The sequence below is a fragment of the Fodinibius roseus genome, assembly GCF_900129315.1.
GTDB classification, from domain to species: domain Bacteria; phylum Bacteroidota; class Rhodothermia; order Balneolales; family Balneolaceae; genus Fodinibius; species Fodinibius roseus.
On sequence record NZ_FQUS01000011.1, the window covers coordinates 1 to 115,343 of the forward strand.

At 50.0% G+C, this 115,343-nt stretch carries 96 protein-coding genes and 2 pseudogenes (1 of these 98 running past the window's edge); 41 read left to right on the forward strand and 57 right to left on the reverse strand.

The window, feature by feature from the left end; genetic code table 11:
• The first annotated feature begins 328 nt into the window (after positions 1 to 328).
• Positions 329 to 1,783 (forward strand): sulfatase family protein, encoded by a 1,455-nt coding sequence (locus BUB16_RS11120; protein ID WP_073063890.1) that lies wholly within the window; start codon positions 329 to 331, stop codon positions 1,781 to 1,783.
• Positions 1,784 to 2,143: 360 nt separating this feature from the next.
• Here the strand turns inward: BUB16_RS11120 and BUB16_RS11125 are convergent, their stop codons facing one another.
• A complete protein-coding gene (locus tag BUB16_RS11125) occupies positions 2,144 to 3,430 on the reverse strand; it encodes an ABC transporter permease (protein WP_073063894.1) in 1,287 nt (428 codons plus the stop codon).
• A 335-nt stretch (positions 3,431 to 3,765) separates the two neighbouring features.
• The gene (locus BUB16_RS11130) at positions 3,766 to 4,686 is read right to left on the reverse strand and encodes an ABC transporter ATP-binding protein (protein WP_073063898.1); all 921 of its coding nucleotides are present in this window, start codon (positions 4,684 to 4,686) and stop codon (positions 3,766 to 3,768) included.
• Positions 4,687 to 5,177: 491 nt separating this feature from the next.
• Between BUB16_RS11130 and BUB16_RS11135 the strand changes: the two genes are divergently transcribed.
• The gene (locus BUB16_RS11135; RefSeq protein ID WP_073064265.1) at positions 5,178 to 6,614 is read left to right on the forward strand and encodes a glycogen synthase; all 1,437 of its coding nucleotides are present in this window, start codon (positions 5,178 to 5,180) and stop codon (positions 6,612 to 6,614) included.
• Positions 6,615 to 6,633: 19 nt separating this feature from the next.
• Positions 6,634 to 7,905 (forward strand): glucose-1-phosphate adenylyltransferase, encoded by a 1,272-nt coding sequence (locus BUB16_RS11140; protein ID WP_073063900.1) that lies wholly within the window; start codon positions 6,634 to 6,636, stop codon positions 7,903 to 7,905.
• A gap of 326 nt (positions 7,906 to 8,231) precedes the next feature.
• Here the strand turns inward: BUB16_RS11140 and BUB16_RS11145 are convergent, their stop codons facing one another.
• On the reverse strand, positions 8,232 to 8,600 hold the full coding sequence (locus tag BUB16_RS11145; protein WP_073064267.1) for a PaaI family thioesterase: 369 nt from the start codon (positions 8,598 to 8,600) through the stop codon (positions 8,232 to 8,234).
• A gap of 440 nt (positions 8,601 to 9,040) precedes the next feature.
• On the opposite strand from BUB16_RS11145, the gene BUB16_RS11150 reads away from it, so the two are divergent.
• The 4 genes from BUB16_RS11150 to BUB16_RS11165 all read left to right on the forward strand — a co-directional run bounded on the left by BUB16_RS11150 (position 9,041) and on the right by BUB16_RS11165 (position 15,653).
• A complete protein-coding gene (locus BUB16_RS11150) occupies positions 9,041 to 10,846 on the forward strand; it encodes an AMP-dependent synthetase/ligase (protein WP_073064271.1) in 1,806 nt (601 codons plus the stop codon).
• Positions 10,847 to 10,899: 53 nt separating this feature from the next.
• Positions 10,900 to 13,272 (forward strand): 3-hydroxyacyl-CoA dehydrogenase/enoyl-CoA hydratase family protein, encoded by a 2,373-nt coding sequence (locus BUB16_RS11155; protein WP_073063903.1) that lies wholly within the window; start codon positions 10,900 to 10,902, stop codon positions 13,270 to 13,272.
• 88 nt (positions 13,273 to 13,360) lie between these two features.
• Entirely contained in the window at positions 13,361 to 14,542 is a 1,182-nt protein-coding gene (locus BUB16_RS11160; protein ID WP_073063905.1) for an acetyl-CoA C-acyltransferase, read from the forward strand.
• Between the two features lie 247 nt (positions 14,543 to 14,789).
• On the forward strand, positions 14,790 to 15,653 hold the full coding sequence (locus BUB16_RS11165; RefSeq protein WP_073063908.1) for an SDR family oxidoreductase: 864 nt from the start codon (positions 14,790 to 14,792) through the stop codon (positions 15,651 to 15,653).
• Positions 15,654 to 15,843: 190 nt separating this feature from the next.
• On the opposite strand, the gene BUB16_RS11170 is transcribed toward BUB16_RS11165, so the two are convergent.
• From BUB16_RS11170 to BUB16_RS11205, 8 genes are all read right to left on the reverse strand, one after another.
• Complete coding sequence (locus BUB16_RS11170; RefSeq protein WP_073063911.1) at positions 15,844 to 16,692, reverse strand: hypothetical protein; 849 nt, start codon at positions 16,690 to 16,692, stop codon at positions 15,844 to 15,846.
• A gap of 91 nt (positions 16,693 to 16,783) precedes the next feature.
• The gene (locus BUB16_RS11175) at positions 16,784 to 16,966 is read right to left on the reverse strand and encodes a PspC domain-containing protein (protein WP_073063914.1); all 183 of its coding nucleotides are present in this window, start codon (positions 16,964 to 16,966) and stop codon (positions 16,784 to 16,786) included.
• Between the two features lie 54 nt (positions 16,967 to 17,020).
• On the reverse strand, positions 17,021 to 17,704 hold the full coding sequence (locus BUB16_RS11180; protein WP_084088211.1) for a CDP-alcohol phosphatidyltransferase family protein: 684 nt from the start codon (positions 17,702 to 17,704) through the stop codon (positions 17,021 to 17,023).
• Positions 17,705 to 17,909: 205 nt separating this feature from the next.
• The gene (locus tag BUB16_RS11185; protein WP_073063920.1) at positions 17,910 to 19,853 is read right to left on the reverse strand and encodes a TonB family protein; all 1,944 of its coding nucleotides are present in this window, start codon (positions 19,851 to 19,853) and stop codon (positions 17,910 to 17,912) included.
• A 2-nt stretch (positions 19,854 to 19,855) separates the two neighbouring features.
• Complete coding sequence (locus BUB16_RS11190; RefSeq protein ID WP_073063923.1) at positions 19,856 to 20,233, reverse strand: BlaI/MecI/CopY family transcriptional regulator; 378 nt, start codon at positions 20,231 to 20,233, stop codon at positions 19,856 to 19,858.
• 357 nt (positions 20,234 to 20,590) lie between these two features.
• Positions 20,591 to 21,715, reverse strand: coding sequence for a Gfo/Idh/MocA family protein (locus BUB16_RS11195; protein ID WP_073063926.1), 1,125 nt, complete (start codon positions 21,713 to 21,715; stop codon positions 20,591 to 20,593).
• A gap of 471 nt (positions 21,716 to 22,186) precedes the next feature.
• Positions 22,187 to 25,195 carry a PVC-type heme-binding CxxCH protein gene (locus tag BUB16_RS11200; protein ID WP_073063929.1) on the reverse strand — a complete coding sequence of 1,003 codons (3,009 nt, stop codon included), beginning with the start codon at positions 25,193 to 25,195 and terminating at the stop codon, positions 22,187 to 22,189.
• Positions 25,196 to 25,402: 207 nt separating this feature from the next.
• Positions 25,403 to 25,630 (reverse strand): hypothetical protein, encoded by a 228-nt coding sequence (locus tag BUB16_RS11205; protein WP_073063933.1) that lies wholly within the window; start codon positions 25,628 to 25,630, stop codon positions 25,403 to 25,405.
• A 380-nt stretch (positions 25,631 to 26,010) separates the two neighbouring features.
• On the opposite strand from BUB16_RS11205, the gene BUB16_RS11210 reads away from it, so the two are divergent.
• The 10 genes from BUB16_RS11210 to BUB16_RS11255 all read left to right on the forward strand — a co-directional run bounded on the left by BUB16_RS11210 (position 26,011) and on the right by BUB16_RS11255 (position 41,458).
• Positions 26,011 to 29,136 carry a SusC/RagA family TonB-linked outer membrane protein gene (locus BUB16_RS11210; RefSeq protein ID WP_073063936.1) on the forward strand — a complete coding sequence of 1,042 codons (3,126 nt, stop codon included), beginning with the start codon at positions 26,011 to 26,013 and terminating at the stop codon, positions 29,134 to 29,136.
• A gap of 37 nt (positions 29,137 to 29,173) precedes the next feature.
• On the forward strand, positions 29,174 to 30,931 hold the full coding sequence (locus BUB16_RS11215) for a RagB/SusD family nutrient uptake outer membrane protein (protein ID WP_170864370.1): 1,758 nt from the start codon (positions 29,174 to 29,176) through the stop codon (positions 30,929 to 30,931).
• Between the two features lie 198 nt (positions 30,932 to 31,129).
• Positions 31,130 to 31,423: a lipocalin-like domain-containing protein gene (locus BUB16_RS11220; RefSeq protein WP_139240284.1), complete on the forward strand. Its 294-nt coding sequence runs from the start codon at positions 31,130 to 31,132 to the stop codon at positions 31,421 to 31,423.
• Between the two features lie 166 nt (positions 31,424 to 31,589).
• Positions 31,590 to 32,771, forward strand: coding sequence for an aldose epimerase family protein (locus tag BUB16_RS11225; protein WP_073063945.1), 1,182 nt, complete (start codon positions 31,590 to 31,592; stop codon positions 32,769 to 32,771).
• A gap of 97 nt (positions 32,772 to 32,868) precedes the next feature.
• Entirely contained in the window at positions 32,869 to 34,368 is a 1,500-nt protein-coding gene (locus BUB16_RS11230) for an alpha-N-arabinofuranosidase (protein WP_073064274.1), read from the forward strand.
• Between the two features lie 142 nt (positions 34,369 to 34,510).
• Positions 34,511 to 35,215, forward strand: coding sequence for an NUDIX hydrolase (locus tag BUB16_RS11235; protein ID WP_073064277.1), 705 nt, complete (start codon positions 34,511 to 34,513; stop codon positions 35,213 to 35,215).
• 119 nt (positions 35,216 to 35,334) lie between these two features.
• Positions 35,335 to 37,044 (forward strand): ribulokinase, encoded by a 1,710-nt coding sequence (locus BUB16_RS11240; protein ID WP_073064279.1) that lies wholly within the window; start codon positions 35,335 to 35,337, stop codon positions 37,042 to 37,044.
• Positions 37,037 to 37,741: an L-ribulose-5-phosphate 4-epimerase gene (locus tag BUB16_RS11245; protein ID WP_073063948.1), complete on the forward strand. Its 705-nt coding sequence runs from the start codon at positions 37,037 to 37,039 to the stop codon at positions 37,739 to 37,741. The genes BUB16_RS11240 and BUB16_RS11245 overlap by 8 nt, the downstream gene beginning before the upstream one ends.
• 207 nt (positions 37,742 to 37,948) lie before the next feature.
• Positions 37,949 to 39,352 carry an L-fucose/L-arabinose isomerase family protein gene (locus tag BUB16_RS11250; protein WP_073063951.1) on the forward strand — a complete coding sequence of 468 codons (1,404 nt, stop codon included), beginning with the start codon at positions 37,949 to 37,951 and terminating at the stop codon, positions 39,350 to 39,352.
• Positions 39,353 to 39,703: 351 nt separating this feature from the next.
• Positions 39,704 to 41,458 (forward strand): sodium:solute symporter, encoded by a 1,755-nt coding sequence (locus BUB16_RS11255; protein ID WP_073063953.1) that lies wholly within the window; start codon positions 39,704 to 39,706, stop codon positions 41,456 to 41,458.
• Positions 41,459 to 41,658: 200 nt separating this feature from the next.
• Here the strand turns inward: BUB16_RS11255 and eboC are convergent, their stop codons facing one another.
• The 3 genes from eboC to BUB16_RS11270 form a co-directional block, all read right to left on the reverse strand.
• A complete protein-coding gene (gene eboC, locus BUB16_RS11260; protein WP_211483149.1) occupies positions 41,659 to 42,591 on the reverse strand; it encodes a UbiA-like protein EboC in 933 nt (310 codons plus the stop codon).
• A gap of 196 nt (positions 42,592 to 42,787) precedes the next feature.
• On the reverse strand, positions 42,788 to 43,723 hold the full coding sequence (locus BUB16_RS11265; RefSeq protein WP_073063956.1) for a TatD family hydrolase: 936 nt from the start codon (positions 43,721 to 43,723) through the stop codon (positions 42,788 to 42,790).
• Between the two features lie 64 nt (positions 43,724 to 43,787).
• Positions 43,788 to 44,690 carry an EboA domain-containing protein gene (locus BUB16_RS11270; protein ID WP_073063958.1) on the reverse strand — a complete coding sequence of 301 codons (903 nt, stop codon included), beginning with the start codon at positions 44,688 to 44,690 and terminating at the stop codon, positions 43,788 to 43,790.
• Positions 44,691 to 45,117: 427 nt separating this feature from the next.
• Between BUB16_RS11270 and BUB16_RS11275 the strand changes: the two genes are divergently transcribed.
• The 4 genes from BUB16_RS11275 to BUB16_RS11290 all read left to right on the forward strand — a co-directional run bounded on the left by BUB16_RS11275 (position 45,118) and on the right by BUB16_RS11290 (position 50,650).
• On the forward strand, positions 45,118 to 46,299 hold the full coding sequence (locus BUB16_RS11275) for a 3-dehydroquinate synthase (RefSeq protein WP_073063962.1): 1,182 nt from the start codon (positions 45,118 to 45,120) through the stop codon (positions 46,297 to 46,299).
• 12 nt (positions 46,300 to 46,311) lie between these two features.
• Entirely contained in the window at positions 46,312 to 47,538 is a 1,227-nt protein-coding gene (eboE, locus tag BUB16_RS11280; protein WP_073063965.1) for a metabolite traffic protein EboE, read from the forward strand.
• A gap of 239 nt (positions 47,539 to 47,777) precedes the next feature.
• Complete coding sequence (locus BUB16_RS11285) at positions 47,778 to 49,163, forward strand: alkaline phosphatase family protein (protein WP_073063968.1); 1,386 nt, start codon at positions 47,778 to 47,780, stop codon at positions 49,161 to 49,163.
• A 17-nt stretch (positions 49,164 to 49,180) separates the two neighbouring features.
• A complete protein-coding gene (locus BUB16_RS11290) occupies positions 49,181 to 50,650 on the forward strand; it encodes a cryptochrome/DNA photolyase family protein (RefSeq protein WP_073064285.1) in 1,470 nt (489 codons plus the stop codon).
• Between the two features lie 176 nt (positions 50,651 to 50,826).
• On the opposite strand, the gene BUB16_RS11295 is transcribed toward BUB16_RS11290, so the two are convergent.
• The 10 genes from BUB16_RS11295 to BUB16_RS11340 all read right to left on the reverse strand — a co-directional run bounded on the left by BUB16_RS11295 (position 50,827) and on the right by BUB16_RS11340 (position 61,976).
• Complete coding sequence (locus tag BUB16_RS11295) at positions 50,827 to 51,618, reverse strand: purine-nucleoside phosphorylase (protein ID WP_073063971.1); 792 nt, start codon at positions 51,616 to 51,618, stop codon at positions 50,827 to 50,829.
• Between the two features lie 90 nt (positions 51,619 to 51,708).
• Complete coding sequence (locus BUB16_RS11300; protein ID WP_073063974.1) at positions 51,709 to 52,506, reverse strand: MBL fold metallo-hydrolase; 798 nt, start codon at positions 52,504 to 52,506, stop codon at positions 51,709 to 51,711.
• An 80-nt stretch (positions 52,507 to 52,586) separates the two neighbouring features.
• Positions 52,587 to 53,513, reverse strand: a complete 927-nt coding sequence (locus tag BUB16_RS11305) for a PhoH family protein (RefSeq protein ID WP_244545688.1) — start codon at positions 53,511 to 53,513, stop codon at positions 52,587 to 52,589.
• Between the two features lie 156 nt (positions 53,514 to 53,669).
• Positions 53,670 to 54,356 carry a ribulose-phosphate 3-epimerase gene (gene rpe / locus BUB16_RS11310; protein WP_073063982.1) on the reverse strand — a complete coding sequence of 229 codons (687 nt, stop codon included), beginning with the start codon at positions 54,354 to 54,356 and terminating at the stop codon, positions 53,670 to 53,672.
• 11 nt (positions 54,357 to 54,367) lie between these two features.
• Complete coding sequence (locus BUB16_RS11315; RefSeq protein WP_073063984.1) at positions 54,368 to 55,171, reverse strand: PASTA domain-containing protein; 804 nt, start codon at positions 55,169 to 55,171, stop codon at positions 54,368 to 54,370.
• A gap of 201 nt (positions 55,172 to 55,372) precedes the next feature.
• The gene (gene porV / locus BUB16_RS11320) at positions 55,373 to 56,479 is read right to left on the reverse strand and encodes a type IX secretion system outer membrane channel protein PorV (RefSeq protein WP_073064289.1); all 1,107 of its coding nucleotides are present in this window, start codon (positions 56,477 to 56,479) and stop codon (positions 55,373 to 55,375) included.
• Positions 56,480 to 56,763: 284 nt separating this feature from the next.
• On the reverse strand, positions 56,764 to 57,945 hold the full coding sequence (locus BUB16_RS11325; RefSeq protein ID WP_073063987.1) for an acetyl-CoA C-acyltransferase: 1,182 nt from the start codon (positions 57,943 to 57,945) through the stop codon (positions 56,764 to 56,766).
• Positions 57,946 to 58,250: 305 nt separating this feature from the next.
• Positions 58,251 to 59,390, reverse strand: coding sequence for a cystathionine gamma-synthase (locus tag BUB16_RS11330; RefSeq protein WP_073063990.1), 1,140 nt, complete (start codon positions 59,388 to 59,390; stop codon positions 58,251 to 58,253).
• A gap of 10 nt (positions 59,391 to 59,400) precedes the next feature.
• Positions 59,401 to 60,597, reverse strand: a complete 1,197-nt coding sequence (locus tag BUB16_RS11335; protein ID WP_211483150.1) for a tetratricopeptide repeat protein — start codon at positions 60,595 to 60,597, stop codon at positions 59,401 to 59,403.
• Positions 60,598 to 60,650: 53 nt separating this feature from the next.
• Complete coding sequence (locus BUB16_RS11340) at positions 60,651 to 61,976, reverse strand: tetratricopeptide repeat protein (RefSeq protein WP_073063996.1); 1,326 nt, start codon at positions 61,974 to 61,976, stop codon at positions 60,651 to 60,653.
• A 150-nt stretch (positions 61,977 to 62,126) separates the two neighbouring features.
• On the opposite strand from BUB16_RS11340, the gene BUB16_RS11345 reads away from it, so the two are divergent.
• Positions 62,127 to 62,954: an alpha/beta fold hydrolase gene (locus BUB16_RS11345; RefSeq protein ID WP_073063999.1), complete on the forward strand. Its 828-nt coding sequence runs from the start codon at positions 62,127 to 62,129 to the stop codon at positions 62,952 to 62,954.
• The gene (locus tag BUB16_RS11350; RefSeq protein WP_073064002.1) at positions 62,929 to 63,306 is read left to right on the forward strand and encodes a RidA family protein; all 378 of its coding nucleotides are present in this window, start codon (positions 62,929 to 62,931) and stop codon (positions 63,304 to 63,306) included. The genes BUB16_RS11345 and BUB16_RS11350 overlap by 26 nt, the downstream gene beginning before the upstream one ends.
• A 10-nt stretch (positions 63,307 to 63,316) precedes the next feature.
• On the opposite strand, the gene BUB16_RS11355 is transcribed toward BUB16_RS11350, so the two are convergent.
• The 4 genes from BUB16_RS11355 to rplU all read right to left on the reverse strand — a co-directional run bounded on the left by BUB16_RS11355 (position 63,317) and on the right by rplU (position 66,755).
• Positions 63,317 to 65,242 carry a M23 family metallopeptidase gene (locus BUB16_RS11355; protein ID WP_073064006.1) on the reverse strand — a complete coding sequence of 642 codons (1,926 nt, stop codon included), beginning with the start codon at positions 65,240 to 65,242 and terminating at the stop codon, positions 63,317 to 63,319.
• A gap of 6 nt (positions 65,243 to 65,248) precedes the next feature.
• Entirely contained in the window at positions 65,249 to 65,905 is a 657-nt protein-coding gene (locus tag BUB16_RS11360) for a fumarylacetoacetate hydrolase family protein (protein WP_073064007.1), read from the reverse strand.
• Between the two features lie 226 nt (positions 65,906 to 66,131).
• The gene (gene rpmA / locus BUB16_RS11365) at positions 66,132 to 66,389 is read right to left on the reverse strand and encodes a 50S ribosomal protein L27 (RefSeq protein ID WP_073064009.1); all 258 of its coding nucleotides are present in this window, start codon (positions 66,387 to 66,389) and stop codon (positions 66,132 to 66,134) included.
• A gap of 15 nt (positions 66,390 to 66,404) precedes the next feature.
• Positions 66,405 to 66,755: a 50S ribosomal protein L21 gene (gene rplU, locus BUB16_RS11370; RefSeq protein ID WP_073064012.1), complete on the reverse strand. Its 351-nt coding sequence runs from the start codon at positions 66,753 to 66,755 to the stop codon at positions 66,405 to 66,407.
• A 153-nt stretch (positions 66,756 to 66,908) separates the two neighbouring features.
• Here rplU and BUB16_RS11375 point away from each other — a divergent pair, with 153 nt between their 5' ends.
• Positions 66,909 to 67,118, forward strand: coding sequence for a hypothetical protein (locus BUB16_RS11375; protein WP_139240285.1), 210 nt, complete (start codon positions 66,909 to 66,911; stop codon positions 67,116 to 67,118).
• 136 nt (positions 67,119 to 67,254) lie between these two features.
• The gene (locus BUB16_RS21790; protein ID WP_211483151.1) at positions 67,255 to 69,327 is read left to right on the forward strand and encodes a peptidylprolyl isomerase; all 2,073 of its coding nucleotides are present in this window, start codon (positions 67,255 to 67,257) and stop codon (positions 69,325 to 69,327) included.
• A 93-nt stretch (positions 69,328 to 69,420) separates the two neighbouring features.
• On the opposite strand, the gene BUB16_RS11385 is transcribed toward BUB16_RS21790, so the two are convergent.
• Entirely contained in the window at positions 69,421 to 70,020 is a 600-nt protein-coding gene (locus BUB16_RS11385; RefSeq protein ID WP_073064016.1) for a Dph6-related ATP pyrophosphatase, read from the reverse strand.
• Between the two features lie 268 nt (positions 70,021 to 70,288).
• Here BUB16_RS11385 and BUB16_RS11390 point away from each other — a divergent pair, with 268 nt between their 5' ends.
• Positions 70,289 to 71,497, forward strand: a complete 1,209-nt coding sequence (locus BUB16_RS11390; protein WP_073064018.1) for a 2'-deoxycytidine 5'-triphosphate deaminase — start codon at positions 70,289 to 70,291, stop codon at positions 71,495 to 71,497.
• A 278-nt stretch (positions 71,498 to 71,775) separates the two neighbouring features.
• Positions 71,776 to 72,480, forward strand: a complete 705-nt coding sequence (locus BUB16_RS11400; protein WP_073064024.1) for an RsmE family RNA methyltransferase — start codon at positions 71,776 to 71,778, stop codon at positions 72,478 to 72,480.
• A gap of 141 nt (positions 72,481 to 72,621) precedes the next feature.
• Here BUB16_RS11400 and BUB16_RS11405 read toward each other — a convergent pair whose 3' ends face one another.
• The 9 genes from BUB16_RS11405 to BUB16_RS11440 form a co-directional block, all read right to left on the reverse strand.
• Positions 72,622 to 74,520 (reverse strand): S41 family peptidase, encoded by a 1,899-nt coding sequence (locus BUB16_RS11405; protein WP_073064027.1) that lies wholly within the window; start codon positions 74,518 to 74,520, stop codon positions 72,622 to 72,624.
• Between the two features lie 142 nt (positions 74,521 to 74,662).
• On the reverse strand, positions 74,663 to 76,087 hold the full coding sequence (gene hslU / locus BUB16_RS11410; RefSeq protein WP_073064030.1) for an ATP-dependent protease ATPase subunit HslU: 1,425 nt from the start codon (positions 76,085 to 76,087) through the stop codon (positions 74,663 to 74,665).
• Positions 76,088 to 76,098: 11 nt separating this feature from the next.
• On the reverse strand, positions 76,099 to 76,647 hold the full coding sequence (gene hslV, locus BUB16_RS11415) for an ATP-dependent protease subunit HslV (protein WP_073064034.1): 549 nt from the start codon (positions 76,645 to 76,647) through the stop codon (positions 76,099 to 76,101).
• A gap of 51 nt (positions 76,648 to 76,698) precedes the next feature.
• The gene (locus BUB16_RS11420) at positions 76,699 to 78,450 is read right to left on the reverse strand and encodes an Rne/Rng family ribonuclease (protein WP_084088215.1); all 1,752 of its coding nucleotides are present in this window, start codon (positions 78,448 to 78,450) and stop codon (positions 76,699 to 76,701) included.
• Entirely contained in the window at positions 78,356 to 78,781 is a 426-nt protein-coding gene (locus BUB16_RS21505) for a hypothetical protein (RefSeq protein ID WP_170864371.1), read from the reverse strand. Before BUB16_RS21505 ends, BUB16_RS11420 begins: the two co-directional genes overlap by 95 nt.
• A gap of 246 nt (positions 78,782 to 79,027) precedes the next feature.
• Entirely contained in the window at positions 79,028 to 80,299 is a 1,272-nt protein-coding gene (gene murA / locus BUB16_RS11425) for a UDP-N-acetylglucosamine 1-carboxyvinyltransferase (RefSeq protein WP_073064037.1), read from the reverse strand.
• Positions 80,292 to 80,807: an acyl-CoA carboxylase biotin carboxyl carrier protein subunit gene (locus tag BUB16_RS11430; RefSeq protein WP_073064040.1), complete on the reverse strand. Its 516-nt coding sequence runs from the start codon at positions 80,805 to 80,807 to the stop codon at positions 80,292 to 80,294. Before BUB16_RS11430 ends, murA begins: the two co-directional genes overlap by 8 nt.
• Positions 80,808 to 80,820: 13 nt before the next feature.
• Positions 80,821 to 81,090: a hypothetical protein gene (locus BUB16_RS11435; RefSeq protein ID WP_073064043.1), complete on the reverse strand. Its 270-nt coding sequence runs from the start codon at positions 81,088 to 81,090 to the stop codon at positions 80,821 to 80,823.
• A 60-nt stretch (positions 81,091 to 81,150) separates the two neighbouring features.
• A complete protein-coding gene (locus BUB16_RS11440; RefSeq protein ID WP_073064045.1) occupies positions 81,151 to 81,726 on the reverse strand; it encodes a hypothetical protein in 576 nt (191 codons plus the stop codon).
• Between the two features lie 90 nt (positions 81,727 to 81,816).
• Here BUB16_RS11440 and BUB16_RS11445 point away from each other — a divergent pair, with 90 nt between their 5' ends.
• The 4 genes from BUB16_RS11445 (at position 81,817) to BUB16_RS11465 (ending at position 88,085) form a co-directional block, all read left to right on the forward strand.
• A complete protein-coding gene (locus tag BUB16_RS11445) occupies positions 81,817 to 82,638 on the forward strand; it encodes a DUF3108 domain-containing protein (RefSeq protein WP_073064048.1) in 822 nt (273 codons plus the stop codon).
• Positions 82,635 to 83,078 (forward strand): dUTP diphosphatase, encoded by a 444-nt coding sequence (gene dut / locus BUB16_RS11450; RefSeq protein ID WP_073064052.1) that lies wholly within the window; start codon positions 82,635 to 82,637, stop codon positions 83,076 to 83,078. The genes BUB16_RS11445 and dut overlap by 4 nt, the downstream gene beginning before the upstream one ends.
• Positions 83,079 to 83,343: 265 nt before the next feature.
• A complete protein-coding gene (locus BUB16_RS11460) occupies positions 83,344 to 84,639 on the forward strand; it encodes an MFS transporter (protein ID WP_073064058.1) in 1,296 nt (431 codons plus the stop codon).
• Positions 84,640 to 85,055: 416 nt separating this feature from the next.
• Positions 85,056 to 88,085 (forward strand): hypothetical protein, encoded by a 3,030-nt coding sequence (locus tag BUB16_RS11465; RefSeq protein WP_073064061.1) that lies wholly within the window; start codon positions 85,056 to 85,058, stop codon positions 88,083 to 88,085.
• A gap of 652 nt (positions 88,086 to 88,737) precedes the next feature.
• Here BUB16_RS11465 and BUB16_RS11475 read toward each other — a convergent pair.
• The 15 genes and pseudogenes from BUB16_RS11475 to BUB16_RS11540 all read right to left on the reverse strand — a co-directional run bounded on the left by BUB16_RS11475 (position 88,738) and on the right by BUB16_RS11540 (position 102,606).
• On the reverse strand, positions 88,738 to 89,487 hold the full coding sequence (locus BUB16_RS11475; protein WP_073064064.1) for an SDR family oxidoreductase: 750 nt from the start codon (positions 89,485 to 89,487) through the stop codon (positions 88,738 to 88,740).
• Positions 89,488 to 89,516: 29 nt separating this feature from the next.
• Positions 89,517 to 90,071, reverse strand: coding sequence for a cupin domain-containing protein (locus BUB16_RS11480; RefSeq protein WP_211483152.1), 555 nt, complete (start codon positions 90,069 to 90,071; stop codon positions 89,517 to 89,519).
• Positions 90,061 to 90,789, reverse strand: coding sequence for a carboxymuconolactone decarboxylase family protein (locus BUB16_RS11485; protein WP_073064068.1), 729 nt, complete (start codon positions 90,787 to 90,789; stop codon positions 90,061 to 90,063). Before BUB16_RS11485 ends, BUB16_RS11480 begins: the two co-directional genes overlap by 11 nt.
• A gap of 37 nt (positions 90,790 to 90,826) precedes the next feature.
• Positions 90,827 to 92,416, reverse strand: coding sequence for a carboxylesterase/lipase family protein (locus BUB16_RS11490; RefSeq protein ID WP_211483153.1), 1,590 nt, complete (start codon positions 92,414 to 92,416; stop codon positions 90,827 to 90,829).
• 124 nt (positions 92,417 to 92,540) lie between these two features.
• The gene (locus tag BUB16_RS22200) at positions 92,541 to 92,945 is read right to left on the reverse strand and encodes a nuclear transport factor 2 family protein (RefSeq protein ID WP_350354138.1); all 405 of its coding nucleotides are present in this window, start codon (positions 92,943 to 92,945) and stop codon (positions 92,541 to 92,543) included.
• Between the two features lie 111 nt (positions 92,946 to 93,056).
• Positions 93,057 to 93,383, reverse strand: a pseudogene (locus BUB16_RS22205) (cupin domain-containing protein); the annotation flags it as partial.
• A gap of 33 nt (positions 93,384 to 93,416) precedes the next feature.
• Positions 93,417 to 94,265 carry an aldo/keto reductase gene (locus BUB16_RS11500; protein ID WP_073064097.1) on the reverse strand — a complete coding sequence of 283 codons (849 nt, stop codon included), beginning with the start codon at positions 94,263 to 94,265 and terminating at the stop codon, positions 93,417 to 93,419.
• An 85-nt stretch (positions 94,266 to 94,350) separates the two neighbouring features.
• Positions 94,351 to 95,508 (reverse strand): aldo/keto reductase, encoded by a 1,158-nt coding sequence (locus BUB16_RS11505; RefSeq protein ID WP_073064100.1) that lies wholly within the window; start codon positions 95,506 to 95,508, stop codon positions 94,351 to 94,353.
• A 60-nt stretch (positions 95,509 to 95,568) separates the two neighbouring features.
• On the reverse strand, positions 95,569 to 96,552 hold the full coding sequence (locus tag BUB16_RS11510) for an aldo/keto reductase (protein ID WP_073064103.1): 984 nt from the start codon (positions 96,550 to 96,552) through the stop codon (positions 95,569 to 95,571).
• A gap of 44 nt (positions 96,553 to 96,596) precedes the next feature.
• Positions 96,597 to 97,043: a nuclear transport factor 2 family protein gene (locus BUB16_RS11515; RefSeq protein ID WP_073064301.1), complete on the reverse strand. Its 447-nt coding sequence runs from the start codon at positions 97,041 to 97,043 to the stop codon at positions 96,597 to 96,599.
• A gap of 78 nt (positions 97,044 to 97,121) precedes the next feature.
• Complete coding sequence (locus BUB16_RS11520) at positions 97,122 to 97,745, reverse strand: flavodoxin (RefSeq protein WP_139240286.1); 624 nt, start codon at positions 97,743 to 97,745, stop codon at positions 97,122 to 97,124.
• A gap of 59 nt (positions 97,746 to 97,804) precedes the next feature.
• Complete coding sequence (locus BUB16_RS11525; protein WP_084088217.1) at positions 97,805 to 99,208, reverse strand: PQQ-dependent sugar dehydrogenase; 1,404 nt, start codon at positions 99,206 to 99,208, stop codon at positions 97,805 to 97,807.
• 51 nt (positions 99,209 to 99,259) lie between these two features.
• The gene (locus tag BUB16_RS11530; RefSeq protein ID WP_073064109.1) at positions 99,260 to 100,303 is read right to left on the reverse strand and encodes an SMP-30/gluconolactonase/LRE family protein; all 1,044 of its coding nucleotides are present in this window, start codon (positions 100,301 to 100,303) and stop codon (positions 99,260 to 99,262) included.
• A gap of 83 nt (positions 100,304 to 100,386) precedes the next feature.
• A complete protein-coding gene (locus BUB16_RS11535; protein WP_073064112.1) occupies positions 100,387 to 101,523 on the reverse strand; it encodes an alpha/beta hydrolase in 1,137 nt (378 codons plus the stop codon).
• Between the two features lie 63 nt (positions 101,524 to 101,586).
• Positions 101,587 to 102,606, reverse strand: a complete 1,020-nt coding sequence (locus BUB16_RS11540) for an alpha/beta hydrolase (protein WP_434083890.1) — start codon at positions 102,604 to 102,606, stop codon at positions 101,587 to 101,589.
• Between the two features lie 359 nt (positions 102,607 to 102,965).
• Between BUB16_RS11540 and BUB16_RS11545 the strand changes: the two genes are divergently transcribed.
• Positions 102,966 to 103,856 (forward strand): helix-turn-helix domain-containing protein, encoded by an 891-nt coding sequence (locus tag BUB16_RS11545; protein WP_073064120.1) that lies wholly within the window; start codon positions 102,966 to 102,968, stop codon positions 103,854 to 103,856.
• Positions 103,857 to 104,034: 178 nt separating this feature from the next.
• Here BUB16_RS11545 and BUB16_RS11550 read toward each other — a convergent pair whose 3' ends face one another.
• Complete coding sequence (locus tag BUB16_RS11550) at positions 104,035 to 104,493, reverse strand: RES family NAD+ phosphorylase (protein WP_073064123.1); 459 nt, start codon at positions 104,491 to 104,493, stop codon at positions 104,035 to 104,037.
• The gene (locus BUB16_RS11555; protein WP_073064126.1) at positions 104,493 to 104,915 is read right to left on the reverse strand and encodes an Xre family toxin-antitoxin system antitoxin; all 423 of its coding nucleotides are present in this window, start codon (positions 104,913 to 104,915) and stop codon (positions 104,493 to 104,495) included. Before BUB16_RS11555 ends, BUB16_RS11550 begins: the two co-directional genes overlap by 1 nt.
• Before the next feature lie 359 nt (positions 104,916 to 105,274).
• Between BUB16_RS11555 and BUB16_RS21795 the strand changes: the two are divergent.
• Positions 105,275 to 105,475: pseudogene (locus tag BUB16_RS21795) on the forward strand (SAM-dependent DNA methyltransferase); the annotation flags it as partial.
• A gap of 25 nt (positions 105,476 to 105,500) precedes the next feature.
• Here the strand turns inward: BUB16_RS21795 and BUB16_RS11560 are convergent.
• Positions 105,501 to 105,761 (reverse strand): hypothetical protein, encoded by a 261-nt coding sequence (locus BUB16_RS11560; protein ID WP_073064129.1) that lies wholly within the window; start codon positions 105,759 to 105,761, stop codon positions 105,501 to 105,503.
• An 18-nt stretch (positions 105,762 to 105,779) separates the two neighbouring features.
• Complete coding sequence (locus BUB16_RS11565; protein ID WP_073064132.1) at positions 105,780 to 106,307, reverse strand: PH domain-containing protein; 528 nt, start codon at positions 106,305 to 106,307, stop codon at positions 105,780 to 105,782.
• Between the two features lie 206 nt (positions 106,308 to 106,513).
• Here BUB16_RS11565 and ccsA point away from each other — a divergent pair, with 206 nt between their 5' ends.
• The 8 genes from ccsA to BUB16_RS11605 form a co-directional block, all read left to right on the forward strand.
• Positions 106,514 to 107,182, forward strand: a complete 669-nt coding sequence (ccsA, locus tag BUB16_RS11570) for a cytochrome c biogenesis protein CcsA (RefSeq protein WP_073064135.1) — start codon at positions 106,514 to 106,516, stop codon at positions 107,180 to 107,182.
• Positions 107,179 to 107,457, forward strand: a complete 279-nt coding sequence (locus BUB16_RS11575; RefSeq protein ID WP_073064138.1) for a CcmD family protein — start codon at positions 107,179 to 107,181, stop codon at positions 107,455 to 107,457. Before ccsA ends, BUB16_RS11575 begins: the two co-directional genes overlap by 4 nt.
• Complete coding sequence (locus BUB16_RS11580; protein WP_073064140.1) at positions 107,447 to 107,848, forward strand: cytochrome c maturation protein CcmE domain-containing protein; 402 nt, start codon at positions 107,447 to 107,449, stop codon at positions 107,846 to 107,848. Before BUB16_RS11575 ends, BUB16_RS11580 begins: the two co-directional genes overlap by 11 nt.
• Positions 107,849 to 107,860: 12 nt before the next feature.
• Positions 107,861 to 110,356, forward strand: coding sequence for a heme lyase CcmF/NrfE family subunit (locus tag BUB16_RS11585; protein WP_073064143.1), 2,496 nt, complete (start codon positions 107,861 to 107,863; stop codon positions 110,354 to 110,356).
• Positions 110,357 to 110,519: 163 nt separating this feature from the next.
• Positions 110,520 to 111,251, forward strand: a complete 732-nt coding sequence (truA, locus tag BUB16_RS11590; RefSeq protein WP_073064145.1) for a tRNA pseudouridine(38-40) synthase TruA — start codon at positions 110,520 to 110,522, stop codon at positions 111,249 to 111,251.
• A gap of 239 nt (positions 111,252 to 111,490) precedes the next feature.
• The gene (locus BUB16_RS11595; protein WP_084088218.1) at positions 111,491 to 113,296 is read left to right on the forward strand and encodes a DUF5060 domain-containing protein; all 1,806 of its coding nucleotides are present in this window, start codon (positions 111,491 to 111,493) and stop codon (positions 113,294 to 113,296) included.
• Positions 113,297 to 113,439: 143 nt separating this feature from the next.
• A complete protein-coding gene (locus BUB16_RS11600; RefSeq protein ID WP_073064147.1) occupies positions 113,440 to 113,880 on the forward strand; it encodes a single-stranded DNA-binding protein in 441 nt (146 codons plus the stop codon).
• 118 nt (positions 113,881 to 113,998) lie between these two features.
• A protein-coding gene (locus tag BUB16_RS11605) for a hemolysin family protein (RefSeq protein WP_084088219.1) crosses the window boundary here: on the forward strand, positions 113,999 to 115,343 show its 5' portion. It continues 56 nt past the right edge of the window; the window shows 1,345 of its 1,401 coding nt (coding positions 1–1,345); the start codon lies at positions 113,999 to 114,001; its stop codon lies off the right edge, out of view.

The following is a 115,343-nucleotide window of genomic DNA, read 5'->3' on the forward strand; positions in this document are numbered from 1 at the left end:
TGCATTATGCGTTTCCGAGCAATTACAGTGCACAGTGGGTCCGCCTGCGTTCGGACAAGGGAGGCAGGGTCACAGCGTATTTCATTTATGAGTAAAATAACTATTTATAGGATGAAAATGGATATGAGAAGCCTTTGCAAAACCGTTCTTTGGCCAATGTCGCCGTTATCGGTCGATTGAAATCCTCATATATAGGCAATATGATGCGAGGGCAACCTCCCTGGGGCCTTGACCTTGACCGAAATTCCTGGTTTTTCAACGGCTTCTGTGAAGCTCTTGTTATTTAATCTCTTGTTATTTAATAATGAACCTAAGGCTAAGATTAGGAATGAATAGATTTTTTTTAATTCTGCTGCTGGTTTTCAGCATTACAGCCTGTAGCAAATATTCACAAAACGAAAAGCCAAATATTGTTTGGATTATTGCTGAAGATTTATCTCAGGATTTAGGCGTCTATGAAAATGAGTTGGTAAATACTCCAAATATTGACCAATTAGCGCAAAAGGGAGTTACATTTACCAATGTTTTTACGACTGCTGCTGTATGTACTCCAAGTCGCACAGCATTAGCAACAGGCATGTATCAAACCTCTATAGGCGCTCATCATATGGGGTATCCTGATGAGCTGAAACCAAATCTGCCTGACAGTATCCAAACAGTTCATCAAGTTTTTAAAGAAAATGGATATATAACAGCTAATATTGAGGATGAACCTGCTAATGGGAAAACTCATTGGGCTTTTAAAGCAGATTTGAAGGCAAACTTTGACTACAATCATTGGAATAGTATCCTCTCACAAAGTAAACCCTTTTTTGCGCAGATTAGTATTTCCAATACTCACCGACCTTTTCCGGAAGTGAAATCAAATGGGAATATCCTGGACAAGGTTAAAATACCTCCGTACTATCCCGATCACGAAATTGTGAGAAAAGAGTTCATAAGATATTATGAGAGCATAAATATTTTAGATGACAAGGTTGGCCAAATTTTAAGTTTCCTTAAGAGGAGTAATTTAGCAAAGGATACTATCGTTATTTTATTTTCTGATCATGGGCGCCCGATGACTCGCGGAAAATATTGGAATTATGACAGTGGTATCCGAGTCCCCATGATTATACATATGCCAAGGGGTCTAACAGCTCCGGTGGAATACATTCCTGGAAGCACTGAAAATCAATTGATTAGCCATATAGATATTACAGCTACAACATTATCCTTTGCCGGCATTCAAAAGCCGAATTATATGCAGGGAAGAATTTTTTGGGGTAAGGGTAAAGAAAAAGAACGGCAATATGTATTTAGTACTTCCGATCGTATTTCGGAATTACATTTCCAAAGCAGAGCGGTTAGGAGCCAAAAGTATAAATACATCCGGAATTATCGTCATAATTTTTCAATAAACGGTGCATCAACTGCTTACAGAAAGGCTAATCATCCCGTTTATCATGTGCTGAATATTTTACATAAAGAAGATAAATTAACTTCCGAACAATTAAGATTGTTAGAGACACTACCTAAAGAAGAGTTGTATTACTTAGATAATGATCCTCATGAGTTATATAATCTTGCTGCTGATTCAAGCTATTTAGAGCAATTACAAATCCATCGTAAAGCGTTAGATAACTGGATTGCAACAACACAGGATAAAGGCATGGAAGCTGATGATGAAGAAGTCATTTCTGCATTTAATGAAATTGGAAAACAATCGTATGAGCGATTTCAGGATCAAATTCAACAACTACATGAGCAGATAGGAAAAGAATTAAATAGAAGCATGAGATAAAAGGCAATACCAAGTATTTTATATTGAGATACTGGTTGGTTTGGATAAGGTAGTTGGTTTGAAATTGATCAGAGTGTAGACCGGACTTAATACAGTGTCTGTCTTTATGTAGCATTTCCAATTCAATATTAATGTATATGCACAATGTATGAAGGGGAGGCAGCCGTTATCACCGACTACCTGTCGCAGACCGGCGCCCGCTTTCCCAGGACAGACCTGCAGTATGACCCCGCCGAGGAGGCGGCCTATCTGGAAAAGATCGAGCAGGACTGCTGCCGAAGCTGGAAAAGCAGTGGCTGGAGTTTTTGTCCCCGGATTATAATCCCGGCAACAACTGGTGTGGCAGCGGGGTGGATTAACCTACTCCCTCACCCACTTCCACAGCTCTTTAAAGCCGGCGCTTTGCCCGTAACTGAGGATGCCCACGCTGTAAATCTTGGCGCTCAGCCACATGGTGAGGGCGAAAGTTGCGATCATCAGCAGGATGGACAGCCAGATCTGCCAGAAGGGCACATCCGTGATGGCAATGCGCGTGATCATCACGATGGGTGTGCAGAAGGGGACCAGCGAGCCTGCGACCGCCAGCGTGCTGTCCGGGTTTTCCATGGCCCGGAACATAATGAAGTAGCCGATCATAACGGGAATCATAACGGGAAACATAAACTGCTGAGTGTCGGTTTCTGAATCGACGGCCGACCCGATAGCGGCAAACAGGGAGCTGTAGAGCAGGTATCCGAGGATGAAAAAGAGAAGGAAGTAGAGAATCAGCGAGGGCGCGATATCGGGCATGGCAAAGCTGTCGGGATTGAAATTCCCCGCAGCCGCCTCGCCGCCGGGCACCATTTCAGGTCCCAGCATCATCCCGGCCAGGGGTCCCGCTGCCGCTGCCAGCGCAAAGAAAGAGGCCAGCCAGAAGACCAGCTGGGAGAGGGCAAGAGCCCCGACGCCCCCCATTTTACCCAGCAGCAGCTCGATCGGCCTGACGGAAGAGGTGATGACTTCAATGATACGGTTCGTCTTTTCCTCGATGACGCTGCGCGTGAGCATGCCGCCGTATCCCAATACGGAACCGAAAATGATGATTCCCATGACCAGGCCTACAATAGTCAGAAACCCGGTATCATCCTCGGTGGCCTCACCCTGTTCGGTAAGCTTGGTGGTCGACAGGCTGATATCCGCCTCAAAAATCTGCTGTACTTCCTCGGATACGCTGGCACGGCTGATGCGTTCATCCCGGATCACCTGCCGGAGGTCCGACCGGATGCGTGACTGCAGACTGATTCCCCCGGCTCCGCTGGAGACATATTCCGGGTCCTCCTGCAGGGTGACATGGGCTTCTGTCAGCAGGATATAGCCGTCAAGCTGCTCGCTCGCGACCATGTGCCGCAGGGAATCTTCCGTAGTGGCTGAAAAATCTTTATATCGCTCACCTGCCAGCTCTTCCAGGCGGGGATAGAGGCTGTTGGTTTGGTCCACAATGCCAATCGTATGTTCCGAACCGGTATCCCAGACGGCAATGCCGATACCGGCGCCTACAAAAGCGATCATCCCCAGCGGGATAAGAATGGTAGCAATAATAAAACCCCTGGAGCGCAGACGAGTCACGTACTCGCGCTTAAGGACCAATAAAATTTGTTGAAAATTCATGGTTTAGCGTCGTTATTCATAAAGAAATTTCACTGTTATAGTTTTTAGCCTAAAAAACGATATAAAATTTATCATGTATCATGAGATTACAACAATACATTGTAAATCCTGGTGACATATTCGGGCTCATTATATTCTAAGGCTTTATTGAATAGTTAATAATTCCATATGATATCATGAGAAACCTTTTCAAAATCGCTCTTTTGCCCAATGTCGGCGTTATCGCTCGGTTGAAATCCTTGCATATGAGCTATATGCTGCGAGGGCAACCTTCCTCTGGTCTTGAACCTTGGCCAAAATTCCTGGGTTTCAAAGGCTACCATGAATATTTGTGGTTATGTCAGTTCATTGGGATTAATATTGTCCTCGCCGACGGTGGAGATAAAAATTTCAGTCAGGGAGGGCTCAACGCGCTCGTACCGGTAGATTTCGGTATGATCCATAGCCGTTTTGAGAATTTGCTGCATATCCTGTCCGTCGAGCACCCGAATTTCCGCAAAATTGGTGGACCGGTTGTTAATGCGCACATTTTCGATGCGGTCCAGGAAGCTGGAGTCGCCCTGAAATTCTATGACGATCGTATTTTTGCCGAATGACTTCCTGATCCGCCGCAGGTCGCCCTTAAGTACCACTCTTCCGTTGTTAAACAGGCAGATATCATCACACATCTGTTCCACCTGCTCCATCCGGTGTGTCGAGAAGAGGACTGTCTTACCGCGATCGCGCAGTTCGATCACAATCTCCCTGAGCATCTTGCTGTTGATGGGATCGAGTCCGCTAAACGGCTCGTCAAATATATAGATATCCGGCTCATGTGCAATTGTCGCAATAAACTGGATTTTTTGGGACATCCCTTTTGAAAGTTCACCGACCTTTTTATGGTACCAGTCGGATGCCTCAAAGCGGTCGAGCCAGTATCTCGTTTTCTCCTTCGCCTCCCCGTGTGTCAGTCCCTTGAGGCGGGCAAGGTAGATGAGCTGTTCGCCGACCTTCATCTTTTTATAAAGCCCACGTTCTTCGGGCAGATAGCCGATCATCCTTTGGGTACGGGGACTCGCTTTCAGGCCGTTGATGGTGATGGTGCCGGCATCGGGGATAAGAATATGGTTGATCATCCGGATAGCGGTGGTCTTGCCGGCGCCGTTGGGACCCAGGAGCCCGAAAATACGTCCCTTCTCCACGTTAAAACTTGCATCTCTGACGGCCTGGGTTTTGCCGAATGATTTGGCGATATCCTTAACTTCTATAACCGCCATAGGCACGTAACTTTATGTTGGAAACAGAGGCTTTTGTCATTTTTGGTCATAATTATCGTTCTTTTTCAAGTAGTACTTTTCCAGGCTGAAATACAGAGTTTCGCAAAGGATATGCACCGGTGTGCCGAAGCAGCCCACTTCGCCGAAATAGCCCAACCATGCATAAGGGCCCACTACGCCGGGGTTGCATTGGCTACACAGACTTAAACTTCGGTGCGAAAGCACAGCGTTATTGGAGGAAAAGTTGCATCCCTTTGTACCAGGTTTTAACTCGGTGGTTCTGTGGGAAATAACCTTCTGTGGCTAAGTATAAATGATTAACATAATCTTAGTTAAAACTTTATAGTTGATTAATGCAAACCTCAAAAAAAATAAAGATTTTGAATGCAGCGCAAACTTTAATTAATTAGTCAATGAGATAAGGACGGTTAATGTCGTATGAGTATGCCGTCGTGGTAACATACGAACAACGTGAAAAGGTGTTTCAATATATGAAAATAATTCATCTCAGTGCAGAGTGCTATCCGGTCGCCAAAGCGGGGGGACTCGCGGATGTGGTGGGGGCATTGCCGAAGTATCTGATTCAGGAAGAAGCGGAGGCTTCGGTCGTCATGCCCAAATACGCCAATGACTGGATGGCCGGCCAGCAGTTTGAGACGGTGTTTGAGGGACAGGCGCCGCTGGGGGACTGGCAGTTTGATTTTCGTATCCAGCGCGAGTCGGATGATACGCTGGGCTTCCCGCTGTATGTGGTTGATATTCCCGGCCGTTTTGACCGTCCGGGTATCTACGTAGAACAGCAGAGCGGGATACCTTACGAAGATGATTTTGAGCGGTTCATAGGTTTCCAGGTCGCGATACTGGACTGGTTTAACCAGATGCGGGTGTCACCCGATGTGATCCATTGCCACGACCATCATACGGCCCTGGTTCCTTTTATGCTTACCCAGTGTTACCGGTACCGTGACCTGGAACAGATCCCCACAGTACTTACGGTCCACAATGGAGAATACCAGGGCATTTACGACCACGGCATGCAAAACCTGTTGCCTTATTTCGATTATCAGAATGCGGGACTGCTGGACTGGGACGGCCGGTTGAATTGCCTGGCTGCGGGACTTAAAACCTGCTGGGAGATTACGACCGTTTCGCCTACGTATATGAAGGAACTCAGCTATAGCAGCCACGGCCTGGAAGGACTGTTCCGCAGCGAGCAGCAGAAATCGCGCGGCATCATCAACGGTATCGATACGGAGGTATGGGATCCTGAAACGGACCCGATGATAGCACACCATTACAACAGCCGGAAAATGGCCGGGGGCAAACGCAAAAACAAGCAGTTGTTGTGTGAAAAGTTCGGACTGGATCCGCAGTACCCGACGATCTCTTATATCGGCCGCCTGGCGTATGAAAAAGGGGCCGACCTGCTCCCCGATCTTTTCCGCAGTTTTCTGGAGTCGCCCCAGACCGTAAATTTTATCGTGCTGGGAACCGGGGACCGCAGCCTGCACTACCAGTTTGAGGCGATGTCCGACCGGTTCGTCGGGTATTTCGATGCCGCCCTGGACTATAACGAGCCGCTCGCCCATCAGATTTACGCGGGCAGTGATTTTATGATTATGCCCTCCCGTGTTGAACCCTGCGGACTGAATCAAATGTATTCCATGCGCTACGGGACGGTTCCCATCGTCCGCAGTATAGGCGGGTTGAAAGATACGGTGGTGGATCTGGGCGAGCCCGACGGATATGGTATCACTTTTTACGACTTTTCCCTCGAAGCGGCAAGGCATGCCGTTCAAAGAGCAGTCGACCTGTTTGGACAGGGGCGTACCATGGCCGGCCTGCGAAAAAGAATTATGAATCTCGATTTTTCTTGGAATGCTTCGGCTAAAAAGTATATTGCATTATATGAGGAACTGTCAACTTAACCGTTAAAATCAATCATTTATGCGTAGATCAACTATCGCTCTTATTCTTGGCGGGGGACAGGGAACTCGTCTTTATCCACTGACAAAAATGCGTTCGAAGCCGGCTGTTCCCATTGCAGGTAAATATCGACTCGTGGATATCCCCATTTCAAACTGCCTGAATTCCGGGATACGCCGTATTTATGTGCTCACGCAGTTCAACTCGGCCTCTCTGAATCGCCATATCAAGAATACCTATAATTTTGACGTATTCAGCAGTGGTTTTGTCGATATCCTGGCTGCTGAACAGACGCCTCACAGTAAGAACTGGTACCAGGGGACGGCGGATGCGGTACGCCAGTCTATGTACCATATGGAAAATAAGGATCACAAGCATGTAGCTATCCTGTCGGGCGATCAGCTCTACCAGATGGACTACCAGAAAATGATCGACAAGCATGAAGAAAATGATGCGGACCTCACCGTCGCTACGATTCCGGTTGTGGCGGAGGATGCCACGGCATTCGGCATTATGAAAACGAATGAAGAGGGTATAATCGAGCGTTTTGTGGAGAAGCCGGATAAGGAGGAACTGGATCAGTGGAAATCGGAGACCCCTGAAAAATTCAGCAGCGAAGGCCGTCACTACCTGGCTTCCATGGGTATATACATTTTCAAGAAGGAAATTCTCACCGAGCTGTTGGACAAGCACGAGGATTCCACCGATTTTGGGAAGGGGATTATTCCCAGGGCCATTGAAGGAGATTACCGGGTGCAGAGTTATGAATTTGACGGCTATTGGACCGATATCGGGACGGTGAAGTCCTTTTTCAAGGCCAACCTGGAATTGACCGACGACCTGCCCAGGTTTAATCTCTACGATAATGAGGATTTTATCTATACGCGGGCGCGGCTGCTGCCGGCTTCCAAACTTTCGGGAACCACCTTCGATCACTCGGTCCTGGCCGAGGCGTGTTTGATCGAGGCCAGCCGTATCGAGCGATCTGTTATCGGTATTCGCTCGCGTATCGGAAAAGGGACGACGATAGAGCGTTCTATCATCATGGGAAATGACTACTTCCAGTCGCGTGAAGAGCTGGAAAACAGGGAAGATGACCAGCCGCCCATGGCTATCGGCCAGCGCTGCTTTATCAGTAATGCGATTATCGACAAGAATTGCCGGATCGGAGATGACGTGCGCATTGCCGGGGGCGACCATCTGGAAGATGGCGACTACGGCGAGTACCATGTGGTGGATGGCATTGTGGTGGTCCCAAAACGGTCGGTGATACCGGACGGTACCAAGATTTAGTTCCCGTTTCTAAGTTATGGTTGCAAATAAACCGGGTATTGAGGGCTATCCCGTATTTCTCGCAAAGATGTATGGTACATTGCTGTAACCTTATGATACAGATAAATTCATATTGATTTTTTAGGCTAAAAAATAATAACAGCGCGTAACATACTTCAAATATTGCCGGTCAGCGGCGTTAAAGATAAAATAGCGTGCCGGGCACAGCAGGTCAGGTCTCCGCTGTTTTTTTCCTTCGCCTTGCTGAAGTACAAATTTCCTGGTGAGAAATCCGGGCTATACAAGGAAGTAAGTGGGAGCGGTGTTTTATTTAATGTTAAACTGATTTATGACTTCCCGACAATGGCCAGCGTACATCTTGACACGCACACCAGCTTGTCGCTGGGAGTCCATATGTTAGTCTCCCACACGTGGATGTTCCGTCCCCGCTGAATGGCCGTGGCAGTGGCATGGACATGCGTCCCCTTTTTTACGGGGCGAATGTGGTTGGCATTGATCTCGATACCCACCGCGGTTCTGTCATCCCGGTCGAGATTCAGCCAGGCGCCAATCGAAGCGAGGGTCTCTGCCAGGGCGACGGATGCCCCGCCGTGTAACACACCGAACGGCTGGACGGTACGTTCGTCGACGGGCATAGTCGCCTTTACCTCCTTCTTCTTAAAAGAGGTATAGGCGATACCGAGAGTATCACCCATATTTTTTTGGGCGGAATCAAATAACAGCTGCACACGTTCTTGGATATCAGGATGGATATACATAATATTATTTATCATTCAGTGGGAAGTGTAGATAATAGCATGGATTTTTCACAAAGAAGACTCTGCTATATGCTAAGCATTTAATAAATGACAGGATAACGAATGATTCCTTATTATTCATGAATAATCCATGATAGTAACAGCAACAGGGAAATAAAATTCCACTTTGAAGCCGGTGATAAAGATTTATATTGAGTTATAATAACGGAGAGCTTTTGAAAAACCAGGCGTTTTGATCAATATCAAAACCTGAGCAAATTCAAATCCGCAGATATAAAGAATACCTGAGAATGTTGAATGCGCGAAGATGAAGCAATTGGCCAAAAGAACGGTTTTTAAAGGCTTTATAACATTTATTGACTGAATAAGAGATGATTATGGAATATCAGCCTACGACCATTCTGAATGAAGTTGATAAAGGGTTACGACTTCACAATAAAAAGGTGCTTTTCGCGACCAAAAGGGGCGGGAAATGGATAGAGACCGGGAAAGAAGAATTTCAGACGAAGGTTCGTAATCTTACGCTGGGATTGTATGAGCTGGGCATAAGGCGCGGCGACCGGGTAAGCCTGCACTCCGAAAACAGTGCTGAATGGCTGATCTGCGATCAGGCTATTTTATCGCTCGGGGCCATTGACGTTCCGATTTATGAAACGCAGCCCGCCGAACAGATTAAATATATTCTGGAAAACGCCGATGTAAAAGTGCATATCGTATCCAATGAAGAACTTTACGGAGAGAGCAGGCCGCTGGTCAGGGATATTGAGAACGTCGAACAGGTAATCAGGATTTTTGAGGCGGAAAACCAGGATGTGCTCTCCTTCGGGGATGTTTTGGAAAGAGGAGCAACCAAACACAAGGAAGATCCGGAGCTTTTCGAGCGGTTGCGGTCGGAGGTGGATCCCGATGATCTGGCTACGCTTATTTATACCTCGGGCACCACCGGCGACCCGAAGGGAGTCATGCTTACCCAGTGGAATATCGCCTCCAATCTGCTGGCTTCGCTGGAACGGGTGCCTTTTGATGAAAATGTCGGGGAGGACCAGCGGATGCTCTCTTATTTGCCGCTGTCGCATGTATTCGAACGGCTCATCACCTACCTGTATATCCGGCTGGGATACCCGATCTACTATATTGAAGATATAAACGAGATCCGGGAAGATTTTGAACACATCCAGCCGTACTACCTGGCTACCGTTCCCCGTCTCCTGGAAAAAATACACACGGGAGTCAAGGTGAAGGGCCAGGAGATGAGCGGGATCAAAAAGCAGCTCTACTACTGGGCGCTTAACCTGGCCGAAGAATATGATCCCGAACACCCGCCCTCTGGTCTGGGGGCCCTAAAACATGCCATTGCCGATAAGCTGGTATATTCCAAAATTCGCGCTCTTTTCGGCGGCAAGCTTTTGGGGGTAGTCAGCGGCGGAGCGGCCCTTTCTTCGAATTTGTTTCGTTTTATGAATGCGCTCGGCATTATCTGCCTGCAGGGGTACGGGCTTACGGAAACCTCTCCGGTGCTGTCGGTCCACGACAGGGATCATATGCGGGTGGGAAGCTCGGGTCCCCCCCTGTCGAACGTGGAGATCAAGATCGCCGAAGACGGTGAAATCCTGGCAAAAGGGCCTAATATTATGAAAGGATACTACCGCAACAAAGATAAAACGGATGAAGTATTTACCGAAGATGGCTGGTTGATGACCGGCGATGTGGGCAAGCTGGAAGATAACTATCTCTATATCACAGATCGCAAAAAATCGGTATTTAAGCTTTCGACCGGCAAGTATGTGGCCCCGCAAACCATCGAGAACCTGCTCATCGAAAGCGGCTTTATCGAACAGGCGATGGTGGTAGGATATAAACGAAAATTTTGCTCCGCACTGATCGTCCCCAACTATGAGAATGTAAAAAAGCGACTGAAGGGAAGGGGACAGTCGGTATCAGAGGAGCCGGCCAAAGACCCGCAGGTGCGGGAACTGCTCCAGGAGGAAGTGGACAAGGTCAACAGGAATCTTTCTCCCTGGGAGACCGTCAAGAAATTTGTTGTGCTTGCGGAGCCGTTTAGCATGGAGTCGGGCGAACTTACCCCGACGATGAAGGTTAAACGATCGAAGGTAAAGGAACATTATGAAGAGGAAATTGATTCAATGTATGAAGAAGAGGCGGAGCAGGCGGATAAGGCCTGACGGACTTAGCCCTGTATTCTGTATGCTGGAATGTTAAAATCACAACTGTTTTTATGGCTCAATCAACATATGCTATTCAAAAAGTCGCAGTTTTGGGATCCGGTACCATGGGCAGCCAGATTGCGGCCCATTGCGTTAACGCCGGACTCCAGGTATGGCTGCTTGACCTGAAGGATGAGGAGGAGGATGATCCGAACAGCCGGGTGAAAGAGAGCATCAAAAAACTGGGGGAAATGAAACCCTCGCCGCTGGGGGACCCGGGGGACGCCAGGCATATTCGTCCCGGTAACTTCAGCGACGACCTGGATGTTATCGGGGAAGTCGACTGGGTTTGCGAGGCCATTATTGAAAAAATGGATATCAAGAAACAGATGATGAGCGATATCCAGGAGGTCCGCGGGGAAAAGACGATCGTAACCTCCAATACATCGGGACTGCCGATCAGTGATATCAGTGCGGACTGCTCGGATGAGTTTCGAAGCCATTTTCTGGGTACGCACTTTTTTAACCCGCCGCGCTATATGAAGCTGCTGGAGGTAATTCCCACGGAGGCTACCGCCGAAGAGGTGACGGATTACATGGCCGCCTTTTGCGAGAAAACCCTGGGCAAGGGAGTGGTGCGCTGCAAGGATACGCCCAACTTTATTGCCAACCGCATCGGTATTTTCTCCATGGCCAGTATGATGCCCTACTTTTTTGACGGCGATTTCCGGGCGGAGGAGATCGATTTCCTTACGGGAACGCTAACCGGTTATTCCAAAGCCGCTACCTTTCGCACCGCCGATATGGCGGGCCTGGATATCATCCATCACGTGTCTAATAATTTGTACCCCTCCATTCCCGATGATGAGCGGCGCGAGGTCTTTCAGCTGCCGGAAGGGTTCAACAGGATGATTGAACAGGAAAAGTTCGGCAACAAGGCGGGAGAGGGCTTCTATAAAAAAGTGCGGACCGACTCCGGCAGGGAATACAAGGTCATTGATCCCGATACGCAGGATTATGAATCGCAAATTGACCCGGAATTTGAAAGTGCCACGCAGGCGAAGAAAAAATTTGAAACCCCGGGAGAGCGACTGAAGTTTTTGGTGGAGCAGGATGATGAAGCGGGACGTTTTTTGTGGGATATCCACTGCGACCTGCTGCTGTATGCGGCTCACCGGGTGCCCGGGATTACGGATTCGGTGGAATCGATCGACCGCGCGATGAAGTGGGGCTTTAACTGGGAACTGGGTCCCTTCGAACGCTGGGATGCCATTGGCGTACGCGAATCGGTGGAACGCATGCGGGAAGAGGGAAGAGAGGTGCCGGAACCGGTGCTGGAGATGCTGGAATCGGGACGTGAGCAGTTTTATGATCCCGACCAGCGCACGGTGTACAACCTCGCTACCGGGAAGGTCGAAGCATGGACGCCGCCTGCCGCCGGGGCGATCCGGGTGGCTGAGCTTCAGTCCGAAGGTAAAGAAGTATTCGGCAACGACAGCGCGGGCTTGTATGACCTGGGAGACGGGGTGGCCCTTTTTGAATTCCGAACCAAAAAGCAGACGCTCGGTTTTGAACTGGTCCGCTCGCTGGATGAATCCTGTAAGATCGTCAACGAGCAGTTCGACGCCCTGGTTATAAGTCACGATAACGACAACTTCACCTACGGGGCAAACCTGATGGAGGCGATACAAACGTGGCAGCAGGGCGACAAGGACCGTGTCGCGGAGGCCGCTGAAAATTTTCAGCGTGTAGCGGTCGGACTTCGCTACCAGCCGTTTCCGGTGGTTGTGGCTCCTTTCGGACGATCGCTGGGCGGCGGGGTGGAGTTCATCCTCCACGCGGATAAGGTCGTGGCCCACTATGAGCTGTATGCGGGACTCGTTGAGGTGGGCGTCGGGCTTATTCCGGCGGGCGGGGGGACCAAGGAGATGCTCCGCCGCGTGATGCAGCAGGTGATGGATGACGAGCAGGTCGATCCGCTGCCGAATATCAAAGAAGTATTTAAAACGATCGGCATGGCCGAGGTTTCCGACGGCGCGCCCAAAGCCCGGAAGTACCGGTACCTGCGGGACTCCGATTCCGTGATTATGAATCGCGATCTGCTGATCGCCAATGCCAGGGCGGAAGCGCTGCGCATGGTCAAAGCGGGTTACCATCCCCCGCAGAAGCCGGAGATCAGGGTGCTGGGCAAAAAGGCATTAAGTGCTCTTCGCCTGATGCTCTATATCATGCACGAGGCGAACTATATTACGGATTACGACAAGGTGGTGGCCGATAAGGTGGCCTGGGTTATGAGCGGGGGCGACCTGAGCGAGCCGCAAAAGGTGCCTGAAGAGTACCTGCTCCGGCTCGAACGCGAGGCCTTCCTGGAACTCCTTGAAGATGAGCGAACACAGGCCCGCATCGAACACATGCTGAAGAAAGGAAAACCATTAAGGAATTAGAACACTGATTAAACAGATTGTCACGGATTAAATCTGTGGCTATCAGTCCAGTCTGTTTTATCCGAGTTTAAAAGTAAAAACCAATATTATGAAGGAAGCTGTCATTGTAGCTGCTGCGCGAACACCAACCGGAAAAGCCAACAAAGGATCCCTGCGGTTTACTCCGCCCGATCGTCTGGGGGGAGAGGTAATCAAAGCGCTCCTGGAGCGTGCCCCGAATCTCCAGCCCGAAATGGTGGATGATGTCATCCTGGGATGTGCGTTCCCGGAGGCTGCGCAGGGATTGAATGTCGCCCGCCAGTGTGCCGCACTGGGAGGACTGCCGCCATCGGTTCCGGCCGCCACCATGAACCGGTTTTGTTCGTCAGGCCTGCAGACCATTGCACAGGCCGCCGAACGCATTATGGTCGGTGGGGCCGAGGTAATGATCGCCGGCGGAGTGGAATCGATGTCCCTGGTACCTATGGGTGGGTATGTGGTGCATCCGAATCCCGACCTGGTGGATAATTACCCGGAAATTTATATCAATATGGGACTGACGGCTGAAAATGTGGCGGACCAGTTTGAGATAAGCCGCAAGGACCAGGATGCGTTTGCCTACCGCAGTCACCGGCGCGCCATCAAGGCGTGGGAAGAGGGCTATTTTGAGGATCAGATCGTGCCGGTCGAAGTTCATGAAAAGAAAGTAACCGCAGGCGGTGAGGTTGAGGAAACGGAGTTTTTGTTTAAAACCGACGAGGGGCCCCGCCGCGATACCTCCGAGGAAATTCTGGCGAAACTGAGTCCCGCCTTTAAACAGGGAGGATCGGTCACGGCCGGAAACTCCTCCCAGATGAACGACGCCGCTGCAGCCGTTATCGTGATGAGCCGGGAAAAAGCGGATGAGCTCGGGCTTGATCCCATCGCCCGGTATGTCGGCTTTTCCGTTGCCGGCGTCCCCCCGGAGATTATGGGCATCGGCCCCGTCGAGGCCGTCCCCAAGGTGCTGGGCAAAGCGGGGATGGATTTGAGCGAAATCGACCTGATTGAGCTGAATGAAGCGTTTGCGGCGCAGTCCGTTGCCGTGATTCGCGAGCTCGGTATGGATGAGGATTTGGTCAATATTAACGGCGGTGCCATCGCCATGGGACACCCGCTCGGCTGTACCGGCGCGAAGCTCACGACCCAGATCCTGTACGACCTCATGCGCCTCGACAAGCGCTACGGCCTGGTCACCATGTGCGTGGGCGGCGGTATGGGCGCGGCGGGCATTTTTGAAAATTTACGGTAAAGCGACTACAGATGGTCCGGATGGCACGAACGGTACGGGTACACGTCAAACTGAATCATTAATACGGATGAACTTTACAGCATCAGTTCCGAGTATTCGGGAAGTGGTCAGGGTAACAGATAGCGAAAAACCGCGGGAGGGCAGGACCAGTCGTTTGACGGAATTTTCAAAGTTCTCTGGGTAATAATAAACACCAAACCGCGACAATTCGCTTTATCTGAGTTTAATCAATGAGTACGAGCAGAACATGTTTACAGCTGATACTTTAGAAGGGCAGACGATCCTTATCACGGGCGGCGGTAGCGGACTGGGGCTCGCCATGGCAAAAAAATTCGCTGCGCTTGGCAGTAATGTTGCAATCTGCGGGCGGACCGAGGACAAGCTTCGGCGGGCGGTCAGGGAGATCGAGGGAGAGCGCAAAGGGGGACAGGTGGAGTATTATGTAGCCGATGTTCGCAGCTACGAACGTATGGAGGAAGTCCTAAATGAAATCATTTCAGATTTCGGAACGATGACCGGACTCGTCAATAACGCCGCCGGTAACTTCTTGTCGGCTTCCGAAGACCTGAGTCCGGGTGGCTTTAAGGCGGTGGTGGATATCGTGCTGTACGGCTCCTTTAACTGCACGCATCTGTTCGGGAACTACCTGATTGACCAGGGACAGGAGGGCAGTATCCTGAATATGGTGACTACCTATTCGGAATCCACCGGGTCTGCTTTTGTGCTGCCTTCCGCCTGCGGGAAGGCGGGGGTGCTGGCGATGACCCGGTCACTGGCCTATGAGTGGGCCACATACGGCATCCGGCTGAACGCCATCGCACCGGGACCCTTTCCCACAAAGGGAGCCTGGAAGCGGCTGATACCGGATGAGAGGGCTGAAGAACAATTTTTGTCCAACATTCCGGCCGGCCGGTATGGGGATAAAGAGGAGTTGGCCAACCTGGCAACTTTTTTAATGTCCGATATGGCGCCCTATATCACCGGGGAATGCGTGGTCATCGACGGCGGGGAGCGTCTGTCGGCGGGACAGTTTAATTTTATCGACCGGCTGGGATCGCGGGAAGAGCTGAAAAACTTCTTCAGGGGGATGCGGGAAAAGGGCAGTGAATAGTTATCAGAGATTTTGTACAATCGGCTATTTGGCCTATGTTGGGTTCGAGAGAATCTTTCCCTTAACACTCCTAACTTTTACTTTTCTCTTTTCGTAACTACTCTCATGACCGTTGAAAATAAATAACTAAAGTTAATCCTTGGTACGTAGTTAGAAATCGTCAATCTCCGATAATCGATAACTACCCCACCTATCCCAGCCGCCTGTCTATTTTATCCAGGGTCTTGTTAAGCTCCATCAGGTGATAACCGTTGTAGATAGTCGGACGTTTTAGCTGTATGGACTTGATGAATTCCATCGCGGCCAGCTCGGCGGATTTGGAGGCATCAAACGACTGGCGGTTAAAAAAAAGATGTCCGCTTTCGTTTTCCTCCCCGAGACGTACGCTTTGCTCCGTTACGTCACAGTCAGCCAGGTAGTGTTGATCAGCGGCCAGGCGATGATGGTTGGTCGCCAGGGAGGCGGTATTGACATAGATGTTGGCCGTAGCGCCGCTGTCAAATCGTACAAACAGGTGCAGTACATGAGGTTTTCGGCTGTTTAGTTCCACGGATTTCAATTCGATATGATGAACGGCCCCATTGATCCAGCGCAGGCTGAAGGCCAGCTCATTAATCCAAAAATAATCGAAACTGAAGTCGGACTCCATGCTTTGAGCATGAGTAATTTCCCGGACAACCTGTACGAAAGAAGGTTTGATGATCTTTTTGGCCATCCACTTGGAAGCGGGGGCCAACGTGGGCCAGTGCGAAAACTGGAGCTGAATATTGGCTTCCTCAGCAGCGTGATACACCTTTTCAACAAGCTGCGTGTTACGCGTAGGCAGGGGACCGATAAGAAAGGCATGGATTCCCTTTTTGACGATTTCCAACAGGCGCCGGAGCCGGTTTTTTGTGTCATCGAGCAAGAAACAGGCATCCACCGAGCCGATGGCGTTCAGTTTGGCTGCGATGGTTACTTCAGAAACGGACTGGTGGGTCCGCAAGTGTTTTTCCCAGGCTATAGCCCGTTCGGCAGAACCAATGATTCCGATTTTCATAAAGAGGGACTCCTGTGTGTATTTAACAATCCATAATTATGAAATAGGAACCTATTTTCAAAACGTTTTATTTGGTTGATGATTGGATCACTCAGTCCGGCATGACCAGTGCAAGGATAAAATAGAGAAGTACGGGACTTCCCCACCCCAGGAATGTTAATATGACAAAAATAATACGGACGATGGTTGGGTCCCAACCGAGATACTCTGCGATACCCCCGCATACCCCTGAAATCATCCGGTCGCTGTGTGATTTACTTAAACGAGCTGCCATAAAAGTACGGTTAATTAACTTGGTTATATTGTTTGATTATATGATACGCACGAGCTATGCCGATGTTTCAATTGTTTTAACATTCAAGTAAAACGAAAGCCCAAAATAATAGAAAGGAAACAAAAATGAACCATAGATTAACAGCGGGGGAGATCTGTCAAACAGATAGACTAATGCCAGTATTTGTATGACAAAGATTGAACCCAACAGCAGGGTCAGCCTGCGAAGGAACGAGGTGCGTGTGGGATATACAAACTTGACGGGGAGGAAGGTTGTCAGGGCGAACGCCAGCAGTATTATCGAAGCTGTGGTAGTCGAAAGCCCGAGCAGAAAAATATAGAATACCACGATGTTCCAGTAGGAGGGAAAACCCAGGAAAAAGTGGTCGTCGGTCTTGGCCCGGGTATTTGAAAAGCCGAACACACTGGCGGTGGCACAAATCAGGAGTACCCAAAAGGGGAGGCCCATCACGGCATAAATCCAGAAGAGCGGGGCTACGGTCCAGGTTAGAAAATCTACGATATTGTCCATTAGTCCCCCGTCAAACCTGGCGGCATATTCTTTGGTTCGGACCAGCCGTGCGAGCGCGCCATCGATGGAATCGATAAGCGCCGCTCCCGCAAGCGCCCACAATGCTGTTTGATAAGCCCCTTCAAATGTGAGAATCAGTGCCCACAACCCCAGGGCTGCGCCCGTTGCGGTCAGCAGGTGAACGCCATATGCTGCTATTTTCTTCACGAACGGTCTATGTCTAATGGGTTCTTGCTCCTGTTACATCCACCTTATGATAACATAATAAAATAAAAAAAGCGGAACCTATGAAAGTTCCGCTTTGGAAAAAGGGTAACAGTTGAAAAATCTATTCAACCGTTAGTTCAGTCAAAGCGCTCTGGTAGCCGATCCGTGAGATAACCAGCTATATTTCCTCTCAGGGAGATTAAATTTATTCTATGTTGACCTCTGTCATGGCTGGCTCATATCCGACGTAACTGATTACCAGGTTATGAGTGCCCTTTTCCAAATTCCGGAGCAAGAATTCTCCATTCCGGTTCGTGGATGATCCTTTGCTGGTGCCTTCAATAACAACATTTGCTCCCGCAAGCGGGGCGTCCCCCCGAGTGGCAATTACGGTACCCGAGAGCGTCCCGTTATCCGTAATGCGCAATTTTTTAATGTTCATGTCAGCCTCTTCCATGGTCGGAGACTCCACGTTCACTGCTGATTCCTCCCCGGGAGCTGCTGATGGTAATTTAAATATAATTGGCAAAGAATACTGTACGGGCACTGGCTGCCCGCGCTGCTTGCCGGGCTTGAACCGGGCTTGCCTAACCACGCGCAGGGCTTCCTTATCGGCACCGCCTCCGATTCCTCGTATTATTTGTGGTTTCTCAACTTCACCTTGCTTGTTTACGATGAATTGCACAATTACTCGTCCTTCGATGCCAGCTCTTTTTGCTCTTTCTGGATAATTAATGTTGCGCTGTACTGATTCAAGACCACCGATCAGCTCCGGCATTTGTTCCACGGCCACGAAAAATTCTTTGTTGGACTCATCCTGCTGATTGCCGGATGTGGCTCCCGGCGCTTCCTTCAGGTCAGAAAATACGGTTTCTTTACTAATATCATCCAGTAATTGGATCTCTATAACACCGTTTTGCCCAGCTTCCCCGTATTCGTTTGTGGCTTTTTCTCCTTTGAGTACGTCGATAGATTTGATGTATTCTCCCTTAATCCGGGAAAGTGCGTCCGGGGGATCAGTTTCGGTGATTCGCTCTCCATTGATGATATATAAGGGCTGCTGATCACTTTTGGCCTGGGCTTCCATTTGTTCCTGCGCCTGTTGGAATTCGGTATTGGTAATTCCATCAGCATCGTTGAGGTCGCTGCAGGAGATCGTTACTACCAGCAGTCCCGCGGTTACAAGCGTCAGCAGAAAGCTCGATCGAAAGGTGGATGGGGAGATATTTTGCGTAGTCATAATCCGGATGCGTTTTTTGAGTGAGGAAGGGTTAACCGCCATGCTCTTGGCAAGTGTACTGTTCTGGTACTCCCGCTTGGCCAGTTCGTGAAGGAGGGCGGCATAGCGTTTTTTGGAAATTCGTTCATCTGACAATACTTCGCCGTCACAGGTTATTTCACGGAACTCCTGGCTGCTGTTGTACAAGTGATGAACCAGCGGGTGAAACCAGAAAAAGGCTTTGAGCACCAGCAGGATGCCGTTCAGCAGGAAATCCTTGTGCCTGATATGCATCAGCTCATGCCGGATAGCCATGGCCATCTTGTCCGGACTCTCTTTCAGTTCGGCCGGAATGACAATCTTTGTGTTCTTCCACCCGTATGTAAAGGGAATATTTGCCTGCTGAGAAAAAGCGACCAGGGGATTCAGGTTGGGAAATTCATTTTTTCCGATGTCAACTGCCTCAACCTGATGCAAGGTCTCGAATGCCAGCTCGCTGCCCAGCTTCTTTAGTTGTATGCTGTTGAACAGGATCCTTCCAAGATAATAAACAGCCCCGGCAGCCAGGACGACCGTGGTCAGGCCGATCCAGAGCAGGGGATCGGACAGGCTGTTCCAAAAGGTGTTCTCTGAAGTTGCCGCTGTGACGGTGATGGGATTTTGTACGACAATAAATTTCGCAGCAGCTGTCTGGCTGGAGCTCAAGGCTTCCCCAGCCACTTCCACCAGGTACGATCCCGCCATACCCAACGGTAACGCTGCCAACAACGCCATCCGGCTGTGGTATTGATAGACGGGCGGGATCCGTTCGGTTCGCAGCAGGAACAGCGTGACGGGCAGGGCAATGAGGGTCCATACGATGATCGGGAACCACAAGTATGCCAGGGTTGCATCTCCGGTTGCTTGCAAGAGATCGATGAGTTCTATCATAATCAGTCCTCCATTTTATCAATCATCTGTTTGATTTCATTGAGATCTTTCTGAGTTAAATCTTTGCTCTTAACCAGCGTCTGCACCAGCTCTTTGGGGGATCCCTTGAATACTTTTTTCATCAGGTCGCCGATGAGGCTTGAGCGGACGGATTCGGGCTTGCGGGCGGGACTGTAAACGTAGGTTACGCCCTCTTTGCGATATTTCAGGTAGCCTTTTTCAGCCAGGTTTTTCATGACGGTCATGATGGTGGTATAGGCCACCTCCCGGTTCTCTAAAATCCGTTCCCTTACCTCCCTGACCGTTGCTTCCTCGAGGTCCCACACATGATGCAATACTTCCATTTCGGTTTCTCCCAGGGGAGTCAGTGATTTTTTCATTATGACAAGGTGATTAATTCAAGGTTCATTCTATTTGTATATCTTAGTACTAAGATAATAGTATTAAGATAAAAGTCAAATAACTTCTTCTGTTTACCCGATGATATTTAAGGTATACCGCAACGTTTGGGAGAGATAGAGCGGCTCAAAGGGGAGAATAAGTACTGGGTTTACTTGCTTCACGGGCCATTTGGAGACAGGGGAGGGTTGTCGTGAGGGAACAGGCAGGGTGAAATCCTTCGCCTTGTAGATGGAAATGGCAAGTCCCCGTTTAACGGGCAATTACTTTTAAAATATCCAGATCCGCAAAGTTTCTGAATCTCTGCGGACCTGAAGCATATGTTTACCAGGCCAAATTCAGTCCAGCGTAAAGTCCGGCAGGTGCTTTATGTCCCCGCCCGCCATGGCCGACTCGTGGGCCAGCAGTCCCACGCAGGTCCAGTTGGCCGCCTCCACGGCATTCGGGTAGGGATCCCGGCCTTCCCGGATCGCTGCCACAAACTCATGGGCCAGGTGCGGGTGCGAGCCCCCGTGTCCCCCGCCCTGGATAAAGGAGAGGTGGGCGTGTTCCTCGGCATCGTAGACCCCTTCCCGGGTGAACTCCTGGATCTCCTCCGGCAGCCGGTGGCCGTAATCCGGCACTTCCACCCGCTCGGGGATCTCCGGCTCCGGCTTTTTGGCGGTGTGGATTACGGGCCGTTCTCCTTCAATGAGCGGCCATTCAAAGGATTTTTTGGACCCGTAGGCGTCAAAGCTTTCCCGGTACTGCCGGGCCGTGTCAAACAGCGAGCGGTAGATGTGGGCGGACAGGTCCGAATCCTTTAATTTAATATGACAGGTTTCCACGGCAAAAGGGGAGCTCGACTTTTCGACCAGGTCCTCGCTGATCCGGCCCGAGCCGAAGCACGATACGTATTCGGCCCGCGCATCTGTTAGCCCGAGCACCGGACTGACCACGTGGGTGGCATAGTGCATCGGTTTCATCCGCTCCCAGTAGGCCGGCCAGCCTTCCATATCCTGCGGGTGGGAGGCCTGCAGGTACTGGATTTTGCCCAGCTCGCCCTTGTCATACAACTCCTTGACAAACAGGTACTCCCGGCTGTAGACGACCGTCTCGGCCATCATATATTTTAACCCCGTTTCGCGGGCCGTATCAATGATTTCCCGGCAGTCTTCGATGCTGGTGGCCATGGGGACCGTGCAGGAAACGTGCTTGCCGGCCCGCAGGGCCATTAGCGAGTGCTCGGCGTGCAGCTGGATGGGCGTATTGATATGGACAGCGTCAATGGCCGGGTCCTCCAGCAGCTCCTCGTAGGAGCTGTACCGGGTTTCGATGCCAAACGCATCGCCCACCTCATTCAGCTCCGACTGGGTACGCTGACAGATCGCTTGCACCCTCGCAGCCGGATGCTTCTGAAAAATAGGGATGAATTCCGCTCCGAATCCCAGTCCTATAATCGCAATATTTACTTTGTCTGCCATGATTCTGTGTTTAATGGTTTAAGTGGTTACGATTAATGTACAATAATCTTCGCGGGTATGTATAATCTGTAAGTGCCCGGGGGGAGGTCCAAACCCATGTACTTGTGCCAAATTGTATATCCACTGTATATTATATTTTTTTGAGATGTTACGTCATTATCAGGCTATTATTAGAACCCTTTACAAAACCGTTTTTTTTGCCAGTCTCTGCATTTTCGCGCTTCCCACGTCCTCACGTATGTCTTAAATGCTGTGGTTTTGACTGCGCTCAGGCTTTGACGATGACTGAAAATCCTTTCTTTCAAAGATTCCAATATATGTTTTTGAAAACTTTTGCTGAAAATACGCTTTTACAGGCCCTGGTTATTCCTGATGGGTTATCATCTATTCTGTATTGGTCCTGCTGCTCTTAGATTTTCAGGAACCGCAATGCTGTACCAATAAATTGTAAACAATGATATCATATGATTGCTACTCTTTCACAATCATCGTGCCCTGCATGGTGCGCCAGTGGCCCGGGAACGTACAGACATACGGGTATTCTCCCGGCTGGTCAGGAGCGGTAAAGGTCAATGTAACGGTATTATTGGGATTGACCAGCGAGGTTGCAAAAAGAACTTCGGATATATCAGGCACATAATCCTTTTCTGCGGCATCCGTTTCTCCGGCCATATCATCGGCCGCCTCTCCTACTTTCTCCAGTGCGCCCGGCTCGGTTATGAGCAGGTTGTGCTGCATGAAATCCGGATTTTCAAAAACAATTTCCACCTTTTCGCCGGCCTGCACCGAAAATTCCGATACGTCAAATTGAAGTTTATTCACCACGGCCTTGATGCGGATCGTCTTTGCATTCGATTCGGAACTCTGATCTGAAGCTGTTTGTCCCCCGGCAGACGATGTGCTGGCGGCCGTTCTATAGCCTGCCGCGTGTTTATTTCCCGCCAGCTTCAGCGCTTCCGCCAGCCACTCGTCCTGCACAACATTGCTGTCCCTGCTTAGTGCAAAGAGCGCCTGTCCTACCTGCTCAGAAGGATCCATTTCGACCGTGGCTAAAATAGCCGCCAGTTGCGTTCTACCGTTTGGATCCTCAAGAACCCCTGATTCCATAATGGCCTGCCGGGCCTCCCCGGTTTGCGGCAGAACCTGAATGGCAGCTTTCCGCACGCCGGCCGCAGGATGCTCGAGCGCCCCGAGGGCGGTTTCCAGTGCTTCCTCATTGGAACCGTCGAGCGCGTCCAGCCCGTGAATCGTCCACAGGGCGTGCAGGGCTGCGCTGTTCAGGCCGAGTTCGTCTGTTTCTGTATTCTCGACAAGCCCGTACAGCTCGGGAAGCACATCGGTTTCTCCCCGCTCAACCAGCAGCCGCTGGGCCGTCAATCGCCAGAACATGTTGTCATGATTCAACGCGTCTACCAGCGCATCCGGGTCATCTTTACTGAGGCTCATCGATTCACCGGATTCCGCCCCCTTATAAGTGAGCCGGTAAATACGTCCGTGCTTCCGGTCCCTGTTCGGGTTTACATGGGCATTGCCTTCGCCGGTTTCGGCATCGTATCCGCCTCGCTCTTCCGTGGGCGTCGGGTTGTGCTGTACAATAAAGTTATACCAGTCGGCGATCCAGAGCGAGCCGTCGGGACCTACTTTGGCCTGAACAGGGGATACCCACTCGTCGTGGGCGGCAAAGATGTTCCACCCGTCTTTTTCAGTGAAACCGGCACCATTTTCTTCAATGATCGCCCGGTGCGTCAGTCCCCCGGTCGGCTCACTCACAAAAGCAATGCGATTCCAGTACTCCTCAGGAAACTGCCGGGCCGTGTAAAACCGGAAGCCGGAGGCCGCGGTAAATCCACCGAATACATCCACCTGCCGGTAGTTGCGGGTGATGGGATGCATCCCGTAGTGCCCGTCTATTTTCTTTTGGCCCGCGCCCCATTGCTGCCGCCCGGTGCCCACAGGCCCGTCATAGTCCTCGTAATAGCGCTTCGGGATGCCCATATATACAACGTGCGTGTTGTTGGCCGTGGATCCGAATACGTCGAAGGTTTCGTTGAAGCCCAGTCCCCAGGTATTATTGCTCGTGGTCGTCAGGTATTCGAAATCGATATCATCAAAATCGGTGGTGAACTTGTAAAATCCCTGGGGAAATTTGACCGAATCGCCGCCCATAACTCCTTCATAGCCGGAATAACCGACGGAGCCCCATATCTGATTGTCGAAGCCATACTGGAGGTTGGAGGGACCCGCATGGGTGTCGTAGGTTCCCCAGCCGGAGAGGATCTCTTTCCGGCTGTCCGCTTGATCATCGCCGTCCGTATCTTTGAGGAACAGGAAATGCGGGGCCTGCGCGACCAGTACGCCGTCATTCACAAAGGTCAGGCCGGTCGGGATGTTCAGGCTATCGGCAAAGACCGTCACTTTATCGGCCCTGCCATCCTTATCGGTGTCCTCCAGAATTTTTATTTTGTCATCGCCCACGCCCGTTTCGTTTCGGACGGTATTGGGATAGTCGACCGTTTCTATAACCCAAAGCCGTCCCTTTTCATCCCAGGCCATGTCCACCGGATTAACAATGTCTGGCTCGGCGGCAAAAAGTTCGAGCTTAAATCCCACCGGCACCTGGATATGTTTTTGCGATTCTTCCGGGGAGAGCGGAAGCTGAAAGCGGGGCGGGGGATCCCGCTCCTCATAATTGGGAATGTTGTCCCGCTCCTCATATTGCAGTTTGGGAATGGTTGACGCAAAGGACTTCCAGTTTTCCCGGACCCGATCACTGACCGACCACACAATCCCGTTTTTGATCAGCTCCTGGAATCCCGGTTTCGTCCACGTCCGTTCATCGTGTCCGTAGGCCGTATAAAAAACCCTGCCCTCTCCGTGCGTACGCACCCAGGTCCATGGTTCCGTATGATCTTCACCTTCCCGTTCCATCAACACCGTGCGGTTTTCGTCGTTATGCCTGGTATGAACGTAGGTTTCATCCCAGGTTTTAAACTCCTCGAGATCTTCGGTAACGGGATGGTCTCTGTTCACGATCTCCGCTGTAAATGTACCGGTGCCGTGGTCTTCGAATTGAGCGCCGACCAGATCCACAAAGTCCCCGGAGTTTCTAAAACAATAACTGGCCGAGTGAACAGGTAAAAAGCCCTTGCCGTTCGCCACAAATTCCAGCAGGGCTTGTTCCTGGGAGGCGGAAATGCTGTCGTGATTTGCATAAAGGAGGAGCGCATCATACCTCTCTAAATTTTCCTGATTTAAATCCTCCGGGTTTTCGCTGTATGTAAAATTAATGCCGTTGCCGGCCAGGGCAGAGGCAAGGATGGGAGCATAGGCGGCGCTGTTGTGATGGTCACTGTCGTGCCCGAGAAACAGGACTTCAATTTTGCGGGGATGATTATCGGGCTTTTGCTTTTCGGTTGTATCGCATCCAACCGCTGACAAGGCTAAGTAAACAAGTGCAACCCATCCCGTTATTATTTTCATAATCTCATTTTTGATTGTGCCAGTTCCTGAAAATTGAAAAGTGTAATAAATACACTCAAAAAAGATGGAATATTTTTGAAAATTGCAAAATATTTTTTAATCCTGCGAAAAAGGGAGAGGAAATGCTATCCGGAGAAGGCGGTTAATACCGGCACGTATGTTGCCGATCATCCCGAATAATATTCTATTCCACAGCACTGACAGTTATTATTTTTTCTCGTTTTTTGCTGATTTTATCGGATTTCGCAAAGGCCTGCCAAAACCTTCAAAGAATACATTCATCTGATCTCTGCCCCGCAGCCGGATATCCGCGCCAAAGGGAAAGGCATCGGCTCCGAGAAAATGAATATGAATCATGCCCGGAATCCGATGTTGCTCATACTTAAAATGATGGTATTCCGGATTTTCCAGGAAATGGGCACGCCTTTTCGACACTGCTTATAAGTGTTTTATGCACAATTAACGGGAGATAATTTGCCTGTTTTTCCAAAATAAAGGCTTTGTCATGAAATAAATGACTAATGATTTTATTTATTCATCATTAAACTTTTAAATATTTCATAAAAAATAATATTCTATAAATGCTTGGTTAGCAATAGGATATAGTGATATAAAATTTTTAATTTCCCACTTCATTTCTCCTTCGGAATAATATTTCTGCCCATATTCATCTGTTGTTTAAAATTTCTTGCATAATATTTCTATAATTCTTAAAAATAATAAGTGTGTAAAAAACACTTAGAAAGTTGATCGTTTTTCACAGCTGACAAGGGTGGGATACACTTCACTATCACGTCAATCAAAATTGGGGATTTATGAAATTACTACGACACAGTAAATACCTGTTGTTGATAGCATTTCTTTTTTGCTTTTCGGCAGCGGGAGTATTTGCACAGCACACGGTGAGGGGTACGGTTACGGATGCAAGTTCATCTGAATCATTGCCCGGAGTGAATATTCTTGTAAAGGGTACTTCGCAAGGAACGTCGACCAACGCGGATGGGCATTATGAATTGCAGGTGTCCTCTTCCTCGGATACGTTGGTTTTTTCTTTTGTGGGATACGAATCGCAGGAAATACCGATTAATGGCAGAGAGGAAATCGATGTTAATCTGCAACCTCAGGCTTTTATGGGGGAAGATGTCGTGGTTGTCGGTTACGGCACGCAACAGAAAGTGAATCTCACCGGTTCGGTAGCCTCGGTCTCGACTGACGAAATGGCGGAAATCCCGGTACCGACGGTGACGCACGCACTGCAGGGAATGGCGCCGGGAATGCAGATTCTGGATGGCGGAGATATGCCGGGCCATAACCAGCTGGACGTCTTGGTTCGCGGCCAGGGATCCCTGGGACGCGATGCCGATGGAAGTGGTGACGTAGGCAGTGCCGATGCCTCCCGACCGCTGGTACTGATTGACGGGATCGAAGGGAGTCTCAGTGATGTCGACATAGGGGACGTCGACAACATTTCGGTGCTGAAAGACGCGGCATCGGCGGCGATCTACGGTTCACGTGCTGCGAATGGCGTGATTCTGGTCACCACGAAGCGCGGGTCAGCCGGCGATCTGCAGGTCACGTACAACGGGTATATGGGAACCCAGGACATTACGGCATGGCCGGAGCGGGTCGACACCGAGACCCATATGCGGCTCGCAAACCTGGCCCGGGAGAATCTCCTGAATTCATGCCTTGACGGTCGCGAGGGACAGACGGAAGCGGAGTGCCACGCAAACACGAACTACGCCCCGCGTTACACGGAGGAATATATCCAAAACACACTCGCCGGAGATCAGCCGGACCAGTACCCGGATAACGAATTGGTAGATGAAATCTTTAACCGGGCACCGATCCAGGATCATTCGCTTAGAGTGTCCGGCGGGAATACGGCGGCACGTTACTCGCTCTCCCTCAACTATATGGAAGAGGGGGGATTAATGGCGAATACGGGCACTGACCGGTATGGCATACGCCTCAATACCGATTTCCAGCTGAACGAAGAAATCTCGGGTGGCCTGGATTTGTCGGCTAATCGCAGTTGGGATACCCGACCGGCGGAGGAATGGGCGTCGAACTTCTACATCGTCCACGACACCCCGCCGACGGTTAGGACCCGTTTTTCCGACGGAACCTACGGCACAAATTTGTTCGGACGCAGTGCCCTTGCCTCCGCCGAGGTCAGCGGTAACGAACAGCGGGTATTCTGGGATGGCACCGTCACCGGTCGCCTTAACTACCGAATAGCGCCATGGGCGGAGATACAGACGCAGGCCTCCTTCGACTACGGCAGTATGGACTGGGAGCTTTTCCGGACCGATCCTGACCTCATTGAAGAGTATCCCGACGATGGATACTACTGGGGTCCCAGTTACGGTGAGAATCGTACCTACACGGATAAACAAACGACGCTCCGGGCGCTGATTGACTATGACCACACCTTTATGGAGTATCATAATATTTCTGGTGTAGTCGGATACGAGCAGACCGAGTCCAACTTTGAGGAATTTCGGGCTTCGCGAGACCAGTTTTATAACAACGATCTACGCCAGCTCGACCTGGGTAACGAAACGAACGACTCGAACGAGGGTTTCGGTAACAGTTGGGCGCTGCGCTCGATATTCGGGAGGCTCAACTATGAGCTGATGGATCGTTACCTGTTCGAATTCAACGCCCGTTACGACGGATCAAGCCGGTTCGCTGAGGGACACAGATACGGTTTCTTTCCATCATTCTCACTCGGCTGGCGGATTACTGAGGAGTCGTTCTTCAACGTCGACTGGGTGGACGAGCTGAAAATTCGCGGATCCTGGGGGCAGTTGGGTAACCAGGACGTGCCGCTGTACTCGTATTACTCTTCCATCGATCTGAGTATTCCGTATCATATGGGCAATGCCAGTAGTGCACAGTCCACGGGCGGCGCTGCCACAGCACTCGTCAATGAAGAACTTTCGTGGGAAACGACTACGGTCACCAATATCGGAATCGATGCGGCATTCCTGAACAATCGTCTGAGCGTGACGGGTGAGTTGTACGAGCGGCGAACCGAGGACATTCTCCTGGCACTTTCGGTTCCCGATATGGTCGGTCTCAACGCACCCTTTCAGAACGCGGGTATCGTCGAAAACAAGGGCTGGGAGGTACAGGTCGGCTGGCAGGATAATATCGGAGAGGTCAGCTATGGTATCGACTTCAACCTTTCCGACAACCGGAACGAGGTCATTGATTTGGTCGACACCGGCCCGTATATCGAGGGTGATCTTAACCTTAGTCAAAACGTGATCCAGGAGGGGTCGCCTATCGGCGCGTGGTACGGCTATGAGACCGAGGGTCTATACAGCTCGTATCAACAAATCGATAGCCACGCGGACGTTCCGGGCGAAGGGGCACGTCTGGGGGATATCATTTTCAAGGATCAAAACGATGATGGGATTATCAATGATGAGGACCGTGTGGTAATAGGCGATCCCAATCCCCACTATATTTTCGGTGTGAACATCAACGCTGGCTGGAGAAACTTCGATTTTACGGCGCTCTTGCAAGGTGTGGGTGACAGGGAGCAGTACATAGGTCTTGGATTCGCCCAGGGCCCGGTGTGGGAGAACTACACCTCTGAGTGGCATAAGGACTACTGGACGCCGGACAACCAGGACGCCCGGCACCCGGCCTACTACTCCAACGCCAACCGGAACTACTACAATATGAATGATTGGTGGATCCTGGACGGAAGTTTTGTGAAGCTGCGTAATGTACAGCTCGGCTATACGCTGCCTCAGGAGTTGGTCAGCCGCTTAGGTATTCAGCGCCTGCGGCTGTATGCAACCGGTAAAAACCTTTGGATGAAAAATAATCTGGGTATCGGCCTGGATCCGGAGTATCCATGGACAACCGGCGACTACTATCCACAGACGAAGGTGATCAGCTTAGGCGCCAATATCAGCTTCTAAAATGACCAAGACAATGATTTATAAAAAAAACAAGATTATGATTTATAAGATAACCAAGACAACGAATGTAGTGCTTTCAAGCATGCTGCTTCTGTGTATCGCTCTTGGAATCACAGGATGTGATGATAATTTTCTGACGACCGTACCGTCGGACAGGGTCTCTTCAGCGACCTTCTGGTCTAACGAGCGTGACTTCAATACTGCTCTTAACGGCACCTATAACGAGATGACAGGGCGGGACCTTGATCCCCTTTATTTTGACGGCGCCACCGATATCGGTTATTCACACGCCGACTGGAGGCGCCAGCACGAGTACGTGATGGGGCGTGCCAACGCTCAGTCCGGCTGGTCGGGCGGGTTGTGGTCCCAGTTGTACACCGGCATCAGCCGCGCCAACGAGATTCTTTTTCAGCTCAATGAGGTAGGCGGTGATGTACTTTCGCAGGAAGCCGCCGACCGGATTCGCGGGGAAGCCTTGTTTTTACGCGGCTACTTTTACCACGAGTTGCTGTGGATGTTTGGTGAGGTGCCCGTATTTACGAGTGTTCCAACCGTGGAAGAAGCGCGCAGCGTGAGTCGGTCTTCGCGGGAAGATGTATATACACGGATTACAACAGACCTGTCGGAAGCAGCAGGCCTGCTGCCTACTCGCGCCGAGCTGCCGTCTTCCGATTACGGTCGCGCCACCAGCGAGGCTGCCGTGGCTTATCATGCACGGACCGCCCTCTACGAAGCAAGCTGGCAGGAGAACCACGAGGACAACACATCCCGTGCCAACACCCTATACGGTACTGCAAGAGACATGGCTGCGACTGTTATGAACGACGCCGCATACTCTCACATTACGTTGCATCCCAATTTCCGGGATCTCTTCACCTATTCAGGTGAGACGAGCAACGAGATCATTTTGGACTACCAGAAGGTATCGGGACAGAATGGATGGCCGGCCTGGTCGGATTTCGCCCCCAAATCCATGGGTAGTGAGGTCAACATCGCACCGACGCGAGAGCTGGTGGATCGATTTCCGATGGAAGATGGCTTGTCTATCGATGATTCGCCTATGTACGATGATTCTCCCCCGGAGATTACCTACAACAACGGCAACCCGGCTGTACAGACGATCGGCATGTATGCTAATCGTGATCCGAGATTCTATGGAACGGTCTTGTTTCCAGGTGCTCAGTTCAATGGAATCGTCTATAACTCATATCCGTCTTGCAGTGAAACGAATGCACCAGATGGTTATTGCAGTCCAACCGGCGATCCGATAGACCAATCGGATTATAACAATACGTACACTGGCTACATCGCCATGAAATATGTGGATCCGCAGGACGAGTCGTCTCCACAAAACAGCGGTCTCAATTTCATAAAGATGCGGTACGCCGACGTCCTGCTGATGTACGCAGAGGCAAAGGTCGAACTCGGTGAGCTGGACCAGTCTGTAAACGATGCGGTCCAAGAGATTCGCGACCGGGTAGATCTGCCCATGCCCCAGGATATTACCACGATGACACAGGAGGAGGCTATAGAATTTGTCCGAAACGAGCGGATCATTGAGCTGGCCTGGGAGGGTCTCCACCTGGCAGATATCCGCCGATGGAATACCGCTGAAAATGTGCTCAACGGTAATATACACGGGATTGAGATTGCCAATGATCAAACTGGTAATAGTTTCAGTAGGTTACAAGGACAGCATACCCGGTCGTTCGATGCACCGCGGGATTACTTGTGGCCCATACCATCAAATGAGCGGGACCTGAACGACAACTTGTCACAGAACACGGGATATTAAAAGCATTGGTAATGCTTGCTTTATAAAGTGACTTATTAAACAAGGATAAGCTGCCTGCGGGTTATAAGTGTCTACAGGTAGTTCTAAACAGTAAGATGTATTTTCGAAGTACTACGACAGATATCATCTCCAGTGGAGCTTCATTCATGTCTAAAATACTTTTCATAATGAGCCTGGCTGCAGGTATAACCCTGCGCTGTGGCAAGGATTCTGTCGATCCGGACAACAATGGAGTGGGAGCAAATTTTGCTGGAGTCGGTGAAAAATGGGACGGTTAAGAACCAATCGACGACGGTAGAATATTTAGAGGACGGACAAATGGCCGGCAACCCGGCTGCGTGGGAGCTGCAGGATAAAATATTGAGGATCAATCGAAATGGCGACATATTGAGGCTTCATCTGCGCCGCGGTTTTGACTGGGAAAGTAACCGACCCACCCTGATATATACCGGTTTGAACGACCAAGAATGCTCGGTATGGGGTAAAAAATAAAGTGAGTTAGGCGGTACCTGGATATATCTTCTCCGGTCAATATGAAACGTGAAAGGACCTTATGGCCCAAGAAGGTATCCCATTTTTTTAATGAAAGGGGATCCAGGATTTAGTATCCTTTTGAGGAATCGCTAACATAATTAAAACACAATTAAACAGCTAAATTATGAAAACAGCATTATTTCTAAACGGTGGTGGCAGTTATTGGATAGGCGGCATAACGGTTAGCCTGGTTATCCTGCTGATGACGGGGGGATGTGCGGGAGAGGAGTCCGAGCCGTCCCCTGAAAAGCAGGACACGAAAACCCCTGATCGAATAACCGAAAGGCCGTTCGGTTCGCTCGAAGACGGCCGCCAGGTGCATCTGTATACGCTTGCCAATGCTCATGGCATGGAGGTCGATATAACCAATTACGGAGGGATTGTCACCGCTATCAGGACGCCGGACAACGAGGGAACTATTGAAAATGTAGCCCTGGGCTTCGATTCGCTCGATAACTATTTAAGCGGACATCCCAACTTCGGGGCCCTGATCGGCCGCTACGGCAACCGCATTGCCGGTGGCGAATTTGAGCTCAACGGGGAAACCTATACCCTTGCTCAAAATGATGGTGACAACCACCTGCACGGGGGAGAAGTTGGCTTCGATGATGTGCTCTGGGACGCCACCATTACCCCGGACAGTACCTTGCGGCTCACCTATGTAAGCGAGGATATGGAAGAGGGATATCCCGGCCGGCTGGATGTGACGGTCATTTATTCCCTGACGGATGATAATGAGCTTAAGATTGAGTACAAGGCTACAACGACCAAAGCCACGCCCGTCAACCTCACAAATCACACCTACTTTAATCTTACCGGCGATATGGACAGTACCATTCTGGATCATCAGGTGAAGCTCAATGCCGACCAATATACACCAGTGGATGATGAGTTAATTCCTACCGGAGAGATTGCGTCTGTAGAAGGTACGGCATTTGATTTTACGGAGTTTCACAGCATTGGAGAACGCATCGATCAGGTAGACGGCAGGGGATACGACCATAATTTTGTGCTGAATCAACCGGCATCCGATTCCCTGTTTCATGCTGCAACAGTCTATTCCCCGGGAAGCGGGCGGGAGATGAAGGTCTTTACCACCGAGCCGGGCGTACAGTTTTACACCGGCAATTTTTTGGATGGCACCCTGGAAAGCCCGGGGGGGATTCCTTTTGAGCAACACTCCGGATTTTGTCTTGAGACCCAGCATTTCCCGAATTCACCCAATGAACCCGATTTCCCTTCTACGATATTAGAGCCCGGAGAAACCTATCTGACCACAACCATTTACCAATTTTCAATCCGATAAATACAACTACACCATGTCATTTTTTAATCATCCCCGGATTATTACCATGCGAATGGTCCTCCTGTCCCTGTCCCTGTTCCTTTTTAGTTTCAGCGGTATGATCCCGCTGAAAGCGCAAAATACGATGACGATCAATGCCGATCAGCCCCAAAATAAAATCAGCCGCCATATTTACGGGCAGTTTTCAGAACACCTGGGCACCGGCATGTACGGGGGACTCTGGGTAGGGGAGGATTCCGATATCCCCAACACGGATGGTTTCCGGGATGATGTGGTGGAAGCGCTCAAGGCTCTGGAAATACCGAACCTGCGCTGGCCGGGCGGCTGCTTTGCGGACGAATACCACTGGAGAGATGGGATCGGTCCCCGTGAAGATCGTCCCACCCGCATCAACACGCACTGGGGCATGGTTGAGGAACATAACGAAGTGGGCACGCATGAATTCATGCGGCTTACCGAACTGCTCGATACTGAACCCTATATTTCTGCAAACGTAGGGAGCGGCACCCCCGAAGAGATGGCCCACTGGGTTGAATATATGACCTACGACGGCAACAGCACACTGGCCAACCTGCGCCGGGAAAATGGACAGGAGAAGGCCTGGGACGTCAAGTTCTGGGGCATTGGGAATGAGAGCTGGGGTTGCGGCGGTAATATGGAGGCGGGTTATTACGCCGATCTTTACCGCCGTTACGCTACCTTTGCCAAAGACTACAGCGGCAACGAATTGTATAAAATCGCCAGCGGTTTTTCGGACGACAATTACGGGTGGACGGAGACCGTGGTGGAACAGGCGGGATGGATGATGGATGCGATTTCCCTTCACTATTATACCATTCCGACGGGGAACTGGGAACAGAAAGGTCCCTCCAAAGATTTTGGGGAAGGGATGTATTTTGCAGGTCTTAAGCAGGGACTGGCAATGGACGAGTATGTGTCCCGTCATTCCACGATTATGGACAAATACGATCCGGAAAAACGAATCTCGCTGGCCGTGGATGAGTGGGGAATTTGGACAGACCCGCTTCCCGATACCAATCCCGGATTTCTGCAGCAGCAAAATTCTGTCCGGGATGCCCTCATCGCATCCACCACCCTGGATATCCTGAACAAGCACAGCGACCGGGTTCGGCTGGCCAATATTGCACAGACGGTCAATGTACTGCAGGCGATGATCCTGACCGATGGCAACCGGATGTTGAAAACACCAACCTACCATGTGTTCGATTTTTACAGGGTCCACCACGATGCGATGTTATTGCCGCTGCACCTGGATGCGGCCAACTATACGTATGAGGGTGAACACATCCCGGCTATCAGTGCCACCGCCTCCAGGGATGAAGCGGGGACGATCCATCTTACGGTGACCAACCTGCACGCCACCGACCCCCAGGAGGTTACGGTTAATATTCTGGGGTCAGATGCTGATGAGATAAGCGAGAGCCGTATTCTGTCAGCAGACGCTGTGGATGCCGTTAACACCTTTGATAATCCCGACAGGGTGGCCCCCCAAAGCTTTGAAGACTATACGCTGAATGATGACGAGCTGACGTTGCGCTTACCCTCAAAATCTGTTATAGTCATAGGGGTAGAATAAACAAAGGATTAGCCCGGTTTTAATATCCCGAATAGGGGAAACAAACTGCAAAATGGACCGTGTGCTGTACTGGAGCTTCCAGATTGCAGGGCATGAGGATTCCGGGTTAGTAGAAAAAAGATATAAGAACAGCCATATTTTTATGAAAAATCACTATGAAGAACACGATCGAATCCTGGTGGCCCTTGATTGCATCATTTTCGGATTTGATCGGAGCGGACTAAAACTGCTGCTCATCAAAAGAGACTTCGAACCCGAGAAAGGGAACTGGTCGCTGATGGGCGGGTTCCTGAAACGGGAGGAAAGTCTTGACGAGGCTGCAGACCGTATTCTGCATAAGCTGACCGGGCTTAAAAATGTCTATCTCGAGCAGCTCTATGGATTTGGTGAGGTAGACCGCGATCCGGTGGAGCGAACGGTGTCCATCGCTTATTATGCGCTTATCAATATTCAGGAGCATGACAAGGAGCTCATGGATAAATACGGGGCGCGCTGGTTTCCGATTAATGAATTGCCCGACCTTATTTTCGATCACCCTCAAATGGTTGAAGCCGCTAAGTCCCGCCTGCAGTACCGGGCTTCTCATGAACCGGTGGGATTCGAGCTGCTGCCTGAGAAATTTACCATGCCTGAGCTTCAGATTTTATACGAAGCCATCTACGAAACGGAGCTGGACAAGCGAAATTTCCGCCGGCGTATCCTGTCGATGGATGTGCTGGTAAAAACGGATGAGAAACAGAAGAAATACTCTAAAAAAGGGGCCTACTTCTATAAATTCAATGAGGAGAAGTACCGTGCAAAAATCAATAATGGGGATAACTTGGTTTTCAAACCGATAAAACTTTAAGGAACGCGATTTTGAATTCATTCCTGTAATTGTATATTGCCTTTTTTTAAAAGCGTTATTATAACACTTATTAAATACCGGGAACGAGATTATAATGTATATCAACCATGCCTATGAATATGAAGAAGAATGATAACTGCGTCATCGGGATCGACTACGGCACGGATTCGGTGCGATCGGTGCTGGTAGATGCCGGGGGCAACCAGCTTGCGGAAGCGGTCCACCGCTATAGCCGCTGGTCCGAGGGCCTGTACTGCGACAGCACCCAAAATCAGTTCAGGCACCATCCCCTCGATTATCTGGAGGGACTGGAGCATACGCTGAGGGATGTGCTTTCCCGGGTGCCGGAGCAAACGGCCGGTCGGGTAAAAGGTATTGCCGTTGATACCACCGGTTCTACGCCGGTAGCCGTGGATCAAAGCGGAACCCCCCTGGCCCTGAAGGAGAAGTTCGCTGACAATCCCAATGCGATGTTTATCTTGTGGAAAGACCATACGGCGGTCGGGGAGGCCAGTGAGATCACCGGGCTTGCCAGATCCTGGGACGGTCCGGACTATACCAAATATGTGGGCGGTATCTATTCCTCGGAATGGTTCTGGGCCAAGATGTTGCATACGATCCGGAATGATGAAAGCGTGCGGGAGGCTGCTTATTCGTGGGTGGAACTGTGCGACTGGATTCCCTATGAGCTGACCGGCAAAACGGATGTGCACGCCATGAAACGCAGCCGCTGTGCGGCGGGACATAAAGCCATGTGGAACGAAGAATTCGACGGCCTGCCCAGCCAGGAGTTTCTAAACCGTCTCGACCCGCTGCTGGAGGGGATCCGGGAGCGGCTGTATCAGCAGACCTTTACGTCCGACTGTCCGGCCGGAACACTCTCTTCCGAGTGGGCCCGAAAACTGGGCCTTTCGGAGGAGGTTGTTGTTGGGGTCGGAGCTTTTGACGCTCACATGGGCGCTGTGGGAGGAGAGATCGAACCGTATTATTTGAGCCGCGTCATGGGCACTTCGACCTGCGACATTTTGGTGGCGCCCTATGACGACCTCGGGGACAACCTGGTGGAGGGAATTTGCGGGCAGGTGGATGGGTCGGTGATCCCGGGATTGGTGGGACTTGAAGCGGGACAGTCGGCTTTCGGTGATGTGTATGCCTGGTTCAGGGATCTGATTAGCGATCCGGCCGAATCGATTATCAGTGAAAGCGAGCTGCTGACTGAGGAACAGAAGGCGGCGCTGGCTGAGGAGCTGCATGAGAAGCTGCTGGTAATCCTGTCTGAGAAAGCCTCCGGCCTGGAGGATGTTGATACCGGCATTGTGGCACTGGATTGGCTGAACGGCCGTCGAACGCCGGATGCCAATCAATGGCTCAAAGGAGCGATCGAAGGACTGGATCTGGGTACGGATGCACCGCGTATATTTAAAGCCCTGGTGGAGGCGACCTGCTTTGGGGCAAGAGCCATTGTAGAGCGATTTCAGCAGGAAGGTGTTCGTATCGATGGTATCATCGGACTGGGCGGGGTCGCTAAAAAATCGCCCTATGTCATGCAGACGCTGGCCAATATCCTGGGGATGCCCATCAAGATAGTTAAATCCGAGCAGGCTTGCGCGATGGGGGCGGCTATGTTTGCCGCCACTGCGGCGGGACTTTTTGAGGATGTCCGGGAGGCTATGGCGTCGATGGGCAATGGATTCGGGAAGATCTACGAGCCCGACGAGGAGAAAGCAGCCGTTTATGATGGCTTGTATGATCAGTACCGGTCACTGGGCGAAGTTGTGGAAGAGCGGCTTGAGCTGAACCAAACCATTAAACAGGAGCAGAATGAGTGATTTTAAGGAGTTAAAACAGGTTGCCTATGAGAGTAATATGCGGCTTCCCGAGCTCAACCTGGTGTTATTTACATTTGGAAATGCCAGTGCTGCAGACCGGGACCGGAGCGTATTTGCTATAAAGCCGAGTGGCGTACCCTACGAGGAGCTGCGGGCCGATGATATGGTGATCGTTGATTTCGACGGCAAGGTGGTGGAGGGGGGGATGCGTCCCTCTTCGGATACCGAAACACATGCGGTGCTGTACAGGCAGTGGGACGGTATCGGTGGGATCGCACATACTCACTCTACGTACGGAACAGCCTGGGCCCAGACACAGCGGGACATTCCTATCCTGGGAACCACCCATGCCGACCATTTGACAGAGGACATTCCCTGCGCCCCACCGATGAGCGATGAAATGATCGAGGGCGATTATGAAAGGCAAACCGGCCACCAAATTATTGATGCCTTTGACAGCCGGCAGCTCTCCTATGAGGAAGTGGAGATGATACTCGTAGCGAATCATGCACCTTTCACGTGGGGAAAAACGGCGGAAAAGGCCGTATATAACAGTGCTGTCTTAGAGGAGGTGGCCAAAATGGCGTACATCACCCTTCAGATTCATCCCGATGCCCCGCGGTTAAAGGAACCGCTCATTAACAAACACTGGGAGCGTAAACACGGCGACAGCGCTTACTACGGGCAGGAAAAGTAAAAAAGTTTATGAATTACATGTGGCTCTTGATTTACCGATGCTTTTATACGAGAGGAAAGATAAAAGTATAACTTTTGAGCGCCCACAAAAGGGCTGAATGACTTTGATAGCCTTTATGTGATCTCCTGGAGAGGATTGACTCAAAGAGCTATTGTATTCTTAACCGTTAGCGACCTTAATAATAACCACAGTTAGATTGACCGGAAAATGACAGAACAGCGTAAGCCCAAAATCGGGCTCTTAGGCATAATGCAGGAATTGTATGACGATGATATCCCCAATATTACAGAGCACCAGGAGCATTTCGCCCGGGAGGTGTGTGACCGGCTATCTGAGGTGGCTGACTGGGAATTCCCGCGGGCAGCCCGGAATCGCGACGATATCGAGGAAATTTTAGGGAGCTTTAATCACCGGGACCTGGACGGCGTTATGATTGTAATGCTTACTTATGGTCCCGCTATGCGGAGCGTCCGCGCCCTGCAAAACAACCATTTGCCGCTACTGCTGGCCAATATCCAACCCGAGCCTGAAGTGACAACCGACTGGAATATGGATGACTTGACCTATAACCAGGGTATCCACGGCGCGCAGGATATGGCGAACGCAATGCTTCGAACCATGGGCGACCATTTTGAGGTGATTTCTGCCGATTGGAAAAGCAACGCGTTTGCGGAATATGTCGCAGACTGGGCCCGTGCGGCGCAGGCGGTATCCGCTTTAAAAAAAATGAAGATTGCCTCGATCGGGAAAATGCATGGTATGGGCGATACGCTGACCGACGAGGCGGCCTTCACCCGGGTCATCGGTCCCGAAGTAAATCGCGAGTATATCGGCCGGGTTTTTCGGAATATGGAAACAACTACCCGGGAGGAGGTCGAGCAGCAGATGAGAATCGATCGCGAACGGTTTGATGTCGATGAAGATATGCCTGATAAAAATTTTCGGTATGCAGTCCGTATGTACCTGGGTTTTAAAAAACTACTGGAAGAGGGACCATATGCCGGATTCTCCGCCCATTTTGATACGTTTAAAGGAGACGGGCGATTCGAACAGATCAACATGCTTGCGGCTTCCAACCTGATGGCCGACGGTTATGGTTATGCGGCGGAAGGAGATACCAATACGGCCAGCATGGTGGCAGCGGGACATCTTCTGGATGGAGGAAAAGCGCACTTTACTGAAATGTATGCCATGGACTTCAAACGCAATTCTATGCTGATGAGTCACATGGGGGAAGGAAACTGGAAGGTCGCCCGCAGGGATGAGCCCATTCGTCTGGCTGACCGCGAGTTGGGGATCGGAGATCTGAATAACCCGCCGACCACCGTTTTCCGGGTCGAACCGGGTCCGGCTACCATCGTCTCACTGGTACATCTGACCGGCGAGAACTTTCGGCTTGTTGTGGCTCAGGGTGAGGTGTTGGACTCGCAGAAATACCCGGCCATTGAGATGCCTTATTTTCATTTCAGACCGGATTCCGGGTTGCGGGACTGCAATGACGGCTGGCTGAAAGCGGGCGGCACGCACCACCAAACCCTGCTTTTGGGCGACCAACGTCAAAAATGGCAAATGCTTAGTAACATACTGGGGGTCGAATATGTGGAAGTTTGAGAATTATTTGCATTAAATGTCAAAAATTTTCAATAGTGTTAAATTTTTTTCTATAATTAGATTTTAATGGCAACCCGTTGTGCGGCTGGTTTGTAATCAAGCTGTCAATATCTACAGTTAATTTTAACCGGACAGCGGGCTATTACGGTAATCAGAAATGAAACTAAAAATGTCTGTTAAACGATAACTTCATGCTTTGCGGGTAAAAAATTATATTGCCGCAAGTCCAAGCATAATTCTGCTACAGGTAAGGCTATTTAGAAGGGAATAAACATAGATCCGACCGCTTAGCCCGCGAATGATGCGGGTTGTTTCGTTGCAATCTTAATTTAATATCTATACAGGGATTCCATGGGAACATTAGCAGTAGTTGACTGGATAGTCATTGGGCTGTACTTCCTGCTTATTGCAGGCCTGGCCTGGTGGGTCATCAAACAAAAAACCGATACCACAACAGATTATTTTCTGGCAGGACGCCATCTCGGATGGATTATTGTCGGGACGTCGATATTTGCCTCTAATATCGGCTCCGAACACCTGGTGGGATTAACCGGGACGGGAGCAACGGACGGGGTGGCAATGGCTCATTATGAGCTGCACGCCTGGTGCCTGTTAGTACTGGGGTGGGTGATGCTCCCCTTTTATATACGCTCCAGGGTGTTTACGATGCCGGAATTCCTGGAAAAGCGGTTTTCTCCATTGGCGCGAACCTTACTTTCGGGCGTCTCCTTGCTCGCCTATGTTCTTACGAAAATTGCCGTCGGGATTTTTGCCGGTGGTATCGTGTTCAGTGTGTTGATCCCGGAACTCAGCTTCATGGGAATGAACAGCTTCTGGATCGGGTCGATCCTTGTCATTGTTTTTACGGGATTGTATACCGTTTTGGGAGGGCTTCGTGCGGTGGCCTATACCGAAGCCGTTCAGACCCTGGTGCTTATCTTTGGATCCGTGATGGTGCTATATTATGGCTTGGATGCCATTGGTGGCTGGAACCGGCTGTATGAGGTAGCGGGACCCGAGATGTTTGACTTGTGGAAACCGATCGTGCCCGACGGATACAGTGCCACCTGGGCCCCGGTCCTGGGAGAGGGAGAAATGGCCTGGTACTTTAACAGCAATTATCCCTGGCTCGGGATGCTGTTCGCAGCTCCTATTGTGGGATTGTGGTATTGGACGACCGACCAGTATATTGTACAGCGCGCCCTGGGAGCTCCCAATGAAAAGGAAGGCCGTCGCGGGACGATCGCGGCTGCTTTCCTGAAGCTTCTGCCGGTGTTCCTTTTCATTATCCCCGGCATCATCGCTTTTGCTCTTGCCAAGTCAGGGGAGATAGCCGTTCTTCAGGAGGCCTTGATGAATCAGCAGGGTGAGATTATTAATGAGAATGCGCAGGCTTCATTTCCCTTGCTGGTGGCCCATATCCTGCCGGTGGGTATCCGCGGTATCGTGGTAGCGGGACTCCTGGCGGCGCTGATGAGTTCCTTGGCCGGGGTTTTCAATGCTTCATCCACGCTCTTTACGATGGATTTTTACAGTAAGTTCAGGCCCGACGCCTCCGAACAGCACCTGGTTTGGATGGGACGACTGGCAACGGTTGTCATGGTGGTTATCGGCTTGCTCTGGATCCCGGTCATCCAGGGCAGCCGTGGATTGTACGATTACCTGCAGGGCGTGCAGGCGTATTTGGCGCCCCCGATATTTGTGGTCTTCTTCTTCGGTATCTTTTTTAAAAGGCTAAACAAACAGGGGGCTTTGTCAGCTCTGGTAGTGGGACTGTTCCTGGGGATATTCCGCCTGGCCATCGATACGCCTGTGATGCTGGGCGAGGGCTTTGCCTATGCTGAAGGGTCTTTTTTCTGGATCGTCAATAATATTTTCTTCCAGTACTACAGCCTGTTTATTTTCCTGGTCTGTATTGCCGTAATGTTTGGCGTGAGCTATATGACGGATCCGCCGAAATACGAGAAAATATCCGGGTTGACCTACGGGACGCTCACCGATGAAGACAAGCGCATGTCCCGGGAAAGCTGGAACTGGGTGGATATTTCGCTTTCGGTTCTGCTTGTTGCCGTTATAGGGTTCATTTATATTTACTTCAGCGGGTAGGGATAGTTCATTTTTTGAACGGCCAAAAAATGAACCAAAAAAAGCCGCCGGCTGAGAAAAGTCAGCGCCCGGCGGTTACGGCGGCTCCGGAGAAAAACACAAATTTACCCGACAGGTCGGGTTCAAACATATATTTTTCTTCATTTCTCCGCCTTGCCCCCCGCCACCCGGTACGCTGACTTTTTAAGGCCGGGAAATGATCAGGTCACGGCAAAGAGCTTGGAGATAAGCAGGGAGAGCGGGAGTAAAAGTACCACGATGATTCCCACCGGAAAGCCGCCGAAACCGGCCGCTATAGCGGCGTTTAATAGTATAAGCGACAAAACGCCACGTTTAATTGCCTTTTTTATAAGGTCCGGTTCGGGCTTAAACGCCGCTTTCCAGAAGGGCGGGATGACCATCACGGCAAAAAGCACAATAAAAAGGGAAGCGGTGCCTGCCGTATAACCGGGGAAGAGGCCCAGGAAGAATAAGCAGAGCGTCACCAGTATAATGAGTGCCAGTGCCCCCAATCCCGATCTCTTGTCCCCGCCGTGCACCTCACCCTGGCTCACCAGTGTAATAGATCCGATATATGCTACCGGCAGCAGGGCCAGGAACCATAGTGAAAAAAGAGAAGCAGGGATAATGCTGCATCCCAGCAGCAGATTTCCGCCCCTGCAGCCTCCCATGAAAAGAGGTCCCCACAGGGCAGAATGCTTGGCCCAATAGTCGTATAACAGCGCCCCGCAGCTGATCGCGATAGCCAGAAATCCCGCATACCTGTTCACTTGAAAAGCTGTAAGCATGCCGGCAAGAAGCAGGACGGAGCCGGCCAGGGTTGCCCCGGACTTCGAGGCTCGTCCGCTGGGGATCGGGCGCTCGGGACGCTCTTTGGCATCCAACCCGGCATCAAAGACATCATTAAATACCACCCCGCCGCCATAGAGACCAAAGGTCGAAAGGAGCAGCCACCCAAGATTCGGATGAGAAACCGACAAGGCGCTCCCTGAGACGAGAATGGCCCCGCCCGCCGCCGAAAAGCCGGCCAATATATCGGCAAAAGCGGTAACGATGTTAGGGGGACGCATGAGCTCGCCGTAGGCCCGGAGGCGGGAGAAGAAGGAAAGATCGGTTGATGTTGAGGTAGTCAATGATTTGATATAGTTATTGGCTATCATTTAGTGCATTGAACGCAGCATGGATCTTGTTGAATTCAGGCGAAGAAAATTATAAATGAAAAATTAAAAATCGCGAAAATGCGATCCTGTTATCACGAGAAAACGGCGTTTCCGGCGGACCTTTCTTTCTGGCAGTTGAACATTCTGCTAAAGTTGAACCCACAACCCATTATTCAATAATGATATCATCCTTGTCGGGATCCTCTTTTTCAATGAACGGTTTGGATCCGCCGCGCAGTACGGAATTTCCGCCATAGGTTTTGCTTTGATCGATCAGCGGCCGGTCCAGCCAGTCTTCCTCCTTAATCTGGCCGCTTTGCTTATAGGCGTCCAGCGCATTTTGATAACATACCTTTTGGACATCCTCTTTACTGAGCCCGCGTTCCAGCATCAGCTGCGCCGTTTTGGGGACCCCCAGGGGGTCGCTTTTACCCCAGTCGGCAGCACTGTCCACAAAAATACGTTCCGTGCCATACTGTTTGACAATCTCGACCATCCGTTCATTCCCCATTTTCGTACCCGGATAGATGGTAAAGGCCGTCCAGTAGCCGCGATCAAGCACCTCCTCGACCGTTTCTTCATTGTTATGGTCGACAATAACTTTGGAAGGGTCCAATCCATGCTCCTCGCACAGGTCCATGCTGCGGCTGGTGCCCTGTTTCTTATTGCGGTGGGGGGTGTGAATAAGGACCAGCTTATCCATTTTCTTAGCGAGCTCCAGCTGCTTGTGGAAGTATTTTTCCTCGAGATCGGTCATGTCATCATAGCCGATTTCGCCGATAGCGACGACTCCCTCTTTGTTGGCAAAACGAGGAAGCAACTCCATCACATCTTCGGCCAGTTCTTCGTTGTTCGCTTCTTTCGCGTTCAGCCCGATGGTACAATAGTGGCGCACGCCAAACTGTTCGGCCCGAAAACGCTCCCAGCCCACAATCATGCTGAAATAGTCAAGCATGGAGCTGGCATCCGTCCGCGGTTGTCCCAGCCAGAAAGCCGGTTCGATAACGGCCACCACGCCCGCCTGACGCATCGCTTCATAGTCGTCGGTTGTGCGTGAGATCATGTGAACATGCGGATCAATAAACTTCATTTCGTCAATGGACATAATGCGATATTATTTAATTTCAAATTGATTTGAGAAATAGTGAGACGGCATGAGAGAGCATGGGTCAGTTGTCATTAAACTGTGCACCGATATCATCCCACCCAACCGCGGCCTGCTTCACCTGCTGAACCGTTTCCCGGTGCTCTTCGAGTACCGCTGTCGCCTCCTCAGAGGGACTGTCCGACAGGGCCAGCACAGCAGCCTGTTGCTGCAGGTTATCTTCGTGATGAAGCACCCGTTCGAGGTCGGCAATCATCTCCCCCTCTGCAAAAGGCCCCACCGGCCGCCACAGCTCGGGCGAGACGCTCCGGTCGGCCGCCCAGCGCTCATGAGCGTAATCGACCAGCATTCTTGCCAGCTTTTCATTCGCCCGGCGGTCAATACCGTCAATGAGATAGAGGGGACTCTCCACAAAAAGCGCTTTAAGCACCACCTGGTTCCACGCCCCCTCATCCATAAAATCAGCCGGGAAGGGGTTGCGCAGCGCCACCGCATTGAATACGGAGGTCATGTTGCTTCGGATTCCCTCGGCCGCCCGCTTGGTCAGCTGTTTGGGATAGGGCAGGACAGGGAGGCTCTGGTACAGGGCAATAGCCTCGCCCATGTCACTTGAAACAAACGTCTTTTCCAGAATATCCAAAAAGTCTTCCTGTGCTCTTCCCGTAATGCTCAACACCAGGTATGTCCGCCCCAGCTGGTCGAGTGTCCAGTGCCCGGGCTGCCAGCGGTCACGCCGCTGCCGGGCTTCTTTAAGGTCGTCCGGCGACAGATCCAGTGCTTCTTTGCCGGTATGCTGTGGTACGCCGCTGAACGAAGCAAAGAACTGCCAGTCCTCCGCCCCGGCATTCAACTCATCACTTGTTGAGGTTATCCACGAGAAGATTTCGCCATCCAGCCTTTCCCGCAGCCATGAGCGTATTAACAATTGCAGGGATGGGATATCGGTTTCCAGTTGAGATTCAGCCATTATAGCATATTTTTTCTTTGATTATAAAAGTAACTTATGCGGTAGTCCAATTGCCAACAGTAATATTATTTATTTTATTATCTTTGCAGGATGCTACTGTAACAATGATTTCAGAAAATTTCCAGTCTGATTTTTTATTTCCCATAATATTACCATCTTTGCATCGGTTTTATAACCTGAAGTGTTCATGACTAATACAGAATCATTCGTTATTCTATTCCATCTTAAAGTTAAAATCTTAGCATATAAGAGGGCTTTGCAAAACCCTGATTTTTCAAGGCCCTCTATAAAATGGTCTTTTTTTGAAGAATTAAAATGAGAACTGTGAAATTTTTTTGTGAATAATCCAGGTTAAAGGATGAAAAACATCACCAGATATATTTAATCCTGTTGCACTTATTGACCTATATGAATAGGTTCGCTAATTATGAAAGTTATAGAACAAGAAGTACCGGTTTCCTTTAATTACAACGTTTATTTTACCCGCGGATTGTTTGAACGTGATAATTCACTGTTTTCGGACATCATAGCAAAAGCTTCCCCCGAAGTGGCCCGGAAGGTCCTGTTTATCATTGATTCGGGAGTGACAGAGCACCACCCCGGCCTTCCGGAACAGATCAAAGGATACGCCGAGGCGTATGAAGATCATTTCAGGATGGTTCCGGAGCTGCAGGTTATTCCGGGGGGAGAGGAAGCCAAGAATGATCCGGATATCGTCGGTCAGCTGCATGAGGCTGTCAACAGAGCCAACCTGGACCGTCATTCGTATATTGCCGCTGTAGGAGGGGGAGCGGTGCTGGATACGGCCGGGTACGCCGCAGGTACCGCTCACCGGGGAATCCGCCTTGTTCGCATCCCGACGACCGTTCTGGCTCAAAATGATGCGGGCATAGGCGTTAAAAACGGCGTGAATGCTTTTGGGAAGAAAAATTTTCTCGGCACCTTCGCGCCTCCTTTTGCGGTGCTGAATGATGCTTCGTTCCTGCAGACGCTTGATCACCGGGATTGGCGCTCCGGCATATCGGAGGCGGTTAAAGTTGCGCTTCTGAAGGATGCCGCTTTTTTTGAATTTTTGGAAGAGCAGGCCACAGCACTGAATAACCGCGACGAAGAAGTGATGGACCATCTTATCTATCGCTGCGCCGAGTTGCATATGCAGCATATTGCGACTTCGGGTGACCCGTTTGAAATGGGGTCATCGCGTCCCCTCGACTTCGGACACTGGTCGGCCCACAAACTGGAGCAGCTTACCGATTATAATCTGCGTCACGGGGAAGCAGTGGCGATCGGACTCGCATTGGACTGTATTTATTCGACCCTGGCGGGGATGCTCTCCGAAGAAGAATGCCGGCGTATCCTGCGGATGTTAAAGGCGGCAGGCTTCAGATTATTTACGCCGGAACTGAGCAATCGGACTGATGAACCGGAAAACCCCGCCTCCATTTTTTACGGGCTGGAGGAATTCCGGGAGCACCTCGGCGGAGAACTGACCATCATGCTGCTGGAAGGGATCGGCAAAGGCCGGGAAGTCCATGAGGTGGATTTCGATTTGTATCGTGAAGCGATTGCGGAATTAAAGTTATTTGAAGAGCAATGCATTGAAGTATAATTACCGACAGGAATGCAATTAAACAATTACCCGACATTTCATCTTACCTATTGCACAAATATCCATCCCGGGGAGCGATGGGAGGAAGTGCTGGAGCAGCTCAAAACACATATTCCCGACCTGAAGCAGCGGCTGTCGCCGGGTCGCCCGTTCGGAATCGGACTTCGCCTCTCATCGCGGGCCGCAAGTGAGTTGAAGCAAAGGGACCGGCTGGATGAATTCAGGCAGTGGCTGGGTCAGGAGGACTGTTATGTTTTTACGATGAATGGCTTTCCCTACGGGGATTTCCACCGCCGGCGGGTGAAAGACCTGGTGTACAGCCCCGACTGGCGAACCGAAGAGCGCGTGGCCTATACGATGAACCTGGCTGATATTTTAGCCGAGCTGGTTCCGATAGGGATGGATGGGGGTATTTCCACTTCCCCGATCTCCTATAAATACTGGCTGCAGCAGCATTCGTTAAAAGAGCAGGCTTTTCGAGAAGGAAGTAAAAACCTCGCCCGGGTGGCCTATTCCCTGGCCGGGATCCGCCGGGAAAAAGGCAAGCTCCTTCATATTGATATCGAGCCGGAACCCGACTGCCTGCTGGAAAACAGCCGGGAGACGATTGATTTTTTTAAGCACTGGCTGCTGCCGGTGGGCAGCACGTTTTTGACCGATGAATACGGCATCGATCCGGTGGAAGCGGAGGTCATGCTAAAGGAGCACATCCGGCTGTGTTATGACACCTGTCACTTTGCGGTTGAATATGAAGATCCCGCGGAAGTCCTCCGGGAAATGAAGGAAGCAGGTATCAAGGTGGGAAAGGTGCAGGTCAGCGCCGCATTGAAGGTTGAACTTCCCGGCTCGGACGAAGGACGCCGGCAGATTGAAAAACAGCTTCAAGATTTTGATGAAGCCACCTATTTGCACCAGGTGGTGGAACGCAGGGGGAATGACTTGCTTTTCCGGTACCGCGACCTGGACCAGGCCCTGCCGCATATTTTTGAGGAGCAGGCCCGCGAGTGGCGCATTCATTATCATGTGCCTCTCTTTGTGGATGCCTACGGGAGACTGAATTCCACGCAGTCGGATATACGAAAGAGCCTCGATTTTTTGAAAGAAAACGCTGCGATGTGCCGCCATTTTGAAATAGAAACCTATACCTGGGAGGTCCTGCCCGAAGAGCTCAAAAAAGACTCCGCCGACTCCATCGAGCGGGAATATCGATGGGTGCTCGGGGAGTTTCGGGACGAGTAAGGTCGGTTACTTGCCGGCTTTCCAAAAAAATGGCTGGTACGGACCTGTGCCTGCCTCAAAGAGTATGTCTTATAGAGGCTTTTGAAAAATCAGGAATTTTAATCAATATCAACCCCTCAGTGCATTCGAAACCACGGCACATAAGGCATATATGAGGATTTTGAAGGTGCGAAAATGCGGTTAGTAGCTCAAAAGAACGGTTTCGCAAAGGCTTCCAAGACTGAAAGACACAAGTAACCATGGAGAAAACAGCAGTACTGAATGTAGTCGGTTTAACCCCGGATCTGATTGGCGAGCATACCCCTTTCCTCCGACAATGGTTTGGCGAAGGAAAATCAGCCACCGTAAAATCGATGCTCCCGGCGGTCACTTGTCCCGTCCAGGCGACCTACCTGACCGGAACCATGCCCGATGAGCACGGGATAGTCGGCAACGGCTGGTATTTCCGGGATACCGGCGAAATTCGATTCTGGATGCGTTCCGGCAAGCTGATACAGCAGCCGGCTGTTTGGGATATCGCCCGCCGGCGGAATCCGGACTTTACCTGTGCCAATCTTTTCTGGCGGTATGCCACCTACTCCGGGGCCGATTATGTGGCGGTAGAGCGCCCCATGTACCGCAAGGACGGGGTGAAAGTGCCCGATATTTACGCAAAGCCGATGTCGATGCGCGATAAGCTGCAGGATGAACTGGGACAGTTCCCGCTATTTAATTTCTGGGGGCCGAATACCACGATCGATTCCAGCCAGTGGATTGCCGATGCCGCCAAAATGATGACTGAAGCATACGATCCCACCCTGACCTTGATCTATTTGCCTCACCTGGATTATTGTCTGCAGCGTGTGGGTCCCGATACCCAAAATATACAAAATGACCTGCGGGAAATTGACCGGGTATGCGAAGATCTTGTTACCTATTACGAGCAGCGAGACACCGGGGTAATTGTACTATCGGAATACGGCATCACTTCCGTCAATCAGCCTGTTTCGTTAAACAGGGTGCTGCGAAGGGAAGGATTTATCACCGTGCGCGAGGAGCGCGGGGGCGAAGTGCTGGATGCCGGGGCCAGCGGCGCATTTGCGGTGGCTGATCACCAGGTGGCCCATATCTATATCGATGACCCGGCTGATATTGAACCGGTAAGGGAAATGCTGGAAGCGGTACCGGGGGTAGAAACTATTTTAGGGGAGGATGGCAAGAAAAAATATCATCTCGACCACCCGCGGTCCGGTGAGCTGGTAGCTGTTGCCCGTCCCGGTGCCTGGTTTACCTATTACTACTGGCTGGATGACGATAAGGCCCCGGACTTTGCCCCGACGGTGGATATCCATGCCAAGCCCGGCTACGACCCGGCCGAAATGATCCTGGACCCTGAGATTCCTTTCCCGACACTCAAAGCGGGATTTCGGCTGCTGCAAAAAAAACTGGGCTTCCGGTATGTGATGGACCTGATCCCCACGCATGGCCGGGCGGTTAAGGGGTCGCATGGCCGGGTTTCCGCCGACCCGCAGGCCAGCCCGCTCCTGGCCACAAAACAGGTGCACTACCTCCCGGAATACTACTTGAGTCCGACCGACGTGAGGCAAGTGATATTGCGGCATCTTTTTGGTGATGAAACCCAATGAACGCAGCCGGGCAGCCTATGGAAAATATTGATGATCACCGCATTTTTAAGCGAAATGACCGTGAGCCCGACCCGGGGGGAGAATATGTATTGTACTGGATGCAAACCAGTCATCGCTTCCAGTACAATTATGCGCTTGAATATGCTGTATCCCGGGCTAATGAGCTGGATAAACCGCTTCTCATTTATGAAGAGCTGAGGTGCGATTATCCCTGGGCTTCCGATCGTATCCATGCCTTTTACCTGGAAGGGATGGCAGGGCATAAGGATATCGCAGAGCAGGAGGAGATCAACTGGCTTCCCGTTGTTGAAGAGGAGGGGGGAGAGAGCCGGGGGATATTAGATGGCCTTTTTGACAAGGCCTGTTGTTTGATTTCCGATGAGTACCCCGTGTATTTTATTCGTGACCGCAACAATATGTTGGCCGGCGAATTGGACATTGCGTTTGTCACCGTCGATTCCAATGGACTTATCCCCCTTGGGCTGACGGAGAAGGCCCCTTACAACGCCTACTTTTTTCGAAAGATTATGCAGCGGCATTTTGTGGAGTGTTTCACCTCGCCTCCGAAGGAGCACCCGCTGGATGAGCTGGAAAAAAGATCCCCCCTCAACTGGACCAGGCGGCAAAAGGAAATACGGCAGGAAAGCCTGGACCGCATAGCGAATCCGACCGGTTTTATAGCTACGCTGGATATTGATCATGATGTCGCCCCGATTGGGTTAGAGGGAACCCGCCGGGCGGCAGTGGGACAGCTTGACCGTTTTGCCCGGCATAGTCTGAAACGCTATGACGATAAGCGCAATGACCCGGATGCGAACGCCACCAGCGGGTTGAGTCCCTGGCTGCATTTCGGTAAAATATCGGAGTATGAAGTGGTAAAGGAAGTGCTGGAGCATCAGCCGGAACAGTGGGATTTGAATAATATCACCTTCAATGGCGGGTCCACCGGCGGCTTTTTTAACGGGGATCCCAATGTAGACAGCTTCCTGGATGAGGTGATTACGTGGCGGGAGGTGGGTTTCCACTTTGCGCATCACGAGCCGGAGTACGACCAGTATGAGTCGCTGCCCGGCTGGGCGCTGGAGACGCTGGAAAAGCACAGGGACGATCCACGGGATTATATCTATGAATTGGAAGAACTGGCACAGTCACAGACCCATGACGAACTCTGGAATGCAGCCCAGACCCAGCTACGCGAGGAAGGTGTGATGCACAACTACCTGCGCATGCTCTGGGGCAAGAACGTCATGCAGTGGACGCCCAACCCGGAGATTGCACTGGCCTACCTGATTGAACTCAACAACCGGTACGCGATAGATGGACGCGATCCGAATAGCTACTCCGGTATTTTTTGGTGTTTCGGGCGTTTTGACCGGGCGTGGCAGGAGCGTCCCATCTTTGGCAAGACGCGCTACATGACCAGCAAAAGTGCCCGGAGAAAATTAAAGCTGGACCGATTTCTGGAGCAATATGGCCACCGTGACTAATTGAATTTCAGCAAACTTATACTTCGGATAACAAGACCGGAAATTTCAAGCCTGTAAACGGCAAATGCAAACAAAATTCCTGACGCCGGGTCGGGGAAGCAGCTGGTTTTCCAGCAAGCTGAAGTGCCCTTTTCGCATACAATGACCTTCCCGGAAAATCCGCATTCACCACCTCTCTAAAACTGTTCGATCAGCGCCTTTACCAGCCGGGCAAAATCTTCTTTTCGGCTATCTGCAGCAGCTTTTACTTCCTGGTGATTGAGCTTGTTGGCGGTCACCCCCGACGCCATATTACTGATGAGCGAGATCCCAGCAGACTTCAGCTCGAGGCGGGCGGCCTCAAAGAGCTCCGGGGCGGTGGACATCCCCACGGCGTCGGCTCCCATCCGGCGGAACGCCCGTATTTCGGCTTTGGTTTCATAATTTGGTCCCTTGGCATAGATATACGTTCCCTGTCGGGTGGACAGATTTAAGCCGGCAGCTAAGGAGCGGACGGTCTCTACCCAGCGGTGGTGCCGGTAGGGGTGTCGGGGGTATCCGGTCGGAGAGACCCGTTGATTGCCCCGGATGACATCCTCTATGACCATCAGGTCGCCGACTGAAAAGGAGGTGTTGATAGCCCCGGCGGCATTCGAAATGATCAGCTTCCGGGCCTCCATTTTTTGAGCCAGGTAGACCGGCGTTGCCGCCTGTGCATAGGAAAACCCTTCGTAGTGATGGAAGCGGCCCGAAAAAGCCAGTACCGCCCGGTCCCTGACAGTTCCAACAATAATTTTGCCTTCGTGTCCCGCTACCGACGTTTGAGGCATCCCGGGAATATCGGCATAGGGGAGGACCAGCGGGTGTTCGATGTGAGCCGCAAACCCGCCCAGCCCGGATCCCAGGATAACCGCCGCTTCGATAGGAGCGGGAATGTCTCTGGTCCGGAGATACCGGGCTATGCTTTCTGCAAAATCGGGAACCGACATAGTGTATTGATATGCATTTATCCTGCGATCTGACAATCGGTTACGGGGGTCAGCTGTCCGTGGGATACGATTGTCCGATGGATGTTATTTTTAAACAGGCTCAATCTTATACCCCTGTTGTTCATCATAATCGGTCAGCCTGAAGAGCGGATGATGACTATCGTGGTATCCCATGATGGTAAAATTTTCCTCATATGCTTTGCGCGTCAGTTCTTTACGTATCTGCATGCTTCGCCTGGGATCGACGTCATATTTAGCCTCAAACGTTCTGTTTACCTCGCCGCGGTTGGCTAATACATCTCCGGCCATAAGATATTTTTGCTGCCCGTCGTCAAAAAGGAGAAGCTGGGAATATTTTGTGTGACCGCCGATTTTTTTAACGGTAATTTCAGGGTGAGGCTGATCCTCTTCCTCCAGAAAGCTGATATTCGCTTTGGCGTCCAAAAAATGCGCAAATTGTGTTTTCTCCTCATCGTAATACTCCTCCGAGCCGATCACCTCTTTCCACCCGTTTCCGGAAACCCAGATGGTGGCCTCCGGGAAGGTCAGCTCCCAATACCCGGCACTGCGCCCGGCCAGTCCACCGATATGGTCGTAGTGCAGGTGGCTGGCAAAAACATCCGTGATATCGTATTCTGTAAGATTATGTTCTTCGAGATTCTCTTTGATCGTTTCAGTACTGGTATCCTCGCCGAAGCCGCCCACCCCGACATCGAACAGGATATTTTTATCCCCGGACCGGATCAGGAAGGGATTGAGTGAGATTTTGAGTGCGCCTTTGGCGGGGGGATCTTCACGTTCGATGCGATTGAATTCTTTGTCGAGACCGACGCTGAAAGTGCCTTCGTAGAGGGGATGGGCTGCTGTTTTGGTCTGTGGATGTGCCATCTAATTATTACAATTAAAAATTATAAAATTAAATTGAAAAATATGAGAACGCACCACATGTTCGTATTTTTCATTTTTAATTACTTCTTATTCTCATGGCGGTCATAGGCTTCAATGATTTCGCGTACCAAACGGTGTCGTACCACGTCATTCTCATCGAGGTAGACAAAGGAGATGCCCTCAATATCTTTCAGGATATGCTGGATGGATATGAGTCCTGAATGCTGCTTTTGAGGCAAGTCGGTCTGGGTAATATCTCCCGTAATGATGGCCCGGCTGTTAAAGCCGATGCGCGTCAGGAACATTTTCATCTGCATGTTGGTGGCATTCTGGGCTTCATCCAGGATGACGAACGCATTGTTAAGGGTACGTCCCCGCATATAGGCCAGGGGAGCAATCTCTATAATATTTTTTGCGAGGTGGAGTTCCAGCCGGTCGTACTCGATCATATCCTCCAGGGCGTCGTAAAGGGGACGCAAATAAGGGTCAATTTTTTCGCGCAGATCGCCGGGGAGAAATCCCAGCGTTTCTCCCGCTTCCACAGCGGGACGCGCCAGGATAATTTTTTTGACTTCCCGCGATTTCAACGCTTTTACGGCCAGCGCAACCGAAGTATAGGTTTTGCCGGTTCCGGCCGGCCCGATGGTGAAGACAATATCATTGGTGGCCGATGCCTTGACAATCTGCTTTTGTCCCGGTGTCTTCGCGGTGATGGCATTGCCGTCGTGAGTATTGAGAATAAAATCACCGCTGGTATGCGGACTGCGCAGGGGATTGGCTTGTTTGGGGCTCTGATCGTCCTGCTTAAGGGCAAGCACGGTATCCACATCCTGATCCGTAAGGTCACCGTTTTGCTTGGCCATGGACTCAAGCTCGGAAAAAATCTCAAGAAGTTCCTCCCGGTCTTTTTCCGGGCCGGAAATTTTGATGCCGTTGCCCCGTGCTGTAAGCTTGGTATCCGGATACGAATTTTCCAGTTTTTTTAGATGTTCATCCCGGAATCCCAAAATAAGAACCGGTTCTACCTCTTTTATCTGGTATGTTTGCTCGCTAACAGTTGATTGCTCTGCGATAGTTAAATTTTTTTTTGATAGGAAGTATTAAAATGTATGCAACGGATAAAATAAGGAAATTGTATGAAAATATTGTAAAGGAACATTTCCCTAAATGACCATTTCTTTTCCGGCCTTGGCTTCTCTTAACAGTTCGTTAATTCTTGCAGGGATATCAGGAGCCTTGAATACCGCACTGCCGGCAACAAAAACATCGGCGCCGGAACGACTTATTTTTTCAATATTATCGAGATTCACCCCTCCGTCCACTTCGATAAAAAAATCAGCCTTGTGTTCCTCGCGCATCGTGCAGAGCCGCTGCAGGCGCTGATATGTTGACCGGATAAACGATTGCCCGCCGAAGCCGGGATTTACGCTCATAAGAAGCACAAGGTCAACGTCGTTGATAATAGGTTCTACGGTGTGCAGTGAGGTTGCCGGGTTGACGGCCACGCCGGCAGCAAGCCCGTGCCGGCGAATAGACTGGATAGTACGGTGCAGGTGGATACAGGCTTCCTGGTGTACGGTAATCTGGCCGGCCCCCGCCTCTGCAAAAGTCCCGATAAAGGCATCGGGATTTTCAATCATTAAGTGAACATCGATAAAGGCATCCGTGCTTTTTGCTGCGGCCCGGACAACAGAAGCACCATAACTGATATTGGGTACAAAATGGCCATCCATGATATCACAGTGGATCCATTGGATATCTGCTTTGTTACACTCTTCAATTTGTGCTCCAAGCCGGCTGTAATCTGCCGCTAAAATGGAAGGAGCTATAACAGGTTGTTTATTTTGCATAAAAAAAGGTATTAGTTCTCTCCAGGGTTTGAGTCCGGCGTACCCCCGGTGGTGTCAATGGTAGCACCGGATTCGGATTCCTCCTGGTCGCCGTAGCGTTCAGAGACAATGAGTTTAAGGGTCTCTCCCTGGATAACCTGATCATCTTGCGGAGAGTAATCGAGGATGATATTAGGAGCTGCTGCTTTCGTAGGCTCGTATTCAATTTCCTCGACGCGCAGTCCTACTTTCTGTAATTCCTGTTGAGCTTCTGAAAGTCGCAATCCTTTGATGTCGGGGACTGTAACCAGTTTTTCTCCCAGTCCGTCACTTACGGTAAGGTCGATTGATTCTCCCTGGGGGACGACCGTCTGAGGGGGGATGGATTGTTGTAAAACAGCATCTTTAAAACGCGAGGATTCAAAACTGACTGTTCCAACGCTCAGTCCTTCATTACTTAGTTGGATCCGGGCATTTCTCAGTGACAGGTCCACAACGTCAGGGACGGTAACGGTAGGGTTGGCTTCGGTGTTGACCGTAAGGTATATTTTTCGGTCGGGTTTTACAATATTAGCGGCCTCAGGAGTTTGATCAATCACATAGTCCGCAGGATATGCTTCATTGGAGCGTCGCTCGGCTACCTCAAACCGGAGTCCACGGTCGGTAAGTTTATCTTCTGCATCGGCGAGTGAAAGTTCCGATACCTTGGGAACCGTGACCCCTTCGTTATAATTAGTATATGCGGGCATGATAAAGCTATCCATCAGAAACAGGAAAAGAATACCGGCAGCAATAACGCTGCCAACACCCACATATATTTTTTTATTTGTTCGCATAGAGGTTAGCTACCATAGTTATTGTTTCGTTGATGAAAACGATATACCTACTGTAAAATTGTAGCAGGTCAAACATGTTCCGAAAAATAACGAATTATTTTGAAGATATTTGGAACTTTAACCAGGGGCATACAGCAAAAACAGGGAAGGGAAGCATAATGCAGGTGGCCAGCTGACGCCGGGATATCTGATATATCTCTGCTAAAAGTCAAGGATCAATCCGAAACGAGTAGTGTTTGCAAGCGGATGATTTTCATCGCCGAGCGTGTAGATATAACTAAAGTCCACGCCAAAGAATTGGTGTCGAAGTCCGGCTCCAAGCGTCAAGAATTGTCGATCACCGTTGTTAGGGTCTTCGTAGTAATAACCCGTCCGCACTGCAAATAGCTCATCGTACCAGTACTCCAGCCCGGTCGCTACCAGCAGTTGCTGAAACGTATTCAGTGTAGCCGTTCTCCCGTCGCCTATGTCACGGTTAAAGCTGCCCCACGAGGTGAAGAGCGAGCTGATGGCTCCTTCGTCCTTACGCGCCATCACTTTGGAATAGTCATTGGCAATCGTCAGCGTATTTATGCCCTTCCTGTCAAGATCGGTTTTAAAGGACCAGCCAATACGAAACATCGTGGGCAGCGGGTCTTTCTCGGCATTATTGGTATAGTTTACACCGGGACCGATGTTCGAGATATTGAGACCGGCACTCCAGGCGGCATCACGTTCTAAAAAAATAAAGGTGTCGGACTGGTACATCCCGGCCATATCAAAACCAACGCTCGATCCCGGCTCAATTTTATCTCCTTCGAAGTCTCCAATACCGTCCGCAAGACTGCTGTGGATAAATCTGAAACCCGTCCCCACAGACCAATGCTCATCAATCTGGTACCCGTAGGATATTCCCCCCGCAAATTCATAACTGTTAAATCGGCCCAATCTTTCTCCCGTAGGGTCTATTCGGGTTGTATGTTGCTGTTCCCCCAAGTTGAGGTAGGTAATATGGGCACCAAAAGTGCCGATGTCTTTAACGTGATATTTACCTACCAAATAATCGTAAAACAGGTCCACATTAAACTGCGGCAGCCATTCACTGTGTGTGATGCTTACCTGGTTGCCATTTTGAAACGCAAGTCCCGCAGGATTCCAAAAAACGGCGGAAGCATTATCCGCGATGGCAACACCGGTGTTGCCCATACCTGCCGCCCGCGAATCAGGTTCAATCTGAAGAAAGGGGACCGACGTGATACCCACTTGCGCCTGGCCGGCAGCGGCAAACAAAAGCAAGGGGACAAGGACTGAGAGTATTTTTTTTATCATAACAACAAATGAGTAGCCAGAAAGCCCAAAATAAATAAGTGCCGGTTCCTGGAACATGCTTATTTAGCAGCGTTAATGCACTGATTTCGTATCAGTATTATGAAAATATATGATTTATACGAATAATAAAAGATGTAAAGGTCTTTGCCTTCGTGTAAGGAAACGCGAGAACCATATAGTGCTAAAAAAAGCAGTTTTTTATATGATGAAGAGCGTTTATATCTTAACTATTCCATGCAACAGGCGTTATTTCCGGTATTTTTTTAGCAGCCCGTCAACAGTGATCAGTTGAGCCTCTCAATAACCATGGAAGAGGCGCCCCCACCGCCGTTACAGATACCCGCACAGCCGTAAGTCCCGCCCGAGTGCTTCAGGGCATGGATAAGCGTGACCATAATGCGTGCGCCGGAGCATCCGACAGGATGACCAATGCTTACCGCTCCCCCGTGAATATTCACCTTTTCGGGATTCAGTTCCATGATTTTATTATTGGCCAGGGAAACCACTGAAAACGCTTCATTGATCTCAAAGAGATCCATCTCTTCTTTCTGGAGTCCGGCGCGCTTTAACGCTTTGGGCATGGCATCGGAGGGGGCCGTGGTGAACCATTCGGGGTCTTTGGCCGTACTGGCCTGGCTGAGAATGCGGGCCAGCGGTGCGATGCCCATCTCTTCTGCTTTCTCCTCGCTCATCAACAGGACGGCCGCTGCGCCGTCATTGATACTGCTGGCGTTCGCGGGTGTAACCGTGCCCTCGCTGTCAAAAACCGGCCGCAGCTGCGGGATTTTATCGAAATTGACGCGATCCAGCTCTTCATCCATGCGTACCTTGCTCACATTACCTTTGCGATCCGTCACTTTCATCTCAATAATCTCGTCTGTAAAACGTCCCTCTTTGTGGGCCCTGATCGCCCGTTTGTATGACGTAATGGCAAACTCGTCCTGTTCCTCACGGCTGATGTTACATTCCGAGGCGCATAATTCAGCAGCGTTGCCCATGTGAAAATCATTATAGATATCCCACAGTCCATCCTTTATAATACCGTCCTCGACCTGCGTGTGACCCAGCTTTGAGCCAAATCGGTGTTCGGGGAGATAATAGGGGACATTGCTCATACTTTCCATGCCGCCGGCAGCAATAATGTCCGCTTCTCCCAGTTGAATCTGATTGGCTGCAATCATAATAGCTTTCATCCCGGAGGCACAGACCTTGTTGACCGTCGTAGCCGGTGTCAATTCGGAGAGCCCCGCTTTCAGGGCGGCCTGGCGGGCGGGGGCCTGACCGATTCCGGCGGTAAGTACATTGCCGAATACCACTTCCTGCACATCATCGGGCCTGATCCCGGATTTTTTTATAACCTCGGTGATGGTCACCGCTCCCAGTTCGGGGGCAGAAAAGGAGGAGAGAGTGCCTCCGAACGATCCGACAGGCGTTCGCTTCGCGGCTATAATCACTACATTTTTCATAGGGTAGTATATTAAGGGTTAAGTAGAAGGTACTAAGCTGTGAATCGATGTTTGTCAAAGATATTTTAAAAAAGAGCACTGAGTAAACCAGTAACCATTAACCAAATGAGTACAACAGCGTATGATAGTCAAATGGTAGTCATCGCAACCGTCTAAAAGGCGATAGCCTTTTTAATTTGCAGTTAACCTGCGGGTAATAATTCAACGTAATTTTTGACAAGGTCATTCGAAATTATCAGCCTCTGATAACTGATAACTGATAACTGATAACTGATAACTGATAACTGATAACTGATAACCCGGATCTACCCAAAAGCCTGCTCCAGGTCCTCGACCAGGTCGTCTGCGTCTTCAATCCCGATCGAAAGACGAATTAAAGAATCCTTGAGTCCGGCTTTTTTGCGAACCTCTTTGGGTATGGAGGCATGCGTCATCGATGCAGGGTGGCTGATGAGCGATTCTACGCCGCCGAGGCTTTCTGCAAGGGTAAAGATCGAGGTACGGCTCATAAATGCTTGCGCCTGCTCCTGAGAGTCGCCCTTTAGCGAGAAGGAGACCATGGCACCAAAATCATCCATCTGTCTTTCAGCAATATCGTGTTGCGGGTGGTGCTGGAGTCCCGGATAGATCGTCTGGTCAACCTGTGGGTGCTCATCTAAAAAAGCGGCCACTCTTTTGGCATTTTTTACCGACTCCCGCATGCGCACGGACAGTGTTTTGATGCCTCGCAAGGTGAGATAGCAGTCCATGGGACCGGGAACGGCGCCGGTTGTTTTTACCTGGAACCGGAGCTGCTCCATCACCTCTTTATTCGAAGATGCGACGGCTCCGCCGATGACGTCAGAATGTCCCCCGAGATATTTGGTTGTTGAATGAAGTACCGCGTCGGCGCCGAGCGTAAGCGGACGCTGCAGGCAGGGAGAAGCAAAAGTGTTGTCAACTACAGAGAGGATATCATGATCCCGGGCAAAGGTTGCAAGCTCAGCAATATCGACAATGCGGAGAAGGGGATTGGTCGGTGTTTCAATCCAAAGCAGTTTGGTCTGATTGGTCTGCGCCTCTTCCACATCAGCCATATCGGTCATGTCTATGAATGAAAAATCAACACCCATCGGCTCAAACACCCGGGTAAACAGCCGGTAGGTCCCGCCGTAAAGGTCATTGGAGGCGATGATATGATCGCCGGGACGAAACATCTTCAGCACCGCATCTATAGCGGCGCACCCGCTGGCAAAGCAGGCACATTCATCGGCTTCTTCCAATCCCGCTATCAACTTTTCAAGGGCCGTGCGGGTGGGGTTGCCCACCCGGGCATAATCATATCCCTTATTGACGTTGGGAGCTTCCTGTGCATAGGTTGACGTTTGAAAAATCGGGGGCATAACGGCGCCCGACGTTTCTTCCGGCTGCTGGCCGGCATGAATGGTTTTGGTATTGAATCTCATGATATGCGATTTAGTAATTTGCTTTAGCTTTTTCGGCCTCTTCCTGCATGCCAAGATAGCTGTAGGTTCGGTAAAGGTATTTCCACAACTGTTCCGTAGGATGTTGTTCAGTCAGTTGTTCCAGCAATGGAACCGAAGCAGATATATTTTGTTCAATGCGTTTTTTGAGATCCGTTTCCCGTTGTTGATCCAGATAGGGCAGCAGCCGCTGGTACTGGGCAGCTTTGTTATGATAGAACTGTACGGTCTCATAGAGATGATGAGCGTCCCCGGATTGCCCGTCCACGATATCAACATAATGATCTTCAGCCTGGTTAAACAGTGAATCAGCAATAGCAAAATCAGCGGCATCGAACTCCTTGCCTTCTTTGAGTTCCCCGGTCATAGTGATCATTTTCTCCCGTCCGGCTTTGTAATACTCCGAAGCCAGGGAAGACCGGTATGTTATATTATCCGGCTTCCTGTCACTCAGCTCTCGAAGTATGGTAATAGCATTGTGGTGATCTTCTGCCTCTATATAAGCATTGGACAACCCATGCATCAGGCTGAAACTGTTTTTACGCTGCGACCGTGCCTGTTTGTAAATCGTAATTGCGTTTTGCAGCTGATCCGTTTCGACATACAGGAAAGCTAACGATTCCAGCAGGTCGACAGGGGGCGGGGATACGTTTATGCGGCCACGTTCGAGTACGACAATGGCCTGCTGTAACTCATTCCCTTCGAAATAGGTTTTGCCGGCCATCTGATAAGAGACAGGTTCAGCCGGCATAATGAAGGTGGCGTTGTTAAAATGGATCGCTGCCTGCCGGTATTCTCCTTCCGATGAAGCCTCCCGGTACTGTTCTATGCCCCGGTTGTGCTCACTGCTCCAGGCCACTTTACGGAGCTGATCGTAATGAAGGGTGTCGACGCTGGAATCCGGTCGGGTTTCGAGCAGGCTGTCTGCCTTTTCGAGAACCAGGTCTGCTTCGGTGTATAAGGGCGTACGCTGGTCGGGATCATCTTTCTCCCGGGCCCACTTAATCAACAGTTCTCCCTTTTCAAAATATAAAGAAGGATTATACGGATCCGATTGAAGCTGCTGGTCGATGGCGGTGATCCGCTGCTCAAAATGGGCCTCCCCACTGTCACCGGAGGATATATTGTTAGTGTGGTCGGTGCTGCTCCGGGTAGCGGAACAACCAAAAAAGAACCCGAATGCAAGCATAAGGCTTGCTATTCGGGTATATGAATTTATCATATGGAGTGGCCAAGCGTATTTTATTGCATTCCGGCTTTTTTCATCGCCTCTTGTGCCTTTTCATCCATTCCCAAAGCAGTATAGATACTGAACAGGCTCTTCCAGTATCCCTGGTTATTGGGATCAATTTCAGCCGCTCTTTCATAATTATGCATTGCTTCTTTCAGAAACTTCTGCCCCTGTTTATCTAACTCGGCCGCTTTCTGGTTGTCCGTTGTTTGATTTCGCTGATCGAACAAGGCTTTGGCTTTATTCTGGTAAATGATGCCCAGTGTATTGTAAGCGGCATCATCATTGGGACGGTATTCGAGTACGGTATTCAGCTCTTCCTCGGCACGATCCGTCAGCTCGTCAATTCTGGATTGCAGCTGCCGGTTTTCCTGCTGAAGATTCTCGATTTGCTGCTGAATATTTTGTTTCTCGGAATCACTGCTGTTATTAATCTCTTGGCGGAGGTTGATAATTTCATTGGAGTTCGCCGAGAGGCTGTCCGTCAGGGTCAGGGCCTGTTGGTAAATTTGAGTCCCTAACACAAGATGATACTGCGGGTTTTCAGGCTCCTGTTCCACAAGTTTTTCGACGGTGGCAATCGCCTTTTCCGGTTCACCGACTCTCTGGTAGGCATCGGCCAGATTGGAAACAATTTCCTGATTGTCGGGGAACTGGTCGTGGGCCTTTTCAAGGCTGTTGACAACTTCCTGCTGGTTATCCAGCTGAAAATGATAGCTGGCCAGCTGGAGGTAATCATTGGCTTCCAGCGAGGTATCCTGGGCCATAGAGATGAACTTCTCTTTGGCGTTGGCCGCTTCCTCAAAACTTTGATTCATTGCGGCCACCTGTGAGAGTACATCCCAGGACAGGAGACTATCGGGCTGAATACTGGTGGCATTCTTAAGATGATACATGGATTGCTCGAGGGGGTTATCCACCGTTTGTTTCAGACTGTCGTCGGTGGCCAGTTCAACCGCGCGGTTATGTTCCGTCTGCCACAGAACATTTTTGACATCATCAATACGTTCAATCTCGCCGGGCACCTCTTCTGCGGTCTCAGCGACTTCCTTGGCTTCGGCGAATGCGGCATTCATTTCCTTGTACGTCTCAGCACGAGCCTGGGGGTCTTCCTCCGCCCCGGCCATCTCGCCTAACGCCACTCCCTTGTAGTAATATCCGATCGGATCTTGTGGATTCTGCTCTATAGATTTTTCTGCCGCGGCGAGTGCTTCCTCAAAATTTTGGCTTTCGATATTCGATTGTGCTTCATCAGCCAGGGGATTAGTACTTCCACAGCCGACTAAAATGCCGATAAGCAGTGTTAATAGTACGTGAGGTAATTTTTTTATTAACATGATAGTCTATTTCTGTTGTATTCAATATTAAAAATCCAGTAAGTGGAAGGGAAAGTAACCATATATCGTCCTTTCTGCAATATAATCAATTAGAAATTGTTATATTACGCATCTGTTTTCATTATTATTTTAATTGATCTGAGATAATGCATGTTTGGAACGAGTGACTTTAAGGTACATGAAAAGAACGGTTTTGAGTATTTACATATTTCAACCGAAGCATCCAATGCACAGAATCTTATTCTGCTTCATGGCATGTTTGGAGGATTAAGTAATTATGATCCCCTTCTTAAACAAATACAGGGATATAACATTTTTGTTCCTAAAATTCCGATTTATGAGCTGGGAATGAGAGAAATATCTATCAGCAGGCTGACGAAATGGCTGCGTTCTTTTTGTGAAGCCCTGGATATTAAAAATCCCGTCCTCCTGGGAAATTCGATGGGGGGGCACCTGGCACTGGATTACGCACAAAAATATCAGGATGATATCGCGGCACTTGTTTTGACAGGCAGCTCGGGACTCCTGGAGAAAGATTTCGGGTCTACCTTTCCGCGGCGCAAAGACCGGGATTTTATTCGGAAACAGGCGAACCTCACCTTTTACGAGGACCTGATTGATGATACGGTCATGGATGAGATCATGACGGTTGTCAAGTCTCCCTCCAAGCTTACCAATTTGCTGGCGCTTACCCGCGACACCCACTCTTATAACATGGAGGAACACTTGCCGAAGATTAAGCAAAAGGTACTGCTTGTCTGGGGCAGGCAGGATGAGATTACGCCTCCGAAGGTCGCTCACATGTTTTTGGACAAGCTGCCGGATGCCGAATTGCACTGGATTGACAAATGCGGACACGCTCCCATGATGGAACATCCGGAAAAGTTTGCATCCCTGTTAAAGGATTTTTTAATTCAACTTGAGAGTAACGCTAATTCCCCAAAAAGTCATTATGAAAAAGATCATCCACACCTCTGATGCCCCCGATGCCATCGGTCCCTATAGCCAGGCAGTCGTACACAACGATCTGGTATACTGTTCGGGACAGATCGGTCTGGAGCCTGAAAGCATGGAGTTTGCAGGTTCGGATGTAGCCTCGCAGACCATACAAGTAATGGAAAATTTAAAAGCGGTGCTGGAGGAGGCGGGTTCCGGCTTCGACAAGGTTATCAAATGCGGTATCTACCTTGACGATATGGATAACTTTGCGACCGTCAATGATATTTACGGCCGTTATTTTGACCAGCAACCTCCCGCACGCGAGACGGTAGCCGTTAAGACCCTTCCCAAAAACTGCAAGGTAGAAATCGGGTGCACGGCTTTTATATAAAAATCCCGTCCTATCTTCCCAGCTGGAAGGTTTCGCTGGTTTTGTTGCCCGTGCGATCATAGAGGGTGACCCGTATGTCCATCGTTGCTGTAGGAGTGAATTCGGGGTGATAATACGCCATACGCTGGTCCTCGGGCTCGTATTCGGCAAGCCCCCGCCGGTCGTTCACGCTGATTTCGGTCCGCTCATGATCAATGCCGGAAAGATTGTCTGTTACGCTAATATAAACCAGCCATTGTCCGTCGGGCCGCCGGTGCAGCCGGGGACGGCTGACTTCGGGAGCCGTGGTATCCCTGCGGCTGATAAAGGTTCCGAGCGTTCTGCTCTCCGCTATAATATGCTCCTCCGTAAAGCGTGTGGTAACCGGATACCAGTTGTCGTATCGTTTACTATACTTGTAAAAAGCCAACCCGGAGGTATCGGTCAACATGGAGTCTCGTTTTACACGCAACTCATAGGATTTGTCCACCGGATAGGCCTCGGGACCGACGGTAACCTTGATAGAATCGGGAGCAAAACGTTTGGAGGAGAGGGTCACCGACACCGTATCATAAAACGTATGCTCCGGAAAGAGCGCCATCGCCTGTCGGTTTACGGAGGTAATCAACCCTTTTTGTTCCGGCACCATCCGGTGAAAGATCGTGGGACTCATGCCGGGGATGTTCATGAAAAGATTATCCAGGGTCTTTAAATCTATGATGACCTCCTCGCGGTGCGAGCTAAGCCGCCAGGGATCGGGCGTGGCAACGGTAATCTCCCGGTAATCTTCTTCAGGGATCATCACCCAGTTGTCAAACCAGCGCCAGTCATTGATGTCGACTTCCCGTACTTTCTGGGGAGAGAATATCCGTGGCCGGTCAGTAAATCGCTCAGTAGCGCTTTCCTTTACCCTGAGGTTCACAACGGCAGTACTTTGATTGCCAAAAAAATCTGTGGCCCTTATGGTGACCGCATGTTCGCCGGGCGGCAGGTAAAGCCGTCCCTGCTGCCGGTTCGTTCTGTAGAAGGGGAGGGTATTACCGTCGGCCACAAAAAGCCGCTGATAGGCTTTGCCGTGGTCCCGGAGCAGCGGGTAGACCCGGTCGATGAACATCTGGTGCGTCTCGGCATAAGAGAAACTGTCAACCCTGGAATAGAAACGCTCTCGCCCGTTTACCGACAGAGAAAGCTCATAGACAGCATAGGCGTTGGATATGCCGTTGGACTGATCGTACACATCCAGGCCGAGTCCCACGGCACCGCTCACCTCTATGGTGCCGAAATGGAACGTTCCGTTTTGCCGGTGCGGGTTGCGCGTGTAGACCTGTTTCATCCCCTCAATGGTGGACTGGGGGGACAGCGGTTCCACGGAGAGGCCCGATATGGTGGGAGAAATATTATCCTGCACCGTGAGATTGGTTTGCAGGGGATTGAAGGGACTGTGGTCGGGCCGGCGAAGCTCAAAATGCAGGTGAGGCGGACCGATGCCGGAGGCCCCGCTGTAGGCGATCACATCCCCCTGTTGTACCCGGATATGCTGATCTTCCACGACCCGGTCGAAGGAGGGAGTAAAATCTTCGGCAAAACGGATGGAGTCGGCAAACTGCTGCAGCTCCTCGTTGAAGCTCATCAGGTGGGCGTAAATGGAGTAAGATCCGTCATCATGTTTCAGGTAGATCACCTTGCCATAGCCAGTAGGGCTTACGGCAATGCGGTGGAGGATCCCGTCACGCGTCGCATATATTTCGTATCCCCGTTGTCCCCAGGTCTTGATGTCCAGGGCCGCATGGAAATGGCGGGAGCGCGTTTCAGCGAACGTTGAGGTCAGGTGATGGCTGGCATTGGTCGGCCAAAGATAGGTGGCATCGGCCGGATCAAAGGTCCGTCCGGATTGCGCGATAAGCATATCGACCGGCAGCAGCATGCCGACAGCAAGGAGCAAAACGAGTATCCTCATAATAATCTATGCTACCTCTATGGTTAAATGAGCCAGCGTCGGATCCAGAGCTGCTTCAATATGATCACCGGAGCGCAGGGGAGAAACCCCCTCCGGGGTACCGGTAAAAATGAGGTCGCCCGGACGCAGGGTAAAAATGGTTGAGAGATATCGGATGAGATCCGCTACCGGGAAAATCATCAGCCGGGTATTGGACTGCTGCCGCTTCCTGTCGTTTACGGTCAGTGACAGCCCCAGATCCTGAGGATCCGGCACCCGGTCGCCTGGAACAAAGGTACTGATCGGAGCAAAAGTATCAAAACCTTTGGCGACCGACCACGGATGTCCTTTTTGTTTGGCCCGGGCCTGGATATCCCGGGCGGTCACATCAATTCCCACGCCGTAGCCGCCCACATGAGAAAGCGCTTCGTCCCCGGGTATATCTTTGCCTCCTTTTTGGAGAGCGACGACGAGCTCAACTTCGTGGTGGACTTCATTGCTTTGAGGGGGCAGCAGAATCGGCCCTTCAAAGGTGATACTGCTTGCGGGCTTGAGAAAGACCATGGGCTGGTCGGGCACATCATTGTCAAGCTCGCGGGCGTGCGCTACATAGTTGCGGCCGATACAAAAGATCGATCCGATATTCAAGTGGGGGAGTCCGGGCAGTTGTTTTTGTTCTTCCATAGGAGGGAATATAAAAAAGCCCCGGTCTCAATGGAAACCAGGGCTTTAAATATCTTGTAAAAGACTTTGTAAAACCGTTCTTTTGGCTGATTTCTGCATTTTTGCGCATCCAAAGTCCTAATACGCTTTATATGCCGTGGTTTTGAATGCGCTCCAGGCTGTGATATTTACTAATATTCCTGGTTTTTTAACGCCTTTCGCAGAAAATGAACTTATGCTATGCTTGTTACGCTACGGGCTCAACGTTCACGTACTTGCGTCCGCCGGAACGCACGCGGAAGGTTACTTGTCCGTCTTCTTTGGCAAAGAGGGTATCATCCTTGCCGCGCCCCACGTTTTCACCGGGATGAAATTTGGTGCCCCGCTGACGAACAATGATGTGACCGGCGCGGACTTTTTCTCCCCCGTATTTTTTTACACCGAGCCGCTTCGATATCGAGTCGCGGCCGTTCTTTGTTGAACCTTGTCCTTTCTTATGTGCCATAACTGTCTGAAATTTTTATTCTTCTTCGGATGAGGGTTGCTCTTCAGAATCTGAAGCAACCGAAATCGTATTAATTTCGATCTGTGACATCGGTTGCCGATGCCCGCGTTTTACCTGATAACCTTTGCGTCGTTTCTTTTTAAAAACAATAACCTTGTCCGACTTGACATTGTCGAGCAGGGTCGCTTCAACAGTAGCTCCTTCAACAGCGGGCTTACCGACCGTCACCTTGCCGTCATCGTTAATGAGCATTACCCGATCGAACGTAAGGGCCTGATCGACTTCATCACTTTGTTTATCTACAAACAGGACATCGCCTTCGGAAACGCGATACTGATGCCCACCTATTTCTACAACTGCGTACATCTAATTGATTATTTAGCGTTATAACTATTCCTTTTCGATAGATCCCAAATATAAGCGTTTAGACGCTGAAAGCAAAGCAAAAAATTAGATGAACAAAAGAGTCAAAAGTGGTATGTTGCAGGGTCGAGGAATATTAACGGAAGCAAAGGCACAATGGCTAACAGATTACCGAATTTGCACGAACAGGCTTTTATGTTTAAAAATACCAAACGCTTGCAGCGTGACGGGGGACGTGCGTGGATCAAGGATTCGCAGCTTTATGAGGCAAGGAAAGACGCCAACGGCCGGTTAAATACCATCCATGATAAAAAGGATGAGGAGCGGGTCGAGGAAGCGGAGCCCCGGGAAAAACCATCTATCTGATTTTGTAAATAAACGGCATTTATTTTCAGTAAAAGGCGTTGCCAAATCCGTATGTCCCTGATTCGGGGGGATTCGGGAACAGAACAGGCTTTTACAATGGCCGCCGTTATCAATATTATAAGTTAATCTGCATTTCATGCGATATATCAGGCTTCGGGCGTGGATTCTTTTTGCCGTATTGGTCATAACCGTTATTCTGATGCTGAAATGGTCCTCAGAGAGCGGTGAAACGTATATAAGTGCTTCTCCCATCGTCGATACTACGATCACCAATACTTATCCCGGGCTTTACGAGGCCCTGTACCGGCGGGATGCCGGCGATATAAGACCCTATCTTTCGCACGAAAGCGATACGGTTCGCAATCAGGCCTGGCGGGCCCTGGCAACCACGCCTGTGGATAGCCTGGCCCCATTCATTGAGCTGGCGGCGCAACAGGGCACGGATACGGGCTGGTTTGCCCTCAGTACTCACGAAATGAGCGGTCAACAGCTCAGAGCGCTGGAACAGCGGTGGGAGGAGCAGCCCGAACAGCGAGCAGGCATCGCCCGCGTACTGGGTCGGCAGGGAGACCGGCAGAGCCTGAATATCCTGCTTTCGTCCCTCGAAGAGGATATCACAGAGAACGAGCACTATGCTCTTGCGCTGAGCAGGCTGATCATGCGGCATGAAATAACGGAAGATATCCAGATAAAGATTCTTCAGAAAGCCTTTGGCGCCAATCGGGATAATGTGAGGCAGGCCTATCTCTACGGGTGGTACCGGGGGCCCGAAAACGCGCTTACTTCCCCCGCCAAAGATACACTCCTGAGCCGGTGGAGGGAGCAGGGACTGGGTATAAGCCGGGTGCTGGATCAGTACGGCAGTAAAATTTTACCGGAGCGGACCTATACCGTAACGAATTTTTATAATGGAGAACGGGATCTCGAGCACCGGGTACAGCTTGCCATTGAATTGGCAAAATCGCTCGACAAGCTCGACATGAACAGCGATAATGCACTGGCCGCGAGAATTTTGCTGGTTCACCCGAACGCCCACGTGAAGAAGCAAACGTTGCAAAGTATTGCCGGTAAAATGAAGAAGGGAGGGAATTTGCATTCCTATATTACCGGGTCGATGATTCCCGATACGCTTTCTTCGGGAGGCGTGTGGTTGGAAGCTTTGCGGGCTGCAGGGTCAGTGGACAGCTCCATTGTTCGTGAGCATGCGGACCGGATTGAACGGGTGGTTGAATCAAATCCCTATCTGATGCCCCGGAAGCTGGCCCTCTACCGGTCCATGCAATCCGCCGATGAATATTTGCAGGAGGTCAGGAAAATTGTAGACCGGGGGGATACGCTTTTTGTGATGTATGCAATGAAAAGCCTGACCGATTTCTGGGAAGATTTGCCGGAACAGGAGAAGACAGGGGAGAGGATCCGGCAGCTCCGGGAGATCACGTTCGATGCCCTTGACCTGCGGGACCGGGGCGTAGCTTACCTGACCGGGCCACTGTTAGAGCAGGAGGACCTGTTCAGGTCAGATGATTTCGAGCGGATCAACCGGGCGCTGGAGGACTTCTCGCTGCCGGGGGACATCGAAGTGTACCAGCAGTTTGGCGCGCTGTATAAGGAGCGTTTTGAACAGCAGGCTCAGCCGGTTATTGATTCCCTGGCGGATTTACAGTATGCCCCGTTGAATCGATTTCTGGATGACACGGGATGGCAGGTAGAGGTGGAAACCCCCGAAAAAGAAGGAGGGACTTATTTGAGAACGCCCGACTGGGAGCGCCTGTGGGAGCTGGGTGCGCACCCCGAGTGGACGCTGTATACCGAGAAGGGCAATATTGTCATCCGGATGGACCCGCTCAAAGCTCCGGCCACCGTTTCGGCTATCGACAGTTTAAGCAGGACGGGAGCCTACGAGAACGTTCCCTTTCACCGGGTCGTCCCTGATTTTGTGATCCAGGGCGGGGATATTGAACGGCGGGACGGTTTTGGGGGACCCGGGTTCATGCTGCCGACCGAAACCGCCGAATCGGGTTTTGTCCGCGGAACAGCCGGCATCGCCAGTGCGGGCAGGGATACCGAAGGCAGCCAGTATTTCATGATGCACCAATGGTCACCGCACCTCAACGGCCGTTATACCCGGTTTGGGAAAGTGGTCGAAGGCATGGACGTGGTGGATCGCATAGAGGTTGGGGACAAAGTGCTGTCGACTTCCTGGTATTAAGGTACAAAAGTACTTTTTTCGTCTATTTTTTGGTGACAAAAAATGGACAACTCTTTCTTGGGTCAAGCCAAAAGGGACAGAAACAATATTTCTTTAAGGGTTCTCTTCGTTGAGCTCCCGGAAGGTCACTTTGGTATGAAACTCGCCCTGTTCGCCCATGGGGTCGATCTCTTCAGGCAGGTGCTGGAGCTGCACGACAAAGGACTGGTCGAATGGTTCCCCCACGCGGATGAATGACTGGTACTGCTCCCGGACCGCGCTGATCGTCACGTCGACGGGGTTGAGCTGAAGCACCGGCAGCAGTTCATGAATGTTTTTCTCCCAAATGGGAAACAGGCAATTATATCCCATTTCACCGAAAACCTCTTCCCGCCACCGGCGGATGTCCCGCAGGTGCCAGTCTCCGAAGATAAGGGATTCGACGGGAACGGATTGCGTTTTCAGGGCCCGTTCCACTTCCTCAAGATACTTTTCATTCGGGCAGGCGGAGGGCAGAGGCACCCGGATCAGTTCCACTTCCAGGCTCGCCGCTTGCCTGCGGATATGGGAAATCGGAATCAGCTGGTGCGGTACCATATCCGTCTCTTCTTCATAGGTAGTGAGCAGGCGAAGTTCCCGGCCGGGATGTTCCTGCCGGTAAAACCGGAGTGCTAAATACGCATCCTTGCCGCCGCTCCAAAAAAGAATATCCATAGAAAACAATCACTCCGATACCGGGAATCCGGAAGTCAGAATTAATTCCTCTTATTATCTGTATTCTGGCTTCTGAATTCCTATATTTATACGCAGTTTGAATTGACACTAAAGATAACATTTTCCCTTGTCATGAGTAAACGAATGTATTGATTCGCAAAGTTGAGAACATACGGGCCGGTCGGCGACGGTACCGGTCAGGTATGCCCCTATCATAATTTAATCCGGACTCTTTTCAATAAGCACAAAAATTAATAGTTAACGTCAGATGAGCAGCGACCCACAAGAAGTATATTTGCGAACCAAGGGCATCTTACCCATTCAAAAACTGCGGGTGCTGTCCAGGGCCGGCATCATTCAGTCTGCCCCGGGTTATCCCATCGAGGATGACCAGTTTCAGCCCAATTCCATCGACCTGCGGCTGGGAGAGAAAGCCTACCGCGTACGCTGCAGCTTTTTACCCGAGGAGGAGACGGTCGGGGATAAGCTGGACAAAATGAGCCAGTATGAAATTCCGATTACAGAGGGAGCCATCCTGGAGCCCAACTGCGTGTATATTATACCGCTGCTGGAAGAGCTGCAGCTGCCTTCGCACATTTCTCCACAGAAAACCCTGTTTAATGAGTCGGAAGAAGGCACCAGCTACCGGATTATATCGGGGGAGCACCTGTCGGCAAAAGCCAATCCCAAAAGTACTACGGGACGCCTGGATGTGTTTACCCGTGTTATAACGGATTATTCTCATCGCTTTGAGGAGATACGTTCCGGTTATAAAGGCAAGTTATACCTGGAGGTGGTACCCAAATCCTTTCCGATCCGCGTGAAGACGGGCCACCGCCTCAATCAGCTCCGGCTGCGCCACGGTTACACGGTGCTTTCCGACCAGGATATCCTGCGCACACACAGCTCCAACCCGTTGTTGTTTAAAGAAAATGGTCGCACCGTGCCCGTAGATGACCTGAAAGTGAATGGCGGACTCTTCCTGAGTGTCAATCTACATGGTAAAAAAGGACAGATTGTTGGCTACAAGGCCAAAAAACACCGGAATTTTATCGACCTGGATAAGATAAATCACTATGAGGTTTCCGAATTCTGGGAGCCGATATATGCCCAGCAGGATGACTACCTCATCCTGGAACCGGAGGCATTCTATATTTTTGCCTCCAAAGAGCGTTGCCGCATTCCTGAACACCTCGCTGCCGAGATGATTGCCTATGATACCGGTTCCGGAGAGCTGCGCACGCACTACGCCGGTTTTTTCGACAGCGGTTTCGGGGGCAGGATAAAGGACAAGGGGGCACGAGCCGTACTTGAAGTCCGCTCGCACGATGTGCCTTTTTTGATAGAAGACGGTCAGACGTTCTGCAGCATGAAATTTGAACCGAATGCTGAAGTCCCCGAAACTATTTACGGAGAGGATATAAAAAGCAATTACCAGGGACAGGAGTTAAAATTAGGTAAACATTTCAAGCAATAATAAGAACCATGTCGCCGGGTAGAATAAACAGATGTATCTGTCACAACAGGATGTTTGCGGAAATTAAGCGATACTCGCGGGAACATAACATAACTTCCGTTCATGAATTGCAGGAGATCGGTTTTTGCAGCACCAATTGCGGACTGTGCATCCCCTATATCAAAGCTATGTTAGAGACCGCAGAAACGGAATTTATACCCGGAAATGCTAACCAAACAACGGCTGATGCTGCTGAATAAAGGAAACGGATAACTTACAACTGCACAATATTCAGGCTGATGAATATTTTTTATGCCCCACCATCTCAGATTCACCACAACTTCGCCGAGCTTACCGGCCAGGAGGCCACCCACGCCTCAAAAGTGTTGCGTGTCCGGGAAGGCGACCGGCTGGTGGTGGTAGACGGACAGGGCGGCCGTTATGAGGGACCGGTGGAGCGTATCAGCGAAACGTCCCTGCAGGTCAGGCTGGAAGAGCGGCAGCAGGTTTCGGCCCCCGCCCCGGAGCTTATTTTGGGGATGGGTATTATAAAAAAAAGGGACCGCCTGGAATTTGCGGTGGAAAAAGCAGTGGAGCTTGGCGCAAGGCATATCGCCCTTTTCAGAAGTGAACACACCATCAAGAAGAATGTGCGAACAGACCGGTTGGAGTCCATTGCACTTTCTGCGATGAAGCAGAGCTTGCGCAGCTGGCTGCCCGAAATTTCAGTATTCCTTTCTGTGGAGGAAGTGATCGAGCGTTTTTCGGATGTGCCGTGCCTGATGGCTCACGAAAAAGTGAGCAGTGATACCGGCGGGGGAAACGAAGCCGCTTCCGTTGCGGATAAAGAAGATCGGCTGTTGCTACTGGTGGGACCCGAAGGCGGATTTTCACCCACAGAAGCGGAGAGAGCGCAAGAAGAAGGGGCGCGCCTGGTTTCCCTTGGCGCTTACCGGTTGCGCGCTGAAACGGCTGTGGTGGCGTTTATGAGCCGGTTTTTATGAAGATGGGGGGGGATAAAAACCGGTAACTATGTGACCTCCCGGAACGCCGAATTCACGGAGAAAAATCCGCGGCACAGGCCGAGCGCGGTAGATCCGGGCGATAGAATTACAGAATAGCGGGCGTACCCGGAGGCTGAATTGTTATTGTTCCCCTTCGGCCATCCTGGTATGGTTCGCCGCGTATTCTTTCAGCTGTCTGACCTCATCCCACATATTCATCGACTTCTCAATGGCGTTGTCAAAGACATCATTAATGACCGGGAAATACTTCTTTTGTCCCCACACCTGCAGAGCCAACCTCGCTTTCATCACTCCGCCGGGCATCCAGGAAACCTCTTCCCAGTGTCCCTCCGGAATGTATAACGTATCGGCTTTGAAATCCGGTTCGGTAAGCGTATCGCTGTTGCTTACGACCAAATTATTTTCTTTAAGCATGTTGAAAACCCGGTTCATATCTTCTTCAGACCACTGGAATTCCTCGCGGAAACGCTCATAATCATCCTCCCACTTCGTGCGGAAGGCATCGCCATGATCATCCAGGTACTCCCGTACATAATCAAATCCGATCCCTTTACGCTGCATGTAATTAAAAACGGCCGCCGACTGTGAGGTATCTTCCTGTACAATATGATCGGGTACAATCCCTCCGCCGCCATAGACGGTACGGCCGGCGTCAGTTGAAAATTTCAGGGTGTCGGAAACATGAGATACAAATTCTGATACGTCCCCTTCGGCATCCGCTTCCCGCTTATAGATTTCGTAGGCGTATTCCTCTCCACCTTTTTTGGAATAAGGCTTCTGAATAAGGCGCCCCGAAGGCGTATAATATTTGGAAATCGTCACGCGAATTTTGCTTGAGTCGATCAGCTCATACTGTTGCTGAACCAGACCTTTGCCGAAGGTGCGCTGACCTACGATCAGGCCCCGGTCATGATCCTGGATAGCTCCGCTCACGATTTCGCTGGCAGAGGCTGATCCCTTGTTGACCAGCGTAATGACCGGCAGATCTTTATATTCGCCATCCCTGCGCGAAAAGTAGGCGCTGGTAAAGCGGGTATGACGGCTTTTTGTTGAAACGATTTTAGTACCTTTGGGAAAAAATTCTTCAGAAATGGCAATTGCCTGTCCCAGGTAGCCGCCGGGATTGCCCCGGAGGTCAAGCACAATACGTTCCATCCCCTTTTCTTCGAGTCCCCGCATCGCGTCCATGAATTCTTCATGGGTGGTTGCCGCGAAACGGTTGATTTTGACATAACCCGTCCGGTCGTCCAGCATATAGGAAGTGTCGACCGTATAAAGGGGAATGTCATCCCGCGTGATGGTATATTCGAGCAATTCATTGACATGAGGCCGCTTGATGGTGACATCCACCTCAGAGCCTTTCGGGCCGCGCAGCGTGTTGACTACTTGTTCTCTTGAAAAGCCAACAGAGGTACTGTCATTAATACCTATAATACGGTCTCCGGACCGGATGCCCAGCTGGTCACTGGGTCCCCCGGCTATAGCCGTAATGACGGTAATGGTGTCGTCAATAACATCAAACTGTATGCCGACTCCCTGGAATTTACCGGCAAACTCGTCTTCTATGGCATCACTGGTTTTGGGCTCTATATAGATAGAGTGGGGGTCGAGCGACCGGAACATGCCCTCGAGCGCATCTTCGGTCCGGCTGGTCATATTCACATTGGGATAAGTTTCAGCCATATAACGATAAGCTTCTTCAAAGAGCTTAATTGATTCTCCGAGATCCTCAACCTTATTTAAGTCGGTGAAAGAGGTATCCAGCGGGGTATTGGCAAGATTGATCGTGCTGTCGGGGAGATTGGAAACCAGTCCCCGGATACTGCTCTTGTAAAGGTTTGTGACATCTACCGGATCGACATAATTATCGATAATACGTTGCTGGGCCTGCACATATTTTTTCAGGTTTTTCTGGTCCTTATCACCATCTTTGACTACGGTTTCAACTCCCGCAAGCCAAAAAATAGAAAGTGCGAGGAGAATCGCAACATTGGGAGCTAAGAGTTTTTTTGCGCTCATAATGACTCGAATTTTATCGTTTTATTAGCTGTGATATCTTTCTAACGTACCTTAGGCGAATTAATTACCCATTTTTTAACATCCACAGTTGTTTAACGCCGGGCCACGGTAAGTTAGTAAATAATTAGAAACAGTAGCAATATTATAAGATATATTGACTTAAATCTTTATCCTTAACAAGATTATCCAGCTGTTTGTTCACATATTCCCGGTCAATCGTGATCTCACCGGAGCTGATATCGTCGGGAATAGCAAACAGAAGCTCATCAAGCAGCGACGATAAAATAGTGTGCAGGCGCCGGGCGCCGATATTTTCCACCCGTTGGTTTACCTGGGCGGCTATGGCTGCCACTTCCCTGATAGCGTCGGTCGTGAATTCCACGTCTACGCCCTCGGAAGCCAGCATAGCCTGATACTGCTTCGTCAGGGCATTTTTGGGTTTGGTGAGAATATCAAAAAAGTCTTCTTCCGTGAGCGAGTTCAGTTCAACCCGTATAGGGAAGCGCCCCTGTAGTTCCGGGATAAGGTCCGAAGGTTTCGATACGTGAAAAGCGCCGGAGCCGATAAACAGGATATGATCGGTTTTGACCATCCCGTGTTTGGTGGAAATGTTACTGCCTTCGACAATGGGAAGCATATCGCGCTGAACGCCCTGCCGGCTGACATCGGGTCCCCCGCCGCCTTTGCCGTTACCGGAAGAAGATTCAGCTACCTTGTCAATTTCATCAATAAACACAATGCCGTGTTTCTGGACGCGCTCAAGGGCTTCCTGGACGGCCGCATCGTGGTCGATCAGTTTTTCGGCCTCCTCTTCTAACAGCAGCTCCCGGGCTTCTTCAATAGTCACATTACGCTTGGATTTCTGTCCCCCGCCCAGGTTTCCCAGCATATCCTGCAGGTTAATGCCCATCTCTTCCATCCCGCCCTGGGGACCGAAGACCTGCATCATCGGGGCTTTGCTGGATTTGCTGACCTCCACTTCGATTTTGCGATCTTCCAGCTCGCCATTGCGCAGTTTTTCGCGAAATTTTTCGCGCGTGCGCTTGTTCAGCTCCTCATCGGAGGCCTGTTCGGGATTAAAGTTCTTGTCTTCATTCTGAAAACCGGCCGAATCGTTGCCCGGCTGCTTGACCGGGGGAATGAGTATGTCCAGGATACGATCTTCCACAATCTCTTTGGCTTCTTCCTTGACCCGTTCCTGCATCTCTGTCTTTACCAGATTGACCGATATGTCGGTCAGGTCACGGATCATCGACTCTACATCGCGGCCCACGTAGCCTACTTCCGTAAACTTGCTGGCTTCCACTTTAATAAAGGGAGCATCCGCCAGCTTGGCCAGGCGCCGGGCAATTTCGGTTTTACCGACGCCGGTGGGACCTATAAGAAGGATATTGTTGGGGAGAATTTCATCCCGTATTTCTTCATCGGCATTCATGCGCCGCCAGCGATTACGCAGGGCAATCGATACCGAGCGCTTGGCTTCATCCTGGCCGATAATATACTTGTCCAGTTCAGCTACAATCTGCCGGGGTGTTAAACTTTTATGTTGTTGTATAACCTGTTGCATGGTACTTGTTTCTACTCTTCTAATTCTAAAATACTCAAATTGTGATTCGTATATATACAGATATCCGCAGCAATATGAAGCGACTTTTCAGCAATCTCGCGGGCTGACAGTTCCGGAGCACTTTCTTTCAGGGCCCGGGCGGCGGCCAGGGCATAGGACCCGCCGCTGCCGATCGTCAGGATCTTGTCGTCAGGCTCAATGACATCACCCTGGCCGGATATCAGCAGGGCCTTCTCTTTGCTCATGACGATCAGCAGGGCCTCCAGCTTGCGGAGGAATTTATCACTGCGCCACTCTTTGGCCATCTCAACGGCGGCGCGCTGCAAATTACCGTTATACTGTTCTAATTTTTCCTCGTATTTTTCAAATAATGTAAAAGCATCGGCCGTTGAACCGGCAAAACCGGCCGCAATTTTTCCCTCGTAAAGGTGACGCACTTTATTAACCGTAGCCTTCATGACGGTATCATCCATGGTAGCCTGTCCGTCGCCGGCAATAGCCGCCTCACCGTTATGGATAATCCCCACAACGGTCGTTGCTTTTAAATCAGTTATGCTCATAGTAAAGTCGCTCGTTCAGTTTCTGTGAAAAAGGATGTTTTACGATCAGCCCTAATTTTTGTAATACTTCGAATTCGATCGCTCTGAGCGAGTTGGCCGGGGCTTGCGGGTATCTTTCTTTTTTTCACCGTTGGGACCTTTTTTATAATAGTCGAGGTTTTTCCGTCGCTCTTTGGCTGCGGCCAGCTCTTCATCTTCTCTGGCTTTTGCTATAATCTCATCGATATCTTTTTCCTGCATTACCACATCGGTGATATCTATATCGGAACCTGCAATGGTTGCCTTGTACTCATTCAGGGAGATCGTTTCATCTGGCACAAGCGAAATTTTTACCCAGTAGCGGAGCATCCATTTCCATTTAATGCTCATGAATCCTTTTTCAAGGTACGACTTAAGATAAGGATTTATATAGATATCCACAGCGCGGTAGTCCGTCGTGGTGCGGAATTTGCTGAGCCAGGCATCCAGATCGGCAATGATCGTATTTTGAGTCACTACGCTGCCCGAACCGCCGCAGGTGGGACAAACTTTTGAGACCGAATTAACCACACTCGGACGAATCCGCTGGCGGGTAATCTGTACGAGCCCGAAGTCGCTCATGCCAATTACATTGGTTTTGGCGGGATCCTTCTTGAACTCTTTTTTGAGCTCATCATAAATTTTCTTGCGGTTCTTACCCTTGCGCAGGTCAATAAAATCGACGACGATAATACCGCCGATGTCGCGCAGGCGAAGCTGTTTGGCCACTTCACGGGCTGCTTCGAGGTTTGTTTTCAGCGAGTTGTCCTCCTGTCGCTCCTTGGCGGCATAGGGGCCGGAGTTGACATCCACCACATACATCGCCTCCGTTTGTTCGAATATGAGGTACCCGCCCGAAGGCATCCGCACGCGGGGACTGAAAATAGAATCCACATCCTTGGCCACCTTCATAAAGTCAAAGATATGTTCGCGTCCCTTGTACAGCTCCACATTGGGAATCATCTGCGGGGCCACCTGACTGACGTACGACTTAATCTGCTTAAACATGTCAGGGTCGTCGACCAGCACCCGGTCGTACTGTTTCGCAAAAAGATCGCGAACCAGACTCTCGGTCATATCGAGGTCTTTGTAGAGCAGGGCAGGGGGTTTGGCCGTTTCCAGCTGTTCCAGAATGCGCTCCCATTTTTTGAGCACATTCCTCATATCGTCTTCAATGGCCTCCTTGTCCTTCCCCTTGGCCACCGTACGAATAATCACGCCAAAGCCGTCGGGAACCATAGAACCAACCACGCTTTTGAGGCGCCGCCGCTCCTTATAGTTGTTGATCTTCCGCGATACCGCGATATACTCCCCCATCGGGATAAGCACGAGGAAGCGTCCCGCTACCGTGATATCGGTAGAAACACGGGGACCTTTTGACCCGATGGGCTCTTTAACGATTTGAACCAGCAGCTGCTGACCGGGACGCAAAATCTTGCCGGCCCACTTCTGCTTTTCGTAGTTCGATATTTTGTCGAAGTTTGTTTTTTTCAGTTCTCCCCGGACGTTCTTGTGAATCGCGTTCTTGCCGTTGAGCATCTGAACATACTCTTTCAGATGATCGCCGGCATCGGAGAAGTGCAGAAAAGCGTCTTTCGGCGTACCCATGTCGATAAAAGCGGCACGAATACCGCTCATCACTTTGTGGACCTTCGCCAGATAAATATTGCCAACCGTGCGCTGGTTTTCCTCAGACTCTATAAAAAGTTGGGCAAGTTCGCCGTTTTCCAGCAATGCGATCCGGGTTTGCTTTCCCGAAGCGTGAATAATGATTTGATTTTTCATTGAAATACTCGTCTTTCACACCGTTGCTGTACTCCGGACGTTTAACCCTGATCAAATGTTCAATCGGCATCATCATAGATAAAGCAATCTTAAATTTCATACGTTTCAGCGGGAGTTCAGCAACCGCTACATTATAATTCCTGTTAGGATAAAAAATAGGTTGTACAGATCGTTGTTGTTGATATTCAGAAAAGGGGTCGACTTGCAGAGCATCATCACAAGCATCCAGAGAAGTCAAATACTTCGCTGTTTGGTATAATGATACAAGAAAAAGCCTTGCTAAAGCGTCAAAAAAAGATAATAATACTTGTGCGTTTGACAATGTCTGCAAATAAAACCTGAAATTGTTTAGTAAATCCTGAATAACATTATCTTAATATACAAGTTCACAGACACTAATGTAAGCGCTAACCCGGATTATTCACAAAAGGTTTAAATAGGACGACGCTCCGGCTCCGCTTACTCTCCTCAGCAAAATTTATTAGGCCGGAATGGATATAAGCTAATTTTCTAATCATTAGCCAGAAATAACTTCTTAGGAGCTGTTTGAAATCCCTTCCGGGTTTGATCCGGTCCATCACTCTTCCTGGTCGGTGCGGGTTATCCGGGCGCCCACGGCCGTTAGTTTTTGTTCCAGATCCTCGTAGCCCCGGTCCAGGTGATAGATGCGCAATACATCCGTTTTGCCTTCCGCAATCATGCCCGCCAGGACAAGGCTGACGCTGGCGCGCAGGTCCGTACTCATGACAGAGGCTCCTTTCAGGGGCGTCTTCCCTTCAACGGTCACAGTATTTTCCGAGACCTCCATATCCGCGCCCAGGCGGGTCACTTCCGGCACATAGCTGAACCGGTCGTAGTAAATGGTGTCGGTAACAGAGGAAATGCCGTCGGCCTGTGTCATCATCGTAGCCCACTGGGCCTGCAGATCGGTCGGAAAGCCCGGGTAAATCTCGGTCCTGATATCGGTCGGCTGGAGCTTCTCGGGTGCATTGACATGTACGGTGTCCCCGTTCATCGCCAGCTCCGCGCCCGTTTTCCGGAACGTCTCCGGAAAATGGCCCAAATCGTCGACATCCACGCCGGTAAGCGTCACATCCGATTCAGGGTGCATGGCGGCGGCAATCATGAACGTGCCGGTTTCGATCCGGTCAGCGGCATTCCGCATCGTGACACCCTCGAGATGATCCACCGCCCGGATCGTCAGCGTATCCGTGCCGATGCCCTCGATATCAGCCCCCATCTCGACCAGCCTTTTGCAAAAAATGACTACATCCGGCTCTTTGGCAGCATTTTTAATAGTGAATTTGTTGGCGCGCAGCACGGAAGCCAGCACGAGATTGATGGTCGCTCCGACGCTGCTCGGCTCGAGGGTGAAGGAGCCCCCTTCCATCTCTTTGGGTGCACTGGCAATGACATAACCCTCCTCAAGCTTGATGTCGGCGCCCATCTCACGCATGCCGTTCAGATGCAGATCGACGGGACGAGGTCCCCACGCGCAGCCGCCGGGCAGCGAAACTTTCGCCTGTCCGAATCTCCCCAGCAGGGCGCCCAGCATATAAAAGGAGGCCCGCATCTTGCGGACGAGCTCGTAGGGCGCTTCGAGGTGAGCCAGGTTGGCCGGATCAATAGCAAGCGTGCCCTCATCCTCGTCAAAGGTCACGAGGGTGCCGGTCACGCGAATGACATTATTAAAGGTATAGATGTCGCGCAGCTTCGGAACATTTGTGATCGTGGTCGGCGAATCGGCCAGCAGCGATGCAGCCATAAGAGGAAGGGCCGCATTTTTGGATCCGCTGATGGGGATGGTTCCTTTGAGAGGGGTAGGTCCTTCTATAATAAATTTATCCACTTGCTTCGATTTCTAAAATTAGTGCGTTTTTTTCCAAAGAGTCGCCCCGGGCCACGGCCACCGTCGTTATGAGTCCACTGACCGGGGCTTTGAGTTCGTTCTCCATTTTCATCGCTTCCAGGATGGCCACCGGATCGCCGAGAGTCACTTCGTCGCCTTCTTCCACCATGATCTCCAGGATCTTGCCCGGCATGGGCGCATTCAGCTTGCCCGCGCCTATTTCCCCCGCCGTTTTAAATCCGAGACGGTCGAGCAGCAGGTCCTGCTCATCGCGCACATCCACCGAGCACCAGTGTCCGTCGAGCGTAAACGTAACCGTATGCCGGTCGTACTCTACATTATCAATTTTATAGAGTTTTGTTCCCGTCCGCAGTAAATATCGCCCGTTGTCCTGGCGGCTGAACTCATAGGAGAGAACCTCATCCTGGAAATGGGCTTCCCCGCGCTCTTCCTGCAGTTCGAGCTCAACAGTTTGTTCACGCTCACGGATACGGGCTTCGAACTTCATAAATGGATAACAGTTAGTGCGATTTGATTTCTGTAAGTCCCTTGCTCGTTGCACGGAAGGTAAAATCCTGCAGATGGTCGGAATCGTAGAAGCTGGTTAACGTAATCTGGGAGCCATTTCGTTCATAGGCCTCCACAAAGCCAAAGCTGAGCAGGTTGATCAGATCGTCGCGCAGCTCGCCGTAGAGGTGACCCGTTTCTTCCATGATGACCTGGAACCGCTCGGGGAAAATTAGCTTTTCCAGTACCTTTCGCTCGGATTTGGAGATTTTTCGCTTGCTCATGATAGTAGATTCTAAAAGGGTTGAAGATAGAGCGACTGTTTCTTTATAACAACCTGTGATCTACGGCGTTCCCGCCTGCCCGATCCGTACATCGCCATAGGAGATGAGATTCCTCCCGCCGCCGTCATAAATCAAAATGCGATACAAATCTTCAGCATCGCTACCACCCGGTGATCCTGAAATTAGTTGGCCTTCTAATTTAAATTCAATGAGAGCCGGGGTTGAAGTTATTGCTTGTTGAGCAAGGGGCACCAGAGGATTAGAAGCGCTCAAATCCAAAACATATATCTCGATCCTGGAGAGATTCTGTATACTCCTCAAATCGATCTGAAGCGTTAACTTTTGGTTGAATGGTAAAGGATTTGGATAGGGTAGCTGTGTTAAGGGTTCGCCAATCGTTATCAGACCGCTATACCGGGGACTGATCCGCCAGTCATCCGGATCTTTCTTATTCTCGTTTATTTTTCCGCCGGCATCGGTTTCCGTGATATTTTCGGGTAACCTCAGGGCCTCTTCTTCAAACTTTTTCTGATCATCACTTTTGGAACAGGCTGTCCCCATACATATAAAAGCGCTCAACAGGAACAGCGCAGATGAGCGTAATAACAGCTTTTGCAGAGCGAACGTTTTTGACATAAGAACCCTTCAATAATATTTCTAATTCCGGTTAATAATATCGAACTTTGGTTACTTATATAAAAAAGAATCTTTAAGACCATTCATCCATTGACACACGCCGTTAAATACCTTTTTTTGAGCCTGTTCGCGCTCAGCCTGCTGGTTGTCGGCCGCGCAGAGGCACAGCAGTCCGTGCCCGCCTATCAGCATCCGGAGCGTCCCCCGACCCTGCAGGAGCTTCTGGAGTGGAAAGAGACCTTTACCTACAATGTTAAATACAGCTTCTTTAATCTCGGAAAAGTACAGACAACCATTGTGCGGGATACGACCTACGAAGGCGAGCATCTGTGGTGGCTTCGCACGAAGATTATCTCCAACTCATCCATTCCGTTTATGGGCAGGGAGGAGAACCATTACAACACTCTTTTTGTAGAGACGGACAGTCTACCGCATACCCGGCTCTACTGGCGCGACAATGTAGATGAGGAAGAATTCAACGCAGAGCGATACGACTTCGATTATGACCGGCAGAAAGTGTATTTTTCGAAAGACGGCGAGCCGGAAGACACCCTGGAGCTGACGGAGCCCTCAACATCGGGACAGCTGATATTTTATTACAGCCGCATCCTTGCCGGGACGGACCAGCGCTACAGTCTGCCTGTATACCTCGAGGGCGAGAAGGGATATATTGACGTCCATAACACACGCAAAACGGAGATCAGGGAGTACGAAGCCTTTCCGCAGGGAGTCACGACCTACTACACCGACGGCAATGCGGATATTGATGGCCCGTTCGGTTTCAGCGGGCAGTTCAAGGCGTGGTACCTGGCCGATGACCTGCGTATCCCTGTGGAAGCGCATGCCAGGGTCTGGCTCGGGAATGTTAAAATTCGATTAATTGATTACAAAAAAGAACCGCGAAAACAATGAACGTCTACTTTAAAAGACTGCCTCACGCCGGGGATCTGGAACTGCCCTCATATGAATCCGAATTTGCCGCCGGAATGGATATCCGGGCAGCGCTCCCGGAGCCGGTTGAACTGCTCCCGGGTGACCGCGTGCTGGTGCCCACGGGACTGCAGATGGCCCTTCCGCAGGGATATGAAGCGCAAATACGTCCCCGCAGCGGACTCGCATACCGTAACGGCATCACCATGCTGAATACGCCGGGGACCATCGATGCCGACTACAGGGGCGAGGTCAAGGTGTTGGCTGTCAATCTGGGGAATGAACCCTTTGTCATTGAACACGGCGATCGTATCGCACAGATGGTGATCGCTCCGGTAACCCAGGCCCGTATTGAGGAAACGAACAACCTGCCCGACACCCAGCGCGGGGCCGGCGGCTTCGGGAGCACGGGTGTTAAGTAGTCGAGATCTTTGCAAAACCGTTCTTTTGCCCAATGTCGGCGTTATCGGTCGGTTGAAATTCTCACATATGGGCGAATATGCTGCGATTCCAACCTCCCTTTGGCCTTGACCTTGAACAATATTCCTGGTTTTCAAAGCCCTCGCAGTCAAAAGTAGAAGATATTGAGTCGAAAGACCCAACGCTCCGGTTTCCGGGCCTGAATTTAGAAGAATTCAGGATGGCAGACTCTAAAAAATCAGAAATGAATAATCAATAACCTAAACAGTGCTCGAAAAGATACAACCCTATATCGACCTGGTGTCGAACAACCAGAACTACCGACGGCTGTGGCTCAGCCAGATCGTCTCCAATTTCGGGGATTGGTTCGGGATTCTGGCGGTGTATGCGCTTATCACCCGGTATTCCGATTCTGAATTCTTACTGGGACTGATTATCGTGGTCAAGATGTTGAGCCTGGCCAGTTTTTCGCCCTTCGCGGGCTATCTGACCGACCGGTTTGACCGGCGCCGCATCATGATCATTTGTGATTTGCTGCGGGGACTGCTGGTGCTGGGGTTGCTGCTGGTCGTATCCTATGACACGCTCTGGCTGGCCTACGTGCTCACGGCCCTGCAGATGATGCTTTCCGCGATTTTCGAGCCGGCCAAGACCTCTTCTATCCCCAATGTGACCACCCGGGAAGAACTCGTGGATGCGAATGTGCTTTCCTCCGCCAGCTGGAGCATTATCTTTACCATGGGGATGGGATTCGGGGGACTGGCGACGGCATGGCTGGGTACGGACCTGGTCTTTATTATTAACGCCATCAGTTACGCGGTATCAGCCCGGTTCATCTACAGGGCGGTCATCCCGCAGGAAAAGATGTCCCAAGCCGAGCTGAAACGCACGCGTAATCCGCTTACGGGTATCAGGGAAGGCTTTCGATATCTGTTTGACAATCCCCAGGTACTGCGTCCCACACTCGCCAAGGGATGCTTTACGATGCTGCTGGGGGGACTGACGTACATGCTGATACTGGTTTCCGAAGATGTTCTGATGATGGGAAGCATCGGTCTCGGCCTGCTCTATTCGGCGCGCGGCGTGGGCACGGGGATCGGTCCCGTTATCGGGCGGCGCATTTTTGACCGCGAGCGCGACTGGGTGCGCGCCATGGGATACTGCATGATGTTCGGCGGGATGATGTATTCGATTGTGGGTATGACGACCAGCCTGGGGGTAATGCTGCTGTTTGTCTTTATCGCCCATGCGGCCTCCGGGGCCAACTGGGTGATGAGCACGGTACTGCTGCAGCGCCGCACGCCGGATACATTCAGGGGACGTATTTTCAGTACGGAATGGCTCCTGTTCACCCTGACCCAATCGGCTTCCGTGATGCTGGCTTCCTGGATTCTGGAAAATGACTGGCTCGGCATACAGCAAACAATGATCGTTTACGCTTTCTTCCTGGCCGTGGCGGGTGTAATATGGCACCTGACGGTGACCCGTGACGAAGAGGCCTACCATGAGAAAAACGGGGAGGAGTATGTGCCGGCGCACTCCCGTACGGCGGAGCGGTTTTGAATAGAGCTATTGGAGATTTGCCCCAGCCATAAATGAGTTAGCCCATGAAAATATGCTGCCCGTTACAACGGAAAAGCCAGATCCATACCTTCTCCGTGTCTCCTCCGTACCACCTCCGTAAAATTGCGGATAAATCCCTGAGCAGAGTAGGAGAAGATTATAACTATGTTTTTGGGAAAAATAACAGAAAGGAAACGTGCTATATCTGGTCTTAGATGCCCAATCGCATGCACTCCTGTAGATGTATAATACATCAAGATCAGCCCGGGAGACGTCAGTCGGGGAAAAATCAAAAGAGACTTACCCGGTGGCTAAATCAAAAGGGCGCTTTTTTGCGGTATATGAGCTCTTTTATGAAAATCCTACGTAGTATATGACAGAGACCCTTTCCAATACTAAAAAATATGTAGGTGATTATGATGACGTTACTCGACAGGGCAGGTGTAGATGCGGTGTTACAAATAACGGATACGTATTTAGCCAGGGTTATAACGCGCCGGCTCTATCAAATGCTGCCGGGTTGCCTGGATACGAGAGGAGCAAATTTTCCAACCGGCGGTACCACCATTAACGCTGATGAGGTGGTCTTCAACATTGACGATGTCGGGTTTCGATATGATGACGGAAGCGACAGTACCTTCGTGGTGGTAACCATTAAAGTGTTGGACGGGCAGCTCGAGGTAGACGGCCCGAACGGCATGCAGCCCGCCACCGAAGCGGATCTTGAGTATGAAATTTTCATCAATACGGATGAAACGCAGGGGACCCAGTTGGTGCTTGAAGCCGATGTCGGACTCGATACGCTGCGTGATTTACTGGAGGCGCTGGGCGAGGATGTGAGCGATATCCCCGAGAATGATCCCCGTTTTGAACTGGATATCGGGACCATTGCCGATGCAGGCGTAACCCTTACGCTGGCACAAAATGCCGGGGCTGTTAAAATATTGTCGGACGGAACCTTTGCAGTGGGCTTGAACATTGACCGGCCTGGCAGGACTGCTTCGTCCCAGCGCAGCCTGGATACCTTTCACAATCAGTTTGACGAATCCTTTGTAAGCTCATCCAGCCGTGACTGGACGCTTACGGTGGACCAGTGGATTATCGAGGCCTTTATCGGTGTAATCGATATCGACGACGGTCAGTCCGACTTGCGCAATGTTTCGCAGCACCTCGATCGTATCACCGATACCAAATTGCAGATTGATGGGAGTGGGGAGGGGAAACACAGTACCTTCATCCAGGACTGGTGGGATTTTGATTTTGAAGCCGATATTCAGATGGAAGTAGAGCAGGGCAGCGTGGTAGCCAACTATTCAGTCACTTCCGTAGACCCCGATTCGCCTTTTGTAGGATCTTCCAAGGTGATGGAGGACCTGGAGGAGAACGGCCAGGATGAGGGAACCATCACCATTATTCCCGATGCTGAATTCGGCCAGCCTGATGATCCCGGCGGACAGTATGTCATCACGGGCGTTGATCCTGATCCCGGCATCGTCACCTTCTTCGGAGTGGGCTCGGTAGAGCGGATTTATGATCCCTCCATCCGGGTGGATCCCGAGGATCTGCTTTTTGCTCCCACCTGCTCCGGAAATGCCCCCAGTCATGATATACGAATAACGAACCCGGATATCATGAATATTCCCGGGGAAAGAATGCCGCTGCAAATTTGTGCTATTGAGATCGAAGGGGCGGATCGCAGCGCTTTTGACCTGGTCGGCATCCCCAATGATATCAACCGCATTGAGGCGGGACAGTCACGCTCATTCACCGTCAGAACCGGCAGCCAGGCCATGGGAGGCAACCACAGCGCTTCCTTGGTTATCCGGTCCAACGGGGGCATAAAGCATATTCCGCTGGAAGCCTTGCTGGAGGCCGGATCGGTTTCAGGTATCCCGGAGGATCTGGTCCTGGATGCCCGCCAGCGTGTGCTGGCCTGTGATTTCAAGAGAATTAATAAAGCATCGGAACAGTTTACCATATCCAATACTTCCGGGGGTGCGGTTGAAATCTGCAATATCGAGATCCAGTCTTCCGGAACGGGCCAATGGAGCTGGTCCGGCGAGCAGAGCGGCGATGTCTTCGGCACCGAAGGACGTCTGAGACCCGGGTATGTATTAACGCCGGGTGATCAGAAAGATCTGACCATAACTTTTCAGGCCTCTGTGTTAGACCAGTTTGAAACAGCTACGCTCACCATAACAACCTCAGCCGGCACCCACGTGGTGGATTTAAAAGGGCGGGTGCGAACGGCTTCCGACGACAACTCAGTAGGAGTCGGCGGTTTCGATTATGGAGCGTTCGGGATCGACGCTACCAAGTTTTGCTTCGAATTTGATGATATCCACCGGGCTATCGACTTTTGGGATCGTGTCCACGATGCCTTTCATGACGGTTGGCACCGGGCCAAGCCGATCTGTTGTCCGGAGCCTCATCAGCCCTATTGCCTCTGTGAAAACTTCATGGAGCTCAGCTTTAAGGGGCTCCCCGCCGATACGCGGTTTTCGGCAGAGCACGAGGAACGATACTTTGACTTGAGACATCCCCATGCCAATCCCTCACTGATCTTCCCCTTTCCGCGGAAAGAGGGGGGCAAATTTCGTATCGATCTTGAAAGAGAGGTTGAAGGCAAGGTGAAGGGACGCATGCGTAACTGGCAAATCAGCCGCACCGGCCGCTGGAAGTCGGAACTACCCGTTACCGATATCGCTACCCAGGGTAAATATATCCTGGCGCTCAACGGCGGCGCCCTCAGGACCTTCCGGATCGGCAAGGGAGGGAAACCGGTTCAGCATGCCGAATTTACCTTTGAGGAGTCGGTTGCCGGCGTAAGCCGTGTCGGGTCACATCTCGTGTTTCCGGGCAAAGGTGTCTGGCAGGCGGGCAGGCTGCAGGATGGAGAACTGAAAATGGAGGCAAAAATAGATTTTGAGCCCCTGCATTTTGTCATTCCCCGGTTCTGTCCCCGCAAGGACTTGCCGAATGTACTGTTTGGGATCGGCCCCGAGTCCGTTCTTATGATGGATGGTTCTCAGCCGAGTGAACCCGAGATCATTTCGCAGGTAAGTACCAAGTCAATGCCATCCACCGGGTGGATAGAGGATAACCTGCTTTATTTAGGGGGACGTTCGGGCATTCAGGTCTATTCATTCGATCACAGGGATGGGTTGAAGCGGATAGGGGAAAACAATTCGCTTGAGCAGGTGAGTTCTATAACGGCGCTGGGCAATATGGCGTTTGCTGGCCAGGAAAAGGGAAGCGGAAGCTTTTTTGCCCTGGACGCAAAGTCAGAATTTCAAACCCTTGGCCGGTTCAACGCCTTCAGCAAGTGGGAGGAAATCATGCCGTTCGGCAGCTATCAGCAGCTGGGGCGGAGCCTGGTATCGATTACGCCCGACCGGCGCGGTTTCAACGTGATGGAGATGAAGCTGGGCAGGGTAAAAGAATAGTGATCAAAGCGGGCTTTTTGGCAGGGAAGGGGGCACGGAAGTGCCCCCCCCATGGCAAGCATTCATTGGACCTGTATTCAACATGGGATACATCCAAAATTCGGTACATCGGCTATAAAAAAATCCTTTAAAATAGCGACGAACAGTGCTATTTATGGCAAATGCTTAAAAGGGGTGGAGGGATCAAATGTATTCGACGTGTCCGCGCATTTCCTCTTCTGTTATTACGCGGGCGATAAGGCTAAGTTTACGAACCACTTCTCCAATTGATCGTTCTTGGGAAGCAGAAACTACGCCCGAATGATCTGATGTGGCATTGGTAAGGCGAAGAAAGTCTGTATCGTGGGTTACGAGGCTCGCCGCTGCTGAGCGAAGGTAAAAAAACTGTCGTATAAGCCCCGGTTATGTAAAGTAGCGGGCGTCGGCTAAAGGTTTATAACGGGGATATTGTTGAAACACCATAGCTAAGATAAAGGTGAAGAGGGGACTTGAAACGATATTGGAATTGTTTGTTCTCGGCCTTGACAGAGATCTTGTATCAGTTCGCAGAAAAACTGCTTTATATCTTCTACAATCATTTCGAATAAGTTGATTTAATTTACCTACCAGGTTGCTATTAATATATCAGCAACCTGGCAGGATACAGATATAATTACAGTTCCTGCTTGGTCGGACGATACAATACCTCGTTTACGTCCATATCTTCCGGCTGACTGATTACAAAGGCAACAGAACGCGCAAAGGAATCAGCAGGAATGGCTTTTTCATCATAGTAATCCTTAATGTTTTCGGCCACTCCTTCGGCAGTAACGCTATTTGGCAAGTTAGTATCTACCGCTCCGGGTGAGATCACGGAGGTTCGAATATTGTATGGCTTAACTTCCTGACGCAGCGCTTCCGATATCACTCGCACTGAATATTTTGACGCAGAATAAACTGCTCCACCGGGACTAATAGTATGTCCGGCCACAGATGAAACGCTAATAATTTGACCGGATTTTTGCTCTTTCATATGAGGCAATGCGGCTGCAATTCCATACAAAACTCCCTTAATATTCACATCAATACATTGATCCCAATCATCAACTTTCAGCATCTCTAATGGTGAAAGCGGCATGATTCCAGCATTATTTAATAAGACATCAATGTTACCGTATTCATTTACGGATGAATCTACCAGGTTTTTCACCTGATCCTTGTCTGTTACGTCGGTGGTAACAGCTATAGCTTCACCTCCATTTTTATTAATGGAATCGGCTAAAGCTTCGATCTTGTCTGTACTTCGTGCTCCTAAAGCTACCTTTGCACCACGGTCAGAAAGATATTCAGCCGTGATCTTTCCAAATCCACTGCTTGCCCCGGTAATGACGACGACTTTTCCTTCTATATTGTTATTACTCATAATCTTGTCTTGAATATTAGATTCAACTTTTAATTAATGCTATTGTATTCCTCATCGGATACAGGTTCTGACCATTCAGCTCCGCCTTTATCAAGATTTGGACCAATGGCCGTATGCGTCATGGAATGTTCGTGAGAGGCTCCGTGCCAATGTTTTGCATCTTCCGGGACTTTAATGACATCTCCTTCCCGAATAATTTGCATGGGTTTTCCTTCTATTTGGTGATAACCAGTACCCTCAGTTACAATGAGGATTTGCCCTCCTGGATGGCTGTGCCAGTTCGATCGTGCTTTCGGCTCAAACTTCACCTTACCCCCGTTCGTGTTTAAATTATCTTCCGGAAGTATGATCATATTTACCCACACTGTACCTGTGAAATTTCCTCCTGATACCTCGTTGCCTTCCGGCAGGATGGAGGTCATATTATAATGTTCATCGCTATCTGTTTGTGCCATTGCCTGGAAGGCAGGCAACAATAAGAATGCGATTACGAATATAGAACTGATTGTTTGATTAAATTTCATAATTGATAAGTCTGATTGATTGATTCCTGTATATCTATTATTATTTGCTCTAATCTTCATTCCTGTTTTCCAGCACATTATCCAGTACTGATTGAGCGATTTCTCCTTTCTCTTCACCTAACTCAGTTTCGATAATACCTACGAATTCCTGCAGCTGGCTGGGGGTTAAGCCTACATTCAGGGAAAGATTGAAATGGCTTCCTAACATGGGCTCCACACCATCAAGGCTGCTGAGTATGGAAATGACCACCAGTTCTCGTTGGGCGTAGGTTAACACATCCCGCTCAAACAGGTCGGCAAACAGGTGTTCTTTGAGGAATCTGTCAATGGCAGGAGCAAAAGCTCCGTAGCCCGATTCCGGATTACCCCAGTTTGAGCCAGTCAGCTCATACAAGGTTTCCACTCCCCGTTCGTATTTGTCCCGGTCATCATTGATCGGAGAGGCTTCCGGCCCCCGTTCATCCTGGATGCCGTCAGCCTCACGTTCATCCAAAACCTCCATAAAGGTGTTGAGCCCGCGAATACTCCGGGGAAACCCGGCGTAGGCATACAAATGAACCATCGACTCTTTGATCTCATTGATCGTCAGGCCGGCATCCAAACCGTTATGTAGTGCTGGTTTTAATTGTTGAAGATCACCGGTGGCGGTGTAGGCTGCAATTGGAATGAGGCCTTGTTGTTTTTCGCTGAGTGACTGATGCTGTTCAGAGGTTTGCGCCTTCAGATCGAGTGAAAAACAACTTATTGCCACAAGTAAACTGATAAGTAGTCGTGTCATAAATTTTTCATTTTGCTGTTTTTGTTTTAATTATTGGTTAAATGCCACGTGATTGTAAATGTGCTCGAAATTTCTCAATGGCCTTTTTAATTACATCCAGTCTTTCTTTCCTGGGATCGAGCTTGCCGACTGTTTTGCCATCGGACTCAATTTTGAGTATCTCTTCATTTTGAGTTTGGTAAACGGGCCATTTAGGTACCCCCGCGCCATTAGGATCACCTGTTTTGGCGAAGTTTGCCCAATAGGTGTTCATTACTTGCGCTAACCTTTGTTCTTCAGCCGTTGGCTCAGTATCTCCCCGGCGGGCATCCAGGTTATTAAACACATAGGCAATTTCTGATCCGTGTCCGGCGCCAAACCGCATTCGCTCCTGCATGGCTTCCGGGACATAGGAAAAGAGATACATATAGGCGGGATTGCCTTCATCAACGAAAGCTCTTGCTGTCATGCGGGCCGGCTCACCCCATGCCCAGTCGGTATTAAACTTTGTGATAACCTCAGCGAACTCCTTGTTGCCTTCGGGGTCGTAAGCAGCTTTCGCCTCATCTTCCAGCTCTCCAAAAAGTGAAAACAGCTCCTCTTTTGAGCTGCTGTTATTTACAAAGCTACCCCCTACTTCGGCACTTGTATTCCCGATGATAAGCGGAACGTCTACCTGCCTTCCTGCCTTATAGGCAATTTCAGCCGTTTCTACCACCAGGTCCCCATCCAGAATCGGGCCTGAATAGGTCCGCGGACCGCCCTCACCGTCAGTTTCCTGGCCTCCATCTACAATCTCTTCAACACTTAGGTCGCGAAGTTTTGCCAGTGCTGCTTCATCTGTTCCTTCAATCCCCTTTTTACGAGCAAAGTTTATCCCAATTGATTCAGCAGAAACAGTGTAGAGGGGATCAGCATTATCTTCACGAATCGGTCTGCCGGTAAGAACACCGTCACGACCGCCGCCGGATTCACTGATTGCTTTATGAAAAAGCCCTCTTGCAGCCGGTATGGTCATAAGTGAATGAACCGACACACCACCGGCAGAGAAACCGAAAATGGTCACATTAATCGGATCGCCACCGAATGCGGCAATATTCTCCTGTACCCACTCAAGGGCTGCAATCTGGTCCATATAAGCGTAACTGCCCTTCGGCTCCTGTGGGTGCTCCTCACTCAGCGCGGGGAATGCAAAATGTCCGAGACGTCCCAGACGATAATTAAAGGTCATCAGGATGACTCCTTGTTTGGCAAATTCCTCTCCAGAGGTTGTAGCACCGGCGCCGCTTCCGCCCACAAAAGCACCTCCGTGGATCCATACCATCACGGGAAGATTCGCTCCCTCTTCGGTTCCCTCAGGCCGCCAGATGTTCAGAAAAAGACAATCTTCCGACGAACCCTCCGTAATTGAGCCGGGAGCAGCGCCCCATCCGGCCTGCGCACAATTAGCGCCATACTCGGTGGTTTCGCGCACTCCCTGCCATGAGGATAGGGGTTGGGGCGGTCGCCAGCGAAACTCGCCAACCGGTGGAACAGCATAGGGAATTCCTTTGAAGCTTGACACCTTGCCATCCGTCACGCCGCGTACCATTCCGTTGGTGGTACGAACGGTTGGTGAGGAATTGGAATCCCGTCCTTGTGCATACAATGTTGAATGATGAGCCTGCAATGAGCAACTCAATATGATTGTGGCTAGACCTGTTATTATTTTTCTCATTTTGATAAGCGTTTTTTATGGTTACCCCTTGAGTAAAGACATCTATGTTTGTCAACTAATCATCGCCCGGGGACATCAGCTTAGTGAATGACAAAGAACCCAATTTCCAGCCATCGCTTTGTTTCACATACACTTCAGTAACCTCGAAGGGATTGGTCACTTCGTTGCCGCCCACCTCAGCTATCAGGGTAATCCGGTTCAATAGTATGGCGGTATTGTCAATAATATTCACAGACACCTCATGGATATCCGCCTGCTTATACCAAATTCCTCCGCTTTCTATGATACTGAGTTCACGCTTTGTACCCCAGGATCCTCCCATGTGGACAAACTCAGCTTTTTCGTGAAAGAGATCATCGAGGACATCCACATTTTTGTCTGCCATCCACTGCCACTTTTCTTTGGAGAGATTAATGATTTCCTGTTTTGTACTTTGACTGGCTGACGAAGGGGCATTTATACTGTTGTACTCATCCTCGGGGACACGTTCAAACCATTCTGTTGGCTCATCCCCAGTAATGGCAAGATAGATAACACCCGTTTGAGGCGTTGCGGCATGCCAGTGCTCTATCCCGGGAGGACATTTGATGACATCTCCCTTATTAACGACCTGAACCTCCTCACCTCTTTCCTGGTAATAGCCGGTTCCTTGCGTAATAAGTAATTGTTGGCCTGCCGGATGCATATGCCAATCCAGTTTTGCCCCAGCAGCAAAAGTTGCAACCACCACGTTAAAATCGAAAGTGCTATCGGCATCACTTAAGTGATTGAGCCATACATCTCCGGTATGATGAACATTAGGGGCTTTCTCACCTTTTTGAAAGATAGAAGTATCCTGTGCTATGGCTTGGGTAGAAAGTGTGCCAAAAAATAAAATCGCAATTAGTAGTTGTTTCATAATGAAATCCCAAATTAAAGTTGTAGTATTTAGTCATTTCCCCAACGTACTGGCAAACCACTTGATAATTTCCGGATCACGATGGCTGAAGAATTGACTTTCCCCGATATTGAGCTTCTTTATTGATTCCATGTCTTCATCTGCGAGTTCAAAGTCGAAGACGTCGAAATTCTCTTTCATTCGTTCTTTCCGGACTGTTTTGGGAATCACGACAACACCTCGTTGTATAAGCCATCGCAGGACCACTTGGGCAGCCGATTTGTCATATTTCTCTCCAATGGAAACCAACAGCTCATTGCTAAACGTGTTGTTCTTACCCTCAGCAAAAGGTGCCCATGATTCATGCTGAACACCGTTTTCTTCTAAAAACTCCTGATCGTCGTGGCGCTGATAAAATGGGTGTGTTTCAATCTGATTGACGGCCGGAACCACCTTATTATTAACAATCAGGTCCATCACGCGGTCGGGATGGAAATTGCTCACGCCAATCGCCTTCAGAGTTCCATCGTTATACAACTCTTCCAGAGCCCGCCATGACCCGTGCACATCGCCATACGGCTGATGAATCAAATACAGATCCAGAAAATCTGTTTGCAGCTTGTTCAGGGATGTTTCAACGGCTTTTTTGGTAGCTTCGAATCCAACATCTTCAATCCAAAGTTTGGAAGTAAGAAAGATCTCTTCTCTATCAATCCCACTTTCCTGAATTGCTTCACCAACCGCCTTTTCATTCTGATAGGCTGCTGCTGTATCAATGGCGCGGTATCCCACATCAATGGCATCCAGCACGCATCGTTTGCACTCGTCGTGATCGGGTATCTGATAGACCCCAAAACCCATGATGGGCATTTTGAGGCCATTATTTAACACTACCTTCTTCATAATTTCATATTTCTTTTTTGCAATTAATTATCATATCTGATTTCCTAAAGTACGGGTGCTAAGACTTTGCCCCGTACTTGATGAACTATTTGTCGGTCAACGCTGAATCAAAGGACCGCACGCCCACCAGCTCAATGTCGGAGAAATCCTTTCGGAATTCCTCCAGCTCTTCGGCAGTAAACTTGACTTCAAGCGCCCCAAGGTTCTCCTCCAGGTGATGGAGTTTAGTGGTCCCCGGAATAGGTACAATAAAGGGCTTCTGGGCCATCAGCCAGCCGAGGGCAAGTTGGGCAGGGGTTGCATCTTTACGCACGCTCCATTTTCGCACCAGGTCAAGAAGTGCCATATTCGCCTCCAGGGCTTCGGGGGTAAAATATTCAACAGCGTCGAGCCGGCAGTCTTCAGAAAATAGGCTGTATTCGTTAAACTTATCCCCGAGAAAGCCACGACAGACAGGTCCCCATGGGACGAAGCCGATACCCAGCTCTTCGCAGGTATCCAGCACCTGGTTCTCAGGAAAGCGCTGAATGAGGGAATACTCGGTCTGAAGGGCGGTGACAGGCTGCTCGGTATGGGCCCGCCGTGTAGTTTCCGGGGAAGTCTCCGAAAGACCAAAGTGGCGCGCTTTGCCTTCCTCAATCAGCTCGCTCACGGTTCCTGCTACATCTTCGATAGGTACCTCCGGATCTATCCGGTGACAATATAAAAGGTCAATACGGTCTGTTTGAAGCCGCTGAAGCATCCCTTCTACGGCCTGGCGAATATGCTCAGGGCGACTGTTTCGTCCTACGGGTTGGTCATTTTCAAATTCAAAACCGAATTTGGTGGCGATGACAACATCATCTCGTACAGGAGCGAGTGCCTCTCCAACCAATTCTTCATTGGTGAACGGGCCATAATACTCCGCCGTGTCAAAGAACGTTACTCCACGATCAACCGCTCCACGGATCACGGGAATCATATCCTCCTTACTGCGGGGCGGATTGTATGAACCGCTGCTCATACTCATGCAACCTAATCCGATGGGGGAGACCTCGAGGGAACCAAGTTTACGAGTTTCCCCGATCGGACTCCCTTTTTGACCTACCGAGTAATCTTTTGCCTGAACTTTTGAAGAGCCCCAGGCTAAGGACGCCAGAGTAAGTCCGGCTCCTGCCATAGCCGTTTTTCCCAGAAAATTACGGCGGTTTATTGTTGATGTGTGTTTGTTGCTTGAGTCGGGTAAATTTTTATCCTTACTCATAATGTCGGGCTATCGGTTAGGTTAATTGGGAAACTACGCATGCTATGAATGTGCACTAAATTAATTGCCGGTGCGTTCTTGGAGCTCTTTGGGATACCGGGCGCCTTGGATTTCAATCTTCGACAACGCCGCATCAATTTGGCTAAGGTCTTCTGATGACAGCTTGATATCAGCTGCCGCAATATTGCTTTTCAGGTGTTTCCTCTTCGTGGTACCAGGAATGGGAACAATCCACGGTTTTTGCGCCAGCACCCATGCAATAGCAATCTGTGCCCGCATTGTACCATGATCACCGGCAATGTCACCCAGCAGCTCGACCAACTGTTGATTGGCCTTGCGGTTGTCCTTGTTAAATCGTGGTACAATATTTCGGAAGTCATTCTCACTAAATTCAGTATCCTCGTCAATGTCTCCTGTAAGAAATCCTTTGCCCAAGGGACTGAAAGGGACGAAACCTATACCGAGCTCTTCGAGCGTGGGCAGTAATTCTTCTTCCGGTTGCCGCCACCACATAGAATATTCACTCTGTACGGCCGTCACCGGTTGGACGGCATGCGCCCGGCGAATGGTATCGACGCCGGCTTCCGACATGCCAAAGTGCTTCACCTTTCCTTCGTCAATCAACTCCTTCACCGTTCCCGCCACCTCTTCGATAGGTACGTCCGGATCCACGCGGTGCTGATAGTACAGGTCGATAACGTCCGTATTCAGCCGCCGCAAGGAACCATCTACGGACCTGCGAATTTGTTCCGGATGGCTGTCCAGTGTCTGGTTCCCATTTTCCATTTTGATGCCGAACTTTGTGGCGATCGTCACCTCCTCGCGAATAGGCGCCAGTGCTTCCCCCACCAATTCTTCATTGGCAAAGGGACCGTATACCTCGGCGGTATCAAAAAAGGTAACGCCCTTGTCAAAAGCCGTGCGGATCAGATTAATCATCTCCTGCTTGTCAGAAGCCGGCCCGTAGCCATAGCTCATGCCCATGCATCCGAGTCCAATGGTTGAGACTTCCAAATCGCTATTTCCAAGTGTCCGCGTTTGCATAACAGTATCCGTATTTACCTTACGTTTAAAAATTTTACCTGCGTTTATTCAATACTATGGGTGTCTCGTACGCTGCTAAAGGTCAAGTCTAATAATTTCCAATCGTCCTTTTGTTGTTGATAGACTTCGGTAACGGTAAACTCATTCGATACTTCACTACCACGGACCACAGCCACCAGCGTAATGCGGTTCCAAAGGATGGCGGTGTCGCCTACAACTTCCACCGCAACCTCATGAACATCCGCATTCTTGTACCAAATGCTTCCGCTTTCAATGATTTCGAGCTCCCGGTCCTTACTCCAGGTTCCGCTCATATGGACAAATTTTGACTTGTCGTGGAAAAGGGTGGCAAGCTCACTCACGTTCTTGTCGGCCATCCACTGCCACTTCTGTTTGGAGAGGTCCATAATTTCTTTCTCCGCATCAGCATTTTGAGCGAAGGATGGCACACCCACAGCGATTAAAAACAGTCCGATAAGTAATGTTTTCATACCTGTTATTAATGAGTTCATAATCATGATTGTTTATGAGTTAGATATTTATTGTTAAGTAGTTTTTGTTTAAACCAGTTACTGTATCTCAATACTTTGTAGCCAATCCGTTACCTCGGCATGGACCTGGTCTCTTCGTTCTCCTTTGATTGCCAGATATATCCCGTCTCGTTCCAATCCGCCTTTGATCGAAAAGGCATCCAGGATATTGCATTCAGGGCATAGTTCCTCTACTTGTTGAATACTGCTTCCCAGGCCGTATCCCCCATTGGTATTGAAGGGGATCAGGGTTTTGCCGCTTAGATCGTATTCGCTTAAAAAGCTTTTCATCGGCGGCGGCAACTGCATATCCCAGGTAGGGAAACCGATAAACAGGGTATCGTACTCCTCGATATTTGTAATCTCTGTCTCAAGAGGGGGGAGGTAGCCTCGTTCATTTTCCCGGTCCACTTGCGCTACGATGGCATCATAATCTTCCGGGTAGGGCGTTTCCAGTTTGAGCTCGACCATCTCGCCGCCCACTTCCTGGTGGATGATGTCTGCTACCGCCTCGGTGTTACCCGTACGGGATAGGTATACGATTACGATATGCTCTTTATCTATCTCGCCAGTGGCGGCATCGGGCTCTTGGGCGTTTGACGAACACGAAATCAGCCCAAGAAATGCTACCACGAACAAGGTAAAAGAACTTATATGTTTCATGATGTTAAACTTATAAATGTGTAATGAACGTTAGATGGGACGGGTTTACGCCATGCCGGTTATCCTCCGCCCGTCTCTTCGTTATTCTCTTTTCCGGTGTATACCACCCGCCAGATACGGCCCTCTTGGGAGTCGGAGATAAAGAGGGCACCATCGGGTCCCATGGCCAGCCCCATCGGACGGTACTCCGCTGCACCTCGGTTAGGAATGGGCTCGACACCGGCAAAGCCATCGGCGAAGGTTTCATAATCACCTGCGGTGCTGCCACCCTCAAAAGGGACAAAAGAAACCTTATAGCCTTGTTGGGGCAGGGGGGCACGGTTCCAGGAGCCGTGGAAAGCGACGAAAGCGCCCCCTCGGTAACGTTCGGGGAAATGCTCACCCGTATAAAAAAGGAGACCGTTAGGAGCCCAATGACCCGGGAAAGCTGCCACCGGATCAAGGTACTCCGCACAACGGCCGACTTCCTGTCCGTCGCCGCCGTATTCGGGGGAGAGCACTTTCTTTTCCTGCTGCCAATCGTAGTAGCAATACGGCCAGCCGGCGTTGGCACCTTCGGTAAGGCGCAGCAGTTCCTCGGCCGGCAGCTCAGCATTTTCTTCTTCCGTATAGAGCTCGGGCCAGAGCTGGTTGAGTTGGTCTCGCCCGTGCTGGGTAACATAGAGCGCACCAACGTCGGTGTTCCAGTCGAGGCCGACGACATTACGCAGACCCGTAGCATAGCGCGCATCGGGGCTGAACGTCTGTCCCGTGTCGCTGGCTGAGAAGCGCCAGATACCCGCATGCCGCTCTAGTTGTGGGCAGGGGTCCAGTCCGGGAGATTCGGGCGTACGCTGTTCCTCCTGGCAGTTATTCGACGGGGTGCCTACATTTACGTAGAGGTATCCGCTGTTGTCAAAGGCGATGGATTTGGAGGCATGCGCGTTCTGCTCGGGGAAACCACTGACAACGATCTCAGGATCCCCTTCCGGAACAAGCGCCCCGCCTTCAGGCATGGGCCAGCGATAGACGGCCACTTTGTTTGAGGCCCAAAGATAACCGTCATGGATTGCCATGCCGGTTTCCCATAAAATACCGCTACCCATCGGCGTCATAGTACTGAACCGTTCAATGACATCCGCCTTAAAGTCACCCGTCGTGTCGCGCAAAGCGGCGATGCCGCCCTCCTCGCTACGCGTCTTCACATAAATGTCGCCATTAGCCGCTACGGCGATATGACGTGCACGGCCAAGGCTGTCAACGACGAGGCTCGCGCAGAAACCGTCCGGCAGCGTGATACCACCGTTATCGGGTGCACACTCGATCTCCACGGATGTTTGCGGGTTACTTTCGGTCTCTTGTTCCTCTTCTTCGCTGCATCCGGCTATCAGCAGCACCGCGAGGAGAGATAGTATAGGAAGCAGACGAAAGAGGGCATCGGGTCTTCTACTGGGGAGTGTCAAACAACATTTTTTGATATTCATAATATTAATGTCATTGGGTTGGATATAAGGGATCTTGATTGGATTGACCAGTTAGTCGAGCGGAATAAACCCCAGGGTATGTTGTGACGTCATCGGGACAACAAGCTGGTTGGCGCCCGGATCATAGCATATGGAAGCAGCGCTTGGGATGTTCTCTGCAATCAGCTCGGCTGACCCACCGGGGCTGATTCGGGAAATACCTCCCTGTCTCACACTGCTTATATACTTGGTTCCGTCAGGCATGATTTCTATTCCATCACCGCCCGCCTGAACAGCATTTTCCGTTTTCAGCAATTCACCGTCCGGTGAAAACGTAAGGACATCGGGGTTTCCAAAATTGACCACGACAATATTTCCGTCGGGATCGATCGCAATGCCGTTCGGGACGTTAATGGGATTGCCCACGGTAAATTCAGAAATAGTTCCCTGGGGAGAGATTTTCCATATTTTCCATGTTTGTGGATCGGGATTTTGTCCCAAATCTCCGGTTTGTGTGGTGTATATGGTCCCGTCCTCGGCCACGGTAATGTCATTGATCCACGGGGAATCTTCGATTCTAATATCTTCAAGCGGTTTTCCAGTCTCCATACTGAACCGCCGGATCACGGCCACACTCGGATCATCATTGCCGGTACCGCCATCGCGATCAGCTACGTAGAGAATACCGTCCGCGATAGTACTGCCCAGCGGTTCATTGAAGACAAGAGGGGGGGACAACTCACTGCGCTGGCTGGGATTCTGCATGCCAATCCATTTTGAAGTGTGTACCGATCCGTCGTGGTTGATGAGGGAAACCCAGGCATTATTGGTCTGTACCTGTTGTGGTGCGCCGCGGTTGGGCACCACAATGAGCTCTCGCTCCGGGTCATAAATGCAGCTTTCCGCTGAACCAAGGGCTCCGTAGACGGTTACGTTGGATGAGATTGGTTTGAAATCACCCTCCGACGTCAGGCCAAGAGGATTGCCCACAGGATATGACTCGGTTTGCTGCGCCTGTGCAGTTGATGAATTTACCGAAACTCCAATAGTTAATACGGTTGTGAGGACAACCGTATTGATAATCAAATGAAACGTTCTTGGGTTACTTTTTTTCATAACTTGTTTTATTAGTAAGTTCAATTTTTAGTTCTCCTATACCACGCAACTCAATCTTTAACTTTTCCAGCTTTTGTTCCTACCTAATCCAAGTTCTTCTCTTCTAACCAGTCCGACAGTAAATCGGCTATTTTCGCATTGTTTAAATCAGACATTGGAAAATGAGTATTTCCTTTGATGCCGACATCCGGAAGATGAACAAGGGTGACATCACCACCATGTTTATTAACGGTATCTCTCCATTGTTCAGCCATACTAAGGGCAGCCCGCCACTGTTCTTCTCCCGGATATTTTGATGGCTCATCCGGTATGTAGTCTCCATAGTAGATAGCGATAGGTATTTCTGTTAAGCGCTCAAACTCGGACATTGGTACACCTCTTGCGCTTAACTGGCCTCCTACATAGGAAATGGGATCAGGAACTTCACCTTCCGGAAATACAAAGTTACTTCCGGGCTCATAAGAGACAATACCTTTAATATTGTTATTCTCAAGTGCTGTGAGCCATCCCTGACCACCACTATGTGAATGAGTAACAAGAACACCGGACCCTATTTTATCAAATAGGGCCGATACTGCACCGAAATTTACTTCTATATCCAAAGGACCAGTGTCGGGTGTCATCTGCCGGAAAAACTGATCTAAAGCTTCCGGATCTTTAGAAAACTGAACACCGGGATAAAATTCTGTACCGATCCCAAGCCTGAAAATTCCAAACCAAAGCTGATCATCAGTCGCAGCTGATATTGTTGTGGGTTCTGTGCTGCGCCCTGCCAACCCTCTTCGTGGCTGATCAATTAGATATACAGGATATCCACGCCGCAAGAAAATACTCTGGAATCCTTCCCGGCCATCAGGAGTTGTTTGCCATGTTTTCATGGACTGGCCGTATCCATGCCAAAATACAAGCGGTAGTGTTCTTGGATTCGTTGGTACCTGATAGAATACAAAGGCGTGGTCACCGTGCAGGCTTTGTCCTTCAGTTGGTTGATCTGCCGGATTAAAAGCTCCATGCTCAATAGGATCAAACGTGCCGGGACTGGTTTTAACGGTACCACCTGCGGCAAAACTGCCTTGTTCTTTAATTATTAATGGTTTTTTTGTTTTAGCTTCTTGGGCATTAACACCCAATGGGGCAATAATTACCAGCAAGAAAGTTATATAAAGTATTCCGTACCATGAACACTTATTAAAGAAATATTCTCGATGGGAGTATTTCATAATGTATAGCTTGAAATAGAAAAAATATCAGATGTAACAATACATAAATAATGTGTTGCACCATTATGACAAATGGTTATTAAAAAACTCATTGAGTTTGCTCATCGCCTGTTTTACATATTCAGGCACGTAGTATGTTTGAATATGTGTGGCTCCATCAATAACAAACAGTTCTTTATTGGTTGTCCCAGTCGCTTTGCTAAATGCTTCGTCTGTCATATACTTTGTTTGCGCTTCGCTACCGGCCATCATCAGCAAAGGTTGCTCAATCAAATCCATATTGGTGGCGGCATCCCACCTCATCAAATCAAGCAGGCTACTCTTGGTGTACTTGAATGTCGAATTTGGATGTGAGTGAGATCTGAAATAATACTTAAAGCCTTCGCGATAAAACCGGGTATCTACGTTGGCAAGCTCTTCATCAGAAATGCTTGATACACCCACGTATTGTACTTCACCACCGGCAGCCTGCTGAGCACGAGCTTCCGATGCTTCTTTTAGGCGTTTCTGAATGGTTTCTACTTGAGATTTCAGGAAGCCATCTCGACGTACTTCACCAGTATTAAACATACTGAGGGTTGCCACCGCTTTAAATCGTTTGTCTGATTGAGCTGCTTTCAAGGTATAGCCACCACCGCCACAAATTCCTAAAACGCCCAACCGTTTTGCATCTACTCCTGAGTATTGTGTGATATAATCTGCCATACCGTGAATATCTTCAATACGGTTGGCGGGCTTATCCACATTACGTGGCTCTCCACCACTGGCGCCCTGGTACGCCGCATCGGCTGCAATGGTGATATAACCAGATTCCGCCAAACGTTGAGCGTATAGTCCTGCTACCTGCTCCTTGACCCCGCCATTGGGATGAGCCACCACTACAGCCGGATAGCTCTTTGACGGGGCATAACCCGCGGGTGTATAAACATTGGCTGAAATTTCAATGCCATTTAGGTCATAGGTTACAGAATGGATATGTACTTCTCCCTCCACATTTTCTGTTAGGGCGTCCCGGTACACTAACCCAAAAGGATTATCAGATTGGGTTTGACCCAAAGAAATGGTGCTTAACGATGTTAGCATAACGATTAAAAGGTATTTCATAACTGTTATTACCATGTTTTTAACATGTAAAACTGTTTTATAATTACTTAGTGCAAGTACTCTTCATTGGTTACCGGCTGCAGCCATTGGGTAGGGCTATTTTGCCAGAATAAATTGTTGAACTTTTGAGTTTCTCATTTTTATAAACTTAATTGGTCATGTTGGTTAGGAATACAACAAATGGTTCGTCTTTCATGATGCAATGATAAGGTAGTATAAAATTTCAGGCTTGTCGTTATACGGATTACGGAATGACTAACCAATATTACGGTTTATCCCTTTGGTTACTGTTATTGTGCCTTGGGAATTGCTACATTGGTGTTAAAACAATAGCAGATATGTCACAACTATTTAAATTCGATACCGTCCGTTCTTACAACAATTTTAATAACCATGATACCTTACATCCCTTAGTCAGTGTGATTGATTTTTCCAAAGCGGAAATACGCACCGGCAAAAAAATGTATTTTGGAGTGTATTGTATTATCCTCAAGGATGTAGCGTGCGGAAATTTGAAGTACGGCCGTAACTATTACGATTATCAGGAAGGGACCCTGGTCTTTATTTCGCCCGGTCAGGTTATTGATGTCGAAGACAAAACAGAACCGTATCAACCCATGGGGCACGGACTGGTGTTTCACCCGGATTTGATACACGGCACGTCCATTGCAAAGATTCAGAGTGAGTATAATTTTTTCAGTTACAATACGAGTGAGGCCCTGCACCTGTCGGAGCATGAACAGCAGACGGTATTAGACTGCTTTTCAAAGATAGAATATGAGTTGCGGCAATCTATTGACAAGCACAGCAAAAAACTGATTGCTTCCAATATCGGGCTGTTTTTGAATTACTGCGAACGATTTTATGACCGCCAATTCATTACCAGAGAAAATGCCAATAAGGGGATTTTAGAAAAGTTTGAAGAACAGTTACACGACTATTTTCTATCAGAACAACCCCAAAATAATGGCTTGCCTTCTGTGGCCTATTTTGCCGAGCAGTGCCATTTGTCGGCCAACTATTTTGGTGATTTGATCAAAAAAGAAACCGGAAAAACGGCACAGGAACACATCCAGTTGAAAGTAATTGACCTTGCCAAGCAGCGTATTTATGATCCGGACAAGTCGATTAGCCAAATTGCCTATGAATTAGGGTTCAGCTATCCCCAGCATTTTAGCCGCATGTTCAAGGAGCATGTGGGTTCTTCTCCAAGTGAATATCGGCAGTAGAATGAGTAGGGACTGAAGATGTATTCAAAATAGAGTATACCGTAAATCGCTACGATTTCCGGGGATCTGAATCGGCGTTAGTGAGCTCTATTTGCCTATTTCGATACAATACCCTAATTCTGGTACAGCTATTAGATATTATACCGGTTACAGAGGGGTACCCCCAATCCACTATCAGCTAATTTCGAAGCCGGTCATCAAACTGAAAGGGTCTCACTTCCCGGATATCAATGGTATCAAAATCCGGATGTCCGGGGTTGATGAGAATATTCCATTCAGAAGGGATAAGCACCGATGGCACCTTTAGGAGAAGACTGTCCTGGGATTGGATCCATTGGGTTCCCATCTCGGCTAATTCATCCGACGCTGGATATGACCGCCAATGGTCGGGCAGCTGTTCGGGTCGAATGATCCGTGGCTTCCCGGGGTTGGGAATATGAATCGCTACCAACGCTAAATCATCGGGAGCAGAAGCCAACGAAATATGGGCTAAGACTTCCAGGGCGGCCAGGGACTCATGCTCAGAGGTGTACAGCATAGGCGTGCCAACGGCATTCCACCGGCCGCCATGCCTGCGGGCGCCTTCCCCGTTTAAATCACGACTATAGGATGATTTAGTAATGCGAAAGACCTCCATTAGGAATAGACCCCGTGCTCCAGGCGGCCTAATTCTTTTATAATAAGCTGCATGCCGATCATCGTATCCATTAAACTCATGGGCGGTTGTTGGTCTAAGCTAAGCAGAGGTGTATTGAGCCAGGCGGCCAGCTTTTTTTTATCGCCAAGGACCTCATAGCCTCGCGACAATACTTTGGCTATTTGAATCAAATGTTCAGAAACATCCGGAGAAAACTTCTGGCTTGCATCATAGCGTTGGATGGTACGCTTTGATATCGGTAAAATGTGGCTCATTTGGGTGAGGGTCATGCCGCTGAACTCCAGCAAGCGGCCCAGCGTGCGTTTGGACACCCCGCTTCGGCTCAGAGCAATAAAATCCAGTTCATTATTGAGATTGGGGGCTTCTTCTTGAAACAAAGACTTCAGGGTATCGGTGTACATGGGAATCTCTATTATGTGTCATTTGTCATATAAAATAACGACAAGGATCATCTATTGAAAGTGTTAATTGGCTTCTTTTTTACCGATAACAGCCTGAAAACGTTTTGTCGCATAATTCAGTATTATCTAAAGTTGGGAAAATAGGGGTTGTTTTTCCAATTTAACTACTATTGGATATATACATAAAAATATGATGAATAATAGGGGGCTTTATTTAATTAGGTCCAATTCGGCGACCGGCGTTTCTGGGCTGTGGGCTGTGGGCCGGTTCCGAAGTTTTTCAGGTACCCGGAGTTACTAAATCGCCTTTTAAAGCGTGTAATCGGGGTTTTTGGGCCGCCCGGATATACCGGCGGGAGGACGGCCGTTGGCGAAAGTACACGTATGAAGAGATTGTCAATCGGGATAAAACCAGCTTGTATATCACCTGTATTAAAGATGATAGCCTGACAGATTTAGAAAACTTGCCGGAGCCTGAGGTACTGGCTGGCGATGTTGTTGAGAACTTAGAGGCTGGTTTGGAGAGTTTCCGCCAGATTGTAGATGTATTGGACGAGTAAAAACTTTCTGCTTTTTACGTTTCTCTCACCAAGGCAGCCTGCCTAATACTTGATCTGTAATATCTGCCGCCGTTTCGTGATCAACGCCTGCCTTGTCTGCCAATGTTTTTATATCCGGTTCTTCGCCGCTGTTGATGGCCTCCATCAGCAGCTTAAGATAGTGGTTGATAGTATCGAGCTGTTCGTCATCGCCACTGGCTCCCTCTGCGTCATCGGGATCGAACAATGATTCAAAAGGATTGATAGTGATCTCCTGCTTCAGGATATCAGAGGCGGTATAAAGCATTCCGGGTGATACCTAACCCTACTCAAAATGCCTGCGCTCTTTCTTATAATCCTCATCCGACATCAGTCCCTGCTGCCACAGGCCGGTCAGGTAGTCGATCTTGTCCATGCTCCCGGGATCATATTCGGGTTCGTGTCTTTCCCGATCTTCCCCGGTTTGCTTCTGCTTTCTTTGTGCGGCTATCGCTTTTTCCAGCATCCCTTTCAGGTGATAGGGGGTTTCCATGCCGAAAAGGGTCATCGATGAGGCGGAGGTGTGCAGCTCCAGGTCCCCGACCCCCAGTTTCTCCTGCAGCCAGCTCTGCCGCACCTCTACCTGCTCGATGCTTACCAGGTCGACATTGCGCTGGTACTTAGCGTCGCGGGATGAGATCCGGGTATCGGTAACGCGGTAGGAGAGGCGCTGCTGGCGCTTGCGGACCCAGTACAGGCCCAGCAGTCCGATCCCGAACAGCGGAATCAACAGAATCGACAAGGCATAACCCGGCAGATGATTCTTCCAGCTGATGGTCAGTTCAATGCTTTTGGAGTCGGATTGATTAGCCATGGTTGAGATGGTTAATTTAGCATGAAGGTCTCATCCCGGACAGCCGGGACTGAAAACCTGCGTAAAATTTCGGCAACTTCTCCTGTAAAGTTAGGTAAAATTTGGGGAAGTTGAAGGGGATGGGACTAAGTTTTCCCAAATAGATTTCGTATATTTAGGCCCTTTGCGAAGGGCATGGCGTGAGCAGACTAAATTTTTAGCAGTTGATGAGATTAAAATCGTGGAAATATGTGACGGCGCTCTGGATGACGGGCGTTCTGATAGGTGGATTTTTGATCCCGATACCTGAGATTCCCATTTTACTGGAGTCTTCGCGCAACCTGTTTCTGCACGTGCCGATGTGGTTTACGATGGCAGTCTGTTTTGCAGCGGGATTTGTGTACAGTATCATGTATTTGAATAATCCTGATCCGGCTATCGACCGGAAAGCGGAATCTTTTACCCAGATCGGACTGTTATTCGGTATATGCGGACTGATCACCGGCTCGCTCTGGGCACGCTTTACCTGGGGGTCCTGGTGGACCTTCGCCGAGCCGCGGATGAATCTCTCAGCGCTGGGGATGATGATTTATGTTGCTTATTTTGTGTTGCGGACGGCTTTTGACAATCCGGAGAAGCGGGCGAAGATTGCCGCGGTCTTTAACGTCTTTGCCGCTACGACGATCCCGTTTTTGCTCTATATTATTCCGCGCCAGCTGCCCAGCCTGCACCCGGGGGCCGAGGGCAACCCGGCGTTCAGTGAGATAACGGCCCCGGAGCTGCGCTATATTTTTTACCCGGCCGTGGTGGGATTTATCGCCCTTGCCTTCTGGTTATATGATATACTGTACCGCTACAAGAAAGTGAAGCATCAAATCGAACAACAACAGCTATGAATTTTTTTCTGGTCCAGGCACAAGAAGACAGCGTTGCGGCCGTTGATACATTGACAAAGTCATATGCTCCCGACTGGCAGGCAAGCGAAGGCTTTGAACAGGCGGGGCCGTTAATCCAGGCGGCGGCTTCGAACGATCTGATTTTTATAGTACTGGGCGTGAGTCTCATAATCTGGTTTGTCCTGCTCTTCTTTATTATCCGGGTGGACAAGAAAGTGGGACGGCTCGAGAATGAATTACAACAATCCAAAAAAACGGTTCAGCATGAAACCTAAATTGATTATCGGCATCATTGCCATCGTCGGCTTCACCTCACTGCTGATGTATAATTTCGGCAACAGCATCAGCACCTATGTGAATTTTGAACAGGCTGCGGATATGAACAATGCCCACGTTGTAGGCAGCTGGGACGATTCCGAAGAGTATGGGTTTTCCATGGAATCGAAGCAGTTTGTCTTTCATATGAAGGATGAGGCCGGGAATGTACGGCGCGTGGTATACCCGCAGTCAAAGCCCAATAATTTTGAGCAGGCCGACCGTCTTGTGGTGATCGGCAGCATGGAGGGGGACGTTTTCTATGCCGATGAAATGCTGATGAAATGTCCGTCAAAGTATAATAATGCTGACGAAGCGCAGTTTGAAAAGGCAAATGCGGGTAACAGTTAGTTTTAGTGGTTTATGATTAAATTTTTCGGTGAACTCTTTGTCAACGCCGCCTTTCTGTTTGCGATTCTGGCTGCCATCGGGTACTTCCTGTATGCCCGCAGCGAAGAGGATCGCTATTTTAAGATATCGAACTGGCTGTTTGGCCTGCAGGGGATCTTCCTGCTGGCCGCGTCGGGACTCCTGGTCTACATTATCCTGACACACCAGTTCAATTTTTATTATGTCTATAATTATACCAGCAGCGACCTGCAGCTGAAGTACCTTATTTCGGCCTTCTGGGGGGGACAGGAGGGAAGCTTTATGCTCTGGGTGCTGTTTTCGATTCTTATTGGCTTGGGGCTTATGAAGTGGACGCGCGAAGCCTATCGCGGCCCGGTGCTCTTTTTCCTGACGCTCACGCATATTTTTATACTTTCCATGGTCTCGGGGATCCCGTTGGGGGATGCCACGCTGGGGGCCTCTCCCTTCCGGACGCTGGCGGAAGCAATGCCCAATGCCCCGTTCCTGCAGTCCAACCCGGATTTTGTGCCCCAGGATGGAAAAGGGCTGAACGACCTGCTGAAAAGTCCCTGGATGATGATCCACCCGCCCATCCTGTTCCTGGGATTCTCCATGATGGCCGTACCCTACTGTTTTGCCATGGCCGCCCTGTGGAAACGCAAGTACAATGAGTGGGTGGGGCCCGCCTTGCCGTGGACGCTGGGTGCGAATGTGGCGCTGTTGACGGCTATATTTCTGGGCGGCTACTGGGCGTATGTTACGCTTTCCTTCGGCGGCTACTGGGCATGGGATCCGGTGGAAAATGCCTCCTTTGTGCCCTGGCTGCTGGGTACGGCCGGCATCCACACGATGATCATACAGCGGAAGAGTTCCACCTCGCAGAAAGCGTCGATTATCTTTGCCATCCTGGCGTATGTGGCGATCGTCTACGAGACCTTTCTGACCCGCTCGGGCATCTTGTCGGATGCCTCCGTGCACAGCTTTGTCGATCTGGGATTATACAACCAGCTCGTGATCTTTATGCTGGCTGTCACGGGTATCGGACTGGGACTCTTTTTCTACCGGTACAAGGAACTGCCCAGGCAGAACAAAGAGTCGAAGCTGTTGAGCAGGGAATTCATGACCTTTGCCGGCGCGATGATGCTTTTTCTGATTGGCCTGGTTATTATCCTGGGGACCAGCTCCCCCATTATCGGGCGACTTTTTGTGGAAAATCCCACCCCGCCGGAGGTAAGCTTCTATAACGACTGGACGATGCCGATGGCGATGATGACTGCTATCCTGACGGTCTTCGGGCAGTATCTTTTCTGGAAACGGCAGGATGCTGAATCACTGGCCCGGGACCTGACCCTGCCGGTAGCGCTGACCTGCGTGGTCACCCTTGCGTCCATCATTATCGGGGAGGTACGGAATATCTATTACATGGTATACCTGCTGACGGCCTGGTTTGCCCTGATCGGCAACGCCATCATCATGATCCGGCTCATCGGGAAAAACCCTATGCTGATTGGCGGCGCGCTTTCGCATGTCGGTTTTGGAGTGCTGCTGCTGGGGATTCTGGCTTCCTCCGCCTATAACAATCACTTGCTGGATCCGGCGACCCGGCAGTACAATGCAGCGATCAAAAGCGGGAATGTCACTGATGAACAGGGGTTCAGGAAGACGCAAACCGTTGACTTTCTGGAGCTTAAGCTAAACGAGCCCAAGGTGGTCAATGATAAATACCGCGTAACCTATGAGGGATATACGCTCAAAGATCAGGCGCGTCCCGGCCAGCAGGAATACCGCATTAAGTTTGAGCCGGCAGACGGGGAGGGCAGGCAGTTTACGCTCAACCCGCAGGTGTACCCGATGCTGGCCTCCTCGTCGGCCCAGAACATCGAGTGGTCGGTGGATCCCGACGTGCGTACGGGCCTGCTGAGTGATATTTATCTTTACGTTTCGGGCAGTTCGTACGTGCAGCAAAAGAATGAGGAAGCCGAGGAGCGGGCCCGACAGAGACGGCAGGTGGAGCCTGCTGCCGCAAGCCTGCAGGATAGTGCCAAAACCCATAAAATTGAAATCGCCCGGGGCGAAACGGCGTCCGTGGGGCCTTTTGATTTCACGCTGAAGGAATACAGCCAGGAAACCGATGAATCGCTTCAGGACAGCACGGTTATTGCCGTCCGGGCCAATATCGAGGTTACACAGCGCGGAAGCGACAGCTCTGCCTCTGTTTATCCGCTGTTTTCTATCTACCAGAAAGATGGCAAGAACTGGTCTTATGCCCCACCCACGGGCATCCCGGGTCACAGCGGTACGGTGCAATTCAGCAGCGTGGACCCGTCAACCGGGAAGGTGGAGCTGACAATCCGGGGAGTCGATAAGGAGGTACAGGAGCAGTGGGTCCTGCTGGTGGCCGAAGAGAAACCGTTTATTTCGATCGTTTGGCTGGGGACGTTCCTGCTGATGGGCGGCTTTAGCATTTCCATTTTCCGGCACTGGGGAAGGGAGCGAAAAAAAGGGTAGCCGGTATTACCTCACGAATAATTATTGAATAAGTTATACTCCTTTTAGGAGACAGCAAGTTGCATCAATATTTCCGCCGTCATTTTACCTTCGCCTTGCCGACGAAAAAAATCCTGGCGTGAGAAATGCGGGTTGGGAGATATTATAATTTAATCCTCCGGCTATGCCGCGCTACAAGCTCTTAATAGAATATGCAGGCACGTCCTACAGCGGCTGGCAGAAACAGCCGAATGCCGTGACGGTGGAAGAGAAAATTGAAGCGGCGCTCAGACGGGTACTCGGTGAGCCGGTGGACGTGATCGGACAGGGACGCACAGACAGCGGAGTTCATGCAGAGGGACAAACGGCTCATTTTGATTTTCCCGGAGAGCTCAAAGCTCACCGGCTTCTGTATGCGATGCTGGGGCTGCTGCCCGATGATATTGCCGTTTGGGACATGCAGGCGACCACTCCCGGTTTCCACGCCCGCTTTGATGCCTCGTTCCGCCAGTACCGGTACCAGATTGCCCGCCGTCCCCGCCCGCTTGTGAGAGACACTTCCATTTTGGTACTGCAGGAGCTCGACAGGGAAGCAATGAACTATTGTGCTGAAGTTGTGCGGGGCACCCATAATTTTGACAGCTTCACGAAGCCGGACAACCAGAATCCGAGTTCCGAATGCAGGGTAAGCCGGTCTGAATTCCTTGAGGAAGGGGAGTTGCTGATCTATCGCATCCGGGCCAACCGGTTTGTCCGCCACCTGGTGAGGCGCCTGGTGGGTACGATGATCGAGGTCGGCAAAGGGAAGCGCACCGCCGCAGCGTTTGAGGATATGCTTCGCCGCCCCTCCAAGGCCAAAAATGGGCATGGTGCTCCGGCGAAGGGACTGATTTTGGAAGAAGTGGGATATGAATAACTAAGATACTGGTCCATTTTTTTAATCAGGAAAAAATATTGGTCTTATGACATAGCGTTTAAGGTCAAATACAGCGGTTAAAAGGCATTTTGGGATAGCCTATCGTATTAAATACCTGATTTTTTGTATTCTGAAAATTTGAAGGTTCCTGTCGGTGCTGCAATGTTGAAGATGAATTAAAACTATCACCCAACAGAAAAAAATGTATAACCAAAAAATCACCCGAAAGCACTGAAAAAATGAAAAGAATAACACAAATCAAATTTTTGGTAGTCACTTTTTTAGTTTTTCCCTTTGCCTTGGTAAATTGCAAAAATAATCCGGGGAATAACCCGGACAATGCATCGGTTACGGGTGAACTAAAAAAGTGGCATAAAGTAACCTTATCATTCCAGGGCCCATCTCATAGCGAAACTGATGAAAATCCAAACCCTTATAAAGATTACAGATTAACGGTCACATTTACCCATAATGGCCAATCTTATAATGTTCCGGGGTATTTTGCTGCCGATGGCGATGCCGGGGAAACAAGCGCTTCCCAGGGTAATATTTGGCGGGTGCATTTTACTCCCGATGCAGAGGGAACCTGGAAATGGGAGGCCAATTTTGTAAGCGGTGAGCAAATTGCCCTGAATACCCGGAAGGAGGCAGGAAATCCGGTAGAAGGCATCCACGGGCAAACCGGTTCTTTTGAAATTCAACCTACAGATAAATCCGGACAGGATTTCAGGGCCAGGGGAAATTTGGCCTATACCGGAAAACATTACCTTCAGTTTCAGGAAACAGGTCAATATTATTTTAAGACCGCCAACAATGTCCCGGAGGTATTTTTACAGTATGACGGATTTGATAATACGACCTCTGACCGGGGTTATCAACCCCATGTTAAGAATTGGAATGAGGGGGATCCCACCTGGCAGGATGGTAAGGGAAAGGGAATTATCGGTGCCGTAAATTACATGGCCGGACAAGGCGTGAATGAACAATATTTTTTGACTCAAAATAACTATGGAGATGGTAATGAAGCCTTTCCATGGACAGGTAAAGACAATTATTACCAATATGACTGTTCCAAACTTGACCAGTGGCAAAGGGTTTTTGATTATATGATGCAAAAAGGGGTGGTAACCCATTTTGTATTGGGAGAAACGGAAGTTGAGATGTATTTCGAAAAAGTTGAAAATCAATTCCCTTTTGCCGATAGCAGAAAATTGTATTACCGGGAAATGGTGGCAAGATTTGGCTATCTTAATGGGGTTATCTGGAATATCGGGGAGGAACAAGGCTGGGATCGGTCAGAAAATAATACTTATGGTGCTGCTACGACTACAGAACAAAGAAAGCTGTTTGCTGCGTACGTGGATTCATTAGTGTATAAAAATGACATGATTACGTTACATAACGGACCTTCAGGTACCCCGGATGTTTTCTTTGATTTAGCAGGATTTGAATCAATAAACGGTTTAAGTTTTCAGGGCAATTACGAACAAGAGGAAAACGGTCACGGGCAGGTTTTAGATCTGTATAAGATGAGTGAGGCGAATAATCATCCCTGGGTCATTCATTATGATGAACCCTATATGGGGGGCAAGCTTCCTGAATTGGATGTTAGGCGAAAAAAATCATTGTGGGCTTCTATTACCGCAGGAGCAGCAGGAATTGGTTTTTACAATAATATGGATGTCAGGCTGGAAGATTTCCGGGTATTGGATTCCATTTACCAAACAATGGGACATGCACGTGAACTATTCCAGGAACACCTCCCCTTTCATGAAATGCAACCTGCAGATGAACTGGTATCCAAAGGGTGGTGTTTTGCAAAAGAAGGCGACACCTATTTGATTTATTTAAAAGATGGAGGATCAACCAATGTTAGCTTACCCGATGACAATTCTTATCAGGTGGAATGGTACAACCCCAGGAAAGGGGGAGACTTATTAAAGGGTAGTATCGAATCAATAAACGGGGAAGGAAGTCACTCTATCGGATCTCCTCCCCGGGATAACAACCGGGATTGGGTATGTTTGGTAATGAAAAGGGATTAAAAATGGGATTGCAATCCGGGCCGGCTCTGCGAATGCACCCGTTGGGCTTCCTATATCTGCTTTTAAAAATTTTTCTGTAAGGATTTCCTCCGAAATATATCTTACCTTTAAGTGAAACTATTAAAAATAAAGAGGAACACGTTATGAGCTCACTCAATAAAGCAATGATCATTGGCCGACTGGGCCAGGATCCGGATGTACGTTATACGCAATCCAATACCGCTGTAGCAAATCTTTCTGTTGCTACTTCCGAGCGTTATAAAGATAAACAGGGCGAATGGAAAGAGAATACCGAATGGCACCGTGTGGTGGCATGGGGACGGCTGGCAGAAATTTGCCAGGAGTACCTCAAAAAAGGGTCCCAGGTATATATCGAAGGCCCCATTCAAACGCGGCAGTGGGAGGACAAAGAAGGCCGAACCCGGTATTCGACCGAAATAAAAGCACTTACGATGACTATGCTCGACAGCAAAGGATCGGACAGTGGCGAGGCCCCACCCAAGCCGGATAACGCACAGCAGGTATCCAGCAGCGTAGATCTGAACGACAACTTTGATGATATCGACGATGATCTTCCGTTTTAGTGGGATCGGTTCATAAAACCGGAAGAGCGGCAGGGTCGAACACCTTGCCGCTCTTTTCATGCTTGCAACACAGCTTTGAAGTGCATAGCTTTAATAAAAAATGAGCGGCAGCAGGTAATTGGACGAACCGAACAGTTTTTTATTTATTTCTTCTTTTATTTCGCAGGCGGAAGATATCGTTGCGGTGTCTTCGGCGATTGATTCCACAGGGCTGATTGTTCAACTGTTGCTCATTGTGGCGGGACTCGTTTTTTCTGCCCTCTTCTCAGGTTCTGAAGTAGCCTTTTTTTCGCTTACCAACCGGGAAAACCTGCTGCCCGGGGAGGAGGCGGAGCGGTCTTCCGACCAGCTGATTATCCGCATGCTGAATCATCCCCGCCGGCTGCTGGCAACGATCCTGATCGGCAATACCTTTGCCAACATTATCACGTCGGTTCTGGCAGCGGTGGTCACGGGTTCGATTGTGGCCCACTTCGGATTTTCCCAGTTTTGGGTATATTTTTGGGAAATCATTATCCTGACCTTCACTATCCTTATCCTCAGTGAGATTACGCCTAAAATTATAGCGATCAACGAACCTCTGAAGAATGCCCGCCGCATCAGCCGTTTTATCTATGTATTTTATGTGCTGCTTAAACCGCTTTCGAGCATCATTGCCAACAGTACCCTGAATCTCGAGGAACGTCTGCCGAAACCCAACAGCAAAATGACTTCCAGGGACATTATGACGATGGCGGAAGTCAGTGAACGGGAGGGATCTATTAAAAGCGACGAGCGGGAAATTATCGAGAATGTGATCGAGTTTGGCAGTATCAGTGTCCGCGAGATCATGACATCAAGGGTTAATATCGTTGCGGTATCCACCAGTGATTCCCTGGATGAGGTGCTCTCGCTGATCCGGGAGAAGGGGCTTTCGCGCATGCCTATCTACGAATCGGACCTGGATTCGATCCTCGGCATCATCCATGCCAAGGATGTACTGCCTTATATCAATGCCGATATAGAACGCACGACGATCAACTGGCGCACTATTGCCCGAAAGGCGTTGTTTATTCCCGCCACGAAGAAGCTGGATGATCTGCTCCGGGATTTTCAGCAGGAGAAGACGCATATCGCCATCGTGGTGGATGAGTACGGTGGTACGGAGGGACTGATTACGCTGGATGATATCCTGGAAGAAATTGTGGGGGATATTTCCGATGAATATGACGATGATGAGGAAAAACTTTATACCCGGTTCCGCAGCGGGGGATACCTGTTTGACGCCAAAATTGATCTCGATGACATGGAAGAGATTCTGGGGTGTGAGCTGACCTCCGAAGAGGATGATTTCGAAACGCTGGGGGGACTGATGTATCACCTGACCGAGCGGATTCCGAATGTGGGGGAGCGGGTGTACTACCGGGATATCGAATTTACCATCCACTCGGTATTTAACAACCGGGTGCGAAAGGTGCGCACCA

Excerpts from the sequence above, each read along its gene's own strand:
- BUB16_RS11145 (WP_073064267.1), bottom strand. The coding sequence starts at position 8,600 with ATGGGTGATACTCTCGGTATCGCCTATACCTCTTTTAAGAAGAAGGAG.
- porV (WP_073064289.1), bottom strand. The coding sequence starts at position 56,479 with ATGATAAAAAAAATACTCTCAGTCCTTGTCCCCTTGCTTTTGTTTGCC.
- BUB16_RS11465 (WP_073064061.1), top strand. The coding sequence starts at position 85,056 with ATGATGACGTTACTCGACAGGGCAGGTGTAGATGCGGTGTTACAAATA.
- BUB16_RS11175 (WP_073063914.1), bottom strand. The coding sequence starts at position 16,966 with ATGGCAGCTCGTTTAAGTAAATCACACAGCGACCGGATGATTTCAGGG.
- BUB16_RS11225 (WP_073063945.1), top strand. The coding sequence starts at position 31,590 with ATGAAAACAGCATTATTTCTAAACGGTGGTGGCAGTTATTGGATAGGC.
- BUB16_RS11565 (WP_073064132.1), bottom strand. The coding sequence starts at position 106,307 with ATGGCTAATCAATCCGACTCCAAAAGCATTGAACTGACCATCAGCTGG.
- BUB16_RS11595 (WP_084088218.1), top strand. The coding sequence starts at position 111,491 with ATGAAAAGAATAACACAAATCAAATTTTTGGTAGTCACTTTTTTAGTT.
- BUB16_RS11170 (WP_073063911.1), bottom strand. The coding sequence starts at position 16,692 with ATGAAAATCGGAATCATTGGTTCTGCCGAACGGGCTATAGCCTGGGAA.
- BUB16_RS11550 (WP_073064123.1), bottom strand. The coding sequence starts at position 104,493 with ATGGAGGTCTTTCGCATTACTAAATCATCCTATAGTCGTGATTTAAAC.
- BUB16_RS11265 (WP_073063956.1), bottom strand. The coding sequence starts at position 43,723 with ATGTCCATTGACGAAATGAAGTTTATTGATCCGCATGTTCACATGATC.
- BUB16_RS11585 (WP_073064143.1), top strand. The coding sequence starts at position 107,861 with ATGATTAAATTTTTCGGTGAACTCTTTGTCAACGCCGCCTTTCTGTTT.
- BUB16_RS11400 (WP_073064024.1), top strand. The coding sequence starts at position 71,776 with ATGAATATTTTTTATGCCCCACCATCTCAGATTCACCACAACTTCGCC.
- rpe (WP_073063982.1), bottom strand. The coding sequence starts at position 54,356 with ATGCAAAATAAACAACCTGTTATAGCTCCTTCCATTTTAGCGGCAGAT.
- BUB16_RS11545 (WP_073064120.1), top strand. The coding sequence starts at position 102,966 with ATGTCACAACTATTTAAATTCGATACCGTCCGTTCTTACAACAATTTT.
- BUB16_RS11125 (WP_073063894.1), bottom strand. The coding sequence starts at position 3,430 with ATGAATTTTCAACAAATTTTATTGGTCCTTAAGCGCGAGTACGTGACT.
- BUB16_RS11530 (WP_073064109.1), bottom strand. The coding sequence starts at position 100,303 with ATGAAAAAAAGTAACCCAAGAACGTTTCATTTGATTATCAATACGGTT.
- BUB16_RS11350 (WP_073064002.1), top strand. The coding sequence starts at position 62,929 with ATGAAAAAGATCATCCACACCTCTGATGCCCCCGATGCCATCGGTCCC.
- BUB16_RS11360 (WP_073064007.1), bottom strand. The coding sequence starts at position 65,905 with ATGGAAGAACAAAAACAACTGCCCGGACTCCCCCACTTGAATATCGGA.
- ccsA (WP_073064135.1), top strand. The coding sequence starts at position 106,514 with ATGAGATTAAAATCGTGGAAATATGTGACGGCGCTCTGGATGACGGGC.
- BUB16_RS11215 (WP_170864370.1), top strand. The coding sequence starts at position 29,174 with ATGATTTATAAGATAACCAAGACAACGAATGTAGTGCTTTCAAGCATG.
- BUB16_RS11165 (WP_073063908.1), top strand. The coding sequence starts at position 14,790 with ATGTTTACAGCTGATACTTTAGAAGGGCAGACGATCCTTATCACGGGC.
- BUB16_RS11440 (WP_073064045.1), bottom strand. The coding sequence starts at position 81,726 with ATGTCAAAAACGTTCGCTCTGCAAAAGCTGTTATTACGCTCATCTGCG.
- BUB16_RS11150 (WP_073064271.1), top strand. The coding sequence starts at position 9,041 with ATGGAATATCAGCCTACGACCATTCTGAATGAAGTTGATAAAGGGTTA.
- BUB16_RS11505 (WP_073064100.1), bottom strand. The coding sequence starts at position 95,508 with ATGAGTAAGGATAAAAATTTACCCGACTCAAGCAACAAACACACATCA.
- BUB16_RS11385 (WP_073064016.1), bottom strand. The coding sequence starts at position 70,020 with ATGGATATTCTTTTTTGGAGCGGCGGCAAGGATGCGTATTTAGCACTC.
- BUB16_RS11195 (WP_073063926.1), bottom strand. The coding sequence starts at position 21,715 with ATGGCAGACAAAGTAAATATTGCGATTATAGGACTGGGATTCGGAGCG.
- eboE (WP_073063965.1), top strand. The coding sequence starts at position 46,312 with ATGCAATTAAACAATTACCCGACATTTCATCTTACCTATTGCACAAAT.
- truA (WP_073064145.1), top strand. The coding sequence starts at position 110,520 with ATGCCGCGCTACAAGCTCTTAATAGAATATGCAGGCACGTCCTACAGC.
- BUB16_RS11235 (WP_073064277.1), top strand. The coding sequence starts at position 34,511 with ATGAAAAATCACTATGAAGAACACGATCGAATCCTGGTGGCCCTTGAT.
- BUB16_RS11300 (WP_073063974.1), bottom strand. The coding sequence starts at position 52,506 with ATGGCACATCCACAGACCAAAACAGCAGCCCATCCCCTCTACGAAGGC.
- rplU (WP_073064012.1), bottom strand. The coding sequence starts at position 66,755 with ATGTACGCAGTTGTAGAAATAGGTGGGCATCAGTATCGCGTTTCCGAA.
- BUB16_RS11510 (WP_073064103.1), bottom strand. The coding sequence starts at position 96,552 with ATGCAAACGCGGACACTTGGAAATAGCGATTTGGAAGTCTCAACCATT.
- BUB16_RS11420 (WP_084088215.1), bottom strand. The coding sequence starts at position 78,450 with ATGAAAAATCAAATCATTATTCACGCTTCGGGAAAGCAAACCCGGATC.
- BUB16_RS11240 (WP_073064279.1), top strand. The coding sequence starts at position 35,335 with ATGAAGAAGAATGATAACTGCGTCATCGGGATCGACTACGGCACGGAT.
- BUB16_RS11275 (WP_073063962.1), top strand. The coding sequence starts at position 45,118 with ATGAAAGTTATAGAACAAGAAGTACCGGTTTCCTTTAATTACAACGTT.
- BUB16_RS11210 (WP_073063936.1), top strand. The coding sequence starts at position 26,011 with ATGAAATTACTACGACACAGTAAATACCTGTTGTTGATAGCATTTCTT.
- rpmA (WP_073064009.1), bottom strand. The coding sequence starts at position 66,389 with ATGGCACATAAGAAAGGACAAGGTTCAACAAAGAACGGCCGCGACTCG.
- BUB16_RS11140 (WP_073063900.1), top strand. The coding sequence starts at position 6,634 with ATGCGTAGATCAACTATCGCTCTTATTCTTGGCGGGGGACAGGGAACT.
- BUB16_RS11485 (WP_073064068.1), bottom strand. The coding sequence starts at position 90,789 with ATGACACGACTACTTATCAGTTTACTTGTGGCAATAAGTTGTTTTTCA.
- BUB16_RS11325 (WP_073063987.1), bottom strand. The coding sequence starts at position 57,945 with ATGAAAAATGTAGTGATTATAGCCGCGAAGCGAACGCCTGTCGGATCG.
- BUB16_RS11330 (WP_073063990.1), bottom strand. The coding sequence starts at position 59,390 with ATGAGATTCAATACCAAAACCATTCATGCCGGCCAGCAGCCGGAAGAA.
- BUB16_RS11200 (WP_073063929.1), bottom strand. The coding sequence starts at position 25,195 with ATGAAAATAATAACGGGATGGGTTGCACTTGTTTACTTAGCCTTGTCA.
- BUB16_RS11555 (WP_073064126.1), bottom strand. The coding sequence starts at position 104,915 with ATGTACACCGATACCCTGAAGTCTTTGTTTCAAGAAGAAGCCCCCAAT.
- BUB16_RS11295 (WP_073063971.1), bottom strand. The coding sequence starts at position 51,618 with ATGTCGGTTCCCGATTTTGCAGAAAGCATAGCCCGGTATCTCCGGACC.
- hslU (WP_073064030.1), bottom strand. The coding sequence starts at position 76,087 with ATGCAACAGGTTATACAACAACATAAAAGTTTAACACCCCGGCAGATT.
- BUB16_RS11535 (WP_073064112.1), bottom strand. The coding sequence starts at position 101,523 with ATGAAATACTCCCATCGAGAATATTTCTTTAATAAGTGTTCATGGTAC.
- hslV (WP_073064034.1), bottom strand. The coding sequence starts at position 76,647 with ATGAGCATAACTGATTTAAAAGCAACGACCGTTGTGGGGATTATCCAT.
- BUB16_RS11250 (WP_073063951.1), top strand. The coding sequence starts at position 37,949 with ATGACAGAACAGCGTAAGCCCAAAATCGGGCTCTTAGGCATAATGCAG.
- BUB16_RS11135 (WP_073064265.1), top strand. The coding sequence starts at position 5,178 with ATGAAAATAATTCATCTCAGTGCAGAGTGCTATCCGGTCGCCAAAGCG.
- BUB16_RS11405 (WP_073064027.1), bottom strand. The coding sequence starts at position 74,520 with ATGAGCGCAAAAAAACTCTTAGCTCCCAATGTTGCGATTCTCCTCGCA.
- BUB16_RS11245 (WP_073063948.1), top strand. The coding sequence starts at position 37,037 with ATGAGTGATTTTAAGGAGTTAAAACAGGTTGCCTATGAGAGTAATATG.
- BUB16_RS11315 (WP_073063984.1), bottom strand. The coding sequence starts at position 55,171 with ATGCGAACAAATAAAAAAATATATGTGGGTGTTGGCAGCGTTATTGCT.
- BUB16_RS11120 (WP_073063890.1), top strand. The coding sequence starts at position 329 with ATGAATAGATTTTTTTTAATTCTGCTGCTGGTTTTCAGCATTACAGCC.
- BUB16_RS11515 (WP_073064301.1), bottom strand. The coding sequence starts at position 97,043 with ATGAAAACATTACTTATCGGACTGTTTTTAATCGCTGTGGGTGTGCCA.
- BUB16_RS11290 (WP_073064285.1), top strand. The coding sequence starts at position 49,181 with ATGGAAAATATTGATGATCACCGCATTTTTAAGCGAAATGACCGTGAG.
- BUB16_RS11340 (WP_073063996.1), bottom strand. The coding sequence starts at position 61,976 with ATGTTAATAAAAAAATTACCTCACGTACTATTAACACTGCTTATCGGC.
- BUB16_RS11575 (WP_073064138.1), top strand. The coding sequence starts at position 107,179 with ATGAATTTTTTTCTGGTCCAGGCACAAGAAGACAGCGTTGCGGCCGTT.
- BUB16_RS11190 (WP_073063923.1), bottom strand. The coding sequence starts at position 20,233 with ATGAAAAAATCACTGACTCCCCTGGGAGAAACCGAAATGGAAGTATTG.
- BUB16_RS11430 (WP_073064040.1), bottom strand. The coding sequence starts at position 80,807 with ATGAAGTTCGAAGCCCGTATCCGTGAGCGTGAACAAACTGTTGAGCTC.
- BUB16_RS11155 (WP_073063903.1), top strand. The coding sequence starts at position 10,900 with ATGGCTCAATCAACATATGCTATTCAAAAAGTCGCAGTTTTGGGATCC.
- BUB16_RS11600 (WP_073064147.1), top strand. The coding sequence starts at position 113,440 with ATGAGCTCACTCAATAAAGCAATGATCATTGGCCGACTGGGCCAGGAT.
- BUB16_RS11560 (WP_073064129.1), bottom strand. The coding sequence starts at position 105,761 with ATGCTTTATACCGCCTCTGATATCCTGAAGCAGGAGATCACTATCAAT.
- BUB16_RS11480 (WP_211483152.1), bottom strand. The coding sequence starts at position 90,071 with ATGAAGATTAGAGCAAATAATAATAGATATACAGGAATCAATCAATCA.
- BUB16_RS11270 (WP_073063958.1), bottom strand. The coding sequence starts at position 44,690 with ATGGCTGAATCTCAACTGGAAACCGATATCCCATCCCTGCAATTGTTA.
- BUB16_RS11160 (WP_073063905.1), top strand. The coding sequence starts at position 13,361 with ATGAAGGAAGCTGTCATTGTAGCTGCTGCGCGAACACCAACCGGAAAA.
- BUB16_RS11520 (WP_139240286.1), bottom strand. The coding sequence starts at position 97,745 with ATGAAACATATAAGTTCTTTTACCTTGTTCGTGGTAGCATTTCTTGGG.
- BUB16_RS11580 (WP_073064140.1), top strand. The coding sequence starts at position 107,447 with ATGAAACCTAAATTGATTATCGGCATCATTGCCATCGTCGGCTTCACC.
- BUB16_RS21790 (WP_211483151.1), top strand. The coding sequence starts at position 67,255 with ATGCGATATATCAGGCTTCGGGCGTGGATTCTTTTTGCCGTATTGGTC.
- BUB16_RS11185 (WP_073063920.1), bottom strand. The coding sequence starts at position 19,853 with ATGATAGAACTCATCGATCTCTTGCAAGCAACCGGAGATGCAACCCTG.
- BUB16_RS11475 (WP_073064064.1), bottom strand. The coding sequence starts at position 89,487 with ATGAGTAATAACAATATAGAAGGAAAAGTCGTCGTCATTACCGGGGCA.
- BUB16_RS11355 (WP_073064006.1), bottom strand. The coding sequence starts at position 65,242 with ATGAGGATACTCGTTTTGCTCCTTGCTGTCGGCATGCTGCTGCCGGTC.
- BUB16_RS11500 (WP_073064097.1), bottom strand. The coding sequence starts at position 94,265 with ATGAAGAAGGTAGTGTTAAATAATGGCCTCAAAATGCCCATCATGGGT.
- BUB16_RS11335 (WP_211483150.1), bottom strand. The coding sequence starts at position 60,597 with ATGCTTGCATTCGGGTTCTTTTTTGGTTGTTCCGCTACCCGGAGCAGC.
- BUB16_RS11345 (WP_073063999.1), top strand. The coding sequence starts at position 62,127 with ATGTTTGGAACGAGTGACTTTAAGGTACATGAAAAGAACGGTTTTGAG.
- BUB16_RS11230 (WP_073064274.1), top strand. The coding sequence starts at position 32,869 with ATGATCCCGCTGAAAGCGCAAAATACGATGACGATCAATGCCGATCAG.
- BUB16_RS11285 (WP_073063968.1), top strand. The coding sequence starts at position 47,778 with ATGGAGAAAACAGCAGTACTGAATGTAGTCGGTTTAACCCCGGATCTG.
- dut (WP_073064052.1), top strand. The coding sequence starts at position 82,635 with ATGAACGTCTACTTTAAAAGACTGCCTCACGCCGGGGATCTGGAACTG.
- BUB16_RS11525 (WP_084088217.1), bottom strand. The coding sequence starts at position 99,208 with ATGAATATCAAAAAATGTTGTTTGACACTCCCCAGTAGAAGACCCGAT.
- BUB16_RS11130 (WP_073063898.1), bottom strand. The coding sequence starts at position 4,686 with ATGGCGGTTATAGAAGTTAAGGATATCGCCAAATCATTCGGCAAAACC.
- BUB16_RS11540 (WP_434083890.1), bottom strand. The coding sequence starts at position 102,606 with ATGCTAACATCGTTAAGCACCATTTCTTTGGGTCAAACCCAATCTGAT.
- BUB16_RS11390 (WP_073064018.1), top strand. The coding sequence starts at position 70,289 with ATGAGCAGCGACCCACAAGAAGTATATTTGCGAACCAAGGGCATCTTA.
- BUB16_RS11375 (WP_139240285.1), top strand. The coding sequence starts at position 66,909 with ATGGCTAACAGATTACCGAATTTGCACGAACAGGCTTTTATGTTTAAA.
- BUB16_RS11255 (WP_073063953.1), top strand. The coding sequence starts at position 39,704 with ATGGGAACATTAGCAGTAGTTGACTGGATAGTCATTGGGCTGTACTTC.
- BUB16_RS11435 (WP_073064043.1), bottom strand. The coding sequence starts at position 81,090 with ATGAGCAAGCGAAAAATCTCCAAATCCGAGCGAAAGGTACTGGAAAAG.